This is a genomic window from Pantoea sp. UBA5035, assembly GCF_002415245.1.
Lineage (GTDB): Bacteria > Pseudomonadota > Gammaproteobacteria > Enterobacterales > Enterobacteriaceae > Pantoea > Pantoea septica.
Map to the genome: position 1 here is coordinate 341,083 of NZ_DICD01000027.1, position 113,206 is coordinate 454,288.

General features: G+C 60.1%; 108 protein-coding genes (2 of these 108 running past the window's edge). 58 read left to right on the forward strand and 50 right to left on the reverse strand.

What is annotated here, in order from left to right; translation table 11 throughout:
• Both B3229_RS18415 and B3229_RS18420 read right to left on the reverse strand, forming a co-directional pair.
• Positions 1–415, reverse strand: the start of a protein-coding gene (locus B3229_RS18415; protein WP_286873180.1) for an MFS transporter. The gene continues 794 nt to the left of window position 1, outside the view; the window shows 415 of its 1,209 coding nt (coding positions 1–415); it begins with the start codon at positions 413–415; the stop codon falls past the left edge of the window.
• 271 nt (positions 416–686) lie between these two features.
• The gene (locus B3229_RS18420) at positions 687–1,460 is read right to left on the reverse strand and encodes a hypothetical protein (protein ID WP_286873181.1); all 774 of its coding nucleotides are present in this window, start codon (positions 1,458–1,460) and stop codon (positions 687–689) included.
• A 296-nt stretch (positions 1,461–1,756) separates the two neighbouring features.
• On the opposite strand from B3229_RS18420, the gene B3229_RS18425 reads away from it, so the two are divergent.
• Positions 1,757–2,704, forward strand: coding sequence for a zinc-dependent alcohol dehydrogenase family protein (locus B3229_RS18425; protein ID WP_286873183.1), 948 nt, complete (start codon positions 1,757–1,759; stop codon positions 2,702–2,704).
• Positions 2,705–2,881: 177 nt separating this feature from the next.
• Here the strand turns inward: B3229_RS18425 and B3229_RS18430 are convergent, their stop codons facing one another.
• Positions 2,882–3,172, reverse strand: a complete 291-nt coding sequence (locus B3229_RS18430) for a hypothetical protein (protein ID WP_286873185.1) — start codon at positions 3,170–3,172, stop codon at positions 2,882–2,884.
• A gap of 264 nt (positions 3,173–3,436) precedes the next feature.
• Between B3229_RS18430 and B3229_RS18435 the strand changes: the two genes are divergently transcribed.
• The 3 genes from B3229_RS18435 to B3229_RS18445 all read left to right on the forward strand — a co-directional run bounded on the left by B3229_RS18435 (position 3,437) and on the right by B3229_RS18445 (position 5,167).
• Positions 3,437–3,733, forward strand: coding sequence for a hypothetical protein (locus B3229_RS18435; protein ID WP_286873186.1), 297 nt, complete (start codon positions 3,437–3,439; stop codon positions 3,731–3,733).
• Positions 3,734–3,880: 147 nt separating this feature from the next.
• A complete protein-coding gene (locus tag B3229_RS18440; protein WP_376747228.1) occupies positions 3,881–4,141 on the forward strand; it encodes a hypothetical protein in 261 nt (86 codons plus the stop codon).
• Between the two features lie 105 nt (positions 4,142–4,246).
• Positions 4,247–5,167: a nickel transporter gene (locus tag B3229_RS18445; RefSeq protein WP_316716537.1), complete on the forward strand. Its 921-nt coding sequence runs from the start codon at positions 4,247–4,249 to the stop codon at positions 5,165–5,167.
• Here B3229_RS18445 and B3229_RS18450 read toward each other — a convergent pair.
• Positions 5,164–5,757: a TetR/AcrR family transcriptional regulator gene (locus tag B3229_RS18450; protein WP_286873190.1), complete on the reverse strand. Its 594-nt coding sequence runs from the start codon at positions 5,755–5,757 to the stop codon at positions 5,164–5,166. The genes B3229_RS18445 and B3229_RS18450 overlap by 4 nt on opposite strands.
• A 140-nt stretch (positions 5,758–5,897) precedes the next feature.
• On the opposite strand from B3229_RS18450, the gene B3229_RS18455 reads away from it, so the two are divergent.
• Together B3229_RS18455 and B3229_RS18460 are read left to right on the forward strand one after the other, a co-directional pair.
• A complete protein-coding gene (locus B3229_RS18455) occupies positions 5,898–6,293 on the forward strand; it encodes a RidA family protein (RefSeq protein WP_048786288.1) in 396 nt (131 codons plus the stop codon).
• 210 nt (positions 6,294–6,503) lie between these two features.
• Positions 6,504–7,931, forward strand: coding sequence for an alpha,alpha-trehalose-phosphate synthase (UDP-forming) (locus B3229_RS18460; protein ID WP_286873191.1), 1,428 nt, complete (start codon positions 6,504–6,506; stop codon positions 7,929–7,931).
• 13 nt (positions 7,932–7,944) lie between these two features.
• On the opposite strand, the gene B3229_RS18465 is transcribed toward B3229_RS18460, so the two are convergent.
• Positions 7,945–8,295 carry a helix-turn-helix domain-containing protein gene (locus B3229_RS18465; RefSeq protein WP_286873193.1) on the reverse strand — a complete coding sequence of 117 codons (351 nt, stop codon included), beginning with the start codon at positions 8,293–8,295 and terminating at the stop codon, positions 7,945–7,947.
• Between the two features lie 156 nt (positions 8,296–8,451).
• Positions 8,452–9,237 carry a MipA/OmpV family protein gene (locus B3229_RS18470; RefSeq protein WP_286873544.1) on the reverse strand — a complete coding sequence of 262 codons (786 nt, stop codon included), beginning with the start codon at positions 9,235–9,237 and terminating at the stop codon, positions 8,452–8,454.
• Between the two features lie 121 nt (positions 9,238–9,358).
• Between B3229_RS18470 and B3229_RS18475 the strand changes: the two genes are divergently transcribed.
• The 6 genes from B3229_RS18475 (at position 9,359) to B3229_RS18500 (ending at position 17,683) form a co-directional block, all read left to right on the forward strand.
• Positions 9,359–10,051 carry a response regulator transcription factor gene (locus B3229_RS18475; protein ID WP_033746998.1) on the forward strand — a complete coding sequence of 231 codons (693 nt, stop codon included), beginning with the start codon at positions 9,359–9,361 and terminating at the stop codon, positions 10,049–10,051.
• On the forward strand, positions 10,048–11,223 hold the full coding sequence (locus B3229_RS18480) for a sensor histidine kinase (RefSeq protein ID WP_286873194.1): 1,176 nt from the start codon (positions 10,048–10,050) through the stop codon (positions 11,221–11,223). The genes B3229_RS18475 and B3229_RS18480 overlap by 4 nt, the downstream gene beginning before the upstream one ends.
• 78 nt (positions 11,224–11,301) lie before the next feature.
• The gene (locus tag B3229_RS18485) at positions 11,302–12,453 is read left to right on the forward strand and encodes an efflux RND transporter periplasmic adaptor subunit (protein WP_286873196.1); all 1,152 of its coding nucleotides are present in this window, start codon (positions 11,302–11,304) and stop codon (positions 12,451–12,453) included.
• Positions 12,450–15,515: an efflux RND transporter permease subunit gene (locus B3229_RS18490; protein ID WP_286873197.1), complete on the forward strand. Its 3,066-nt coding sequence runs from the start codon at positions 12,450–12,452 to the stop codon at positions 15,513–15,515. Before B3229_RS18485 ends, B3229_RS18490 begins: the two co-directional genes overlap by 4 nt.
• 97 nt (positions 15,516–15,612) lie before the next feature.
• The gene (gene ptsJ / locus B3229_RS18495; RefSeq protein WP_286873199.1) at positions 15,613–16,902 is read left to right on the forward strand and encodes a transcriptional regulator PtsJ; all 1,290 of its coding nucleotides are present in this window, start codon (positions 15,613–15,615) and stop codon (positions 16,900–16,902) included.
• A gap of 64 nt (positions 16,903–16,966) precedes the next feature.
• Positions 16,967–17,683 carry a type 1 glutamine amidotransferase gene (locus B3229_RS18500; RefSeq protein ID WP_286873201.1) on the forward strand — a complete coding sequence of 239 codons (717 nt, stop codon included), beginning with the start codon at positions 16,967–16,969 and terminating at the stop codon, positions 17,681–17,683.
• A gap of 42 nt (positions 17,684–17,725) precedes the next feature.
• Here the strand turns inward: B3229_RS18500 and B3229_RS18505 are convergent, their stop codons facing one another.
• On the reverse strand, positions 17,726–18,019 hold the full coding sequence (locus B3229_RS18505) for a DUF1330 domain-containing protein (RefSeq protein WP_286873203.1): 294 nt from the start codon (positions 18,017–18,019) through the stop codon (positions 17,726–17,728).
• A 119-nt stretch (positions 18,020–18,138) separates the two neighbouring features.
• Here B3229_RS18505 and B3229_RS18510 point away from each other — a divergent pair, with 119 nt between their 5' ends.
• Positions 18,139–19,044, forward strand: a complete 906-nt coding sequence (locus tag B3229_RS18510; RefSeq protein ID WP_286873206.1) for a LysR family transcriptional regulator — start codon at positions 18,139–18,141, stop codon at positions 19,042–19,044.
• Here B3229_RS18510 and B3229_RS18515 read toward each other — a convergent pair.
• The 5 genes from B3229_RS18515 to dgoR form a co-directional block, all read right to left on the reverse strand.
• Positions 19,032–20,423, reverse strand: a complete 1,392-nt coding sequence (locus tag B3229_RS18515) for an MFS transporter (RefSeq protein ID WP_286873207.1) — start codon at positions 20,421–20,423, stop codon at positions 19,032–19,034. The genes B3229_RS18510 and B3229_RS18515 overlap by 13 nt on opposite strands.
• An 85-nt stretch (positions 20,424–20,508) precedes the next feature.
• Positions 20,509–21,657, reverse strand: a complete 1,149-nt coding sequence (dgoD, locus tag B3229_RS18520; protein ID WP_033747013.1) for a galactonate dehydratase — start codon at positions 21,655–21,657, stop codon at positions 20,509–20,511.
• The gene (locus B3229_RS18525) at positions 21,654–22,271 is read right to left on the reverse strand and encodes a 2-dehydro-3-deoxy-6-phosphogalactonate aldolase (protein ID WP_286873210.1); all 618 of its coding nucleotides are present in this window, start codon (positions 22,269–22,271) and stop codon (positions 21,654–21,656) included. The genes dgoD and B3229_RS18525 overlap by 4 nt, the downstream gene beginning before the upstream one ends.
• On the reverse strand, positions 22,255–23,130 hold the full coding sequence (locus B3229_RS18530) for a 2-dehydro-3-deoxygalactonokinase (RefSeq protein ID WP_048786301.1): 876 nt from the start codon (positions 23,128–23,130) through the stop codon (positions 22,255–22,257). Before B3229_RS18530 ends, B3229_RS18525 begins: the two co-directional genes overlap by 17 nt.
• Positions 23,127–23,816, reverse strand: a complete 690-nt coding sequence (gene dgoR, locus B3229_RS18535) for a D-galactonate utilization transcriptional regulator DgoR (RefSeq protein ID WP_286873213.1) — start codon at positions 23,814–23,816, stop codon at positions 23,127–23,129. Before dgoR ends, B3229_RS18530 begins: the two co-directional genes overlap by 4 nt.
• A 289-nt stretch (positions 23,817–24,105) precedes the next feature.
• On the opposite strand from dgoR, the gene B3229_RS18540 reads away from it, so the two are divergent.
• The 6 genes from B3229_RS18540 to B3229_RS18565 all read left to right on the forward strand — a co-directional run bounded on the left by B3229_RS18540 (position 24,106) and on the right by B3229_RS18565 (position 29,017).
• On the forward strand, positions 24,106–25,335 hold the full coding sequence (locus B3229_RS18540; protein WP_286873216.1) for an MFS transporter: 1,230 nt from the start codon (positions 24,106–24,108) through the stop codon (positions 25,333–25,335).
• Between the two features lie 22 nt (positions 25,336–25,357).
• On the forward strand, positions 25,358–26,413 hold the full coding sequence (locus tag B3229_RS18545; protein ID WP_286873217.1) for a sugar phosphate isomerase/epimerase family protein: 1,056 nt from the start codon (positions 25,358–25,360) through the stop codon (positions 26,411–26,413).
• A 166-nt stretch (positions 26,414–26,579) separates the two neighbouring features.
• Positions 26,580–27,560, forward strand: coding sequence for a LacI family DNA-binding transcriptional regulator (locus B3229_RS18550; protein ID WP_048786308.1), 981 nt, complete (start codon positions 26,580–26,582; stop codon positions 27,558–27,560).
• A 225-nt stretch (positions 27,561–27,785) separates the two neighbouring features.
• Positions 27,786–28,010 (forward strand): YgdI/YgdR family lipoprotein, encoded by a 225-nt coding sequence (locus B3229_RS18555; RefSeq protein ID WP_082170610.1) that lies wholly within the window; start codon positions 27,786–27,788, stop codon positions 28,008–28,010.
• 129 nt (positions 28,011–28,139) lie between these two features.
• Complete coding sequence (locus B3229_RS18560) at positions 28,140–28,442, forward strand: hypothetical protein (protein ID WP_048786310.1); 303 nt, start codon at positions 28,140–28,142, stop codon at positions 28,440–28,442.
• A gap of 137 nt (positions 28,443–28,579) precedes the next feature.
• Positions 28,580–29,017, forward strand: a complete 438-nt coding sequence (locus B3229_RS18565) for a DUF4354 family protein (RefSeq protein ID WP_239670434.1) — start codon at positions 28,580–28,582, stop codon at positions 29,015–29,017.
• A gap of 655 nt (positions 29,018–29,672) precedes the next feature.
• Here the strand turns inward: B3229_RS18565 and B3229_RS18570 are convergent.
• The 3 genes from B3229_RS18570 to gcvA form a co-directional block, all read right to left on the reverse strand.
• Positions 29,673–30,563: an oxidoreductase gene (locus tag B3229_RS18570; protein WP_286873223.1), complete on the reverse strand. Its 891-nt coding sequence runs from the start codon at positions 30,561–30,563 to the stop codon at positions 29,673–29,675.
• A gap of 20 nt (positions 30,564–30,583) precedes the next feature.
• Complete coding sequence (locus B3229_RS18575; protein WP_286873226.1) at positions 30,584–31,411, reverse strand: EamA family transporter; 828 nt, start codon at positions 31,409–31,411, stop codon at positions 30,584–30,586.
• 74 nt (positions 31,412–31,485) lie between these two features.
• Positions 31,486–32,391 carry a transcriptional regulator GcvA gene (gcvA, locus tag B3229_RS18580; RefSeq protein ID WP_048786317.1) on the reverse strand — a complete coding sequence of 302 codons (906 nt, stop codon included), beginning with the start codon at positions 32,389–32,391 and terminating at the stop codon, positions 31,486–31,488.
• Positions 32,392–32,777: 386 nt separating this feature from the next.
• On the opposite strand from gcvA, the gene B3229_RS18585 reads away from it, so the two are divergent.
• Together B3229_RS18585 and B3229_RS18590 are read left to right on the forward strand one after the other, a co-directional pair.
• Positions 32,778–34,103: an MFS transporter gene (locus B3229_RS18585; protein WP_286873229.1), complete on the forward strand. Its 1,326-nt coding sequence runs from the start codon at positions 32,778–32,780 to the stop codon at positions 34,101–34,103.
• A gap of 151 nt (positions 34,104–34,254) precedes the next feature.
• Positions 34,255–34,953: an RluA family pseudouridine synthase gene (locus B3229_RS18590; protein WP_286873231.1), complete on the forward strand. Its 699-nt coding sequence runs from the start codon at positions 34,255–34,257 to the stop codon at positions 34,951–34,953.
• 48 nt (positions 34,954–35,001) lie between these two features.
• On the opposite strand, the gene B3229_RS18595 is transcribed toward B3229_RS18590, so the two are convergent.
• Positions 35,002–35,538, reverse strand: a complete 537-nt coding sequence (locus tag B3229_RS18595; RefSeq protein WP_033747040.1) for a DUF2058 domain-containing protein — start codon at positions 35,536–35,538, stop codon at positions 35,002–35,004.
• Positions 35,539–35,647: 109 nt separating this feature from the next.
• Complete coding sequence (locus tag B3229_RS18600; protein ID WP_286873233.1) at positions 35,648–36,580, reverse strand: LysR family transcriptional regulator; 933 nt, start codon at positions 36,578–36,580, stop codon at positions 35,648–35,650.
• A gap of 112 nt (positions 36,581–36,692) precedes the next feature.
• Here B3229_RS18600 and B3229_RS18605 point away from each other — a divergent pair, with 112 nt between their 5' ends.
• Entirely contained in the window at positions 36,693–37,412 is a 720-nt protein-coding gene (locus B3229_RS18605) for an SDR family NAD(P)-dependent oxidoreductase (protein ID WP_286873235.1), read from the forward strand.
• Between the two features lie 58 nt (positions 37,413–37,470).
• Here B3229_RS18605 and B3229_RS18610 read toward each other — a convergent pair whose 3' ends face one another.
• Together B3229_RS18610 and B3229_RS18615 are read right to left on the reverse strand one after the other, a co-directional pair.
• On the reverse strand, positions 37,471–39,021 hold the full coding sequence (locus B3229_RS18610) for a methyl-accepting chemotaxis protein (protein WP_286873238.1): 1,551 nt from the start codon (positions 39,019–39,021) through the stop codon (positions 37,471–37,473).
• A gap of 209 nt (positions 39,022–39,230) precedes the next feature.
• The gene (locus B3229_RS18615; RefSeq protein ID WP_048786334.1) at positions 39,231–39,461 is read right to left on the reverse strand and encodes a hypothetical protein; all 231 of its coding nucleotides are present in this window, start codon (positions 39,459–39,461) and stop codon (positions 39,231–39,233) included.
• A 399-nt stretch (positions 39,462–39,860) separates the two neighbouring features.
• On the opposite strand from B3229_RS18615, the gene B3229_RS18620 reads away from it, so the two are divergent.
• The gene (locus tag B3229_RS18620; RefSeq protein WP_033747050.1) at positions 39,861–40,064 is read left to right on the forward strand and encodes a DUF3606 domain-containing protein; all 204 of its coding nucleotides are present in this window, start codon (positions 39,861–39,863) and stop codon (positions 40,062–40,064) included.
• A gap of 8 nt (positions 40,065–40,072) precedes the next feature.
• On the opposite strand, the gene B3229_RS18625 is transcribed toward B3229_RS18620, so the two are convergent.
• A complete protein-coding gene (locus tag B3229_RS18625) occupies positions 40,073–41,518 on the reverse strand; it encodes a methyl-accepting chemotaxis protein (protein WP_286873242.1) in 1,446 nt (481 codons plus the stop codon).
• Positions 41,519–41,851: 333 nt separating this feature from the next.
• Between B3229_RS18625 and B3229_RS18630 the strand changes: the two genes are divergently transcribed.
• Positions 41,852–43,633 carry an EAL domain-containing protein gene (locus B3229_RS18630; protein ID WP_048786336.1) on the forward strand — a complete coding sequence of 594 codons (1,782 nt, stop codon included), beginning with the start codon at positions 41,852–41,854 and terminating at the stop codon, positions 43,631–43,633.
• 4 nt (positions 43,634–43,637) lie between these two features.
• On the opposite strand, the gene B3229_RS18635 is transcribed toward B3229_RS18630, so the two are convergent.
• Positions 43,638–43,820, reverse strand: coding sequence for a hypothetical protein (locus B3229_RS18635; protein ID WP_286873245.1), 183 nt, complete (start codon positions 43,818–43,820; stop codon positions 43,638–43,640).
• A 210-nt stretch (positions 43,821–44,030) separates the two neighbouring features.
• Here B3229_RS18635 and B3229_RS18640 point away from each other — a divergent pair, with 210 nt between their 5' ends.
• The 3 genes from B3229_RS18640 (at position 44,031) to B3229_RS18650 (ending at position 47,130) form a co-directional block, all read left to right on the forward strand.
• Positions 44,031–44,270 carry a FeoA domain-containing protein gene (locus B3229_RS18640; RefSeq protein WP_048786340.1) on the forward strand — a complete coding sequence of 80 codons (240 nt, stop codon included), beginning with the start codon at positions 44,031–44,033 and terminating at the stop codon, positions 44,268–44,270.
• Positions 44,267–46,393: a Fe(2+) transporter permease subunit FeoB gene (feoB, locus tag B3229_RS18645; protein WP_286873249.1), complete on the forward strand. Its 2,127-nt coding sequence runs from the start codon at positions 44,267–44,269 to the stop codon at positions 46,391–46,393. The genes B3229_RS18640 and feoB overlap by 4 nt, the downstream gene beginning before the upstream one ends.
• Positions 46,394–46,857: 464 nt before the next feature.
• Positions 46,858–47,130 carry a DUF333 domain-containing protein gene (locus tag B3229_RS18650; protein ID WP_033790146.1) on the forward strand — a complete coding sequence of 91 codons (273 nt, stop codon included), beginning with the start codon at positions 46,858–46,860 and terminating at the stop codon, positions 47,128–47,130.
• A gap of 39 nt (positions 47,131–47,169) precedes the next feature.
• Here B3229_RS18650 and B3229_RS18655 read toward each other — a convergent pair whose 3' ends face one another.
• Complete coding sequence (locus tag B3229_RS18655) at positions 47,170–48,168, reverse strand: 2-hydroxyacid dehydrogenase (RefSeq protein WP_048786342.1); 999 nt, start codon at positions 48,166–48,168, stop codon at positions 47,170–47,172.
• 143 nt (positions 48,169–48,311) lie between these two features.
• On the opposite strand from B3229_RS18655, the gene B3229_RS18660 reads away from it, so the two are divergent.
• Genes B3229_RS18660 through B3229_RS18670 form a run of 3 tightly spaced genes read left to right on the forward strand, consistent with a single transcriptional unit; the run spans position 48,312 to position 51,438 of the window.
• Positions 48,312–50,924, forward strand: a complete 2,613-nt coding sequence (locus tag B3229_RS18660; RefSeq protein ID WP_286873257.1) for a YdbH family protein — start codon at positions 48,312–48,314, stop codon at positions 50,922–50,924.
• The gene (locus B3229_RS18665) at positions 50,921–51,109 is read left to right on the forward strand and encodes a YnbE family lipoprotein (RefSeq protein ID WP_033747068.1); all 189 of its coding nucleotides are present in this window, start codon (positions 50,921–50,923) and stop codon (positions 51,107–51,109) included. The genes B3229_RS18660 and B3229_RS18665 overlap by 4 nt, the downstream gene beginning before the upstream one ends.
• Complete coding sequence (locus tag B3229_RS18670; RefSeq protein WP_048781388.1) at positions 51,109–51,438, forward strand: YdbL family protein; 330 nt, start codon at positions 51,109–51,111, stop codon at positions 51,436–51,438. The genes B3229_RS18665 and B3229_RS18670 overlap by 1 nt, the downstream gene beginning before the upstream one ends.
• A gap of 55 nt (positions 51,439–51,493) precedes the next feature.
• Here B3229_RS18670 and B3229_RS18675 read toward each other — a convergent pair whose 3' ends face one another.
• Positions 51,494–52,093, reverse strand: coding sequence for an FMN-dependent NADH-azoreductase (locus B3229_RS18675; RefSeq protein WP_033747071.1), 600 nt, complete (start codon positions 52,091–52,093; stop codon positions 51,494–51,496).
• A gap of 255 nt (positions 52,094–52,348) precedes the next feature.
• On the opposite strand from B3229_RS18675, the gene hrpA reads away from it, so the two are divergent.
• Both hrpA and B3229_RS18685 read left to right on the forward strand, forming a co-directional pair.
• Complete coding sequence (gene hrpA / locus B3229_RS18680) at positions 52,349–56,251, forward strand: ATP-dependent RNA helicase HrpA (RefSeq protein WP_286873262.1); 3,903 nt, start codon at positions 52,349–52,351, stop codon at positions 56,249–56,251.
• A 215-nt stretch (positions 56,252–56,466) separates the two neighbouring features.
• The gene (locus B3229_RS18685) at positions 56,467–57,042 is read left to right on the forward strand and encodes an Ail/Lom family outer membrane beta-barrel protein (protein WP_286873265.1); all 576 of its coding nucleotides are present in this window, start codon (positions 56,467–56,469) and stop codon (positions 57,040–57,042) included.
• Between the two features lie 70 nt (positions 57,043–57,112).
• Here the strand turns inward: B3229_RS18685 and B3229_RS18690 are convergent, their stop codons facing one another.
• The 5 genes from B3229_RS18690 to rstA all read right to left on the reverse strand — a co-directional run bounded on the left by B3229_RS18690 (position 57,113) and on the right by rstA (position 62,359).
• Positions 57,113–57,922 (reverse strand): trypsin-like serine peptidase, encoded by an 810-nt coding sequence (locus tag B3229_RS18690; protein ID WP_048781385.1) that lies wholly within the window; start codon positions 57,920–57,922, stop codon positions 57,113–57,115.
• A 285-nt stretch (positions 57,923–58,207) separates the two neighbouring features.
• Positions 58,208–58,669 carry an acid resistance repetitive basic protein Asr gene (gene asr, locus B3229_RS18695; RefSeq protein ID WP_048781392.1) on the reverse strand — a complete coding sequence of 154 codons (462 nt, stop codon included), beginning with the start codon at positions 58,667–58,669 and terminating at the stop codon, positions 58,208–58,210.
• A 155-nt stretch (positions 58,670–58,824) separates the two neighbouring features.
• Positions 58,825–60,312, reverse strand: coding sequence for a carboxypeptidase M32 (locus B3229_RS18700; RefSeq protein WP_286873269.1), 1,488 nt, complete (start codon positions 60,310–60,312; stop codon positions 58,825–58,827).
• A gap of 20 nt (positions 60,313–60,332) precedes the next feature.
• The gene (gene rstB, locus B3229_RS18705) at positions 60,333–61,634 is read right to left on the reverse strand and encodes a two-component system sensor histidine kinase RstB (RefSeq protein ID WP_286873272.1); all 1,302 of its coding nucleotides are present in this window, start codon (positions 61,632–61,634) and stop codon (positions 60,333–60,335) included.
• Positions 61,631–62,359 carry a two-component system response regulator RstA gene (rstA, locus tag B3229_RS18710; protein ID WP_286873275.1) on the reverse strand — a complete coding sequence of 243 codons (729 nt, stop codon included), beginning with the start codon at positions 62,357–62,359 and terminating at the stop codon, positions 61,631–61,633. The genes rstB and rstA overlap by 4 nt, the downstream gene beginning before the upstream one ends.
• Before the next feature lie 175 nt (positions 62,360–62,534).
• Between rstA and B3229_RS18715 the strand changes: the two genes are divergently transcribed.
• Positions 62,535–62,951, forward strand: a complete 417-nt coding sequence (locus B3229_RS18715; RefSeq protein WP_048781382.1) for a hypothetical protein — start codon at positions 62,535–62,537, stop codon at positions 62,949–62,951.
• Here the strand turns inward: B3229_RS18715 and B3229_RS18720 are convergent.
• Positions 62,948–64,339, reverse strand: coding sequence for a basic amino acid/polyamine antiporter (locus B3229_RS18720; protein ID WP_048781381.1), 1,392 nt, complete (start codon positions 64,337–64,339; stop codon positions 62,948–62,950). The two genes, B3229_RS18715 and B3229_RS18720, sit on opposite strands and share 4 nt — an antisense overlap.
• A 203-nt stretch (positions 64,340–64,542) precedes the next feature.
• Complete coding sequence (ydgH, locus tag B3229_RS18725; protein ID WP_286873279.1) at positions 64,543–65,496, reverse strand: DUF1471 family protein YdgH; 954 nt, start codon at positions 65,494–65,496, stop codon at positions 64,543–64,545.
• 535 nt (positions 65,497–66,031) lie between these two features.
• On the opposite strand from ydgH, the gene pntA reads away from it, so the two are divergent.
• Positions 66,032–67,564 carry a Re/Si-specific NAD(P)(+) transhydrogenase subunit alpha gene (gene pntA, locus B3229_RS18730; protein WP_286873282.1) on the forward strand — a complete coding sequence of 511 codons (1,533 nt, stop codon included), beginning with the start codon at positions 66,032–66,034 and terminating at the stop codon, positions 67,562–67,564.
• A 3-nt stretch (positions 67,565–67,567) separates the two neighbouring features.
• Positions 67,568–68,956 (forward strand): Re/Si-specific NAD(P)(+) transhydrogenase subunit beta, encoded by a 1,389-nt coding sequence (pntB, locus tag B3229_RS18735; protein ID WP_033747091.1) that lies wholly within the window; start codon positions 67,568–67,570, stop codon positions 68,954–68,956.
• A 206-nt stretch (positions 68,957–69,162) separates the two neighbouring features.
• Here pntB and uspE read toward each other — a convergent pair whose 3' ends face one another.
• Together uspE and B3229_RS18745 are read right to left on the reverse strand one after the other, a co-directional pair.
• Positions 69,163–70,125 (reverse strand): universal stress protein UspE, encoded by a 963-nt coding sequence (gene uspE, locus B3229_RS18740; RefSeq protein ID WP_033747093.1) that lies wholly within the window; start codon positions 70,123–70,125, stop codon positions 69,163–69,165.
• A 174-nt stretch (positions 70,126–70,299) separates the two neighbouring features.
• Positions 70,300–71,052: an FNR family transcription factor gene (locus tag B3229_RS18745; protein WP_123802062.1), complete on the reverse strand. Its 753-nt coding sequence runs from the start codon at positions 71,050–71,052 to the stop codon at positions 70,300–70,302.
• Between the two features lie 320 nt (positions 71,053–71,372).
• On the opposite strand from B3229_RS18745, the gene smrA reads away from it, so the two are divergent.
• Entirely contained in the window at positions 71,373–71,939 is a 567-nt protein-coding gene (smrA, locus tag B3229_RS18750) for a DNA endonuclease SmrA (protein WP_048781378.1), read from the forward strand.
• Here the strand turns inward: smrA and B3229_RS18755 are convergent.
• Complete coding sequence (locus B3229_RS18755) at positions 71,936–72,856, reverse strand: LysR substrate-binding domain-containing protein (RefSeq protein WP_048781377.1); 921 nt, start codon at positions 72,854–72,856, stop codon at positions 71,936–71,938. The genes smrA and B3229_RS18755 overlap by 4 nt on opposite strands.
• Positions 72,857–73,176: 320 nt before the next feature.
• Between B3229_RS18755 and B3229_RS18760 the strand changes: the two genes are divergently transcribed.
• The 4 genes from B3229_RS18760 to B3229_RS18775 all read left to right on the forward strand — a co-directional run bounded on the left by B3229_RS18760 (position 73,177) and on the right by B3229_RS18775 (position 79,412).
• A complete protein-coding gene (locus tag B3229_RS18760; protein WP_286873291.1) occupies positions 73,177–74,511 on the forward strand; it encodes an MFS transporter in 1,335 nt (444 codons plus the stop codon).
• Positions 74,512–74,580: 69 nt separating this feature from the next.
• Positions 74,581–75,924 carry a 2-oxoadipate dioxygenase/decarboxylase HglS gene (gene hglS, locus B3229_RS18765; protein WP_286873294.1) on the forward strand — a complete coding sequence of 448 codons (1,344 nt, stop codon included), beginning with the start codon at positions 74,581–74,583 and terminating at the stop codon, positions 75,922–75,924.
• Positions 75,925–76,022: 98 nt separating this feature from the next.
• Positions 76,023–77,540, forward strand: a complete 1,518-nt coding sequence (locus B3229_RS18770; protein WP_286873297.1) for a carboxylesterase/lipase family protein — start codon at positions 76,023–76,025, stop codon at positions 77,538–77,540.
• 210 nt (positions 77,541–77,750) lie between these two features.
• Complete coding sequence (locus B3229_RS18775; RefSeq protein ID WP_277268688.1) at positions 77,751–79,412, forward strand: methyl-accepting chemotaxis protein; 1,662 nt, start codon at positions 77,751–77,753, stop codon at positions 79,410–79,412.
• Here B3229_RS18775 and B3229_RS18780 read toward each other — a convergent pair.
• Entirely contained in the window at positions 79,409–80,251 is an 843-nt protein-coding gene (locus tag B3229_RS18780; RefSeq protein ID WP_048781372.1) for a LysR substrate-binding domain-containing protein, read from the reverse strand. The two genes, B3229_RS18775 and B3229_RS18780, sit on opposite strands and share 4 nt — an antisense overlap.
• Before the next feature lie 126 nt (positions 80,252–80,377).
• On the opposite strand from B3229_RS18780, the gene B3229_RS18785 reads away from it, so the two are divergent.
• The gene (locus B3229_RS18785; RefSeq protein ID WP_048781371.1) at positions 80,378–81,538 is read left to right on the forward strand and encodes a methionine aminotransferase; all 1,161 of its coding nucleotides are present in this window, start codon (positions 80,378–80,380) and stop codon (positions 81,536–81,538) included.
• 17 nt (positions 81,539–81,555) lie between these two features.
• Positions 81,556–82,335: a transporter substrate-binding domain-containing protein gene (locus B3229_RS18790; protein WP_033747113.1), complete on the forward strand. Its 780-nt coding sequence runs from the start codon at positions 81,556–81,558 to the stop codon at positions 82,333–82,335.
• A gap of 46 nt (positions 82,336–82,381) precedes the next feature.
• Here B3229_RS18790 and pepT read toward each other — a convergent pair whose 3' ends face one another.
• A complete protein-coding gene (gene pepT, locus B3229_RS18795; protein ID WP_286873304.1) occupies positions 82,382–83,608 on the reverse strand; it encodes a peptidase T in 1,227 nt (408 codons plus the stop codon).
• A gap of 122 nt (positions 83,609–83,730) precedes the next feature.
• On the opposite strand from pepT, the gene B3229_RS18800 reads away from it, so the two are divergent.
• Entirely contained in the window at positions 83,731–85,320 is a 1,590-nt protein-coding gene (locus B3229_RS18800; RefSeq protein ID WP_286873547.1) for an ABC transporter substrate-binding protein, read from the forward strand.
• On the opposite strand, the gene B3229_RS18805 is transcribed toward B3229_RS18800, so the two are convergent.
• The gene (locus B3229_RS18805; RefSeq protein ID WP_286873307.1) at positions 85,321–86,229 is read right to left on the reverse strand and encodes a LysR family transcriptional regulator; all 909 of its coding nucleotides are present in this window, start codon (positions 86,227–86,229) and stop codon (positions 85,321–85,323) included.
• Positions 86,230–86,382: 153 nt separating this feature from the next.
• Here B3229_RS18805 and B3229_RS18810 point away from each other — a divergent pair, with 153 nt between their 5' ends.
• Entirely contained in the window at positions 86,383–87,804 is a 1,422-nt protein-coding gene (locus B3229_RS18810) for a M20 family metallopeptidase (protein WP_286873310.1), read from the forward strand.
• A complete protein-coding gene (locus B3229_RS18815; RefSeq protein WP_286873313.1) occupies positions 87,801–89,075 on the forward strand; it encodes an MFS transporter in 1,275 nt (424 codons plus the stop codon). Before B3229_RS18810 ends, B3229_RS18815 begins: the two co-directional genes overlap by 4 nt.
• A 60-nt stretch (positions 89,076–89,135) precedes the next feature.
• Here the strand turns inward: B3229_RS18815 and aldA are convergent, their stop codons facing one another.
• Complete coding sequence (gene aldA / locus B3229_RS18820) at positions 89,136–90,575, reverse strand: aldehyde dehydrogenase (protein ID WP_286873316.1); 1,440 nt, start codon at positions 90,573–90,575, stop codon at positions 89,136–89,138.
• A 240-nt stretch (positions 90,576–90,815) separates the two neighbouring features.
• Here aldA and B3229_RS18825 point away from each other — a divergent pair, with 240 nt between their 5' ends.
• Complete coding sequence (locus B3229_RS18825; RefSeq protein WP_048781365.1) at positions 90,816–91,082, forward strand: DksA/TraR family C4-type zinc finger protein; 267 nt, start codon at positions 90,816–90,818, stop codon at positions 91,080–91,082.
• A gap of 1 nt (position 91,083) precedes the next feature.
• Here the strand turns inward: B3229_RS18825 and B3229_RS18830 are convergent, their stop codons facing one another.
• Positions 91,084–91,182 carry a YoaK family small membrane protein gene (locus tag B3229_RS18830; protein WP_143806249.1) on the reverse strand — a complete coding sequence of 33 codons (99 nt, stop codon included), beginning with the start codon at positions 91,180–91,182 and terminating at the stop codon, positions 91,084–91,086.
• Positions 91,183–91,203: 21 nt separating this feature from the next.
• Positions 91,204–91,527, reverse strand: coding sequence for a hypothetical protein (locus B3229_RS18835; protein WP_286873322.1), 324 nt, complete (start codon positions 91,525–91,527; stop codon positions 91,204–91,206).
• Between the two features lie 357 nt (positions 91,528–91,884).
• Between B3229_RS18835 and rhaT the strand changes: the two genes are divergently transcribed.
• Positions 91,885–92,919: an L-rhamnose/proton symporter RhaT gene (rhaT, locus tag B3229_RS18840; protein WP_033747132.1), complete on the forward strand. Its 1,035-nt coding sequence runs from the start codon at positions 91,885–91,887 to the stop codon at positions 92,917–92,919.
• Positions 92,920–93,130: 211 nt separating this feature from the next.
• Here the strand turns inward: rhaT and rhaR are convergent, their stop codons facing one another.
• Positions 93,131–94,003, reverse strand: coding sequence for an HTH-type transcriptional activator RhaR (gene rhaR / locus B3229_RS18845; protein ID WP_286873324.1), 873 nt, complete (start codon positions 94,001–94,003; stop codon positions 93,131–93,133).
• A gap of 12 nt (positions 94,004–94,015) precedes the next feature.
• On the reverse strand, positions 94,016–94,837 hold the full coding sequence (rhaS, locus tag B3229_RS18850; protein WP_048781362.1) for an HTH-type transcriptional activator RhaS: 822 nt from the start codon (positions 94,835–94,837) through the stop codon (positions 94,016–94,018).
• A gap of 290 nt (positions 94,838–95,127) precedes the next feature.
• Between rhaS and rhaB the strand changes: the two genes are divergently transcribed.
• From rhaB to rhaM, 4 genes are read left to right on the forward strand one after another with little or no spacing between them, the layout of a single operon-like run.
• Positions 95,128–96,609, forward strand: coding sequence for a rhamnulokinase (gene rhaB, locus B3229_RS18855; RefSeq protein WP_286873327.1), 1,482 nt, complete (start codon positions 95,128–95,130; stop codon positions 96,607–96,609).
• Positions 96,593–97,849, forward strand: a complete 1,257-nt coding sequence (locus tag B3229_RS18860) for an L-rhamnose isomerase (protein ID WP_286873329.1) — start codon at positions 96,593–96,595, stop codon at positions 97,847–97,849. Before rhaB ends, B3229_RS18860 begins: the two co-directional genes overlap by 17 nt.
• Positions 97,850–97,858: 9 nt before the next feature.
• Positions 97,859–98,701, forward strand: a complete 843-nt coding sequence (gene rhaD, locus B3229_RS18865; RefSeq protein ID WP_033747144.1) for a rhamnulose-1-phosphate aldolase — start codon at positions 97,859–97,861, stop codon at positions 98,699–98,701.
• Positions 98,691–99,005 carry an L-rhamnose mutarotase gene (gene rhaM / locus B3229_RS18870; RefSeq protein WP_048781359.1) on the forward strand — a complete coding sequence of 105 codons (315 nt, stop codon included), beginning with the start codon at positions 98,691–98,693 and terminating at the stop codon, positions 99,003–99,005. Before rhaD ends, rhaM begins: the two co-directional genes overlap by 11 nt.
• A 60-nt stretch (positions 99,006–99,065) precedes the next feature.
• On the opposite strand, the gene B3229_RS18875 is transcribed toward rhaM, so the two are convergent.
• Positions 99,066–99,716 (reverse strand): TetR/AcrR family transcriptional regulator, encoded by a 651-nt coding sequence (locus tag B3229_RS18875; RefSeq protein ID WP_286873331.1) that lies wholly within the window; start codon positions 99,714–99,716, stop codon positions 99,066–99,068.
• A 294-nt stretch (positions 99,717–100,010) separates the two neighbouring features.
• Between B3229_RS18875 and bhsA the strand changes: the two genes are divergently transcribed.
• Both bhsA and B3229_RS18885 read left to right on the forward strand, forming a co-directional pair.
• A complete protein-coding gene (bhsA, locus tag B3229_RS18880) occupies positions 100,011–100,268 on the forward strand; it encodes a multiple stress resistance protein BhsA (RefSeq protein WP_286873334.1) in 258 nt (85 codons plus the stop codon).
• A 31-nt stretch (positions 100,269–100,299) separates the two neighbouring features.
• Positions 100,300–100,557: a hypothetical protein gene (locus tag B3229_RS18885; protein ID WP_033747155.1), complete on the forward strand. Its 258-nt coding sequence runs from the start codon at positions 100,300–100,302 to the stop codon at positions 100,555–100,557.
• Between the two features lie 38 nt (positions 100,558–100,595).
• Here B3229_RS18885 and B3229_RS18890 read toward each other — a convergent pair whose 3' ends face one another.
• From B3229_RS18890 to B3229_RS18905, 4 genes are all read right to left on the reverse strand, one after another.
• Entirely contained in the window at positions 100,596–101,780 is a 1,185-nt protein-coding gene (locus tag B3229_RS18890) for a sugar transporter (RefSeq protein WP_048781356.1), read from the reverse strand.
• A gap of 174 nt (positions 101,781–101,954) precedes the next feature.
• A complete protein-coding gene (cybB, locus tag B3229_RS18895) occupies positions 101,955–102,497 on the reverse strand; it encodes a cytochrome b561 (protein ID WP_286873339.1) in 543 nt (180 codons plus the stop codon).
• A 122-nt stretch (positions 102,498–102,619) separates the two neighbouring features.
• A complete protein-coding gene (locus B3229_RS18900; RefSeq protein ID WP_048781354.1) occupies positions 102,620–102,871 on the reverse strand; it encodes a hypothetical protein in 252 nt (83 codons plus the stop codon).
• A gap of 168 nt (positions 102,872–103,039) precedes the next feature.
• On the reverse strand, positions 103,040–104,299 hold the full coding sequence (locus B3229_RS18905) for an MFS transporter (protein WP_286873343.1): 1,260 nt from the start codon (positions 104,297–104,299) through the stop codon (positions 103,040–103,042).
• 93 nt (positions 104,300–104,392) lie between these two features.
• Between B3229_RS18905 and B3229_RS18910 the strand changes: the two genes are divergently transcribed.
• The 4 genes from B3229_RS18910 (at position 104,393) to B3229_RS18925 (ending at position 109,010) form a co-directional block, all read left to right on the forward strand.
• Positions 104,393–105,289, forward strand: a complete 897-nt coding sequence (locus tag B3229_RS18910; RefSeq protein WP_286873345.1) for a LysR family transcriptional regulator — start codon at positions 104,393–104,395, stop codon at positions 105,287–105,289.
• 138 nt (positions 105,290–105,427) lie between these two features.
• On the forward strand, positions 105,428–106,645 hold the full coding sequence (mlc, locus tag B3229_RS18915; protein WP_048781351.1) for a sugar metabolism global transcriptional regulator Mlc: 1,218 nt from the start codon (positions 105,428–105,430) through the stop codon (positions 106,643–106,645).
• Between the two features lie 104 nt (positions 106,646–106,749).
• Positions 106,750–107,448, forward strand: a complete 699-nt coding sequence (gene bioD / locus B3229_RS18920; RefSeq protein WP_096073157.1) for a dethiobiotin synthase — start codon at positions 106,750–106,752, stop codon at positions 107,446–107,448.
• A gap of 182 nt (positions 107,449–107,630) precedes the next feature.
• A complete protein-coding gene (locus B3229_RS18925) occupies positions 107,631–109,010 on the forward strand; it encodes a nucleobase:cation symporter-2 family protein (RefSeq protein WP_286873352.1) in 1,380 nt (459 codons plus the stop codon).
• Positions 109,011–109,081: 71 nt separating this feature from the next.
• On the opposite strand, the gene osmV is transcribed toward B3229_RS18925, so the two are convergent.
• Genes osmV through osmY form a run of 4 tightly spaced genes read right to left on the reverse strand, consistent with a single transcriptional unit; the run spans position 109,082 to position 112,520 of the window.
• A complete protein-coding gene (gene osmV, locus B3229_RS18930) occupies positions 109,082–110,218 on the reverse strand; it encodes an osmoprotectant ABC transporter ATP-binding protein OsmV (RefSeq protein ID WP_286873355.1) in 1,137 nt (378 codons plus the stop codon).
• Positions 110,218–110,865 (reverse strand): osmoprotectant ABC transporter permease OsmW, encoded by a 648-nt coding sequence (osmW, locus tag B3229_RS18935; RefSeq protein WP_033747177.1) that lies wholly within the window; start codon positions 110,863–110,865, stop codon positions 110,218–110,220. The genes osmV and osmW overlap by 1 nt, the downstream gene beginning before the upstream one ends.
• A 9-nt stretch (positions 110,866–110,874) precedes the next feature.
• Positions 110,875–111,792, reverse strand: a complete 918-nt coding sequence (locus B3229_RS18940; RefSeq protein WP_048786840.1) for a glycine betaine ABC transporter substrate-binding protein — start codon at positions 111,790–111,792, stop codon at positions 110,875–110,877.
• A 14-nt stretch (positions 111,793–111,806) separates the two neighbouring features.
• Positions 111,807–112,520, reverse strand: coding sequence for an osmoprotectant ABC transporter permease OsmY (gene osmY / locus B3229_RS18945; RefSeq protein WP_048786842.1), 714 nt, complete (start codon positions 112,518–112,520; stop codon positions 111,807–111,809).
• Between the two features lie 298 nt (positions 112,521–112,818).
• Here osmY and B3229_RS18950 point away from each other — a divergent pair, with 298 nt between their 5' ends.
• Positions 112,819–113,206 carry the beginning of an MDR family MFS transporter gene (locus B3229_RS18950; protein ID WP_286873362.1) on the forward strand. Its footprint extends 1,079 nt past the window's final position, so the window shows 388 of its 1,467 coding nt (coding positions 1–388); it begins with the start codon at positions 112,819–112,821; its stop codon lies beyond the right edge, outside the window.

A 113,206-nucleotide genomic window follows, 5' to 3' on the forward strand; every position in this document is an offset into this window, starting at 1 on the left:
ACGGGCTCGCCAGATCGCCGGCAAACGGCGTCAAAAGCTGGCCGGCGACGGTCGTCAGCCCTGTCAGCGCCATTGCCGCCATCAGTAATGGCATAGAGGGCGCAAGTGCCGTCAGACAAAGCGAAAGCGCTGAGAGAAAGAGGATGGCAGGAATCAGCCTGCGGCGATTCCGGATGTCACCCAGCGGCACCAGCAGCAGAATGCCGGTTGCATAACCTAACTGGGTGAAAGTGATAAGCATACTTGCTGAGTCTGGCTGAGCGCCAAATGAGAGGGCGATATCATTCAGCAGCGGCTGTGCCCAGTAGAGATTACCGACCGCCATTCCGCCAGTGATGGCAAACAGCAGGATGAGCATGCGATTTAAAGCTGACTTTTCTGGCGTGCCGATATTCTCAGGGCTATTGATCTTCACTCAACCTCCATTTCATCCATTACGGGCTAATTCCCCTGTCTTATGGCTCAGAAATCTGCATCAGCTCACCACTGAGGCGCGGCAGGGGAATCTCCCCAATGATACGAGCCATATAATCCGGATAATCAATAATAGCCTGCTCCACTATCGACGTACGAACTGCGCGACTTTTCCATCCCCCCGATAATACAAAAGCCGCCATCGCTGGCGGCTTGGAAATCATCTCATCGCGATAAGCGCCAGCAGCCGGGCTGCCGTTGGCGCTGTGCTATTAATTCACCGTCGCGGTCTTCATCGCCGCACGCTGCGGCAACAGCCAGAGAAAGGCGATGATAATCAGCGCCAGCGTCAGCGAGGCGCTGTAGCGGCTCAGCGCAAGGCCGCCCGATGCGATGGGCTTATCCAGGAAGTCGCCCACCACCGCGCCCAGCGGTCGGGTCAGGATAAAGGCAGCCCAGAAGAGCGCGGTGCGCGAAAGCGCGGTAAAGCGGCTGGCAGCCCAGATAATGGCCAGCGCGCCGACAAACAGCAGGATCCCGCCGTCGTAGCCCAGTCCTTCGCTGTCTGCGGTCCAGTCGCCTAGTGCCGTGCCCAGGGTTTGCGAGAACATAATGGTGACCCAGTAAAAACACTCGGTGACGCCGTTGTTGACGGAATTCACGGCGATAGTGCCGCAGGTAATGCGCCAGATAAACAGCGAGAGAACCAGCAGCGTGCTCAGCAGCAGCGTGCCGCCCAGATAGCCTATCCCCAGCGAGCGATCGGCAAAGTCCGCCAGCGTGGTGCCGACGGTGGTGGTGGCAACCACGGTAAACCAGTAGATCCACTTATTAAAGCTGTGGCGTTTAATCTGCACCACGACGGCGACTAAAAAGATAATGGCGAAAATCAGCGTACCGGTCAGGTAGCCCAGATTCATCGACATGGTTACCGCATCGCCGCCGGTTTCACCCAGCGTAGTTGCAGCGATCTTAGTTAACCAGAACGCCAGAGTAACGGCAGGGACTTTGCTGAGGGTTTGAGAATCTGCGATCTTATTTTGCATAGGGGTAGGCTCCGGAAAAGCCCGAACTGGGCTAATACAGTGCTCACTCTATAGGATTATTCTTAAGCGAAGATTAAGCGCTGTGAATGTTTAAGCGAAATTATGAGACATGGAGATGCTGTTTTAGGGCGGTGAAAGAGAGATCTCCGCCTTTCCGCCGGCCGCATCGACTGAGCGCAGGGACAGCGAATCCTTAACGGCTGCATTTGCGTTCAGGGGTTGATAACCCAGGCGCTCAGCTTCACTATGCCTCTCCTGAGAGTGTAAATGGACGTTCTGAACGACAAGGGGGAAAGATGACAAACCGAGCCCTGGCTTACCGAAGTTTCGGCCAGCCGGAAGAGGTATTGCATCTGGAGGCGGGGGAGAAAGGCGAGCTTGCTGCCGACGCGGTCAGGGTAACGATGCGCTACTCACCGGTTAACGCTTCTGACCTCATCCCAATTACGGGCGCCTATCAGCACCGTATCACGCTGCCGCAGATTGCCGGCTACGAGGGTATGGGCATCGTTACAGACGCGCCGGCAGCATACCGTCATTTACTAGGGCGACGGGTGCTTGCTCTGCGAGGCGAAGGCACCTGGCAGAGTCAGGTGGATATTCCCGCCGCGCTCGCCATTCCCGTCCCCGATAATATTGACGACAGGCTGGCTGCGCGAGGGTATATCAACCCTCTTGCCGCAAAGCTGATGCTCGAGCACTTTTCACCGGCATGTAAAGATATCCTGATCACGGCCGCCGGGAGCGAGTGCGCCATGCTGCTAGGCCAGTGGGCGCTCCGCGCCGGCGCGCGCTCAGTGACGGGCATTCACCGCTCGCCAGTGCATGCGCTGAAACTTGAACAGTGCGGCATTACGCCGGTTCAGGAGCAGGAGAGTGAGGCCATCGGCTATTATGCCGCACGCGCCGGGGTCGTTTACGATGCCACCGGCGGCAGGCTTGCAGAAAAGATCCTTGAGCTGATGCCGCTGACCGCTCTCTTTATCAGCTATGGTCTTCTGTCTGGCGAGGTGTTCCGCGCTAAACATCATCTGCCGAAAATTCACTGGTTCCATGTGCGGCAGTATCTGGCGGCTGTTGGCATACATGGCTGGCAGCAGATGTTCAGAGACCTGTGGCCGCTGCTTGCGGAAAGCTATGCCCACGACGCGCGGATATTTACCTTAGACGAGTGGAAAGCCGCCTTAGAGACTTATCGTACAGCGGGACGAACAGCGAAACCGCTTATAGAGCTGGCCTGTTAAAAGCGATTATTCTGGCGGGTGGTGGCTGTTTGCATCTGGCATAGCCGGGGCGCAGTTTGCACCTGCCAGGCCTGATAAAGCCCTGAATAGAGAGCAGACGAGTTCCGTGTACCACAGCAATTTTTAAGTTTGCTTTAGTGATGGTTAACCACCATTAACGCGTCGAGGACGTTCTTCTTATCCAGGGTTGATGACACGCAAACCTGACCAGCATCGCTCCTCGGAACGGGTGACCAGGATTGAGGAATCTTTACTCAAACTGCTTACCAGAAGAACGATTCGGTCCATTAAAATCCCTATGGTTTCAGTGCCCGCGTAAACAAAATCATTGGTGGGCAGGGCGTAGGTAAACCCTTTGTCGCACATAACGTTATGGGTAAAGCCATTTTCAAGCATGGTAATATGCAGCTCAATGCGTGTTTTCTCGGTCTGCTCTTTAAGCTCAACCTGAATAGTATAACTGGTCATGATGATACCCTGATGGTGTTGAATTTAAGATTTCTTAAATTATAGAGCATGCACAGGATAAAAGGTGAGCAATTAAGATATGTCTTATCCCAGAGGCTAGCCGATCATCCAGACGCGTCTGGCAAACCAAAGGAGATGCGCGCTGTTGTCAGGCCTTCCTGCCGCTGGCGTTGCGCTGTTATAAAGCCTGGGTGATCATTTCTCTGACGCGTGGCGTACGGCGAGATCCGCTACAATGTCGCTTCCCTTAATAGCAGGAAAAACATGGTGAAAGCATTCACGGTCGCCGTTCTGATACTGGCGCTGACAGCCTGCTCCAGCTCCTCCGGGCGAAATTTTGATACGGCGAGCATTCAGAAAATACGCGCGGGAACGACCACCCGCGCCGAGCTTATTGAGATGTTCGGTCCGCCCGATACGGAAACGCCTTATCCCAACGGGCAGCAGCTGCTGATGTGGAACTACAGCGAAGCGAGAACGCTCGACACGACGGCAGGCAAAACGCTAACCGTGCAAACCAAAAATGGCCGGGTGTTTAACTACACGCTGAGCAAAAGCTGACCGGCATATCGCCGTCTCTCTCAGCGCATAAAAAGCGCATAAACTGCGTTTTTTTCGCACCATTGCCCGCCGCCGTGCTGGGGTAGTCTGTCCCTCTTATCTCAAGGGGGAATCATGGATACACGCACTATTGCTGTTTCGCTTGTTATGGCCATCAGTTTGCTCTGGATCCGGGCTTCGGCGGCGCAGTCGCCGCAGCAGACCGACGATCAGGTACGTCAGCTGATTATTGAAGATTCGATCGCCGCTTATCCAGGCGTATGCGCGTGTCCCTTTAATTCCGCACGTAATGGCAGCTGCGGCGGGCGAAGTGCCTGGAGTAAGCAGGGCGGCTATGCGCCAGTGTGTTATAAAAAAGAAATAACCCAAGAAATGGTCGACGAGTGGCGTAACAGTTATGGGGCCTGACCGGACCCGCAAACGCGGGTTTTAAGACGGCGGCTCTACGCCATACGATAAACCTGGCAGGATAGTCTATTGAAAAACGATCAACGCAGCGCCGCCTCACTGATAATGCTACTGAGTTTTAGCGGCGTAATGGGTGTAGCGCTGCTTTATCTTTTTGCCCGCCACTGGGGCGAGTTTGTGCAGTACTGTTTCACCCTGCAAATTTCACTGCATCGCTATCTGGTGCAGTACCTGCTTCTGCAGCGCGACCATCACATCAAGGGCGGGCTGATGCTGATAGCAGGCAGCTTTACCTACGGCTTTCTGCATTCGGTTGGTCCTGGCCACGGCAAGTTTGTGATTACCACCTGGCTGGCCACGCACCGGGAAAAACTCAACGCCAGCCGCCTGATTACGCTGGCGGGCAGCCTGATGCAGGGCATCGTCGCGATTCTTTTCGTGCTTATCCTTGCCATCTCGCTGAATCTCTCCATGGGCGATCTCAGTGCAAGTCGCTACTGGATGGAAAAAGCGAGCGCATTGCTTATCGCAGGTTTTGGTATGGTGCTTATCGTGCGCGCGATCGGTGGCGATCGCCTGCGCATGTTCAGCGCCAGAGCGTCACGCCATCAGCATGATGCGGCCTGCGGCTGCGGACATAAGCATCAGCCTAACGCCGCAGATCTCACTGGCGGCTGGCGCAATGCGGCCTGGGTTATTGCCGGCATCGGCATCCGTCCCTGTAGCGGAGCGCTGATGATCCTGGTCTTTGCCAACGCCGTAGGCATGTTCAGCTGGGGCGTCGCGGCGGTGATGGCGATGTCGCTGGGCACCGCGGTCTCCATTATGATGCTGGCCACTTGGGTGCATTACTTCAGAGAGTGGATGCTTGCTTCAAACCAACCCGTGATAATGCGCTACGCGGCCTCGCTGGGCAGAGTGGCGATAGTCGCGGGCGGAATGGCGCTTATCCTTTTTGCGGCGGTGCTGTTTTCCACCGTGATCCCGGTCAGTGCGAACGGCGATTTTATCACGGCAGGCTGCTAGGCCGTCTGACGCATACCGTTCACCAGCAGCGTGAACACCTGAACGACTTTCGGCAGCGCCCGCTGCGGATCGTCGCTGGCGGCAATCCACTGGGCGGCATTGAGCGCGGCGCTATTCAGCAGGCAGGCGGTGGCGTCCGGGTCTACCGTTTTAACGATGCCGCGTTCCAGCATGTCGGCAATGCGCTGGCGGGTGGATTCAAGGCAGCTGTTCTGGCTTGGCCACTGAGCCGGATTGCCTAAGAAAGCGGGGCCATCCAGCAGCACGATGCGCCGCACTTCCTCATCCAGCGCCATCTTGATATAGGCGATCCCTTCCGCCAGCAGCTTTTCCCACTCATCTCCAGCATCCGCCGCGGCATCCCGGGCGCGCTGCGCCATCTCGCTATCTATCTGAGTGACGACGGCGGCAAGCAACCCCTTTTTATCGCCGAAATTATGATACAGCGCGCCGCGCGTCAGATTGACGCTGGCGGTCAGCTCATCCATCGATGCGGCAGCAAAGCCTTTTTCCGCAAAGGCTTTTCGCGCGGCGGCAATCAGCCTGGCGCGGTTTGCCTCCATGGTTTCGACGCGGCGTTTCACAGCCATAGCGACTCCTTTGTCACATACGTAGCGTATCTGAGTTGACATACGGCGCGTATGTGTGATTAATGGGACATACGCCGCGTATGTTAAATTATTTATAGCGGCTGCGCATCCCGCTTGATGACCTGACAGAAGGAAATGCCATGAACCAGCCTCAACCCGTTTTCCCGGCTAACCGCCACGCGCTCTATGAAGAGCATGGCTATTCCGCCGCCATCCGCTCCGGCGATTTGCTGTTTGTCTCAGGTCAGGTCGGCAGTCGCGCCGATGGAACGCCGGAGCCCGATTTCGCCGCGCAGGTGCAGCTTGCTTTCGACAACCTCCGGGCGACGCTGGCCGCCGCCGGATGTACCTTTAACGATCTGATTGACGTCACTACCTTTCATACCGATCCGGAAAAGCAGTTTCCGACCATTATGCAGGTCAAACACGCCGTATTCCCCGAACCGCCTTACCCGAACTGGACGGCCGTTGGCGTCAACTGGCTGGCAGGCTTCGATTTCGAAATCAAGGTGATTGCCCGGATCCCCGCCCACTAAACAGAGCGACGCCTTTACTCAATTTTTATTTGCGCGCGTCTCATTAATACAAAATTTTTATACGGCCCATGGTTGAATCTTCTGCAGCACCTGCCTAAGGAGAATCAACCTGATGAAATGCCTCAACCTGACCTGTCTGCGCTTCCCTTTAATCTGTCTGATTTACGCTCGCCGTCCGGCACTAATCCGGAGGCACTACAGGATCCTTCCATGTCAGGCTTAATTCTGGTTTCACATAACTACTCTCAGCACGCCACGCTCTCGGCGCTGTATGAAACTATCCTGTCGCGCCGCGGCGGACTATGGGTTAGCTGGAACGGGAAATGCGAAGCGATCGCGCCCGACACGCTGCGTACGCTCTCATTCCGCCACGGAAAAAATTTTGACACCCTGACGTTTCCGCTGACCCAGGAAGAGTCGGATGCCGGCTACCACGGCTACGTGCATCAGGGACTGTGGCCCGTTTTTCATCAGCGTCCCGATCTGGCGCGCTTTACCCACCACGGCCGCCGTCACTATCAGAAAATAAACGAGGCCTACGCCCGGGCGATCGCGGAGTATGCGATGCCGGACGATCAGCTCTGGATCCAGGACTATCATCTTATCCCCTGCATAAAACTGCTGCGCGAGGCGGGGCTGCTCAACCGCACCGCATTTTTCTTTCATCAGCCGTTTCCTGCGGGGCAGGGATTCGAGGCGATTCCAGACTGGCAGTGGCTGGCCGAGTCGCTGCTGTGCAGCGATTTGATCGGCTTTCAGACCCTTCAGGACATGAATAACTTTCTGCTGTGGATCGAAAGCGAATACCGCACCGAGCGTCTCAGCGCTACCCGCGTACGCGTCCATGGCCGCATCATTACCACCGGCGTCTTTCCGGTAGGGATCGACCTGGAAGATGTGGATTATCTGAAAGAGAGCAACAGCTGTCGCCTGATGGAGCAGCAGTGCCGCGACACGCTGCCGGAACATACCGTGCTGAGCGGCGGCCATCTGGATAGCAGCGCCGGGCTGCCGTATCGCCTGAGCGCCATGGAGGTACTGCTGCGCGCCCATCCCGAGCATGAGGGATCGATTCGACTGCTGCAGCTCGCGTCAAAGGCCGCCGGGCATCTTCCGCGCGTCAAAGAGGTCGCTCAGGATCTGGAAAGCCTGTGCGGCGAAATGAACGGCGCACACGGCATGCTGGGCTGGTATCCGGTTAGCTGCCTGACGCACGCCTACAGCCGGGAAGAGCAGGCGGGCATCTACCGCGCGTCGCGCGTCGCGCTGGTGACGCCGCTGATGGCCGGCATGAGCCTGATGGCGAAAATGTATGTGGCGCTGCAGGACCGCGCCAATCCCGGCGTGCTGATTCTGTCGCAGTTCGCGGGCGCCTCGGAGCACATGGACGGCGCGATTGTCGTCAATCCCTACGATCCCGACGCCATTGCCGACGCTATCCATACCGCGCTGCGGCTGCCGCTAAAAGAGCGTCAGAACCGGCACGCCAGACTGATGAAAGGCATCCGACGCCTCGACTGTCACTGGTGGGCCGACAGCCTGCTCGCCAGCCTGAACGAGACGCAGCAAGAGGAGAGCCTGACGCCGCAGGAGAGCAGCGCGTTGATCGCGGGACGCTACGGACGCCTTCGCTACTAGCAGACATAGCCAGCTAATCTCGCCGCAGACGCGCCGCCCGCATCGTGCGCCGGTACAGGCCGGGAGGCATGCCGTATTGACGGCTAAACGCCCGGCTAAGCGTCTGCTGCGACTCAAACTGATAGCTGACGGCAATATCGGCAATGCGGCGATCGCTGGTTATCAGTTCGCTGGCGATCGCTTTCATGCGTTCCAGACGAATAAACGCGCCGAGGCTGATGCCGTGATAAAGAAGAAAGCGCCGGTTTAAATACCACTGTGAATAGCCAAACCGGGCGGCAATATCCCGAAGGAAAAGGCGGCTAGCGATATTGGCCTTGATCCAGCGTGTAAGTTCAGCGAACAGATGCGGTTCCGATAGCATTGATTTTTCTCCTGCAGAGCGCGGCAGCCAGCGAAAGTTTCCACGCCGGGCGTGGCGATTTCAAAAGAGATAGAGCGCCCATGCCAGCAAATATATCGCGATGCACAGTAAATAGACGGCGATAAGCGTGAGCAGATCCTTTACCGAATACATCAGTCAAAAGCTGTAGGTGATGGCGAGCGTGCCTATGCCTTCGTCGCGGCGGAAAACCACCGGGCTCGCCGCCGCACGATCGCCGAGCCAGCTGTAGCCTGCGCTGACCAGGCTTCCCCAGTTGGCATCAAACTGATGACTCCAGCTGAGCGTGGTTTGCACCCCATAAAATCCGCCGGGCGCGCGGTAGGGTTCAAAACCAGCGCGGCGGCTTTGCGCGGCGCTGACGCCATACCAGAGATGCATATAGCGGGCGTCCCCAAACAGCGCCGTCGACTGCAGCGCCAGGGTATCGCGCGTGGATTGCAGCGGCACCAGCGTCAGCGACGCCTGATAATTGACGCCTTGATCGTCGCTGAGCGGCAGCACCGCCTTGCCCTCAGCGCTGAGCCAGGGCGTGACCTGCCAGCCCAGCGCCAGCGCAGTATTGACGCTGGCGTCGATGCTGCCCATGCCTTTGAGCCTGTCGGCGCCGTCGCGCCAGTCGGCGTCTTTATCGGCGCGGCCCAGGCTGTAGCCCAGGGTATGCTCGAGGTAGAAGCCGCCGTCGCTCTGCAGATCGTAGCCGACGCCTTTCTGGGCATCGGCAAAAAAAGCGCCGCGCCTTGCCTGAAAAATCGGCACCGGCTGCAGCCGCATCTTATCGGAGCCGCTGTAGCGCGGCGCATACTGCGCGCCCAGGCCGATCATGAAGCTGTCCTGCGTCTCGCCGTCATCTGCGCGCGCCGCCGCGGCGCTGGCGAGCAGTGCCAGTCCGGCCATGTACAGCGTCGTATTTCTGGTTATCATCATCTCTCCTCGTCATCCGTTTTCTCCGCCCTTGACGGGCGATCGTACCGCCAGCCGGAACTATCCGGCGGACGTGTCAATAAACGGCCAGGGATTTATGAAGAAAGTGTCAAGGTGAGCCATGCAGAACAAAAAGATTCTGATTATCGAAGACGACGCCAGCGTGGCAGAGGTGCTGGAAGCCTATCTGCGCCGGGAAAACTATCTGGTCAGAGTCGCGGCGGACGGCGTGTCCGGGCTGGAGCAGGCCGAGCGCTGGCGGCCCGATCTGGTGCTGCTCGACGTTATGCTGCCCGGCCTGAACGGCACAGAGGTGCTGGCAAAGATCCGACGCGGCAGCGATGTGCCGGTTATTATGGTCACGGCGATGGGCGATACGCCGGATCGCATCGGCGCGCTGCGCTACGGGGCGGATGACTACGTGGTCAAGCCTTATCATCCCGGCGAGGTGGTAGCGCGCGTGCAGGCGGTATTACGACGCAGCCACCCTAAGCCGCCAGCGGAAGAGGTGCTGCGATGGGGCGCGCTGGAGGTCAATACCGCGGCCATGACGGTGACGGTGGAGCGAGGAGAGGGCGTAGCCAGCCTCGATATCACGCCGACAGAATTTTCCTTGCTGGCCACCCTGATGCGCGCGCCGGTGCGCGCGCTGAGCCGCCAGTATCTGCTTGAGCAGTGTTTGCCCGAAAGCGACGCGCTGGAGCGCGTAGTGGATACGCACATCTATAACCTGCGGCGCAAGCTGGAAGCGGCGGGCATCGCGGAGGTGCTGCTGAACGTGCGCGGCATCGGCTACCGGTTCCGACAGCCATGAAAAAAACGCATCCGCAAACCCTGTGGCGCTGGCTCTGCGTACGCATTCTCACCCTGGCGATCGGCACCGTGGTGCTGATCGCGCTCTGCATGTGGCTGCGCTTCACGGCGCAGTATCTCTGGATCACCTGGCATATGCCGCCTGATGTGCTGAAAACCTTTTTGATCCTGCGCGAGAATCCGCAAATCGATCCCGCTCGCTTTCACCAGATTGTCGATAGCTGGTGGGGCATTCGCTATTCCGATCCCTCTATCGCCTCGGCTGACTGGATCACCGTCGGCATTCTGGTGCTGGTGACCATTCCGTTTATCGCCTATTTTGGCCTGCGTCATGCCCGGCCGCTTTCGGCGCAGTTCAGCCAGCTCAGACGCGCCGCGGAGAGCGTAACGGAAGGGGATTTCGGCGCGCAGGCCGCGCTCACGCCTGGCGCGCCGGCGGAGCTGGCGCATCTGGCGCAGAACTTTAACGCCATGACGCGACAGCTGGCGCGCTATGACAAAGAGCTGCGCGCCTCTCACGTCGCTATGGCGCATGAGCTGCGCTCGCCTCTGACGGCGGCGATGGTGCGGCTGCAGGCGCTGATCGACGGCGTATTCACGGCGGATCGGCGGCAGCATGGGCTGATCATGGAGCAGTTAAGCTGTCTGCGCAGGCTGATTGATGAGCTGCATCTGCTTTCGCTGGCCGACGCGGGGCAGCTCAGCCTGGACACGAAACCCTGCAATCCAGCAGATCTGCTGCGCGAACGCCTGCTGTGGATTAGGCCGCAGCTTGATGCGGCGGGCATGCGCGCGGAGATTGGGGTAACGGAGAACGCGCTGCTGAATATCGATCCGTTTCGGCTGGGACAGGTATTGACCATTCTGCTGGAAAATGCTCTGCGCTATGCTGGCTCCGGCGGCAGGATAATGCTCAGCGCCCGCCGCTGCGATGAGGGATATGAAATCAGCGTTCAGGACAGCGGCCCCGGCGTGCCGCCGGCCTTTTTGCCGATCATGTTTGAGCGCTTTACGCGCGGCGAGGCGTCGCGTGCGCGTCACTCCGGAGGCAGCGGGCTGGGCCTCTCTATCGCACAGGCGATCTGTCAGGCGCACGGCGGCGCCATCGCGGCGTCGCTTCCGCCTGAAGGCGGTCTGCGGATGCGCATTCTGCTGCCCGGCCCCCTTTCTTGACACGCTCTTGATGGTTCACCGCAAGAATCTCGATAATTAAGCGGTGTAATGGCGCAAACGTTACTCAGGAACTGCGCCATGTCTGATGAACTTACCGCCCTGATCGAGCAGGGCGCCGGGCATTTGCTCGTTACCCGCCATCTCAACTGGCTGCCGCCGCTGCTGCCGGGTTTGATGCTGATGGTCGTCATGCTGACCGGCTGCGATCGGCAGCGGCCAGCCAGCGCGCCGCCGCCGCCGCGTCCGGTCAAGTGCGTGACGGTCGCGCCTGCGGCCGTCTCGGCGCCGCTCCTTACCGGCGACATACGCGCCCACGATGAAACCATGCTGAGCTTCAGGCTTGAGGGCAGGATCCTGACGCGCAGCGCCGAGCCGGGCGCGCGATTTCGGCGCGGCGACACCCTGGCCACGCTCGACAGCCCGCAGGCCCTTAGCCAGATGACCCGCGCGCAGGCGGACCTCGACAGCAGCCGCGCCGCCGAAAAAGTCGCCGCGCTTACGCTGCATCGCATGCGTCTGCTGATGCCGTCCGGCGCCGTCGCCCGGGCGCAGCTCGATACCGCTGCGGCTGACTGGCAGGCCGCGCTGTCGCGGCTGCGGAGCAGCGAGGCGGCGCTAAAGAACGCGCTGGAAAACCTGCGCTGGCGCGCGCTGACTGCGCCCGATGATGGAATAGTGATCGGCGTTAGCGCGTCGGCAGGCCAGGTGATCAGCGCCGGAGAGGCGGTCTATAGCGTCGCCTTCGGCAGCCGTCGGGACGTGGTATTTGACGTCGCCGCGCCCTACAGCGTTTCCCGGCGGCCCGACGCGGTTTTTCACGTCGCGCTGCTGCGCAATCCTGCCGTCGCCACCACCGGCCATCTGCGCGACGTCAGTCCGCAGGCCGATGCCCAAACGCGCAGCTGGCGGGTACGCGTCACGCTGGACAACCCGCCGCCGGAGATGGTACTGGGCGCAAGCGCCACGATCGCGCTGCCCGCAGCAGAGGGCGAGCCGTTAATGACGCTGCCGGCCGCCGCGCTGACGCGGCTGGCGGGAGAGCCGGCGGTGTTCGTGCTGGATCCGCTTCGCAGCCTGGTCCGCCGTCGCGTCGTGCGCATCGCCGGCTATGCGTCGGAGTCGGTGCTGATTCGCGCAGGCATTGCGCCGGGCGAGCGAGTCGTGACGGCTGGGGTCAGAACCCTGCGCGACGGCGAGCGGGTGACGCAGACAGAAGGCATATCTTTATGACGCCCGCCTTCAATCTTTCCGCCTGGGCGCTGCGCCGCCAGCAGCTGATGGCGTTCCTGATGCTGCTGATCGTGGCCGCCGGCGTTGTCAGCTACCAGCAGCTCGCGCGCAACGAAGATCCCGCCTTCACCATCAAAACGGCGGTGGTCTCCGCACAGTGGCCAGGCGCGACGCTTGACGATACGGTTCATCTGCTTACCGATCCGCTAGAGAAAAAGCTGCAGGCGATCCCCATGCTCGACTATGTTCAGAGCGAAACGCGCGCCGGACGCAGCGTGATCTTCGTTAATCTGCGCGATGAGACGCCGCCGGAGCGGGTTGCCGATATCTGGTATCAGGTACGAAAAGCGATGCAGGACATCGCGCCCGCTTTACCGCAGGGCGTGCAGGGCCCCGCCGTCAACGATGAGTTCGAGGATACGTTTGGCACAATTTACGGCTTCACAGGCGACGGCTTTAGCCTGCGAGAAGTGCGCGACCGCGTCGAGGCGATCCGCCGCGACCTGATGAGCCTGCCCGACGCAGGCAAAGTGCAGCTGCTGGGCGAGCAGCAGGAACAGCTGGTGGTCGCCTTTTCACCGCGTCAGCTCGCATCAATGGGGCTGGATCTGCAGCAGGTTGCGGACGCCCTGCACGCGCAGAATGTGGTGGCGCCAGCAGGGACGGTGCGCACGCCGGAGGATAATATTGCCCTGCGCGTCAGCGGCGCCTTCCGCAATGAGGTGAGCCTGCGTGCGGTGACGCTGCGCCTCAACGGGCGCTATGTGCCGCTTACCGATATCGCCACGGTGACGCGTAGGGTGGCGGAGCCTCCGGCTCCGCTGTTTCGCGTTAACGGCCAGCCGGCAATCGGCCTGGCCATTTCCATGGCGCCCACCGGGAACATGCTGGCGTTCGGCCAGGCGCTGCGCGCGCGCATGCGTCAGGAGGGCGCGCAGCTGCCGCACGGCATAGAGATGACGCAGGTTGCCGATCAGTCGGCGGTGGTGAAACAGGCGGTCAGCGGATTTCTCCGCGTGCTCGCCGAAGCGGTGGTTATCGTGCTGGCCGTCTCCTTTGTGTCGCTGGGGATGCGGGCCGGTCTGGTGGTGGCGGCTGCTATTCCACTGGTGCTGGCGATGACCTTTGCCTGTATGCATCTGGCCGGTATCGGACTGCAGCGCATCTCGCTCGGCGCGCTGATTATCGCGCTGGGTCTGCTGGTCGATGACGCCATGATCGCGGTGGAAACGATGGTGGCGCGCCTTGAAGCGGGTGAGTCGCGCGCCGACGCTGCGATCGGGACCTTTAGCGCGACGGCCTGGCCGATGCTGGCCGGCACGCTGGTCACCATCGCGGGTTTCATTCCGGTTGGCTTTGCTGCCTCGAGCGCCGGCGAATACTGCTACACCCTGTTTGCGGTGGTGCTTATCGCGCTGCTCTGTTCGTGGATCGTGGCGGTGCTCTTCTCGCCGCTGACCGGCAGCTGGCTGCTGCCGGCCCGACTGCCGCCGCAGGCGTCAGACAGTCGCGGGCTGAGCGCGCGCTATCGTCGCCTGCTTGAGCGCATTCTCCGGCATCGGCTTATCACCCTTGCTCTCGCTCTCGCCGCGCTGTTGCTGGCGGGCGTGGGCGCTACTTTTATGCAGGGCGAATTTTTTCCGGCGTCCGACCGGCCCGAACTGCTGGTCAGTCTGGCGCTGCCGGCGAACGCCTCGCAGGCGGCGACGCTGCGTCAGACCCAGCGGCTGGAGCGCGCGCTGTCGGCCAGCCGCGATATCGATCGCTACTCCGCTTACGTGGGAAGCGGGGCGGTGCGCTTTTATCTGCCTATGGAGGTTCTGCTGGAGGATGAAAACATCGCCCAGCTGGTGGTGGTGGCGAAGGACCTGGCGGCACGGACGCGGCTACAGCGCTATCTCGCCGCGCTGCTCGCCCGGGAATTCAGCGATATCACCACCCGCGTATCGCCCCTTGAACTGGGGCCGCCGGTTGGCTGGCCGGTGCGTTATCGCGTCAGCGGCCCGGATTACGCACGCGTTCAGGCGCTGGCGGAACGGCTTGCCGCCGCGCTCGGGCGATCCCCTCTGACGCGTGAGGTGAATCAGACGGCGGGCGAGCCTGAGCGGGTGGTGACCCTGAAGGTGAACCAGACGGCCGCGCGCGCCGTAGGGCTCTCCTCAGAGCAGATTGCCCGCTATCTCAACACCCTCTGGTCTGGCGCGACGATCACTCGCGTGCGCGATAGTGACCGGCTGGTTGACGTGCTGCTGCAGGGCAACGCGGCGGAGAGAAACGATCTCGGCAGCCTCCAGGCGCTGATAATAACGGCGCCGACGGGCGTGAAAATCCCGCTGGCGCAGGTCGCGACGCCGCAGTGGGGGCTGGAGGATCCGGTGATCTGGCGTCGACAGCGTCTGTCGTTTATCACCGTGCAGACCGACCTGCCGCCCGGCCTGCGCGCCGAAGCGGTGTCGGCGGGCCTGCGCCCGATCCTCGACAGATTCAGAGCCAGCCTGCCGCCAGGCTACAGCATCAGCGAAGAGGGCGCCGTAGCCGAATCGAACAAGGGCAACGGATCGGTTTTCGCCGTGCTGCCTGTCACGCTGCTTTGCATGCTGACGCTGCTGATGATCCAGCTTCAGCGCTTCTCCCGCATGCTGCTTGCGCTGCTGATGGCGCCTTTTGCCCTGCCGGGCATCGTACTGGCGATGCTGCCGACCGGCACGCCAATGGGATTTGTGGCGCTGCTGGGCGTTATCGCGCTGGCGGGCATGATTATCCGCAATGCGGTGATACTCATCGCCGAAGCGGAGAGCCAGCTAAGCGCGGGCCGCCCCTGCAACGAGGCGATCGCCGCCGCCGCCATGCACCGCGCGCGACCCGTGCTGCTGACCGCCAGCGCCGCCATTCTGGGCATGATCCCGGTTTCGCATCAGATTTTCTGGGGCCCGATGGCGCTGGCGATTATCGGCGGGCTGATTGCCGCGACGCTGGTTACCCTGACGGTGCTGCCGGCGGCGCTCAGCCTGGTGATGCAGGCGGAAGCGCGTGCCAGGACGAGACGCCAGTCGAGGAGCTAATACGGTTGCAATAGAGCGGGTCGGATGAATTTTGATAGACAGCGCCGCCAAACCTGGCCATATTGTCATAGGTCAAAAAAACTATTGTCATAGAACTATGAAAATACCAGGTAAAAGCGCAGGCGAAATCGTTGAGCAGGTCAGGGCGAAAATTGCGTCCGGGGAACTGAAACCGGGTCAGACGCTGCCTCCCGTACGGGAGCTTGCTGGCTTGCTAAAGATCAATCGCAACACCGTTGCTACCGCTTACAAACGCCTTATCGACGCGGGGTTCGCCGTCTCGCGTGGGCGCAACGGCACCGTGATACGCGGTTTTATCACTTCCCCGATGGCGCAGGAAGGTTCAGCGCCAGATATGGCGCTGCGCGATTTGGCGGGCGGCAATCCTTGCCGCGATCTCTTGCCGACGGTGAGCCTTGCGCCCGATCGGCCTGGCCTGTATGGAGAGCGCGCTATCAGCGAGGAGATGGAGCAGATTGGCCGCCGCTGGATGGATGAAGATGTAGACTCATACGCGCTCAATCTGACCAGCGGCGCGGTGGATGCGGTCGAGCGTCTGCTTAATTGCTATCTTATCGCGGGCGATCGGGTCGGGGTGGAAGATCCCTGTTTTCTTAGCAGCATCAGCACGCTGGTGCATAACCGCCTGCAGGCCGCGGGCGTGCCGATGGATGTTGAGGGAATAGAGGTAAAGCCGCTGGCCGAACTGCTGGCTTCGGGCATACAGGCGCTAATCATTACGCCGCGTGCGCACAATCCAACAGGCTTCGGGCTGAGCGCGAAGCGGGCGGCGCAAATTCGCGCGCTGCTGTCACACTATCCCCAGGTACTGGTTATCGTTGACGATCACTTCTCGCTGCTTTCCACTCAGGATTATCACCATATTATTCCGCAGACCACGCGTCACTGGGCGCTTATTCGCTCAACCTCTAAATTTCTCGGCCCCGATATGCGGCTCGCCTTCGTCGCCAGCGATGATGAAACGTCACGGCGCCTGCGGCAGCGCCTGAACGCCGGTACCAACTGGGTCAGTCATCTTTTGCAGAAGGCGGCTGCGAGCGCGATAGGTTCTCCCGGTTTTTACGAGCAGATTGAAAGAGCGAAAAACGCCTATCGCGTCCGCCGTCAGCTTCTGACCGATCTGTTGCGGCGCCATCACTTTCAGGTTTTCGACAAACATGACGGACTGAATCTGTGGATTCCGCTGGAGCGCGATAGCGCTGACCTCGTCATGCAGCTGGCGCAGAGGGGCTGGCTGGTTCGAGGCGGCGAAGTGTTTGGCCTGGCGCGCCCCGCACATGGAGTGCGAATTACCGTTTCCGATCTTGAGTCGCCCGAGGCTGAGGAGTTCGCTCTTCTGACAGGCAGCCTGAGATCGCCAGCCTGACGGCAGACTACGTTTTTCGCGCTGACCGCGCTTGTTCCTGCTTACATCACGGAGTTTATTTGCCATGCGCATACATTTTATTATTCACGAAAGCTTTGAAGCGCCGGGAGCCTATGAGATCTGGGCTAACAATCGCGGGCATCAGGTGACCTGTTCGCGGGTTTATGCCGGCGAGCCGCTTCCTGCCTGCGTCGAGGATATCGATTTTCTTATCGTCATGGGTGGACCGCAGGATCCGGCAACCACTACAGAGGCGTGTCCGCACTTTGACGCTAAGGCCGAGCAAGCGGTCATCTCGGCCGCGGTAAAAGCCGAAAAAGCGGTTATCGGCATCTGTCTGGGATCGCAGCTGATTGGTGAAGCGCTTGGCGCGCCGTTCGCCCACAGTCCTGAGAAGGAGATTGGCAAATTCCCTGTATCGCTGACCGAGGCGGGCAGGAAACATGCGCTATTTAAACACTTTGGCGACACGCTTGAGGTAGGGCACTGGCATAACGATATGCCAGGACTGACGCCAGAAGCCGTCATCATTGCCTATAGCGAAGGATGTCCGCGCCAGATTGTCGCTTATGGCGAGCGAGTTTACGGCTTCCAGTGTCACATGGAGCTGACGCCGGATGTAGTAGAGCGCCTGATTGCCCATTCAGAAAACGATCTGCGCCGTGCGGCCGAATGGCGTTTTGTTCAAACGCCAGACGAATTGCGTGCGCACGACTATCGGGAAATGAACCAGGCGCTGTTTACCTTTCTCGACAAGCTGGCTGAGCGCTGCGGCGCGTAATCCTCATCAGCGCATCAGCGCATCAGCGCATCAGCGCCGACGTCAGGCGCTGCCTTCGACCAGCACAAAGGTGCCGGTGGCCGCGCCCGCGCGCAGCTTTCGTGCGGCCTGATAGGCCGGGCTCTCATAGAAGCGCTTCGCCTCGGCAAAAGAGGCGAATGCGAAAATCACGTGCCGCTCATGCGCTTCGCCTTCCAGATTTTCATATTGTCCGGACCAGGCGACGATTTCCGGGCCAAATTCCCGCATCGCCTCGCCGGCGGCGCTGGCGTATTCCGCGTAGGCCGCGGCGTCCGATACGGTAACGTGAGCGATTAAATAACCTTTTGCCGTCATGATAAGTACCTTCGTTCGTTAACAGGGCTTTAAAAGCAGGGTGTAAAAGGAGTTTATTGAGTATTAAACTGCGCATAAACGGGTGAGATAAGAACACGCTGTTACCGGAATAGTGAACAATGAAGAATCTTGAGGCGCTGCTGGTCTTTGCCCGCGTGGCGGAAATGACGAGCTTTACCCGCGCGGCGGAAAGCCTGGGCATGCAGAAAGGGCGCGTATCGGCGGTGATACGCGAACTGGAGGCGGAGGTCGGCGCCACGCTGCTGCACCGCACCACGCGCAGCGTGCAGCTCACCGAGGATGGCCGCGCCTTTTATTTCCGCGCGCGGGATCTGCTGGCGGAGGCAGAAGAGTTGCAGTCGATGTTCGCGGATCAGGGCGCGCCGCTGCGTGGGCGGCTGCGCGTCGATATGCCCACCGTGCTGGCGCAGTCGGTGGTGATACCGGCCTTGCCGCAGCTGATGGCGGCGCATCCGGCGCTGGAGATTGAGCTTTCCAGCACCGATCGCCGCGTCGACCTGGTGCAGGAAGGGTTTGACTGCGTGATCCGTCTTGGCCCCGTTGCGGATGAGACGCTGATTGCCCGGCCGTTAGGCAAGCTGCGCATGATCAATGCCGCAAGCCCGGCCTATCTTGCCCGTTACGGCACGCCACGCACCCTCAAGGATCTGGTTACTCAGGAGCACCGTATGGTGCACTACGTGAGAAATTTCGGCGCGAAACCCGACGGATGGGAATATCCGTCGGGCGACGGCTACAAAACGCTGATGCTGCCGGGCATGATGAAGGTGAACAGCGTTCAGACTTATCACGAGGCCGGGCTGGCGGGGATGGGACTCATCCAGGCGGGCTACTCCGCGCTGGCGCCGCATCTCGCCGCCGGCGCGCTGGTGGAGGTGCTGCCCGATCTGCGTCCCGCGCCGCTTAACGCCTTTTTCGTGGTGGCGCACCGCCGTAGCCTGTCGCAACGCGTCAGGGCCTTTATGCACTGGACGGAGGCGCTGCTCAAACCCTATTTTGACTGAGGGGTCTCCAGCGGACGCAGACCGTTCCGGCTCTCTTCAGGTTCGGCGATGCGTTTGACCTCGCCCACCAGCAGGATATAGGAGAGCGCGCCGATTAAGGCCACCGCCGCGATATAGATCAGGGCCGGGCCAAAGCCGTAATCCTGCGCCAGATAGCCGATCACCAGCGGAACGGTAATGCCGCCCAGCCCGCCGACGAAATTGAACACGCCGCCGGTCAGGCCAATCAGCCGCATCGGCGCCAGCGACGACACCAGCGACCAGGTGATCGACGCGAAGCCGTTGCCGAAAAAGGCCACCGCCATCAGCGTCATAATCCAGACCGGATCGTCGGTGTAGTTGGCGCCCATAATGCAGGTGGAGATCAGCAGTCCGCAGATAATCGGCGTTTTACGCGCTGCGCCGAGGGAATAGCCTTTCTTCACCAGTCTGTCCGCCAGCCAGCCGGAGAGCAGCACGCCAACAAAAGCGGCGAGGAAGGGCACCGTGGTCATAAAGCCCGCTTTCAGCGCGGCGATGCCTTTTTCCTGAGTCAGATAATTTGGGAACCAGGTCAGGAAAAACCACAGCGTCGAGGTCACGGCGAACTGTCCCAGATAGACGCCCAGCAGTTTGCGATGAAACACCAGCTTCCAGTCGGCTTTGCTCAGCGGCTGACGCGCTTCTCGGGTGGCGGGCGCATCGCCGTCAACCAGACCGCCGCCGCGCTGAATATAGTCGAGCTCCGCCTTGCCGATACCTTTGGTAAGACGCGGCGGCTGGTAAACCCTGAACCAGACCAGCGACCAGATAATGCCGATACCGCCGGTGACGATAAAGACCCAGTGCCAGCTCAGCAGCTCCTGAATCCAGATTAACAGCGGCGTCAGAAAGGCCAGGCCGACAAACTGCCCGGATGTGAAGAAACCCACCGCGGAGGCGCGCTCCTGTTCCGGGAACCAGCTGGTGACCATGCGGTTATTGGTGGGAAAGGCGGGCGCTTCGAAGATGCCGGTCACGGCGCGCAGGGCGATCAGCGATATCAGCCCGGTGGCGAAGCCCTGCAGCAGGGTCGCCACCGACCAGCCCAGAATGGCGATAAAATAGGTCAGCCGCGAGCCAATACGATCGAGAAACCAGCCGCCGGGGATCTGGCACAGGGTATAAAGCCAGGCGAATGCGGAGAAGACATAGCCCATCTCTGCTTTAGTGATGCCGAACTCCTGCTGAATATGCGCGGAAGCCACGGCCAGATTAGCCCGGTCGACGTAACAGATCACGACGGTAATAAAGATCATCAACAGCGTGAGATAACGACGTCGCCCTGGTTTTGCATTATTTACGGAAATATCCATCGCAATCTGTCTCCAGATTTTGGGCATGGCGAAGCCGTTCACCATGCCCTGTTATTTACAGAGGGTGTGTTTTCTATTTATGTATTGTCAGATAATCCGCGGCGAGCGGAGCCGGGCTAAATAATGCGGTTTACCACTCCGCGACGGAGCCGTCCGCATGGCGCCACAGCGGATTACGCCAGTCTGGCGCGTTTTTGCTGCGTTCGATCACCTGCTCCTCGTCAATTTCCACGCCGAGTCCCGGTTTCATTAAGGGTTTAAAGAAGCCGCCTTCCATGCTGAAGTCCGCTTTGTTTTTCACAAAGTCGAGCAGCTCCGCGCCCTGGTTGTAATGAATCCCCATGCTCTGCTCCTGGAAAACCGCGTTGCGCGAGACGAAATCGACGTGCAGACAGGCGGCGAGGGCGATCGGGCCGAGCGGGCAGTGCGGCGCGAAGGCGACGTCGTAGGCTTCCGCCATGGCGGCGATTTTAACGCACTCGGTGATGCCGCCGGCATGGGAGAGATCGGGCTGCAGAATCGCCAGTCCGCCCGCCTCGAGCACGCGTTTGAACTCAAAACGTGAGAACATGCGTTCGCCCGCCGCGATAGGAATAGCGGTTTGCGCCGCCAGCCTCGGGTAATATTCCGCCTGCTCCGCCAGAACCGGCTCCTCGATAAACAGCGGGCGGTAGGGCTCAAGCTCTTTGATCAACACCTTCGCCATCGGCGCGCTCACGCGGCCGTGAAAGTCGAGGCCGAACTCAATCTTATCGCCGAACGCATCGCGAATTTGCGCGACGGTATTCACCGCGGCGTCGACTTTACGCGAGTCGTCGATAATGCCCAGCTCTTCGCAGCCGTTGAGCTTGAAGGTGTCGAAGCCGATTTCGCGTAACGTATGGATGCCGGCGATTACGTCCGCCGGTCGATCGCCGCCCACCCAGCTATAGGCTTTGATTTTATCCCGCACCAGGCCGCCCATCAGTTGCCATACCGGGGCGCCCAGCACCTTGCCTTTGATATCCCACAGCGCCTGATCGATGCCGGCGATGGCGCTCATCATGATCGGGCCGCCGCGGTAAAAACCGGCGCGGTACATCACCTGCCACAGATCGTTGATGCGCGCCGGATCCTGACCAATCAGGTAGTCGCCGAGTTCATGTACGGCGGCTTCGACGGTGCGCGCGCGTCCCTCGATAACGGGTTCTCCCCAGCCGACAACGCCTTCGTCGGTTTCGATTTTAAGAAACATCCAGCGCGGGGGTAAACGGTATGTGGTGAGCCGGGTTATTTTCATTTCACTGCCTCTCTGTATGCCTGAACAAATGCGGCCGCCTGCTGCGCGGTTCGCTCCACGGGCTGACCGGCGCGATAGAGATCGCTGCCGAGCCCGGCGCCTGCGCAGCCCGCCTCAAGCCACTGCGCCAGGTTTTCTGGCGTAACGCCGCCCACGGCCAGCACCGGCACGTCGTCGGGCAGCACCGCTTTTAGCGCCTTGATGTAGCCCGGGCCGAACGCGGAGGAGGGGAATATTTTTAACGCCTGCGCGCCGGCCTCCAGCGCGTTAAAGGCTTCGCTGGCCGTCGCGCAGCCGGGACAGACGATCATGCCGAGGCTCACGGCGTGGCGGATCAGCGCCGGCTGAATATTCGGCGTCACGATAAGCCTACTGCCCATCTCCGCCAGCCTGTCCACCTGTTCGATTTTCAACACCGTTCCGGCGCCTATCAACGCCCTGTCGCCGTAAGCCTCGAGGATCAGCGGGATGCTGAGCTCCCACTGCGGCGAATTGAGCGGAATTTCCACCGCATCGAAACCGGCGTCGATAACCGCGCCGACATGCGCCACGGCCTCGTCGGGCGTGACCCCGCGCAGAATCGCGATCAGGGGAAGTTCAGTTTGCCATTGCATTAACGATGCTCCTTATGCCTGCCTGAAAGGCGGTATCGCCGGCTATTACGCTGGCCTGCTGGCCAACGGCGGCCAGCGCCTGGTGATAACGGCGGGTCAGCGATTCTCCGCCGACGAGGGCGATCGGCTGATGGCCAAAGCGTTCGCGCATCGTGGCGACCTCCGCACCAATCAGCAGACCGGATAAAAATTCGCTGACCTCTTCAGGGGCCAGGCTGCCGAGGATATGCGCGGCGCGGATCTCGAAGATCTGCGCCAGCAGCGCCGGCGTCGCAATTCCGCGCGCCAGCCCGGCGTCAAACGCTGTTTGCGACGGCTGCTGCTCAGGCAAACCGGCGCCAATGAGCGAGTGGCGCAGCAGCAGAGCGTGAAGTTCGCCGGTCATCACGGTGTGAAAGTCGCAGATACGTTCGTTGTCGACCTGCACCCATTTGCAGTGCGTGCCCGGCATCACGTAAAGAGGCGAGGGCGCCAGCGCGTGCGCGCCGAGCAGCTGCGTTTCTTCGCCGCGCATCACGTTATGGTGATCCTCATGGCTGACGCACAAACCGGGCACGATCCAGACGTTGTGGTCGACCGGCGTCAGCTGCTCGCCGATCGCTGATAAGCGGGCGGGCAGCGGCAGATAGGGCACGCTTTTCCAGCCCACGTTGCTGCCTACCATGCCGGCCATCACTACCGGCGTCGCGCCGTCGCGCCATCCCTGCGTGACCTCGTCTAATACCGCCTGCGGGCGCTTTCCGTTCAGCCGGGTAACGCCCGCTTCTGACTCTCTGCTTTCCTGACAGCGTTCGTTGTCGAAAAGCCAGGCGCGCAAATTGGTGGAGCCCCAGTCAACGGCGATATAGCGAGATCTCATGTGATGTCCTTTAACCTGTGTGTCGAGCTGGCGATCATGGTGTACGCCGCCTGCTCTGCCGCATCGCCGTTCTGCAACCGTATGGCGTCGAACAGCGCTTTATGTTCGCTTAGCGTTTTCGGCATATTGGCCTCGTCGCCCTGCCAGGTGCGCTCGAAGACGGCGCGCTGGAGGGAGCTTATCGCCACGCTAAGCTGTTCCAGCACCGGGTTGTGTACCGCGCGCAGCACCGCTTCGTGATAGCGAATGTCCGCTTCGTTAAAGGCGTCCCGGTCCTGGTTGTTGGCGATCATGTCGTTGAGCGCCGCTTCAATCTGCGCCAGATCCTGCGACGTCGCGCGCTCCGCCGCCCAGCGGGCAATGGCTGGCTCCACCAGATTGCGCACTTCGCTCATGGCCGCGATCAGGCGCGGATCGTCGTCGTTTTGCAGCACCCACTGCAGTACGTCCGAGTCGAGGTAGTTCCACTGATTGCGCGGCGTGACGAAGGCGCCGTAGTAACGCTTTATTTCAATAAGCCGCTTCGCCGTCAGCGAACGGAACACCTCGCGGATGATATTGCGTGAGGTGGCGAACTCGTCGCACAGCTCCGTCTCGGCCGGCAGCGGCGCGCCGGGCAGATATTTGCCGCTGACGATCTGCTGGCCCAGCGTAATCACGATGCGGTCGGTTTTGTTGAGGGTCATAGAAGCTCCTTGTACCTGCCTGTTTGCTTCTACTTTACCCCGAGCGCTCAGTTTTGCCTCATGTTTGAAGTACAACGCAGACGTAAGCAGCTATCAGTATGGCGGCATTGTAGTACGATAAATTATATTTGTACTACAATGTGGATCACAAAACCGCCATATCGATAGTGCAGTTTGTTGCCAGCGCGTTGCGCAAAATGTGATCAACAGTAGAGAAAGATGCTTTGTAATCGATTACTTTGCTAGCAGACATTAATTGTAATCGATTACTTTTCTCTGCGAGGCTGCTATGGTTTCTTATACGCAAAGTAATGATCACGCCGTAGCGGCGCAGCGCATGCTGGTGCCGCGGCTGTCGCTGATGATGTTTTTGCAGTTCTTTATTTGGGGCAGCTGGTCGGTAACGCTCGGGCTGGTGATGACGCAGCACAATATGTCGCTGCTGATTGGCGATGCCTTCTCCGCCGGGCCGATTGCGTCGATACTGTCGCCCTTTGTGCTGGGCATGCTGGTGGATCGCTTCTTTCCGTCGCAGAAGGTGCTGGCGGTGATGCATCTGGCCGGCGCGGTGATCCTTTGGTTTGTGCCGCAGGCGGTGGTGGCAGAAAACGGCGGTCTGCTGATCGCCTTACTGTTCGGCTACACCCTGTGCTACATGCCTACGCTGGCGCTTACCAACAATATCGCCTTTCACAGCCTGGCGAGTAGCGAGAAAAGTTTCCCGGTAGTGCGGGTATTCGGCACTATCGGCTGGATCGTGGCGGGGATTTTTATCGGCGTTGTCGGCATCGCCTCCAGCGTCGCCATCTTTACGCTGGCGGCCATTAGCTCGGTCGCGCTGGCGATCTACAGCCTGACGCTGCCGCACACGCCTGCGCCGGCGAAAGGCGCGCCTTTCCACCTGCGCGATCTCTTCTGCGCCGACGCCTTCGCGCTGTTGAAAATTCGCCACTTTTTTATCTTTTCGCTCTGTGCCACCCTGATCTCTGTTCCGCTTGGCACCTATTACGCCTTTACCGCCTCCTGGCTGGCCGACGCCGGGGTGAAAAACGTCAGTACCCTGATGTCGTTTGGTCAGATGTCGGAAATCTTTTTTATGCTGGTAATCCCGCTGCTGTTTCGTCGCCTTGGCGTGAAAATCATGCTGCTAGTGGGCATGGCCGCCTGGTTTGTGCGCTATGCGCTGTTCGCCATGGGCATGGGTGAAGAGGGGCGCGCCCTGATCTGGCTGGGCATCTTGCTGCACGGCGTCTGTTACGACTTTTTCTTTGTGGTCGGCTTCATCTATACCGATCGCATCGCGGGCGAGAAAGTAAAGGGTCAGGCGCAGAGCATGATCGTGATGTTTACCTACGGCATCGGCATGCTGCTGGGGTCGCAAATCTCCGGCGCGCTCTATAACCATCTGGTAGCCGGCCAGGTTTCCGCCGCCAGCTGGGCGCTGTTCTGGTGGATCCCGGCGATTGCCGCCGCGGCGATCGCCGTGCTGTTTCTGTTCACGTTCAAGTATCGCGACTAAGCGGTTTTACGGGAGGTAGTTTTTGAAAACGTTGAAAGGTCCGGGCATTTTTCTTTCGCAGTTTATCGGGCAGCAGGCGCCGTTTAATTCGCTGGAGGGGCTGGCGCAGTGGGCGGCGTCGCTTGGCTATAAAGCCCTGCAGATCCCCTGCAACCATCCTGGGATATTCGATCTGCCGCGGGCCGCCAGCAGCCAGACCTACTGCGACGAGGTGCGTGGATTGCTGCAGGAGAAGGGGCTATGCATCAGCGAACTCTCAACGCATCTGGAAGGACAGCTGGTCGCGGTGCATCCGGCGCACGACGCCGCCTTCGACAACTTCGCGCCGGCAAGCGTGCGCGGCAGGCGCGAGGCGCGCACCGCCTGGGCGACAGAGCAGGTAACGCTGGCGGCAGCCGCTTCGCAAAACCTCGGGCTGCGCGCCCATGCGACCTTTTCCGGTTCGCTTGCCTGGCCCTATATCTATCCCTGGCCGCCACACAATCCGCAGCTGTTCGAAGAGGCGTTCGCCGAGCTGGTGCGCCGCTGGCAGCCGCTGCTCGACATCTACGATCGCCACGGCATCGACCTCTGCTATGAGCTGCATCCCGGCGAAGATCTGCATGATGGCGTGACCTTTGAGCGCTTCCTGGAGAGGGTTGATCACCATCCGCGCTGCAATATTCTCTTTGATCCCAGCCATCTGCACCTTCAGCATATCGATTACCTGCAGTTTATTGACATCTATCACGCGCGCATCAAAGCCTTTCACGTTAAAGATGCCGAGTTTGTGCCGAACGGCCGCAGCGGCGTCTACGGCGGCTATCAGAGATGGATCGACCGCGCCGGACGCTTTCGTTCGCCGGGCGATGGCCAGATCGACTTCAAGGGCATTTTCAGCCGGCTGGCGCAGTACAACTATGATGGCTGGGCGGTGCTGGAGTGGGAGTGCTGCCTGAAAGAGGCGGAGACCGGCGCGCGCGAGGGCGCAGAGTTTATTCGCCGCCACATTATTCCGGTGGCGGAGCATGCCTTTGACGACTTCGCCGCCCGGCAGAGCAGCGCCAGCGTGCGCGCCGCGCTTGGGCTACCTGAGTGATACTGGCCTGACCGGCAGCAGCGGCAGTGGGGTTGCGCCTGGTTCACCGGCGTGGGTAGACGCGCCTTGCCGCTGCGCGACAGCGGCCGATTTGGACTAACGTCTTGTCTCGCGGGGGATTATGATAGCCAGCAGACCAGAAACTGACCCAGGAAGTCATCCCACCATGTCCATTCAAAAAATCGCGAAGCTGGCCGGCGTCTCCGTTGCCACGGTCTCTCGCGTCATTAACAACAGCGACAGCGTCAAGGAAATCAACCGGGATAAGGTGCTAAAGGCGATAGAAGCCAGCAACTATCAACCTAATCTGCTGGCTCGGCAGCTTCGCACCGCGCGCAGCTCAATGGTGCTGGTGCTGGTTTCCGATATTTCTAACCCGTTTTGCGCGGAAATCGTCAAGGGGATAGAAGCGCAGGCAGAGCAGAACGGCTATCGTATTTTGCTGTGCAACTCCGGCGCCGATATTAATCGCTCACGCTCCAGCCTGCAGCTGCTGGCGGGGAAAATGGTGGAGGGCGTGATTACCATGGACGCCTTCACCCGGCTGCCGGAGCTGACGCAGCTTATCGGCGATATGCCCTGGGTGCAGTGTGCGGAGTATGCTGACGCCGGCGATATCTCCTGCGTAGGGATCAACGATACCGACGCGGCGCGCCAGCTGGTCGCCCATCTGGCCGACGGCGGCCGTCGTCATATCGCCCTGATTAACCACGATCTCAGCTACAAATATGCCCAGCTGCGCCAGCAGGGCTATCAGCAGGAGCTGGAGAGCCGTGGTTTGAGCTGGCAGGCGATCGGCTACGCCAGCGATCTGAGCTTTAGCGCCGGCAAACAGGCAATGCAGGCGCTGCTGAGGCGCGACTCCCGGCCCGATGCGGTGTTTGCCGTATCAGATACGCTGGCGGCCGGGGCGATGTCCGCCATCGAGTCCGCGGGTCTGCGCATTCCGCAGGATATCGCCGTGGCCGGTTTTGACGGCACCGAACTCGCTGAAATCGTTTCGCCGGCGCTCACCACCGTCGCTCAGCCGTCGCGCGAGATTGGCCGCACGGCCTTTGACCTGCTGCTGAAGAAAATAGCCGATCCGCAGGCGCCCACGGAACGGGTGATGATGGCGTGGCGGCTGATTTCGCGCGCCAGCGCCTGAGGCAAAACCGTGCGCCGGATATGTTAATTCATTAATGGCGTATTAATGCTTTACACATCAGGCGGGCGATATTCTCTCATGCGAACCTTTTTATTGATAAAAGTCAGCTTTTAGTCAGGTCTGAAAATATCAGCGCATGCTGTTTAAGGCGGGTTTAATTTTTACGCGCCAGGATTGCAGGCGAAATTAACACTTTTTGATTCTGATTAACAAAAGGAGCAAGTCATGCTTATTAAAAAGGCAGCGGTAACGTTAATGTTGCTGGCGGCAGCGTCAACGCTTTCAGCCTGTGCGGGACGCTATATTATTTCCACGAATGACGGACATATGATTAATGCAAAAGGTAAGCCCGTCATTGATAAAGAAACAGGTATGATCTCTTATGAAGATGCCAGCGGTAATATGCACCAGCTACAGAAGCATGATGTAAAAGAGATCGTAGAAGAATAATGCCGACGCGACTTTACAGCGCCGCGCCTTAAACCCTCTCGCAAGAGAGTCCTTCCAAACGTCAGCGAATAACGTTGCGTTTTGCGGCAGCAGGCTCAGGTTTTATATTGAATCAGGTTGAAAGTAGTAATGAAAAAAATGATTTTGCTAATATTGCCTCTCTTTCTGACAAGCTGCGCTGAATATAAATGGGTAAAGCAGGGGGCAAGCGACCGCGATGAGACGGTGGTTGAAACCGCCTGCGAGGCCCAGGCGCTGCGCGACCTGCCGCCGGATAACGTCGTGAGCGGCAAGTCGGTATCCCATGATAAAAAACATGACGAATCTGACGTTAGCTATACCGTAAGCGATTCGAATCTTTATCAAAGAGAGATTTTAGTTAAAGACTGTATGTATAAACGAGGCTGGAGCCAGGTCGAGGTTCAGCACTGATTAATCGCCATCCCGATGCCTGCCGTGGCGCGCAGTTCAGGCATGGCGGCCTGAATGTCTCTTTATCATCCTGCAGGGACAGGCGAGCGCCAGCGCCTCTCAGCGGCTGATTTTTTCTGAAAACCGGAGGTAATTACGTGTCTAAAACCGCTAAAGCGATGCTTCTCTCTGCCGCTATGCTCGTCACCGGCAGCGTCATCGCATCGCAAAGTACGCCTGATATTACCGTTTTCGCTTCGAAGGATGCGCAGGGCAGCGTCTGGAACAGCGTGACGGACAAAGCGCAGTATCAGGTCTCCTACAAAGTAACGATCAATAACAATGGGAAAGAGGCGTTTACGCCAGGCAAAAATAATAAGATGTGCCTGTTTCTGTTCGACAGTCAGGGACATCAGCTGATGAGCAACGGTATTCAGCTGGAGCTGCTTTCGCCTTATAAAGGAGGGGAGTCGCGTTACGGCACCGTGATATTTACCAGCGATAACGCTGCGCTGTTTGATCTGCCTTTTGTGAAGCTTGCTATGGGCGAAAAATGCGCTACTGCAGACGCGAATCCCTTAAGGCACGAGCGCTAAAAAGCCTGTAAGGTTGGCAGGTCCTTAAGGGTAAAAAAAATCCCGCTTCGTGAGTCGTTGGCGACCGGTAGGTTGAAGCGGGATAGCCATAATGGCTGACACCAGGGAAATGCATAACACATACTCCTTACAGATTAATCTAATAATTTTATTTCGCTAAATAATTATGTGGCGATAGCTACTGGTGTTGATCTAAATCAAAATCAAACCCAGGCCTAAATAGTTATCAAACGGAATATTGTTTATTTAATGCGTTTATTTATTATTCGTATTGGCTCTGTAATATTATCGCCAGCTCTCTCAGGCGGGGCGAGCAGTAAAATATCGGTCTTGATCAAAAATCAGAGGGAATAGAATGTTTAAGCAATTGATCGCGGGTCTGACAATAATGCTGGGATGTACCGCAGTGTCGGGCTGCGTAATGGCTGACGGAGGCGGGCATCGCCACTATGCACCCGCCTCTGATAAACATCATCGCAGCGCGCCCAGCGCTTCGCACCATATGGGGCCGCCGCCCGCGCCAGACAGCGCTTTTCAACATATGGGCCCGCCGCCCGCGCCAGGTAGCGCTGCTCAGCATATGGGCCCGCCGCCCGCGAATGGCATTCACCGGCGGTAAGCCACAGGCCCGCTCGCGCGGGCTGTGGGTTTCTGCTTAACCCGGCCCCTCGCTGCCCGCCGCCAGCAGGGGCACCAGCACATCGCTGATGGGCGTCGCGATACCGTGCGCGCGGCCGTAACGCTGTATCACGCCGTTGCGGATCTCCCACTCCAGCGGGCGATTCGCCTGCCGGTCGGCAAGTATCGAGGTGCCTAAATCCGCTGGCGCCTGCTGAAACACATCAAGGATCTCCTGCGGCACTTTATCGCTCAGGACCGCGCCCTGCGCCCGCGCGACGCTCAGGCACTCGCGCAGGTAGTCCAGCGCCAGCGCGGTGATATCGGCGCGCGCAAACATGCCGGCGCGACGGTTAGCCAGCACCATCAGACCCGCTACTGCGTTCTGCAGCAGCTTGCGCCAGGCGATCGAGACAAAGTCCGCTGTGAGCGCCACCGCGCAGCGCGTGCCGCTCAGCGCCTCCACCACCCGCCGAGCCTCCGGCCGATCCGGTAGCGTCAGGCGCGGCGCGGCGCGCAACCAGACCGAGGCATCCGGCTCGCGCTGCGCCGGAAACCAGACCACCGCAGGCAGCACGGCGGCGCCATTTACCCAGGGTTCCAGCTGCGTCTGCTGCTCCACGCCGTTTTGCAGCGCGCATACCACGCTGTTTTTGTCGCACAGTCTCGCCAGCCAGTCGGCGCAGTCGGCGACCTGGGTGGTTTTCACCGCCACGAAGAGCAGATCGACCGGGCGCTCGATAGCGGCCGGATCGGTCATGACGGGGCCGGGCACCCTGATTTCGCCCTGATCGTGACGCAGGATAAGCTGCGGATGCGCGGTGCGCCCGCACAAACGCGGCGTGCGGCCCGCTTCATGCAGCGCGGCGGCGATGGTGGTGCCAATCGCGCCCGGACCCAGCAGCGCAGTGGTAAAGCGATCTGACATGGTAAGCTCTCCTGACTGGATTAATTCATCATAAAGGTGCCCGCGGCAATCACCGCGCACGCCAGCATTTTCCCGATCGTTAAGGTTTCGCCAAGGAACAGATAGCCCAGCACGGCGGCAAACAGCACGCTGGTCTCACGCAGCGCGGAAACCGCACCCATCGGCGCAGAGGCCATGGCCTCAATAATAATGCCGTAGGCCAGCAGCGACACCAGCCCGCCCGCCGCCGCGACCGGCAGGCCCGGACGCCAGCGCAGCAGGCTTTTCGCATCGCGCAGCGCGATATAGAGTGCCGGCATCAGCGCGCCCCAGCAGGCGCTCATCCACAGCGTATAGGAGAGCGCGCTGCCGGAGAGGCGCACGCCGATACCGTCCACCACGCTATAGGCGGCAATAAACGCGCCGGTCGCCAGCGGATAGCGCAGATTGGGCATCCGCCCTTTGCCGCCGCTGATTGCCAGCAGCAGGATGCCGCCGGAAATCAGCGCGATGCCGGCCAGCGTGCGCAGCTCGATCTTCTCCCCGGCGAAGATGGCCGCCGCGCAAGTCACCATCAGCGGCGACGAGCCGCGCGCAATCGGGTAGCTCTGCCCCAGATCGCCGCTGCGGTAGCTGCGCACCAGACAGAGGTTGTAGCCGACATGCAGCAGCGCCGATAGCAGCGCCCAAGGCCAGCTGGCGCGCGCCGGCATCGGCATGAAGGGCGCGATAAGCACGCAAACCGCGGCGATGGCCACGCACATGATGCTCATCGACCAGAGCCGATCGTCGCCGCCGCGCAACAGGGCGTTCCAGCCCGCATGCAGCAGGGCAGCAAATAAGGTCAGTAAAATAAGATAGCTGGGCATGGGGTGATGCTATCAGCCCATGCCCGAATGAAAAGCGAAGTCTCGTCATTGCAGTATGAACATTGACTCATACCTCAGGCATAGCTACGTTGCGCCTCGCGGGATTGCGCCAGCAGCCAGCGGCGAAAGATCACGATATGCGGCTCGGCTTCAATTCCTTTCGGGCAGACGAAGTAATAGGCGGCGGGCGAGGGGAAAGGGATAGCGAACAGCCGCACCAGCGAGCCTTCCGCCAGCTCTTTTTCAACGTGTCCGCTGCGCGCCAGCGCGATGCCCTGGCCCAGCAGCGCGGCCTCAATTGTCATATTGGTGTCGGCGAAGCGCACGCTCTCGTGCAGCACATCGATCGGGATGTCATTCAGTCTGAACCAGACGTCCCATTTCGGCACCAGATCGGCGCCGTCGCGCGTTAGCAGCGGGTAGCGCAGCAGCTCGGCTGGCTCTTCCGGAACGCCGAAGCGCTGTAGCAGCGCCGGACTGGCGACCGGAAAGAGCTGCTCGCGGAACATAAACTCCGTGTGCAGCGCCGGGTAATCTCCCTGACCGAAGCGAATGGCCACGTCTGAATCGGTGCTGGCGAAGTTAATGGCGCTGTCGGTGCTTTCCAGCGTTACCAGAATCTCCGGGTGCAGGCGCGCTAAATCGGGCAGGCGCGGCAGCAGCCACTTCAGGGCGAATGAGTAGGTGGTGCTGACGCGCAGTCGCACGCGCCCCTTTTGCTCGCGCAGATCGGCAAGCGTGGTATCCAGCTTGCTGAAAAACTCGCGCACCAGGGGCGCGAGGGCGGCGCCTGCGGGCGTCAGGCTCAGCGTTTTACCGCGCTGAAAGAGCTGCACGCCCCAAACTGCTTCCAGGTGCTTCAGCTGGTGGCTGACCGCGCTTTGCGTTACGCACAGCTCTGCGGCGGCCGAGGTAAAGGTGGTGTGGCGCGTCGCGACTTCAAACGCGCGCAGCGTCGCGGTAGGGGGCAAATCACGCATCGTCTATTCCTGTTTATGAGCGACTACTCATGACACCTTAAGGCGAACGCCGCTGAAAAGACAGCGCGACGGCATTGTCGCCGTAAAGAGCTTTTCGTCATTAAACTGAAATAACCAGAAACATCCAGAAACCCCCGGGTTGCACCTCTGACTCCCACCGGCGAAACCGCCGTTAACCCTATTTTTCTCCGCAACCTGCCGTTTAATAAGCCATATCTGTTGATAAATTCAGCGAGATCTGACCAGTTGTCGGTGACGCAGCCTTGTCAGGGGTAACGCTATAACATAAGTTCCTTTACATATTAACAACCTTTTTAACATGCAGGTTGCGCCTGAGCTGAGTCGGGTTACACCTGCGCGATCATCCATCCGACGAGGTTAAGGTTATGACGCAACAAGAAAGCAGCATGGCGGTGTTACGAAAGAATAAGCGGGTGCTCATTGCAAGTCTGACGGGTAGCGCCATCGAATGGTTCGACTATTTTCTCTATGGCACCGCCGCCGCGCTGGTGTTTAACAAAGTCTTTTTTCCAATGGTCGACCCGGTTATCGGCCTGATACTCGCCTATCTCTCTTTCTCGCTGACCTTTTTTATTCGACCCATCGGCGGCGTTATTTTCGCCCAAATCGGCGACCGTATTGGACGCAAGAAAACGCTGGTGCTGACCCTGTCGCTGATGGGCGGCGCAACGGTGCTTATCGGGCTGTTGCCTACCTATGAAATGATCGGCCTCTGGGCGCCCGCGCTGCTGATCCTGATGCGCGTGATCCAGGGTATCGGCATCGGCGGCGAGTGGGGCGGCGCGCTGCTGCTCGCCTATGAATATGCGCCAGAAAAGCGCAAAGGCTTTTTCGGCAGTATTCCGCAGGCGGGCGTGACCATCGGCATGCTGATGGCGACCTTTACCGTGTCGCTGATGACGCTGCTGAGCGATGAGGCGTTTCTCTCCTGGGGCTGGCGCATTCCGTTTCTGCTGAGCGCCGTGCTGGTGCTGCTGGGATTATGGATACGTAAGGGTATCGATGAAACGCCAGAGTTTAAAAAGGTTAAACAGGCAGGGCAGCTGGCTAAAACGCCGCTGCGCGACACCCTGACGCACCACTGGCGCGAAGTCTTGATCGCGGCCGGGTTGAAAGTGGTGGAAACCGCGCCGTTTTATATTTTCTCTACCTTTGTCGTCAGCTACGCCACTACCACGCTTAGCTATCAAAAATCGCAGGCGCTGGAAGCGGTCACGCTGGCGGCGCTGGTTGCCACCATCATGATCCCCCTGATGGGGCTGCTCTCCGACAAGATTGGCCGCCAGCGAATGTATGCGATCGGCGTTTTCGCGCTGGGCCTGTTTATTCTGCCCTGGTTTTGGCTGCTCGATACCGGCGAGACATGGGGCATCGTTCTGGCCACGCTGATCGCCTTTGGCATTCTCTGGGCGCCGATTACCGCCGTGCTCGGCACGATTTGTTCTGAAATTTTCAGCGCTAACGTGCGCTATACCGGCATTACGCTGGGCTATCAGCTGGGCGCAGCGCTGGCAGGCGGTACGGCGCCGCTTATCGCCACCGGGCTGCTGGCGAAATATGACGGCGACTGGACGCCGGTTGCCTGCTATTTGATGGTTACCGTCGCTATTTCGCTGGTGGCGATTTTCTGCGCCAGCCGGATTAAGCGCGAGACAGCAGCGCAGGCGCAGGCGCAGGCGCAGAAGCTCTGAGTCCACCACTGCCCGTCCTCTGACGATCGACGTCCCGGCCGCCCGTCAGAGGACGGGCCGTCGATCGCGAGCCGCGCTTTCAGGCGCGCCAGCGTCGCCAGCGCGGGCAAAATTCGCTACTATCCGCGCTCATCTCTCAACGGACCGCCTGATGTCAGCTATTGTCGATACCTTTATCGCCCCGCCGTGTCTGGAACAGATAGAAACGCTCTATCAGGATGACCATCTGGTGCTGATCAACAAACCCGCCGGGCTGCTCAGCCTCTCGGGGAAAAATCCGCTTAACCTCGATTCGGTGCACTACCGGCTGGCGGCGCGTTTTCCCGGCTGCACCCTGGTGCATCGGCTTGATTTCGGCACCTCAGGGCTCATGGTGATTGCGCGCAACAAAGCCGTTAACGCCGCGCTCTGCCAGCAGTTCAGCCAGCGCACAGTGAGCAAGGGCTACAGCGCGCTGCTGTGCGGACATGTGCCGGAGGATGAGGGGATAATCGAGGCGGCGATCGCCAAAGATCCGGCGCGCTTCCCGCTGATGGCGATTTGCGCCGCAAGCGGCAAGCCCGCGCGATCTCGCTATCGTGTCGTTGAGCGCTTTTATCAGGCGGGGGAAGGCGGTGTGGCGCTGCCGTTAACGCGCGTCGCGCTGACGCCAGAGACCGGGCGCACCCATCAGCTGCGCATTCACTGCCAGCTGATGGGGCATGCTATTTTGGGCTGCGATCTTTATGGCGGGCGTCTGCTGCCGGGAGCCGACCGCGCGCCGCGGCTGATGCTGCACGCCAGCGAGCTGTATTTTACCCATCCGGTGAGCGGAGAGCGGATAGCCGCGCGCCATGCCAGCCCGTTTTAACCGCGTTTCAGCGGAGGTTTGCCTCGACAGCGCGCGTTGGGGCGGGCATTACCACATCAGATCGTCAGGCACCTTAAAGTCGGCGTAGGGATCGTCTTCATCCTGCTCTTCCTGACTGAGCGCGCTGTTTAATACGATGCTGTTGGCGTCGCGCTGCGCGATCTTATCGGCGACGCTGGCGGGGATAATGGCGTACTCGCTTTCGCCGTTCTCCGCTGCCAGGCGCGCAATGGCGAGTCGGCCGCTAATCAGCTGCGCCTGGGTCGCCTTATCTACCTCGATTTTTTTGATCAGATTGTTGTCGGTGAAGTTAAAGCCAATATTGCCGCGTGAAATGTCGATGCGGTTCATCTCAATCAACTGCTTGATCTGCGCCTTATACTCGCGCGACAACACCGCCTGTTTTTGCTGTTCGTTAAGCAGCTTATCGCGCTCCTGCTGCGCCTTTTTATTCTCTTCCACCGCCTGTCGCGCCTCGCGCGCCTGAACGCGCGATTTTTTGGCGGTTCTCTGCACCTTGTCCATTTTCTTGCTGCTGACCAGACCAGCTTTGAGCATCTGCTCTTGTAAGGTAAGTTTCGTCATCGTAATTTCTAAGCCCGTTGAAAAATTTTTCTGATTATACCTGTAAATCGGGTGGCCGCCGAGGGCCGCTCGCCCGATCCCGCACCGCGCGCGCCAGCCTGCCGCTGCGTTACCGGTAGCGCCAGGTCGCCTGTTCCCGCCGACACACCGCGATAAGCGTCTCCCGCAGCCAGCGGTGCAGCGGATCCGCCTGAAGTCGGGGATGCCAGATGGCGGCGATGCTAATGGCGGGCGTGACGACGGGCAGCTCAAAGGGGACCACGTCGCCTGCCGCCATGCCGGAGGCGACGACGTTGAGCGAGGAGAGCGTCACCAGACCGAGCATATCGGAGGCGCGCACCAGCGGGAGCGCGTTGGCAAAGGCGGGAACCACCACGCTGACGCGGCGCTGCCAACCCAGCGAGGCGAGCGCGACATCGACTGGGCCCCCCTGTTTATTGTGGCGCGAAACCACAACGTGTGGATAGCTGGCGTAGCGTTCCGCCGTCACGCCTGGCGCCTGCAATAGCGGGTGATCGCGGCGGCAGATGCCGACAAAGCGATCGCTGAAAAGCGTTCGCAGCTTCAGTTCAGGCGCATCCGTGCCGAGCACGCCGATCTCCAGGTCAATTTCACCGCTGCGCAAGGCGTGCGGCGCTTTGTCACGTTTGGCGACGAACACCAGCCGGATCAGCGGCGCGGTTTGCCGCAGCTCCGCCGTCAGCGCGGCGGCGGCGAGATCGACAAAGCTTTCATTGGCGCGAATAAGAAAGCTGCGCTCAATGCTGGCGAGGTTTAGCCGATCGGCTGGCGGCTGCAGGATCGCCTGCGCGCTGCGGGCGATATGGGCGACGCGGCCGGCCAGCTCTGCGGCGTAGGGCGTCGGCACCATCTGGCGGCCGGCCTGCACCAGCAGCGGGTCGCCGGTTGCCGCCCGCAGGCGGGTCAGGGCGCGGCTCATGGCGGAGACGCTGAGGCCCATCCGCCGCGCCGCGCCGGTCACGCTGCACTCGGTCAGCAGGGCATCCAGCGCGGTCAGCAGATTCAGATCGATATCAGGCATAGGGATAGGGTTGGTTGCGTGCGATGCAAACTATTGTTGCACGTAGCGCGTCTGGTGTAATGGTCTGCTGCCGATTAGGGTGGAGATCCCTGAATTGCCCGTGGAGATCGCCATGACCCTTAACAACGAAGAGACCTCGTCGCCCCATTTTTTACTGATCGGCGCCTCGCGCGGCATCGGACTGGCTATGGCCGAAGAGCTGCTCCGGCGCGGCTGGCAGGTCACCGCCACGATGCGCGCGGCCGCGCCGGCGCTGGCGAGCCTGGCGCTGCGCTATGGCCAGGCGCTAACCACCGAACAGCTGGATATCACGGATGAGGCGCAGCTGGCCGCTCTGCGTCATCGTCTGCGGCATCAGCGCTTCAGCGCGCTGTTCGTCAATGCCGGCACCACCAACCAGGACCAAAACCAGACCATCGCAGAGGTCAGCACCGAAGAGTTCGCGCATCTGATGATCACCAACGCGCTGGCGCCGCTGCGGGTGATTGAGGCGCTGCAGGATCGGGTGGATACGGACGGGCTGATCGGCGTGATGTCTTCCGGACAGGGAAGTATCGGCAACAATCACCAGGGCGGCAGAGAGGTTTATCGCGGCACCAAGGCCGCGCTGAATCAGTATATGCGCAGCTACGCCGCGCGGCAGGCGCGACTCGCGCCCGACCGCGCGCTACTGCTGCTGGCGCCAGGCTGGATCCGCACCGCGCTAGGCGGAGAGGAGGGTGCCTACAGCCTGGAGGAGACGATCCCCGATATCGTCAGCGTCATCGAAAGCCGGCGCGGTCAGCCCGGCCTGGCCTTCCTGGATCGCTTCGGGAAGAGCGTGCCCTGGTAATCCCTCGCATAATAAAAAACCTCGCCATGGCGAGGTTTTTTTAAGGGTAAGCGTTCTATCAGGCGAGTTTAAAGATCGCGGTCGAGCGGCTGAGCTGAGCGGCCTGATCTTCCAGCGACGCGGCGGCGGCGGCGGCCTGTTCCACCAGCGCGGCGTTTTGCTGGGTCACCTCATCCATCTGGGTGATGGCGATGCCGACGTGCTCGATGCCGTTAACCTGCTCGCCGGAGGCAGTGTAGATTTCCGACATAAGCGTCGAGACGTCGCCGATCGCCGTCACGATGCCGGTCATGGTTTTACCCGCCTGCGCCGCCAGGTCGGTGCCTTCCGCTATGCGATGGTTAGAGGCTTCGATCAGCGATTTAATCTCTTTCGCCGCCGTCGCGCTGCGCTGGGCGAGGGCGCGCACTTCGCTGGCTACCACGGCGAAACCGCGACCCTGTTCGCCGGCGCGAGCCGCTTCCACCGCGGCGTTGAGCGCCAGGATATTGGTCTGGAAGGCGATGCTTTCAATGGTGCCGATAATATCGACCACGCTCTTCGAGCTGTCGAAAATAGCGGCCATGGTAGTGACGACTTTATCCACCACGTCGCCGCCCTGCCGCGCGACCTGTGAAGCGTCGGACGCCAGGCTGCTGGCGTTTTGCGCGTTAGAGGCGTTTTGCCGGACGGTGGCGGTCAGCTGCTCCATGCTGGCTGAGGTCTCTTCCAGCGAGGCGGCCTGCTGCTCTGTTCGCGCAGAAAGATCGGTGTTGCCCAGCGCGACCTCTTTAGAGGCGTTGTCGATAGAGGAGGCGGCAGTCTGGATATCGAAAACCACCTTTTTGAGCTGCTCCTGCATGGCGGTAAAGGTGGCGATCAGAATACCGGTTTCATCTTTGGACCGCGCCACCAGCGTGGTGGAGAGATCGCCGGCGGCAATCGCCTTAGCCGCTTTTACCGCCTCTGCAAGTGGAAGCGTAATCGAGCGGGCAAGAACATAGCCTAAAGCGGAGGCGATGCCTAAGCCTAAAAGCGCGCCGATAAACAGCGTCAGCCGGGTCTGGGTTTCAATTGCATCGACAGAGTTCTGCCGTTCGCCGAGCAGACTTTTTTCGCCGTTGACGATCTCATCGATGGTTTTGCGCATCTGATCCATCTGCGGCTTGCCGGTGTTGGCTTCGAAGGCGGCATTGAACTCCATCTGCGACAGTGAACCGGCATTCAGCGCGCGGCGGTGCGCCAGCAGCTCAGCGACGAATTTATCCTGCCAGGCTTGTTCCTGACTGAGTAAATTATCCAGACGCTGCTGTTGAGCGGGGTTATCCGCAGTTAAGCCTTTGGTTTCCTGAAGAAGTTTAACAAATTCCTCTTTCCCTGCTTTCCAGGGATCGAGCATCTCCTCTTTGCCGTTAATCGCATAGCCGCGCAGGCCCGTTTCCATATTTACCAGGCTTTGGGTCAGGGCGCGGCTTTTATCAACGACGCGCCAGCTATGAATATTCCAGTCGTTGGTATTAACGATGCTGGAAAAATTGTTGTAGAAAGTTGCGGACAGAGCCAGCAATAAAACCACAACGGCGCCAAAGGCAAAAAAGAATTTTTTCTTGATAGGTAAATTTCTGAACATTTATTTCTCGTTCCACATACGTTAACAGAGCAGTTTGAAGAGCCGTAAAACCGATAAGTTATCGGCATGAATGGTGCCGACTTCAATTAAAATTCTGCAAGCATGAGCAACGAGAAATACACTCTTTCTTACTGGTTTGTTTTTTATTTTCAACTGGATAAGCAACGAAACGCATAAAAAAGCGGCGCGACTATCTATAAGCTGAGGCGCTAGCGCGGCGCAAGAGTGAAATGGGGATGTTTACCAGCCAGCAACAGCAGAAACTCATATTCTCCCTGGCTGAGCAATCCGGGTTTGGATGTGGCTTCCTTAAGCTGCCAGCCGCGCAGGCTCAGATCGAACCGTTCTGCGGCACGCTCCTGCGTCAGGCCGGCGGCGATGCGCAGAGAACGGACATCAGGCTGGACAATTACGCCTGGCTTAAAGGATTTATTCGTCATAATTTTCTCTCTTATGTCGCCAGCCCTGCTCCAGCAGGGCGTTGTTTGGCATACACAAAACAATCGATAAAGGATTAACAGACGTTAAGCATCGTAGATGCTCGCTTCTGCTGTATTTAGGTTGCGTTGTCACGCGACACGCCCGTCCGCGCCAAATAAACGCATTGTTCGATTAGCGTACCGGCTCATTCAGGCCACCAAATCTGTTTTTAAGGCGCTCTGTTATACACTGCCCGATTTAAGGCAGGCTGCGCCTCTCAGAACCCTCTCATAATTCCGCGACAGAATCGTTTAGGGATAAATCCGCTTTATATCCTGAGCCAGACATTCAGGATGTGTTGCTTCGCAAGCTGAATATTATCCCGGCGTTTTTTCATTGCCGGAAATAAGGACCCTGATATGAGAGACCCAATCGTTCGTCGCGTCCCTGCCGATCTTTCCTGCGTGGAGGTTAACGAACAGTGGCAAATCACTTTCTGGATGCTGACGCTGCATATTACCCAGGACCGGCTCATCCGGGCCGTCAAAGAGGCGGGCCCGGATGTGGAAAAGGTGCGCCGCTGGCTGAAAGATAATCCGCCTTCGCGCCGCCCCTGTTCCTGACGCCATCGTCAGGCAGCGGCGCCAGCCGCCTGCGGCGCGACAGACGCATTGACGTTGCTAAATCCCGCGTGACGACCTTTGTCATCCGCCGCGTCAACCGGCGTTTTAAAGTGGCTGATAACGGCGGCAAGGGTTTCCGTGCGTCCGTTCAGGCTGCCCGCAGAGGCCGTGACCTGCTGAACCAGCGAAGCGTTCTGCTGCGTGACGCGATCCAGATCGGCGATAGCCAGCGTGACCTGAGAAATGCCTTTGCTTTGCTCCTCTGAGGCCAGCGCGATTTGGCCGATAAGATCGTTCACCGCAGAGACGCGCTGCGTGACGCTGCCCATGGTCTCTCCGGCCCGGCCGGCTGCCGCCGCGCCTTCCTGCACGCGCGTTACCGCGCCGCCGATTAAGTCCTCGATCTCTTTGGCTGCCGCGGCGCTACGCTGGGCGAGAGTACGCACCTCGGAGGCGACCACGGCGAAGCCGCGACCCTGTTCGCCCGCGCGCGCCGCCTCGACGGCCGCGTTGAGCGCCAGAATATTGGTCTGAAAAGCGATGCTGTTGACCGTGGCGGTAAACTGTCGAATTTTCTCCGCTTCTTCAGCGATATCGCGCATCAGCGTAGAAACCGAGTGAACCAGCGCCTCGCCCTGCTGGGTGGTCTGCGCGGTGGCGCCAGCCAGCTCGCGCGCTTCCCGGGCACTCAGCGCGTTATTCTTCACCGTGGCGGTCAGTTCCTCCATGCTGGCAGCGGTCTGTTCGAGCGCCGCCGCCTGGCGAGTGGTGCGGTCAGAGAGATCGGTATTACCGGCGGCGATATCCGCCGCTTCCCGACGCAGCACGCCGCTATTGTCACGTACCGCCTGCACCGTCGTGAGCAGGCTTTGCTGCATCAGTCGCACCAGCGGAACCAGCTGTCCGACGCAGTTGCGGCCAAAATCCTGCGGCTCGCGCGAGAGATCGCCTGCGGCCATGCTTCTGAAATGCTCGCGCATCACGCCAAGCGGCTTCACCAGATGGGTGACAAGAAAACGGTCGCAGAAGGCCAGCAGCCCCAGCGTCATCAGCGCGGCGACAAGAAACGCCATCTCCAGACGCTGGCGATCGCGGGCGGTCGCTGCTTCGTCCGATGCAACCTGACGCTGCAGAAAGCTAAGCCGCTCGTTTGCCGCGGCGGAAAAGCGGGCGGGCGTGTCGTTCAGGGCGACGCTAAGGCGCGCCCAGTCGGCGCCGGCGGGCGCCTCAGCCTGCAGCGCCGCTTTTTCCTCTGCGGAGCCTGAGGCCATCGCATTCCCGGCGCGCGTCAGAAAAACAAGCTGCGCGCTGGCGGCGTCTCTCGCTTCGGCGCGCTGATGCAGGTCGCGCATAACAACAGAACCGTAAGCGCCTGCCAGCGCTACTACCAGCAGCGCAGCCAGCAAAATAGCCTGTACAACCCGACGAATAGTAAAATTTCTGAGGAAGTGCATATAGGGTTCCCTGGTGTCGTTGTTGCTGTGTAAAGAACTGCGAAATGTTGTTTTTTATGTAGCTTGCTATTTAATTGCGTGCAATCTTATTGAGGTCTTCAGTTTGGCAGTGAATCTGGAAAAAGGAAACGATCATTTTGTATTTTTTTTATTTTTCGGATTATTTGATATTGTTCGAAAGAATTTATTGTGCCAAAGGGACGAAATGCGCTTAAGATTTCGTACCAGATAAAATCAGATAATTCGCCTTGTACTTTAGTCGGTTTTTCCCGGTCTGCTTTTAAACGTTATTATTTTCTGTTCGTTCCAGTACTGGAGCGGGCCGGAGGAACCATGCAAACATGTTCCGGCGACGACGAAAGTCGCCTGCGCGCGCTTGAAGCGCTGCGCGAACCCGACGAAAGTCGCGATGGGGTACTTGAGAAGTTTGTTCGACTGGCCAGCCAGGCGCTCGGCATTCCCGGCTGTTTTATCTCTATCGTCGATGATGAATTTCAGTACATTCGGGCGGCGCGCAATTTTTCGCTCAAGCACTCGACACGGGAGGATTCGCTCTGCCGCTACGTGATTGATTCCGAAGCGCCGATGGTGGTCTCTGATACCTGGCAGGATGCCCGCTTCGTTAAGCACAAGTTCGTTATCGGCGATCCCTGGATTCGCTTTTATGCCGGCGTGCCGCTGAAAAGTCGCACCGGCCATATCCTCGGCACGCTGTGCGTAACCGACGGCGAGCCGCATCTGCTGAGTCCTGAGCAGCTGACTGCGCTGACGCTGCTCGGCGCGCTGGTGATCTCCTTTCTGGAGGCCTGGCACTCCGCCGGCTTTACCGATCCGGTGACCGGGCTGCCTAATCGTCAGCGGCTGATCCGCGATCTGCACTACCTGACGGCGGGCGACGATACGCTGCCGCGGCGGCTGATCCTCATTGACTGCATCGACATGCCGCGCGCCTATGAACTGGCGCGCTCAATGGGAATGGGGCCGGTCGAGGGGTTGCTTAAAGACGTCGCTACGCTTCTGCCGCTGCGCCTGCGTCTGGGGCCCGGCGATCTGCTCTACACCGTGGCCACCGGCCGGTTTGCGCTGCTGACCAGCGCGAGCAGCTCGCTCAGTGCGGCCTGGGTGGCGAATCGCATGGAGGGCATCAGCGCGGATCTGGGCGAGGGGCTATCGGTGACCCTGAATACCTTTACCGGCGGAGTGGACTTCACGGCCGTGGAGTCGCCGGCGCAGGAGATACTGCGTCGCGGCCTCAGCGCGCTGCATGAGGCGATCGGCAGCGGAGTGGCGACGCGGACCTTTAGCGCGTCGGAGGATGTGCGCCGCACGCGCGATTTCAACCTGATGCATGAGCTTGCCTCGGCGTTAAAAAACGAAGAGGGGCTCTATCTGGCCTACCAGCCCAAGATCTGCCTGCAGAGCGGCGCGCCGGTCGGTCTTGAGGCGCTGATCCGCTGGCGGCATCCGCTGCTGGGCGAGCTGTCGCCCTCGGCATTCGTGCCGCTGGCGGAGCAGACCGAACTGCTCTCCGAGCTGAACGCCTGGGTAATCGATCGCGTTATTGCCCGTCTGGCGCGGCTGCGAAATCACTGCATCCAGCTGCCGGTTTCCGTTAACGTCAGCCTGCATGATTTCGCCCGGCAGGGGTTTGCCGATACGCTGGAAGATAAAATGCTGAAAGTCAGGCTGCCTAACGCGCTGCTTGGCGTGGAGTGTCTGGAAACCGAACGGCTGATTGAGAGTCCGGCCGCGATGCGCGGGCTGGAGATGCTTAAGCTGCGCGGATTCGGCATCTCGCTGGACGACTTCGGCACCGGCTACAGCAATATCAGCTATCTGCGCCGCATGCCGCTGGACGTGATTAAGCTGGACCGTTCATTAATCAGCGGCCTCGCCTCCGACACGGCGTCGCGCATTATCGCGCGCAACATTATTACCATGCTGAAAGAGCTGGACTATGTCGTGCTGGCGGAAGGCATCGAGTGCGGGGACGTGGCCAGCATGCTGTGCGAATATGGCTGCGACCAGGCGCAGGGCTATTTCTATGCCAAACCGCTGCCCGACCGCGAGCTGGATGCGTGGCTCGACTGGCGGCTGCGCAACAAATGTAGCTGAGGCGCTATTGCGCCTCTGCAGCCGCCTGAGCCTGCGGATTACCGGGCACGTCGTTCCAGGTGCAGTCGATCTCGCTGTCGTGGGAGGCGCACTCGGGCGGGGCGTTGAGGTTTTTCGCCTGATGATGGCGCGGCACCGCGCAGCTGGAAAGCAGCAGGCAGACAACAAGCGCAACAGGTTTCAGCATAGAGAGATTTCCGTTCACCATGTAACCGCTATTTTCCCGCCTTATGCCTTAACGGACATTTAACCGCCCAGTCCCGCAAGCGGCTTTGCCTCAACACAGCATCAACCGCGCCACTCTTTGTCCGCTTCTCGCCCCTAACGCGATCTAAATCAATAACGATAATTGTTCGCAATTGCATAGTTGCGGCACAGAAATATCGGAGATGAGATCATGCTGATAAAACCCGGGAGTCAATGGCGTATTACAGGGTTCAGGAACGACCTGTCCGAGCTTTTCCGTCGTAAACTTTTATCGCTGGGCTTTGTGCCTGGCGCGGTAATCGATATCGTCAGGTTCGCGCCGCTGGGCGACCCGGCGGAAGTGCGTCTCAGCCACAGCAGCTATGCGTTACGTAAGGCCGAACTGGCGATGCTGCGCCTTGAGGCCGTTGACGGAGGCGAGCAGGCATGAAGCGTATCAACGCCGTACTGGCGGGCAACCCTAACGCCGGTAAAACCACGCTGTTTAATCTGCTGACCGGGCTGCGGCAGCGCACCGGCAACTGGCCCGGCGTCACCGTCGAGCGCAAGCAGGGCGCCTTCACCACCGGCGAGGCTGCCGTCACGCTGATCGATCTGCCCGGCATCTATTTCCTTGAAACGGTTCAGGCCGAAGACGGGCTCTCCGCAGACGAACGCGTTACCTGCAGCTATGTGATGAGCGGCCAGGCGGACGTGCTGATCAACGTGATCGACGCGTCGAGCCTGGAGAAGAGCCTGTGGCTCACTTTGCAGCTGCGCGAGCTGAACCTGCCGATGATCGTGGTGCTTAATATGGCCGATGTCGCCAGAGCGTGCGGCGTCGAGCTGGATGCCGATGAACTGGCCGCGCAGCTCGGCTGTCCGGTGGTGCTGATGTCCGCCTCGACCTCGGAAGGGCTAACGGCGCTGCTGGCGGCCATCGATAGCGTCGCCGCCGCGCCGCCTGCAGATCTACTGCTGAACCGAACGGAAGTCGACGCGGAAGCGCGGCTGGCGCGCATCAGCGCCATCTGCCGGGCCGCCTGCGATCGCGCGGCGCATCGCGCCCATCGTCTGACGCGCGCGCTGGATAACCTCTTTCTCGACCGCTGGCTCGGTTTTCCCCTGTTTTTAGGGGTGATGTACCTGATGTTCTACTTCTCCATCAATATCGGCGGCGCGCTGCAGCCGGTATTCGACAAGGGATCCACGGCGCTGTTTATCGACGGCACCGCACAGCTCTGCGCCACGCTTCACCTTCCCGACTGGATCACCTCTTTTCTGGCGCAGGGCATCGGCGGCGGCATCACCACCGTACTGCCGCTGGTGCCGCAGCTGGCGCTGATGTTCTTCTTTCTGACGCTGCTGGAGGAGTCGGGCTATATGGCGCGCGCCGCGTTTGTGGTCGATCGTCTGATGCGCTGGCTGGGGCTGCCGGGGAAATCCTTTGTGCCGCTGATCGTCGGCTTTGGCTGCAACGTGCCGTCAGTGATGGGGGCGCGCACGCTGGAAACCGAGCGGGAAAGGCTGGTAACGATGCTGATGGCGCCTTTTATGTCCTGCGGCGCGCGGCTGGCGATATTCGCCGTGTTTTCCGGCGCCTTTTTCGGCAACGCCGGCGCGGGGGTGATCTTTTCGCTCTATCTGCTCGGTATCGTGGCGGCGGTCTTTACCGGGCTGGTGCTGAAGCATACCTTGCTGAAGGGCGGCTCTTCCTCTGCGATCATGGAGCTGCCGCTGTGGCATGTGCCGGTAATGCGCAGCCTGCTGCTGCAGACCTGGTTTCGTCTGCACGCCTTCGTTATCCGCGCGGGCATGGTGATCGTCGCGGCCTGCGTGGCGATCGGCCTGCTTTCCAACCTGACGGCCAGCGGTCATCAGGCGCAGCGCGTCGACGACTCGGTACTGGCTTCCGCCAGCCGCTACCTGACGCCGTTGTTTACGCCGATGGGAATCCGGTCCGACAACTGGCAGGCGACAGTGGGGCTGGTGACCGGCGCCATGGCGAAAGAGAGCGTAGTTGGCACCCTGAACGCGCTCTACCTGGCGGAGCCGCAAAATGCGCCCGACGTCGAGCCAGCGCAGAGCCTGACGGCGGTTTTCGCCTCGGCGCTGGATGAAACCTGGCAGAATCTGAAGCAGGCGCTTAGTCCGCAGACGCTGTTTAATCCGGTCGAAGCGAGCAAAGGAGACGGCGAGATGAGCCAGGGCGCGATAGGCGTTATGCAGACGATGTTCGGCAGCTCGCTCGCGGCCTACAGTTATCTGGTCTTCGTACTGCTCTACATGCCCTGCGTCTCGGTAATGGGCGCGCTGGCGAAAGAGGCGGGGCGGCAGTGGATGTGGTTCGCGCTGATCTGGGGAACCGTTATGGCCTATAGCGCCGCAACGCTGGTTTACCAGATCGGCACCTTTACTCAGCATCCCGGCTTCAGCCTGATCTGCCTGGCGGTCATTGTCGCCGCGGGCATGGCGGCAGTAACCCTTTTGCGCCAGCTGCGCGTCAGCCTGCAGCCTGGGTTGCAGCCGGTTAAAGAGGGCGGATGCGGCAGCTGTAAAGGCTGCGGGCATTAACCCGGCAAATAAAAAACGCTCCTGTCGTGGAGCGCTACCGGAGGACCCGGCTAAGTGAATCAATAGCCGTACTTGTTGTAGTGAGGCGTTGCCTCGGCGCTCACTATAGAACGGCGTTTCTTAACCGGGCCTCAATAGCATCGGGTCAGGCTCGCCCTTTATTGAGCGAGATCAAATGATTAGCGATTCAGAAAGAGAAGGGCTGACGCTTGCTTAAAACTATGTGTGTGAAACAGGCGTAAACAGCGATCATGTGACAACGTCACATTATTTTTGCCTGTTATTTCGGCAAGACGCCGGACGCAGTCTGGCGGTATAAAAGCCTTAGCGAAGCGAAACAGGATTATTCCGCTTGCAAAGCGTCAGGGAAAATTTTGTAAAAAGCTGTGTCGCCTATCGACCGGCTGCGACGCCTGCCTTATGCTTGACCGGCCTCTAACCCTAACACTTCCGGAGTCCGACTGATGAAAGCAGCCACCTTTCTGCTGGCCGGTGCCGCGCTGCTGCTCTCGGCATGCAGCAGCAACAGCGATAACGAACCGCCGCAACAAGCCACCGCAGCCCATATTCAGCCGCACGTTATTATGTCGTCGCTGGCGGAAAGCAACTGTGCCGGCGCCGGTGGCACGCTGGCATTTTCTCACCAGCTGGACGGCACGCGCATCGGCATGTGCCAGCTGGCGAACGGACGCCGCTGCGACGAACAGGCACTCATCGGCGGCAACTGCGCCCGCTAATTGAGTGGCAGGCGCGCCTCGACGGCAGCGCCCGTCAGATCAGGCCGACGCCGACAGCTGATTCGGGCAGGCTTCGCCTTTTTCAAGCTGGCTGAGATTCGACAACGTCGTTTCCGAAATCGCCGTCAGCGCTTCAGCGGTCAGAAACGCCTGATGGCCGGTAAACAGTACGTTGTGGCAGGCCGACAGCCGACGGAACACGTCGTCCTGAATGACGTCGTTAGACTTATCCTCAAAGAACAGATCGCGCTCATTTTCGTAAACGTCCATGCCGAGCGAGCCGATTTTCTGCTGCTTGAGCGCGTCAATCGCAGCCTGGGAATCGATCAGTCCGCCGCGACTGGTATTAATAATCATCACGCCATCTTTCATCTGGCTAAAGGCGGCGGCGTTCAGCAGATGATGGTTCTCCGGCGTCAGCGGGCAGTGCAGCGTAATCACGTCCGACTCGGCGAACAGGGTTTTCAGATCGACATACTCCGCACCCAGCTCCAGCGCCTGCGCGCTCGGGTAGGGATCGAACGCCAGCAGGCGCATGCCAAACCCTTTCAGAATGCGCATCGTCGCCACGCCGATCTTGCCGGTGCCGACCACGCCCGCGGTTTTGCCGTGCATATTAAAGCCGGTTAAGCCGTCGAGCGAAAAGTTGGCGTCGCGCGTGCGTTGATAAGCGCGATGGATACGGCGGTTAAGCGTCATCATCAGGCCAACCGTATGTTCCGCCACCGCTTCCGGCGAATAGGCGGGTACGCGCACCACCTTCAGGCCCAGCTCATCCGCCGCGGCTAAATCGACGTTGTTGAAACCGGCGCAGCGCAGCGCGATATACTTCACGCCAAGTGCCGCCAGCTCCTCCAGCACCGGACGGCTGGCGTCGTCGTTGACGAAAATGCAGACGGCGTCGCAGTCGACGGCGTTTTTTGCCGTCGCTTCCGTCAGTAAAAAGTCAAAGTACACCAGATCGAACCGGTAGCCTTCGTTAACGTGATCGAGATACTTCTGGTCATAGTGCTTCGTGCTGTAAACCGCGATTTTCATCGTTACGCTCCTGCATTCGGGTATCCACACAGCATAACGTTTTATTGTGGATTTTGCTGCCGTCGGCGACGTGCCTTCACCTCTGGCCGATTACGTGCCATCATCTGGGGCAGGATCCTGTCAGGAAAAGGAATAGTGCTGCCATGCCGCGGAGCCTCCGCCGACTACTTGCTGCATTACTGGCGCTGACGCTGCTGGTGCTGGGGCTGCTGCTCACCGTGACGCAATGGCTGCCGCGGCTGGCCGGCATCTGGCTGCCGGCGGATACGCGCATCGTGCTGGAAGGATCGCCGCGCTGGCGCAACGGCGGCCTGTGGTTTCCGCAGGTGCGCTACCTGGCGGGCGAGTGCGTGCTGGCAAGCGTCGAACAGGTCTCGTCTGGCTGGCACGACCGGCGCTGGCGGCTCGCCGCGCGGCAGGTGACGCTCGACAGCGACTGCCTGCAGAAGCTGCCGCAAAGCGAGCAGCCTGGCGCGCCGAAAAGCCTTGCGGAGTGGCAGCAGCTGTTGCCCGGCGCCGATATCCAGCTCGATAATCTTACCATCGCGCCCTGGCAAGCCTACGCCGGACGCTTCGATCTCAGCCTCACTCCCGCTAAACAGACGCTGCGCTATCGCGGCGACAACCTCACTATCGACGCCAGCCTGCAGGGGCAGCAGCTCAACGTAGAGCAGCTGACGCTGCGCCATAACGCGCTGCCGCAGCCCGTGACGCTGCATGGCCGGTTCGAACTGCCCGAGTTCGCCAACGGTCTGCCGGTCGGCGGTCAGCTGGAGGGCGAGCTGCAGTACGCCGGCGAACCGCTGCGACTGACGCTCGACTGGCAGCAGCAGCAGGGCGAGCTGGCACTCTACGCCACCGGCGACGGCCAGCCGCTGCTGATGCTGCCGTGGCAGGCCGACGCGCGGCAGATCCGCATCGTTAAAGGGCACTACCGCTGGCCGACCGGCGAGCAGACGCTCTCCGGCTTTCTCGATCTTACGCTCGACAACTGGCGGCAGGGTCTGGAAGAGACGCAGATTACCGGCCGTCTCAACGTGCTGACCCGGGGACGCGGCGGCAAAGGTAACGCGGTGCTGAATATCGGCCCCGGAACGCTGAGCATGACAAACAGCGCGCTGCCGCTGCGCCTTACCGGCGAAAGCAAGCTGGCGGCGATGCAGCTTTACGCCGCGCTGCCGGGCAATCTCAGCGGGCCGCTGCTTGACCCGCAACTCAGGTTCCAGCCCGGTGCGCTGCTGCGCCTGCGCGGACGCATTCTCTCTACGCTGGAGGTGGATGAGGCGCGCTGGCCGCTGGCGGGGGTGCGGCTCGCCTCGCAGGGCATCGACGGCCGCCTGCAGGCGATACTCAAGGCACACGACCCGAGCTTCGGCCAGTTCAGGCTGCACCTCGACGGACGCGCCAGCGACTTCTGGCCTGATAAAGGGGAGTGGAAATGGCGCTACTGGGGGAGCGGCGAAATGCTGCCGCTTAACGCCGCCTGGACTATTCAGGGCGCGGGCGGCTGGCGCGACACCCTTATCCATCTCGACAGCCTGAATGCCGGTTTCGATCAGATGCAGTACGGCATGGCGCAGGTGGTGCGCCCGCGGCTGACCCTTAGCGCGCCGGTTAACTGGCAGCGCGACGCGCAGCGACCCGCCTTTAACGGCGGCTTCCGCATCGACGCGGGAGAGACGCGGTTCGATTTTGGCGGACGGCTGCCCGCCTCGTCGCTGAGCTTCGAGGCGAAAGGCCAGGATCCTGGCCACTTTATCTGGCGCGGCGCGCTGCAGGCGCAGGCGATCGGGCCGCTGCGCGTTCACGGCCGCTGGGACGGCGAGCGCCTGCGCGGCGAGGCCTGGTGGCCGACGCAGTCTCTGACGGTGTTCCAGCCGCTGCTCAATCCCGAACTGAAGATGAAAATCCGCGCGGGCGAGCTGCGCGCGCAGGTCGCGTTTTCTGCCGCGGCGAAAGAGGGATTTAGCGCGGGCGGCCACTGGACGGTGACGCAGGGCAGCCTCTGGACGTCGGACAACCAGATCAACGGCGTCGACTTCTCGTTGCCGTTCCGCCTGAAAGATCAGCAGTGGCAGCTCGGCGTGCGCGGGCCGGTGCAGCTGCGCATCGGCGAAATCACCAACCAGTTCGCCATGCAGAATATCCGCGCCGATCTGCAGGGCCACTATCCCTGGAACGAAGCGCAGCCGCTGACGCTGCAGGCGGTCAGCATGGATCTGCTGGGCGGCAAGGTCATGCTGCCCGCGCTGCGGTTGCCGCAGCACCAGGCGGCGACGCTGAGCCTGCGCGATATCAGCCTGAGCAAGCTGGTCACCGCGCTGAAGCCTAAGCAGTTCGCTATGTCCGGCAGGATCAACGGCGAGCTGCCGCTGTGGGTGAACAATCCGCACTGGCTGGTACAAAACGGCTGGATCGCCAACAGCGGCTCCCTGACTTTCCGTATGGATAAAGATATGGCTGACGCCATCACCGCCGGCAACGTCGCAGCGGGTGCGGCGATGGACTGGCTGCGCTATATGGAGATCTCCCGCTCGTGGGCGACGATCGATCTCGATAATCTCGGCAATCTCGCCATGCAGGCGCAGGTACAGGGCGTCAGCCGCTTCAGCAACCGCAAACAGACCGTGAATCTCAACTACCGCCATCAGCAGAACCTGTTTCAACTCTGGCGCAGCCTGCGCTTTGGCGATAATTTGCAATCCTGGGTGGAACAGAACGCCACTCTGCCGACCAAAAGGGATCAACAACCATGAGCCTCAGGGCGTTACTGGTGCTGGCAGTCGGGCTGCCGCTGACCGGCTGCGTGCCGCGCATCGAGGTGGCCGCGCCGAAGGAGCCGATCACCATCAATATGAACGTGAAGATCGAACATGAAATTCATATCAAAGTAGACAAAGACGTGGAGGCGCTGCTGAAGAATCAGAGCGATCTGTTTTGATGCGGGCGCTCCGCAAGCCGCTGCTCGCTGCGCTGCTGCTCATCGGCGCGGCGCAGCCGGCGCTGGCGCTGACGCTGGATGAGGCGCGCCATCAGGGCCGGGTCGGGGAAACCTTTAGCGGCTATATCGCCGCACGCCAGCAGGACGGTGAGACGCAGGCGCTGGTAAAGCGCATCAACGCCGGACGTAGCGTGGAATATCAGCGCATCGCGCAGCAGAATAATCTCACCACCGATCAGGTGGCGCGTATCGCCGGCGCAAAACTGGTGGAGCGCGCGGGCGAGGGCGAGTACGTGCGCGGCCTCAACGGCCTGTGGATGCAGAAATAAAAAAAGCCAGGCGTCATGCCTGGCAATCGAAACACAGAGCGAATAATAATAATGATTAGGCAGAAACAATCTGTTTGATGGCGTTTTTCGCGTCGTCGGTGGCTTTGGTCGCTACTTCCGGACCGTAAGCGATGCCTTCGGCGAAAACGAATTCAACGTCGGTGATGCCGATAAAGCCCAGGAAGAGCTTCACGTACGGCGTCAGCAGATCGCTCGGGGTATCTTTGTGAATGCCGCCGCGGCTGGAGAGGATCACCGCACGCTTGCCTTTCACCAGGCCTTCCGGACCCGCTTCGGTGTAGCGGAAGGTGACGCCGGCGCGAGCAACCAGGTCAAAATAGTTTTTCAGCTGGGTAGGGATGTTGAAGTTGTACATTGGCGCGGCGATCACGATCACGTCGTGCGCCTGCAGCTCGTCGATCAGCGCGTTGGAGAGATCCAGCGCTTCCTGCTGACGCGGAGAGAGCGGCGCGTCTGACGGACGCAGCGCGCCGACCAGTTCGCCATCCAGTACCGGAATCGGATCCGCAGCCAGGTCGCGAACGGTAACCTGATCGCCTTTGGCTTTCGCTTCTTCAACGTAGAAATCGGCCAGCTGGCTTGACTGTGAGTAACCAGCGAGGATGCTGGATTTAAGAACCAATACTTTGCTCATTGCTGTTTCCTGTTTGTTACGCGGAAGGCTTCCCGCTCAATGGGTTACACTCTACGGTCATTAGCGACGCGGTAAAAGCGCAATATTTCGAGAGCTATGTTCGAATTTCTTGAATAAGCATGGCATGGAAGGCACAGCTGGTCGTGATAAAATGTGTTACTCTTTGCCCAATACAATTTTTAGAATCAGTCGGTTAACCCGGCTATCGGACGCTGCGACGTGAAGCGGCTCCGTCTGAGAAGGTACTCCATTACTATGTCATCATCGGTTTCCTCTCCTCTCGCGCCGCTGTGGCCGCGACTCGACAATCTGACGCTGCGCGACCGCCAGCGCCTGCAGCGCCGCCTGCGTGGCGCCGGTAAAGTGGCTAATCCTGCGGCGCTGCAGGCCGTCGTCGACGAGCTCGGCCAGGAGATCGCGGCGGCGGAACAGCGCGTCGCCGCCCGAGCCGCCGCGACGCCAAAAATTACCTTTCCCGACAACCTGCCGGTCAGTCAGAAGCAGCAGCAGATCGCCGAGGCGATCCGCGATCATCAGGTAGTGATTGTCGCCGGGGAAACCGGCTCGGGCAAAACCACTCAGCTGCCAAAAATCTGTCTGGCGCTGGGACGCGGCGTTAAAGGGCTGATCGGCCATACGCAGCCGCGTCGTCTGGCGGCGCGCACCGTCGCCAACCGCATCGCCGAGGAGCTGGAAACCTCGCTCGGCGGCTGCATCGGCTATAAAGTGCGCTTTAACGATCAGGTCAGCGACACCACGCAGGTGAAGCTGATGACTGACGGCATCCTGCTGGCGGAAATTCAGCAGGATCGTCTGCTGCTGCAGTATGACACCATCATTATCGATGAGGCGCACGAGCGCAGCCTGAATATCGATTTCCTGCTCGGCTACCTGCGCGAGCTGCTGCCGCGCCGTCCCGATCTGAAAATCATCATTACCTCGGCGACCATCGATCCGCAACGCTTTTCGCGCCACTTCCATAATGCGCCGGTAATTGAGGTTTCGGGCCGCACCTTCCCGGTGGAAGTACGCTACCGGCCGGTGGTGGAAGAGGCGGACGACAGCGAGCGCGATCAGCTGCAGGCGATTTTCGACGCGGTCGACGAGCTGGGTAACGAAGGGCGCGGCGATATTCTTATCTTTATGAGCGGCGAGCGCGAAATTCGCGACACCGCCGACGCGCTGGCGAAGCGCGACCTGCCGCATACCGAAATTTTGCCGCTCTACGCGCGCCTGTCCAACGCCGAGCAGAACCGGGTTTTTCAGTCGCACAGCGGACGACGCATCGTGCTGGCGACCAACGTGGCGGAAACCTCCCTGACCGTGCCCGGCATTAAATATGTGATCGATCCCGGCACCGCGCGCATAAGCCGCTACAGCTATCGCACCAAGGTGCAGCGTCTGCCGATCGAGCCGATTTCCCAGGCCTCGGCCAATCAGCGTAAAGGACGCTGCGGCCGTGTCTCCGACGGCATCTGTATCCGTCTCTATTCGGAAGATGACTTCCTCAGCCGTCCGGCCTTTACCGATCCGGAGATCCTGCGCACCAACCTGGCGTCGGTGATCCTGCAGATGACGGCGCTGGGTCTGGGCGATATCGCCGCCTTTCCCTTCGTCGAAGCGCCCGATAAGCGTAATATTCAGGACGGCGTGCGCCTGCTGGAGGAGCTGGGCGCGCTCACGCTCAACGACGAGGCCGGCCACTACAAGCTCACCAGCTCAGGCCGCCAGCTGGCGCAGCTGCCGGTCGATCCGCGCCTGGCGCGCATGGTACTGGAGGCGCAGCGCTTTGGCTGCGTGCGCGAAGTGATGATTATCGCCTCGGCGCTGTCGATTCAGGATCCGCGCGAGCGCCCGGTCGAGAAACAGCAGGCCGCCGATGAGAAACATCGCCGCTTCGCCGACAAAGAGTCCGACTTTCTCGCCTTCGTCAACCTGTGGAACTACCTGGGCGAGCAGCAGAAGGCGCTGTCGGGCAACCAGTTCCGCCGCCAGTGTAAAGGGGAGTTCCTCAACTATCTGCGCGTGCGCGAGTGGCAGGATATCTATACCCAGCTGCGCCAGGTGGTGCGTGAGCTAGGGATCCCCGTAAACAGCGAGCCGGCGGGATTCCGCGAGGTGCACTGCGCGCTGCTCACTGGCCTGCTATCGCATATCGGCATTAAAGACGCCGAAAAGCAGGAGTTTACCGGCGCGCGCAACGCGCGCTTCGCTATCTTTCCCGGATCCGGGCTGTTCAAAAAGCCGCCCAAATGGACCATGGTGGCGGAGCTGGTGGAAACCAGCCGCCTGTGGGGACGCATCGCGGCGCGCATCGATCCCGAATGGATCGAGCCGCTGGCGCAGCACCTGATCAAACGCAGCTACAGCGAGCCGCACTGGGAAAAAGGCCAGGGCGCGGTGATGGCGCAGGAGAAGGTCACGCTGTACGGCTTGCCGATCGTCGCCGCGCGTAAGGTCAACTATGGCAGCATCGACCCGACGCTGAGCCGCGAGCTGTTTATCCGCCATGCGCTGGTGGAGGGCGACTGGCAGACGCGCCACGCCTTCTTCCGCAATAACCAGAAGCTGCGCAGCGAAGTCGAAGATCTCGAGCATAAATCGCGCCGCCGCGACATCCTCGTGGATGATGAAACCCTGTTCAACTTTTATGACCAGCGCGTCGGCCAGCAGGTGGTATCGGCGAAGCATTTCGATAGCTGGTGGAAGCTGGCGAGCCGCGACACCCCCGATCTGCTCAGCTTCGACAAACAGATGCTGATCAAAGAGGGCGCGGATAAGGTCAGCCAGCTCGACTACCCCAACTTCTGGCATCAGGGCAACCTCAAGCTCAAGCTCAGCTATCAGTTCGAGCCTGGCGCGGACGCCGACGGCGTCACGGTGCATATTCCGCTGCCGCTGCTTAATCAGGTCGAGGACCAGGGCTTCGAGTGGCAGATCCCCGGCGTGCGCCGCGAGCTAATTATCGCGCTGATCAAGTCGCTGCCGAAGCCGCTGCGCCGCAATCTGGTGCCTGCGCCTAACTATGCCGACGCCTTTCTGGGCCGCGTCACCGCCATGGAGCTGCCGCTGCTCGACGCGCTGGCGAAAGAGTTCCGCCGCATGACCGGCGTTACGCTGGAGCGGGAAAACTGGCAGTGGGAACAGGTGCCCGATCACCTGAAAATGACCTTCCGCGTGGTGGACGAACATAACCGCAAGCTGAAAGAGGGCAAAGATCTCAGCGCGCTGAAAGCCGAACTGAAAGAAAAAGTGCAGGAGACGCTGTCGAAGGTGGCGGATGACGGGCTGGAGCAGAACGGCCTGCATATCTGGAGCTTCGGCGATCTGCCGCGCAGCTACGAGCAGAAGCGCGGCGGCTATCAGGTCAAGGCCTGGCCGGCGCTGGTCGACGAGAAAGAGAGCGTAGCGATCCGCCTGTTCGACAGCGAGCAGGAGCAGCAGAAAATGATGTGGCGCGGCCAGCGTCGCCTGCTGCTGCTCAATATTCCTTCGCCGATAAAATACCTGCATGAAAAGCTGCCGAACAAAGCCAAGCTGGGGCTCTACTTCAACCCTTACGGCAAGGTGCTGGATCTGATTGACGACTGCATCGCCTGCGGCGTCGACAAACTGATGGCGGAAGCGGGCGGTCCGGCCTGGCAGCAGCAGAACTTCGAGCAATTGCACGAGAAGGTGCGCGCCGAGCTGAACGATACGGTGGTAGAGATCGCCAAACAGGTTGAACAGATCCTGACGGCGGTGTTCAACATCAACAAGCGGCTGAAAGGGCGCGTCGATATGACCATGGCGCTGGCGCTGTCGGATATCAAGGCGCAGATGAGCGGTCTGGTCTATCGCGGCTTCGTTACCGGCAACGGCTGGAAGCGCCTGGGTGACACGCTGCGCTATCTGCACGGTATTGAGCGTCGGCTGGAAAAACTGCCGGCCGATCCGCACAGCGATCGCGCGCGCATGCTGAAGGTGCAGGCGGTTGAGCAGGCCTGGCAGACATGGCGCAATAAGCTGCCGCCGCAGCGTCAGGATGATGAAGAGGTGCGCGACATTCGCTGGATGATCGAGGAGCTGCGCATCAGTTACTTCGCCCAGCAGCTCGGCACGCCTTATCCTGTCTCCGACAAGCGCATCCTGCAAACGATGGAACAGTTCGCGGCGTAATTGCCTGGCGCTCTCGCAAGCCGCAGCCTAAAACGCTGCGGTTTTTTTTGCCCTGAAACGGCGTTATATCGCCTGCGCTAAAACTTATTTACAAGTGTGCTTAAAACAGACGCAAATTATCGCGCGGGGATCGGCCGTCGCCGCATTTTTTGGATAAAATCAAGGGCGGCGCGAGACACGCGCCGGATGATTAAATTTAATTAAGGAAGATAAATATGAAGAAGTCTGTTTTATTCAGCCTCATTATGGCTGCTCTGGGAATACACGCCAACGCGAATGCCGATCAACAGACGGTAACCCTCGGCTATGCGCAAAGTAAAGTGCAGGATTTCAAAAGTATCCGCGGGATTAACCTCAAGTACCGCTATGAGTGGGATTCACCGCTGAGCCTGATTGGCTCACTGACCTATATGAGCGGCAGCGGCAGCTATACCCCTTTCACCGGCTCGATGGATATATTCGACGGCGATGCAAAGGTAAAATATTATTCGTTATCTGTCGGCCCCGCCTGGCGCTTTAATCAATATATCAGCGTCTATGGCCTGCTGGGTCTTAATTACAATAAAGTCGACTATCGCGAAAGCTGGTATAACTACGAAGGACGTTACGTCTATATGGGCGACACCTCTCTCAGCGAGAAAAAAACCTCCCTGATGTACGGCGCAGGCGTGCAGATTAATCCCATGGATAATCTGGCGATCGATATCGGCTATGAGGGATCGCGTCTCGACGTAGCCGATAAAGAGATGTCGATCGACGGCTTTATTCTTAACCTGGGCTACACCTTCTGAAGCTGGCGTTCAGCGATAAAAAAAGGCGCTGCCGGCAAATCCGGCGCGCCTTTTCTTTTCTTACTTCGTTTTACTGCGCCAGCGCTTCTAGCCTGTCGCGGAACGAGGTTACCGCGATAGCGCGGTTATCGGCCAGGTAGCGATCTTTCGCCGCCGGCGCCGAACTCTGCACCGCGATCAGCTGCCAGCCTTTCTCGTTTTTCAGCAGCAGCGGCGAACCGCTGTCGCCCGGCAGCGTGTCGCACTGGTGCGACAGCACGGCGCGCTGCGCCCAGCCAGTAATCAGGCAGTCGCTGTGGGAGTAGAGCGTGTCCAGGTGATCTTCGGGATAGCCCGCCTGGGTGACTTTACGGCCCGCCTCTTTAAGGGCGGCGGTGAGATCGCTGCGCGATCCGTCGAACAGCGGAATCGGATTAATGGCGGAAGGCGGATTGCGCAGGATCACCAGGCCGTAGTCGAACGGCGCGGCGTCGCTGGGGACGATCCAGCCTTCGCCGTCCGCTTTCAGCTTGCGCGCCAGCGCCGGCTCAACGCGCGCGTCGATATCGTGGATTTCATAGCGCCAGCCGCTGTCGCTCGCCATAAAGCGCAACGCCACCGGCTTGTCGAATTTGCCCGGCGGCGTCAAGAGGCAGTGTCCCGCCGTCAGCGCCAGGTGGGCGGAGATTAGCGTGGCGGTGCACAGATTGCCGCTCTCGGTTTCCAGCTGACCAATGGCGTCCCAGGGCGCGGCCGTGACGTCGCCGATCGCCTTGCGGTGATCTTTGCCAAAGAAAAGCATTTTGATTTCATCGGGATTCGGCGCATCGTCATCATCATCGGCGTGGGCCAGAGTGGTGAAACAGAACAATCCAGTCAACAGCAAAATAGCCAGGCGCATAGGTCTCTCAATGGCGAGATTTAAGAAGAGGTTATTGTCATCACGCTTGCGCAATAACTATAGTCGGTGAGCGGTAAAAAAGGGAGATTTATTGGAATAATCAGCACGCTACAACGACTAAATAAAAAAGAAGGCCGCGATGAAGCCGCAGAGGATCATCACCAGCAGGATTATTTCAAAACGATAGCGACGCACCATTTCCGCAACTCCAGTAACGAAACACCCGGCAGAACCGGGTGTTTTTATTAGTCAACGCTTCTTAAGGCGCAGGGTGCGCGACCTTAATTATTTAGCAGCGGCTTTCTTGGCAACTTTGTGGTGCTTTTTAGCAGCCTGAGCTTTCTGCGGCGCAGCGGCTTTCTTGGTGGCTTTGTGATGCTTTTTAGCAGCCTGAGCTTTCTGCGGCGCAGCGGCTTTCTTCGCTACTTTGTGATGTTTTTTCGCAGCCTGGGCTTTCTGTGCAGTTTCTGGCTTAGCCGCTTTTTTGTGGTGCTTTTTAGCGGCCTGCGCTTTCTGCGCAGCGTCTTTTTTCACTGCTTTTTTGTGGTGCTTTTTAGCAGCCTGCGCTTTCTGAGCGGCTTTGTGTTTTTTGTGCGCGGTTTTGTGTACGGTTTTAGCCGGCGCAGCGGAAGGGGTAGTGGTGGTCGCAGCAGGGGCTGCAGCCGGCGCTGCGGTGGTTTCAGCAGCGAAAGCAACAGAAGAGAGACCCATAGCAGCGGCGATGACCAGTGCAAACAATTTTTTCATTGCAAATTCCTCGAACATTTTTTTCATGTGTAGCCCACTGCGGGGCCGGTGAAAAGACTATAAAAAAAACGAGGATCGGTTTCCGTGGGTGTTTGGTATCGGCGTGTAACCGATTGTACAAAACGGGAAAAGGGCGGCCGCGAAGGCCGCACAGATTAGCGATTCAGGTAGCGTTGTTCAAGATGCTGGCGGAAAAAGCGCGGGTTCAGCGCTTCGCCGGTGGCGTTGATCAGCAGCTGCTCGGTCGGGAAACGGCTGCCGTGCTGCCAGATGTTCTGCTGCAGCCAGTCGAATACCGGCTGTAGTTCGCCATGCTCCAACCGTTCGCCTAAATCGGGCAGCGCTTTCTTCACCGCCTGGAACAGCTGCGCCGCGTACATGGCGCCCAGCGTGTAGGTCGGAAAGTAGCCGAAGGCGCCGTCGGTCCAGTGAATATCCTGCATGCAACCGTCGCGGTAGTTGCCGCGGGTATCCAGCCCTAAAGCCTGCATCATCTTCTCATCCCACAGCGCGGGAATGTCCTCGACCTCGATGTCGCCTTCAATCAGCGCGCGCTCAATCTCGAAGCGTAAAATCACGTGCGCCGGATAGCTCAGCTCATCGGCGTCGACGCGGATAAAGCCGGGTTTGACGCGCTGCGTCAGGCGCACGAAGTTTTCCGCGTTCAACGCCGACTGCGCGCCAAGCTTGTCGCTCACCTGCGGCAGAATGCGCTGCAGGAACTCGCGGCTGCGGCCCAGCTGCATCTCCATAAACAGGCTTTGCGACTCGTGGATGGCGGTCGATCGCGCCAGGCCTACCGGCTGGTCGCGCCACTGCTGCGGCAGGCCCTGCTCGTAGCGCGCATGGCCGGTCTCATGGATAACGCCCATCAGGGCGCTAAGAAACTCCTCCTGATTGTAGCGCGTGGTGATGCGTACATCTTCCGGCACGCCGCCGCAGAAGGGGTGCGCGCTGACGTCGAGACGGCCGTGGCGGAAATCGAAGCCCAGAGTTGTCATTACGCTCAGGCCGAGCTCGCGCTGCGCGGCGATAGCGAAGGGCCCCTGCGGCAGCTCGACAGGCTCCTGCGCCTGCTTTTCCACCACGCGCTGCAGCAGATCGGGCAGCCAGCTTTTTAGTTCGCCGAAGGTGGCGTCCAGCTTCGCGCCGGTCATGCCCGGCTCGTAGAGATCGAGCAGGGCGTCGTAGCGCGAGGTGTTATTCGCCTCCGCGCGTAGCTGCGCCTCTTCGCGGCTCAGGCGCACCACCTCTTTCAGGTTGGCGGCAAAGCCCTGCCAGTCGTTCGCCGGACGCTGTTCGCGCCAGGCCTGCTCGCAGCGCGAACCGGCCAGCGATTTCGCCTCGACCAGCGAGGCGGGCAGCAGCGACGCCTGCTGCCAGGCGCGCTGCATCTCGCGCAGGTTGGCGCGCTCGACGTCGTTCAGGTCAGCCTGCTCGGCCTCCTGAATCAGTTCGCCGACGCGGGGATCGGTCAGGATCTCATGGCGCAGCACGCCCATCTCCGCCAGCGCTTCGCCGCGCGCCTGACTGCCGCCGGTCGGCATCATGGTCTGCATGTCCCAGCCCGCGACCGCCATCAGATGGCCGAAGCGGGAGAGGCGCTGGAATGTCGCACTAAGTTGTTGATAAGCAGTAGTCAACAGAAACTCCTTGTTAAGGTTTATCGCGCCGAAGCGTCACGCAAAGGTAGATCAACCGGCCAGCAAAAGCGAACGCTGGCGCCGCCGAGCGGGCTGCCTTCGATGCTGACGTGGCCGCCGAGCGCCTGCGCGATAGAGTGAACAATAGCGAGTCCCAGACCGCAGCCGCCAGTGGCGCGGTCGCGGCTCGGATCGAGGCGAACAAAGGGCTCGAAGACGCGTTCGCGCTCCTCGGCCGGAATGCCGGGGCCGTCATCTTCCACCTGCAGGCAGCCGAGCGCGCCGTCGAACCACAGGCTGACGCGCAGCCGGTGACCGGCGTAGCGCAGCGCGTTGTTGACGAGGTTGTCCAGCACGCGCTCCATCAGGCGGGTGTCGGAAACCCCGTGATTTTCGCGCTGCGGCAGGTCGAGATCGATCTGCGTGTGCGGATTAAGGGCGCGCACGTCGTTAATGTGTTCGCGCAGCCAGTTCGCCAGGTCGAGCGAGGTCAGGTTGAGATCGACGCGCGGACGGTCGAGCCGCGCATAGGTCAACAGCTCCTCAATCAGACTCTCCAGCTGGCCGATATCGCGATTGATGGCGGCAGATTCGCCCGCGGTGAGATTATCGCTCATCTCCAGCCGGTAGCGCAGGCGCACCAGCGGCGTGCGCAGCTCGTGGGCGATGCCGTCGATCAGCTGCTTTTTGCTCGCTACCAGCGTATTGATATTTTCCGCCATCTGGTTAAAGGCGACCCCCAGGCGGAACAGGCTGGAGGTGTTGTCGAAATGGGTGCGCACATCCAGCTCGCCGCGACCGAAGCGCTGCGCCGCAATCTCCAGGCGCTGCATCTCTTTCCAGTGCGGCCGCATCCAGATAAACACCGGCAGCGCCAGCGACATGCCGATAAACACTAGCAGCGCGATATCCAGCAGCCGCATCTGATGCAGATAAAAGAGGTAGGGGATCGGACCGACGGAGAGCACGTAATGGCTGCGCGGAATATGCTGCAAAAAGGTGTACTGATCGTCCAGCGCGACAATCTCGCCGGCGCGCAGCCGGCGCATATCGGGCTCGTCGAGCTGATATTTGCTCATCGGCTCGATATGCAGGTCGAACGACAGGCCGAGATCGAGGCTTTTAATGGTTCTGTTCCAGTCGCGCGGCGGAATTTCGCGCAGCTCGCTGCGGATCAGATAGAGCGAACTCGCCATCAGGTCGTTCATCGACTGTCTGCCGGCGCGCTCGGCGGTAAATTTGTAGACCAGGCCCACCAGCAGCGCCATCACCAGAAAGCAGACGAAGAGCAGCAGATAGAACTGGATAAACAGTTTTCTCATGCCTGGGTGTCCCACGCCTGCGGGGCGAATAGATAGCCCTTGTTGCGGATGGTTTTAATGCGGAAAGGCTCGGTGGCGCTGTCGTGCAGCTTTTTACGCAGGCGGGAGATCGCCACGTCGATGCTGCGATCCAGGCCGTCGTAGCTGACGCCGCGCAGGGTTTTCAGCAGCGCGTCGCGATTGAGGATTTGACCGGCGTGCGTGGCCAGCTCCCACAGCAGGTCGAAGTCGGCGGTGGAGAGCACGATCTGCTCGCTGAACAGCGTCACTTCGCGATTCAGCGCGTCGATGGTGAGCGAGCCGAAGCGCAGCAGCTTCTGTTTTTGCGCCGTGGCAGGCGCGGGCGCGTCGTCGCCCTGGCCGAGCTGCGCCTGGCGCAGATGCAGCCGCAGCCGCGCCAGCAGCACCGCGGGCGGGGTGGTTTTCAGGATATAGTCCTGCGCGCCCATCTCCAGCGCCAGAATATGGTTCATGTCGCTGTCGAGCGAGGTGAGCAGCACAATCGGGCCCTGCCACTGGCTGCGCAGATCGCGGCACAGGGTCATGCCGTCTTTGCCTGGCAGCATGATATCCAGCATCACGAGGTCCGGCTGTTCGGCCGCAATGACCGCTTCGGCGCGGTCGCCGCGCGTCTCGACGATCACCTCGATATCGTGGCGGCCAAGGTAGGCCGCAATCAGCGAACCTACTTCAGGTTCGTCTTCAACAAAAACGATTTTATTCATAATCCACTGCGACAAATAAGCCTGGCGAGCAGCATAGCTTTTCCCGGTCCTGAGCACTATGCCACCGCACGAAATATCCCTGCGTTACTGGTATCTGCACGGCAAAATGTGCCATCATTAACAGCGCGTTTAAGCAAGGTTCTGAACCATAATGAAAAACAGAGGGAGAGAGAGGGTGTCTGATAAAGAGCTGGCTTCAGCCGTATACAGTGACCGCATCTGCCTGAACTACAGTGATTTTCTCTCCGCCTCCTGCAAAAAACGCTGGAGCTTCGTTGACGCCATCTACGGCGTGATGCCGATTTTCGGCATGGTGACGCGTAAATCCTCGGCTCGCAGTCTACAGGCGAGCGACGAGCATCTGAAAGAATTAGCATTACAAATCATTTCGACCCAGGTCAGCGACGAAATCAATATCGCTCGCCTCATTACCCTGGCCGAACAGCAGCACATCAGCCGCTTCGATATCCAGCTGCCTTATCCGCTCTCCGCGCAGCAGCTGGAGGCGATCCATCAGGAATACCGCAAACCGCTCAATCTCACACAGCAGGATGACCTGCTGTGTGTGGCGATCCCCGGTCAGCCGCACTAAACCACCAGCTGCCACATCGCGGGCAGCGACGCCGCCATCAACAAGCCAATAGCCACGCGCTCCAGCTGGGTCAGCGAGACGTCGCCGCGTCCGCCGCGACGGGCGAAGAGAAACAGCAGCAGGCCTGGCGCATAGAGCACCACCGACAGCAGCAGATGCAGCGGCCCTGAGGCGTAGAGCAGCCATAGTCCATAAAGGCTGGCGCCGAGACCGACCGCCAGCGCCAGCGGCTGCGCTTTGCCGCGCGTCAGCTTCACCAGATAGAGTCCCACCAGCAGGTAGGGCACCAGGATCATCTCTGAGGCGATGGTCAGCAGCGTGTTGTAGTCGGCGTGGGTCAGTGCGATCAGGATCAGGCAGATCTGCACGCTGCCGTTGGTCAGCCAGAGCGAGGCGGCAGGCGCGCCGCGCGGGTTCTGGCGCGCGATGCTGCGCGGGAAGGCGCCCTGCTGCGCGGCGATCAGCGGCACTTCCGCCGCCATGATCGTCCAGCTCAGGTAGGCGCCGCACACCGACACGATCAGGCCGGCGGCGATCACCGCATCGCCCCAGTGGCCCATCAGGCGCGTCATCAGCCCCGCCATTGACGGGTTGCGCATCTGCGCCAGTTCGGCGCGCGGCACGATGCCGAGCGACAGCAGCGTCACCAGCAGATAGACCAGCAGCGCCGCCAGCACCGCCAGCAGGGTGGCACGACCCACATCCTTTTTATGCCGCGCGCGGGCAGACACCACCACCGCGCCTTCCACGCCGATAAATACCCACAGGGTAATCAGCATGGTCTGCTTCACCTGCTCCCACAGCGGCACGCCGAGCGTAAGGCCGGAAAAATCGAAATGGAACTGGTCGTAATTAAAGGCCGCGACCGCCAGCACCACGAACAGCAGCAGCGGCACCAGTTTGCCGAGCGTCGCCAGCAGATTGATGCCTGCCGCGGTCTGTACGCCGCGCAGCACCAGAAAATGCACCATCCACAGCAGCAGCGATGCGCCCAACATCGCCTGCCAGGTATTGCCGTCGCCGAACACCACGCGGTCAGGCGTGTCGGTAAAAAAGCTCAGCGCCGAGAAAACGATCACCAGATAGGAGACATTGGCGATTACCGCGCACAGCCAGTAGCCCCAGGCGGAACAGAAGCCGAGCAGCTCGCCGAAACCGGCGCGCGCATAGGTAAAGATACCGCCGTCGAGGTCCGGCTTCAGCCGGGTGAGCAGCAGCATCGCCAGCGCCAGAAACAGGATGCCGACGCCGGTGATCAGCCAGCCGATCAGCAGGGCGGCCGGACCTGCCACCGCCGCCATATTCTGCGGCAAACTGAACACGCCCGCGCCGAGCATTGAGCTGAGCACCAGCGCGGTAAGCGCGCTGAGACCTAATTTTTTCTCCAAAATACCCTTCCCGCTAGCATAAGTGGCTGGATTATGTTCTGAGCGGCGAATTTAACCGCGCTGTTTTGCTTTTACATGACGGATTCGCCTAAAAGCAGGGCGCAGATTCTACGGAGTGCGAAAAGGGATGGCAATGCGTGGTTATGCAAAATTGTGAAGGGATAATACAAACAGCAGGGCGGCGGGCGCCGCCCTGAAGGAAATTACTTGAAGAGATCGGCAGTGACGGTGAGGTTGCCGCCGCTCTGGTTCTGCCACTGGCGGGTCACGTGGTAGAACTTCGCCCCTTTATCCGCGGCGCGTTTCGCGACTTCTTCCGAGATTTCGGTCGGCGTGCCGAAGTGGCCGGTAAAGGTCACGGTGTCAAACGGCTGCATCTGCGCGGCGGTGATGGCGTTCACTTCCTGGATCGACTGGCCGTTGGCGAGTTTCACGGTGTAGCGCTGGCCGGTAGAACTCTGAGTTTCGAAGAAGCGACCGACGCTGCTGCTCGGGGTCTCCGATGAGGCGACGCCCGGGATCTCCACGCGTTTCGCCGCTTCGCCGCCCGCCGCCAGCGCCGCTTTGCCCGCTTCGGAGTTTGCCGGGATCAGGTTCGGGCTCTGCACCTTACGCTCTTTCGCGTCGGCCTTATAGACATAGGCGGTCACGTACTGGTTGCCGCCGTTGTTGGCGTCCACCTGGCGCACGATAAAGAACGAGGCGGCGCCTTTCTCTTTCGCCGCTTTGCTGATGGCGTCGTTAACATCCGGCTGGCTGGCGAAGAAGCCGCTGACGCTTACGGTGTCGAACGGCTCCAGACGGAAGGCTTCCGCCTTCGGCAGCTCTTTCACGCCGTTCATAACGCGGTAGGTGGTGGTGTCGTTCGCTTTCGGCGCGTCCGCTTTATAGAGATCGGCCGTCACGCGCCAGTTGCCGCTGTTGCCGTTGCTGTCGTTGATGCCCTGAATGTAGTAAGAGGCGGCGCCCAGCTCATCCGCACGTTTTGACACGGCGTCGGCCGCATCGTTAATCGCATTAAAGCGGCCGGTGATGTTAATACGTTCGAATGGTTTCAGCTCGGCCGCTTTTTCCGGCGTCAGTTCCTGCGCGGCGAATGCGTTGCCCGCGAGCAGGGATAACAAGGTTGACGCCAGAATGGTGTTCTTCAGCTTCATAAAAATGATCCTTCGCCTTACGCAAAATGAGTACGAAAACGTGCTGGACTCTTGATGTATAACAGATTAGCCGATGATTATTGCATGTTATAAACAGGCTGTCGCAGCCAATTTATGCGACAAATCACGGGAAATTGATAGTGAAATTCATCATGGCGTCATGCAAATTTGCTAAGGACGTTTTTTGTACTGATTATCAGTAAAGGTGGTAATGCTTAGTACTGAAACAGTTAATGCATTGTTAAATAAAGGTTTTTATTAACCGGATATTCGTCATGACACGATTCTGCTTAGCAGAATATATTTCAAACTTTTCAATTTGCAGTCGCATAGCGCGGCTTTTCTCTTTTGACGCTGAATAATCGTATGAATGTCACTGACAGAGGTTCTGATTGTAGATCGCTGTTCATATTTTCAGTAGGTTATAAATACTTTGATACAAGTGCATTTCGTTCATAAGCGCCTGAAACCCTGTTTCAGGCGCTGCGTCGTTATGCAGTCGACAGGCCATCATCAATCGATGAAAGGGATGAATATGTTAATTGGAATACCCAAAGAGCGATTGCCCAACGAGGCGCGCGTGGCGGCGACGCCGAAAACCGTGGAGCAGCTTATCAAACTGGGTTTTAGCGTTGCCGTCGAGCATGATGCGGGTAAACGCGCCAGTTTTGATGACGAGAGTTTCGTCGCCGCAGGCGCCACTCTCTGCGACAGCCAGCAGATCTGGCAGTCCGATATCGTGCTGAAGGTCAACGCGCCCGACGACGAGGAGATCGCTCTGACCCGTGCGGGAAGCACGCTGGTGAGCTTTGTCTGGCCGGCGCAGAACGCGGCGCTTCTGGAGAAGCTGGCGGCGCGTCAGGTGACCGTGATGGCGATGGATGCCGTGCCGCGCATCTCGCGCGCCCAGTCGCTGGATGCGCTCAGCTCAATGGCCAACATCGCCGGCTATCGCGCCATTGTCGAAGCCGCCCATGAGTTCGGCCGTTTCTTTACCGGACAGATTACCGCGGCGGGAAAAGTGCCGCCGGCGAAAGTGATGGTGATCGGCGCGGGCGTCGCCGGCTTGGCAGCTATTGGCGCGGCGGGCAGCCTCGGTGCCATCGTGCGCGCCTTCGATACCCGCCCGGAAGTGAAAGAGCAGGTGCAGAGCATGGGCGCCGAATTCCTTGAGCTCGATTTCGAAGAGGAAGCGGGCAGCGGCGACGGCTATGCGAAAGTGATGTCGGAAGCCTTTATCAAGGCGGAGATGGCGCTGTTCGCCGCGCAGGCGAAAGAGGTCGACATTATCGTCACCACGGCGCTGATTCCGGGCAAACCGGCGCCGAAGCTGATTACCGCCGAGATGGTCGCCAGCATGAAGCCGGGCAGCGTGATTGTCGATCTGGCGGCGCAAACCGGCGGCAACTGCGAACTGACCGTCGCCGATTGCGTTACCCTCAGCGACAACGGCGTGAAGATCATCGGCTATACCGATCTTCCCAGCCGCCTGCCGACCCAGTCCTCGCAGCTTTACGGCACCAACCTGGTGAACCTGATGAAGCTGCTGTGCAAAGAGAAGAACGGCGAAATCGCCATCGATTTCGACGATGTCGTGGTGCGCGGCGTAACCGTGATCCGCGACGGCGAGGTCACCTGGCCCGCGCCGCCGATTCAGGTCTCCGCCGCGCCGAAAGCCGCGCCTGCGGCCGCGCAGCCTGTCGTTAAGGAGGCGGCGAAGCCTGCGCCGACCTGGCGCAAGTATCTGCTGCTGGCGCTGGCGATCGTGCTGTTCGCCTGCCTTGCCAACGTCGCGCCAGCGGAGTTCCTGTCGCACTTCACCGTGTTCGCGCTCGCCTGCGTGGTCGGCTACTACGTGGTATGGAATGTCAGCCACGCGCTGCATACGCCGCTGATGTCGGTCACCAACGCCATCTCCGGCATTATCGTGGTCGGCGCCGTGCTGCAGATGGGGCACGGCGGCTGGGTCACCTTTATTTCGTTTATTGCGGTGCTGATTGCCAGCATCAATATTTTCGGCGGTTTCACCGTCACCCAGCGCATGCTGAAAATGTTTCGTAAGGGGTAACCGATGTCTGGCGGATTAGTAACTGCAGCATACATTGTTGCCGCGATTCTGTTTATTTTCAGCCTGGCGGGGCTCTCGAAGCATGAGACCTCGAAGCAGGGCAATCTCTTCGGCATCAGCGGGATGGCGCTGGCGCTGCTGGCGACCATCTTTGGTCCCGACAGCGGCAACGTCGCCTGGATTTTGCTGGCGATGGTGATCGGCGGCGCTATCGGCGTGCGTCTGGCGCAGAAGGTCGAAATGACCGAAATGCCGGAGCTGGTGGCGATCCTGCACAGCTTTGTCGGCCTGGCCGCGGTGCTGGTGGGCTTCAACAGCTTTATCGATCATGGGCCGGGCCTGCCTGCGGTGATGGAGAATATTCACCTGACCGAGGTCTTCCTCGGCATCTTTATTGGTGCGGTGACCTTTACCGGCTCGCTGGTGGCGTTCGGCAAGCTGCGCGGCAAGATTTCGTCGCGTCCGCTGATGCTGCCGCATCGCCACAAGCTCAACCTGCTGGCGCTGGTGGTCTCTTTCCTGCTGCTGCTGTGGTTTGTCCGCACCGAAAGCACCGGCGCGCAGGTGTTCGCGCTGCTGCTGATGACGCTGATCGCGCTCGCCTTCGGCTGGCATCTGGTGGCCTCTATCGGCGGCGCCGATATGCCGGTGGTGGTGTCGATGCTTAACTCCTACTCCGGCTGGGCGGCGGCGGCGGCGGGCTTTATGCTGAGCAATGACCTGCTGATCGTTACCGGCGCGCTGGTGGGGTCGTCGGGCGCCATCCTCTCTTACATTATGTGTAAAGCGATGAACCGCTCCTTTATCAGCGTGATCGCCGGCGGCTTCGGCACCGACAGCAGCGCGGGCGGGGAGAGCGAAGAGGCGGGCGAGCATCGTGAAATCAGCGTGGAAGAGACGGCCGAACTGCTGAAGCACTCATCATCGGTGATTATCACCCCAGGCTACGGCATGGCGGTGGCGCAGGCGCAGTACCCGGTGGCGGAGATCACCGAGAAGCTGCGCGCGCGCGGCGTCAAGGTGCGCTTCGGCATTCACCCGGTCGCGGGACGTCTGCCAGGCCATATGAACGTGCTGCTGGCGGAGGCGAAAGTGCCTTATGACGTGGTGCTGGAGATGGATGAGATTAACGACGACTTCGCCGATACCGACACCGTACTGGTCATCGGCGCCAACGACACCGTTAACCCGGCGGCGCAGGACGATCCGCGCAGCCCTATTGCGGGCATGCCGGTGCTGGAAGTGTGGAAGGCGCAGAACGTCATCGTGTTTAAGCGTTCGATGAATACCGGCTATGCCGGCGTGCAGAATCCGCTGTTCTTTAAAGAGAACACGCAGATGCTGTTCGGCGACGCCAAAGCGAGCGTGGAAGGGATACTGAAAGCGCTGTAACCAAAAGGGCGGCCAGCTGGCCGCCCTGAAGTCGCTGCACATCATAAAATGCGAGTGACAAGGACCGAAGAGCAAAGCGTCCCGCGCCAGGGAAGGCGCGGGTCGAGCTGCCAGGGATGGCGATTTTGCGTCTTTGCGATCGGGCTTTGTCACTGGCATCAGCACAGTGTAGAAATTAAAGGGCGGCCAGCTGGCCGCCCTTGCTCTTATTCCTCATCATCCTCTTCGTCGTCATCATCGAGCGTAATGGGCGAATTAAAATCGTCAGGCTTGATCGCCAGCAAGTCGCAGCGCAGATGGTCGATAACCTGTTCCGCCGTATTGCCGAGAAATGCCGCCGACAGGCCGGTGCGCCCGATGGTGCCGAGCACCACAATCCCGGCGCTGAGCTGACTGGCGATATCGGGGATCACCTCTTCAGGCAGCCCTTTGGCGACGTGGGTAAACTCCTCGCGGATCGCGAACTTCTGACGCAGCGCCTTCATCGCCACCAGATGCTGGCCGCGGATTGCGTCGTTATAGACGCTGGGATCGAAGTCGGGCAGTTCAATCGCGATATTGATCGGGGTAATGGGGTAGGCGCCCACCAGATGCACCTCGGTGTGGTTCACCATCTCCGCCAGCCGCGTGGTTTCGCGGATCAGCTTCTGATTCAGCTCATCGTGGTGCGGCTCTTCGCTGGCGAGGTTAACCGCAACGACAGCTTTGCCGCCTTCCGGCCAGGGCTGATCTTTCACCATCCACACCGGGCAAGGGCACTTGCGCAGCAGATGCCAGTCGGTAGGGGTAAAAATCACCGCTTCCAGCCGGTCGTGCTGATGCGCCATCTTCAGCACCAGATCGTGCCCGTGCGCCAGCACCTCCTGGATAATCGCCTCATAGGGGCGGTTATGCCAGACCACCTTAATTTCGATCTCCACGCCCGCTTCAAGATAGGCGCGCGCCTGCTCGCGGATCCACTCGGTGCGCTGGCTGATCACGCCTTGCCGCATCGAGGCGCGCTCGTCAGGGGAGAGCAAGGTGGTCATCTCATACGAGAAGTCGTAAATCGGCAGATAGGCTTTGATTTTGCCGCCGATACGCTGATTAAGGTAAACCGCGCGGCGCAGCGCCGGCTGATCGTCTTGCTGGGGATCGATAGCGACCAGCATATTTTGGTAGCGGGACATAGGGAATAACTCCTTAAACCAAGGCGAACTGGTTTAAAGATAGCCTAAGTTAAGGACGGGAAGAAGCGGAAAAGTTGCTGTGGGATCAATAAACTAACAAATTTGCGGCGCGAATCAGAGTTGCAGAGGCGTTGCGGCCATACCTGCAACTCTAATCATTAGGCGGCCAATTAATTAAGCAGCCTGAACGCTCTGACCGGCCAGTTCGGACAGCAGGTCATGGTTTTCAATGGTGATATATTTGCCTTTCACCGCCAGCATGCCCGATTTCTGAAAACGACCCAGCAGGCGGCTGATGGTCTCGACGGTCAGGCCGAGATAGTTGCCGATGTCGCCGCGCGTCATCGTCAGACGGAACTCACGCTGCGAGAAGCCGCGCTGGCCGAAACGGCGGGAAAGATTCCAGATAAACGCGGCCAGTCGTTCTTCGGCGTTTTTCTTCGACAGCAGCAGGATCATATCCTGGTCGCCTTTGATTTCGCCGCTCATCAGACGCATCATCTGCTGGCGCAGAGCCGGCATTTTGCCTGACAAATCGTCCAGCGTTTCGAATGGGATCTCGCAGACCATCGCCGTTTCCAGCGCCTGCGCGAAGCTCGGGTGGTTGCCGCTCATAATGGCGTCAAAGCCGACCAGGTCGCCCGCCAGGTGGAAGCCGGTAATTTGCTCGTCGCCCTGTTCGGTGATGGTATAGCTCTTGATGGTGCCGGAGCGGATAGCGTAGAGCGATTTCAAATCATCGCCCGCTTTAAACAGCGTCTGACCTTTTTGAATCGGTTTTTTGCGCTCGATAATATTGTCGAGCTGATCCAGCTCATGTTCGTTCAGGGTGAACGGAATGCACAGCTGACTAATGCTGCAGTCCTGACAGTGGATGGCACAGCCACCAGACTGAATACGGCGAATGGTGCGTTTTTCAGTGATCATAATGTACGCTCGACGATTATTGACTGGGGTCAATTTTAACATTTTTTGTGCTGAAGGGAACTCGTCCGAGCAGTTTTAGGCTTATAAAGAGTAGGGATGTCAGGCGTGGCGCGGAACCGCGCTGTAGCAAGCCCTGCGCGTCACATTTTTGCGATCTGGCACGAAAACTTTCCACTTTTTTGATCCCGATGCGTATTTTCTAAACAGCAATCTGGCGCGATTCAGCGCTGGCGCACCTTTTTTGGCGTTTGCTACTATTGCATCTGCAGAGACGGATTTGATCTCTGCTCCTTAATTGATCTGGCGTGAGAGAAATTACTATGAACCTGGACGATGAAGACCTGTTTCGGGATGCCATGGGTGACGTCACTCCATTGAAAGACAGCGCCAGCACCCTGTGGCTAAAATCGCCCTCGACTAAAGCGCCGCGTCGGCCTGACGCAGAGGCGGAAGAAGAGAACTTTTTGACGCGCGGCTACCTCGACATCATTCCCCTTACTACGCCGCTGGAGTACAAAGCTGACGGCATTCAGCAAGGGGTGCTGGATAAGCTGCGCAAAGGGGAATACAAGATGGACGCCAGCCTGAACCTGCTGCGCCAGCCGGTGGAGACCTGCCGTCAGGCAGTGTTCAGCTTTATGCAGCAGGCGCGTAAAGAGGGGTTGCGCAATTTACTGATCATTCATGGCAAAGGGCGCGACAACGAATCCCATGCCAATATCGTGCGCAGCTATCTGGCGCGCTGGCTGCGTCAGTTTGACGACGTCCAGACCTTCTGTACCTCGCAGCCGCAGCACGGCGGCGCGGGCGCGCTCTATGTCGGCCTGCGTAAGACCGAAAAGGCGCGGCTGGACAACCGCGAGCGGCATGCGAAACGCAGCCGTTAATCCGGCGCCTTGCGGATGGTCGCCATCAGGATCTCAGCGCTAAGGCTTAAAGGGTGACCGGTACGGGTAATAATCCCTACCGGTTCCCCTGGCCCGGATGAGCTGATGGGCAGGGCGCACAGCGCGTTATGCGCCAGATCTTCTTTGATCGCGCCCGACGGCACAAACCAGACGTAGTCATAGCGCAGCGCCAGCTGACGCGCCAGTGAGGTAGACGAGGTTTCAACACAGGTGCTCGGCAGGGTGCAGCCCTGTTCATCGAGCATCTGCTGCGCGATGCGGCGCGGCGCGGTGCCTTCCGGCGAAATCACCACCGGCCACTGCATCGCCCGGGAAAGAGTGACATTGTCACTTAAAAGCGGGTGTTCAGGTCGCACCACCAGCTTGAGGGATTCAAGAAACAGCAGCTCATAGGTGAGTCCGGCCATCATATCGCTGTCTGCCATACGGCCGATGCCGATCTCGAATTCGCCCGCGCGCAGCCCGGCGAGCAGCACATTATTGTGCAGAGTGGCGACCTGCACGGTCGCATGGGGCTGCTGCTGGTGAAAACGATCGAGGATTTGCGGCAGCATGCCCATGGCTGCGGTGGTCAGCGCGCCGAGGCGGATCACCACCGGACGCGTCGACACCGGCAGGTTAACGCTCTGGCCCGCGTGGTTGAGCGCGTCCAGCACCTTCACCGCGTGGATCAAAAACTGCTCGCCCATGGTAGTGAGTTGCGCGCCAAGTCGGCCGCGCTCAAACAGGCGAACGCCCGTCAGCTCCTCAAGCTCGTTAAGGGTTTTTGACAACGCAGGCTGGCTCAGGCTGAGCGTTTCCGCCGCGCGACCCAGGGTTCCCTGCTGCGCCACCGCAACAAAGGTATGAAGATGGCGCAAGCGAATGCGCTGATTGAAAAGGATATTTTTGTCCATCTCTCAAACTTAATGAGTTTTACCGCCGATCGGCAACCAGTAAAGCTGGGTTTTGTTAACTTTGCTGCAAAATAAAATTAACAAAAAGCGGCGTTTTACGCGAGTTATTGATAAAGCGACAAAATTAGCTGACTGATGAGCCGTGTCAGCAGATTGAATTGATCCCACCAGCGCAAATTCAACAGGTTAACGCTTTAATGTTGAATAATTCTCAATATCATATAAAAATCAGGCGTCTTATCGTTAACGATGGGCTATCATAACCGCCGTTTTTTTTACCAAAACTGATGCCTCAGGGTGAGCGCAGTGAGGAGTTCGCAGTGACCAGCGTCGAAGCCGTGGACGTTCGCCAGTTAATCAATCAGTCAGCGCTCAGCCGCTGGCAAAAGCGTCTGATCGCGCTCTGCTTTATCGTCGTTGCCCTTGACGGCATGGATATCGCATTGATGGGCTTTATCGCGCCGACGCTGAAGGCGGGTTGGGGAGTGACCAACCATCAGCTTGGCGTGGTGATCAGCGCGGCGCTGGTCGGGCTGGCGCTCGGCGCAATGCTGGCGGGGCCGCTGGCCGATCGCTACGGTCGACGCATGATGATTATCCTCAGCGTCTTTTTCTTCGGGCTCTGGACGCTCGCCACTGCGCTGGCGAACAACATCGAGCAGATGATGCTGTTTCGCTTCCTTACCGGTCTGGGGCTGGGCGCGGCGATGCCCAACGTCGGCACGCTGGTGGCGGAGTATGCGCCGGAGCGCCGCCGCGCCTTTCTTATCACCGTGGTGTTCTGCGGCTTTACCTTCGGCGCCGCCAGCGGCGGTTTCGCCGCCTCCTGGCTGCTGCCGCGCTATAACTGGCATGCCGTGATGTTGCTGGGCGGCATTCTGCCGCTGGCGGTTCTGCCGTTTCTGGTGCGCGGCCTGCCGGAGTCGGTGCGCTTTCTGATCAGCCGCCGCGCGCCGGCGACGCGCATTCACGCCATTCTCGAGCGGATGCTGCCAGGCGCTACGCGGCCCGACAGCGCGTTCCACTCTCAGGAGCCGACGCTGCCGACGCAGGGCGCAATCGCTACCGTGGTATCGCGACGTTATCTGTTCGGTAGCCTGATGCTGTGGGGCGGCTATTTTATGGGCCTGTTCCTGGTCTATCTGATCGGCAGCTGGCTGCCGTCGCTGATTAATACGCTGGGCATGTCGGTCACCGAAGCGGCCATTATCACCGCGATGTATCAGGCGGGCGGCACGCTTGGCTCGCTTTTCGCCGGCTGGCTGATGGATCGCTTCAACGCCACGCTGGCGCTGGCGGCAATCTACTTCTGCGGCGGACTGGCGATCGTCGCGCTGGGCTTTTCCCCGGCGGAAGTCGGGATGATGAGCGGCATCGCTTTCCTGAGCGGCTTCTGCTTCAACGGGGCCAACACCGGCATGAATGCGCTGTCGGCCAGCTATTATCCCACCCATGCGCGCGCCACGGGCTCCAGCTGGATGCACGGCGTCGGACGCGTCGGCGCCATCCTCAGCGCCTTTGTCGGCGCGGAGATGCTTTCGCTTGGCTGGTCTTTCAGCCTGATCTTTGTGCTGCTGGCGATCCCTGCGCTGCTGACCACATTGATGCTGGTGATGAAAAACCGCTTCGGCTTTAAGCCGATCACAAATCCGTAACTTTTTCGCCTGCCGACAGCGCGTTGCTCTACAGTAGCAGCAATCTCGATCACGTCAGGAGCAGGCAGCATGAATCACTTCCTTAGCGCAGATGCTATTCGTACGCGCTTCTCGCAGGCGATGTCCGCTATGTATCAGCAAGAGGTGCCGCAGTACGGCACCCTGATGACGCTGGTCCAGCGCGTTAACGAGGGCTGTTTAACCGAACGTCCCGCGCTGAAACGCCGACTGGCCGCGGCGGAGGAGCTGGACCGCCTTAACCTTGAGCGTCACGGCGCCATTCGCGTCGGCACGGCGCAGGAGCTTTCGACGCTGCGGCAGATGTTCGCGGTAATGGGCATGGAGCCGGTCGGCTATTACGATCTCTCGCAGGCAGGCGTGCCGGTGCACTCCACCGCGTTTCGGCCGGTGAGTGACGCGGCGCTGCGGCGCAATCCCTTTCGCATTTTTACCTCGCTGCTGCGGCTGGAGCTAATCGACGATCTCTCGCTGCGGGAAAAAGCGGCGGCGATTCTGGCGCAGCGCGATATTTTTACGCCGCGCTGCCGGACGCTGATTGCCCAGCATCAGCAGCAGGGCGGCCTGGAGGAAGCGGACGCCGACGCCTTCGTTAAAGAGGCGCTGGAGACTTTCCGCTGGCACGCGCTGAGCACCGTCGACAGCGCCACCTATCAGGCGTTAAGCCAGCAGCACCGTCTGGTCGCCGACGTGGTCTGCTTTCCGGGATGCCATATCAACCACCTGACGCCGCGCACCCTCGATATCGACCAGGTGCAGGCGCTGATGCCGGAATACGGCATCGATCCCAAGGCGCTGATTGAAGGACCGCCGCGGCGCGAGGTGCCGATTCTGCTGCGTCAGACCAGCTTTAAAGCGCTGGAGGAGCCGGTAATTTTCCAGCAGGGCGAAAGCGGCACCCATACCGCGCGCTTTGGCGAAATCGAGCAGCGCGGCGCGGCGCTGACGCCGAAAGGCCGCGCGCTCTACGATCGTCTGCTGGCGGCAGCCGGCACCGGCGTCGACAACCAGCAGCATCAGCAGCATTTGGCCGAGGTGTTTCGCGCTTTTCCCGATGATGAGCACAGCCTGCGCGAACAGCAGCTCGCCTGGTTTGACTACCGGCTGAGCGAACAGGGCGAGGCGCAGCCGCCGCAGCCGGGCGAATCGCTGGCGGCGCTGATCGAACAGGGCCGCATCATTGCCGATCCTATCGTGTACGAAGATTTCCTGCCGGTCAGCGCGGCAGGCATCTTTCAGTCGAATCTGGGCGATCGGACGCAGGGCCGCTCCGCCGGTCACGCCAGCAGGGCCGATTTTGAAGCGGCGCTGGGCGCGCCGGTGCAGGATGAAATGCGGCTTTATCAGGCGCGGCAGCAGCAATCGCTGGCCCGGTGCGGTTTCCATGAGGCCTGACGGCGTCGATTCAGCATAATCTGCAAATGCACTAAGGACATAGACAACATCTTAACGCCCTGTAGATAATGCCTTAACGCTTTATCAGGGAACAGGTAATGAAAAACAGACGACCTCTGCGCCTCAGCACTGCCGAAGGCGAGCTAAGAGGAAGTATGGATGATGATCTCTTTGTCTTTAAGGGTATTCCATATGCCGCCGCGCCGGTAGGCGCGCTGCGCTGGCGCGCACCACAGCCGGTTACGCCGTGGCACGAGGTGCGCGATGCGACCGAGTTCGGCGCCGCCTGCTGGCAGAATCGCGCGCTCTGCGCTGTCGCGGGCGGCGGCGATCCCGGTCCGCTCAGCGAAGACTGCCTCTATCTTAACGTCTGGACCCCCGACGTCGAACCTGCGCGGCCGCTGCCGGTAATGGTGTGGCTGCACGGCGGCGGCTTCGTGATGGGATCGGGCGGGCTGGCGCCGTATAACGGCAAGCCGCTGGCGGCGCGCGGCGCCGTGGTGGTGACGATTAATTACCGCCTCGGCCACCTCGGCTTTTTCGCCCATCCGGCGCTGGACGCGGAATATCGCGACGGCGGCATAGTCAATAATTTCGCCTTGCTCGATCAGATTGCCGCGCTGCAGTGGGTGCAGCGCAACGTTCCCGCGTTTGGCGGCGATCGTGACAATGTCACATTATTTGGCGAATCCTCCGGCGCGCGCAGCGTGCTTTCGCTCTGCTGCTCGCCGCTGGCGGAAGGGCTGTTTCATAAAGCTATCGTGCAGAGCGCCTACAGCCTGCCGGATAAACCGCGCAAAGCGGCGCTACAGCAGGGCGAGCAGGTCGCGGCGCATTTCGGTCTGCCCAACGCCACTGCGCAGCAGCTGCGCGCGCTGCCTGCCGACGCCTTCTGGCCGCTGGAGTCGCCTTTATGGCACGGGCCGGTGCCGATTGCCGGCGACGCCGTGCTGCCCCAGCCGATGCTCAACACCTTTATGGCGGCGCGCCAGCATCGCATTCCGCTTATGGCGGGCAGCAACAGCGACGAAGCGAGCGTGCTGGAATACTTCAATGTCGACAGCGCCAAGGTGATGCGCCAGCTGCGCGTCAACCGGCCGTTCAGCTACCGGCTGCTGAAGTGGCTTTACGATATTCACGACGACCGTCTGCTGGGACGCGCGGCGGCGCGCGATATGGCCTTCAGCGTTATGCCGTGGATCCTGATGCGCGCGCAGCACAACGTCGGCATGCCGGGCTGGCGCTACTGGTTCGACTATATCTCCGAGCAGTCGCGCGATCTCTATCCGCACGGCGCCTGGCACGGCAATGAAGTGCCCTATACGCTCAATACCCTCACGGCGATGCAGCCCGCCGACAGCGAACGGCCCTATACCGCTGCCGATCGCGCCTTTGCCCAGCGCATGGCGGATTACTGGTTAGCCTTTGCGCGCGACGCGAGCGCATTCAGCCACAGGCTGGAGGGCGAGATAAGCTGGCCCGCCTGGCATCCCGGCGAAGACGTCACGCTGGCGTTCGGCGAGGGCGGAAAAGAGGCGCTGCAGCTAAAGCGCAATTTCTTACGCGCCCGACTGAGGCTGTTTCGCCTGATGATGAAAAGCATGGTGAAGCTTTGACGGCTAATTAATAAGGCGCCGGCAAGGTTTATCACCCATTAATGCTGGCGCGAATGCCGTTAAATCATCAGGTTACCTCTGCGTCGCGCAGGCGCATTGAGCAACTTTATTGCTAACTAAAAGGCTGTACCTTCCTTAATCCCTGCCGATAACGCCTTTATGCCCGAGATTATCGGGCCCCTCTCGGTTTTCACCGTCAAGGATTTGGCTATGGGTATATTAAAAAACTTCACGATTCGCGCCGTTATGCTGTGGATTCTCGGCCTGTTTTGCCTGTTGTGGTGCGCGGTGGGCTGGTTCAGCGTCCATTCGCTCGGCGAGCTCAGCAACGGCAATGATGTCGACCGCCATCTGGTCGCGCAGATGACCACCTTAAGCAAGGGCAACGACCAGTATTTCCGCGTCATTACGCGCCTGTCGCGCGTGATGGAGATGAAAGCCGGCGGCGCGCAGCCAGCCGACGCCGACTGGAAACCGGTACAGCAGGCGCTGGACAATATGACCCAGCAGCTGGCGCAGTTTAAGCAGATGGCGCCCGGCCCGATGGAGCCGCAGATCGTCGACCAGACCATCGCCAACTGGCAAAAGCTGCTCGATGAGGGCGTGACGCCGCAGCTGGAGAAGGCGCGCCAGGGGTCGCTTGAGGTTTATCGTCAGCACGCCAGTACGGTGACGCCCGCGCTGAGCCGCGCCTTTGGCGCCAGCGCCGAAGCCTTTAACCAGGCGGCGGCGATTAAGCTCGATCAAACCCGCGTTAACGTAGATCGCCTGACCGTGCTGACCAAAATCACGCTGGTGGCGGCGGTGTTCGCCGGCCTGCTGATCCTGCTGTTTACCGATCGCTATCTGGTCGCCATGCTGGTTAAGCCGCTGGACCGTATCCGCGAGCATTTCGCCGTGATCGCCACTGGCGATCTCAGCCAGCCGGTTACGCCGTTCGGCCGCAACTGCGTCGGCAAACTGGTGCCGCTGTTGAGCGCCATGCAGGATAGCCTGCGCGAAGCGGTAAGCGCCATTCGCAGCGGCACCGAAAATATTTCCCGCGGCGCGGCGGAGATTTCGGCAGGCAACAACGATCTCTCTTCGCGCACCGAAGAGCAGGCGGCGGCGCTGGAGCAGACCGCCGCCAGCATGGAGCAGCTGACCGCGACGGTGAAATTCAACGCCGACAACGCCCGCCAGGCCAGCAGGCTGGCGGAAACCGCCTCGTCGACCGCGCAGCAGGGCGGCCAGCTGGTGAGCGAAGTGGTCTCTACCATGAACGGCATCTCCGGCAGCTCGAAAAAGATCGCCGAGATCACCAGTGTCATTAACGGCATCGCCTTCCAGACCAATATTCTGGCGCTGAACGCGGCGGTGGAAGCGGCGCGCGCCGGCGAGCAGGGCCGCGGCTTCGCGGTGGTCGCCAGCGAGGTCCGTAATCTGGCGCAGCGTAGCGCCGCCGCGGCGAAAGAGATCGCCGCGCTGATTGAGGATTCCGTGCAGCGCGTGGACAAGGGGGCGGCGCTGGTGGGCAATACCGGCAACACCATGCACCATATTCTTAAGTCGGTGCAGGACGTGGACGCCATCATGAAGCAGATCGCCGCCGCGTCGGAAGAGCAGAGCAAAGGCATTTCGCAGGTCGGCGTCGCCGTCACCGAAATGGACAGCGTTACGCAGCAGAACGCCTCGCTGGTGGAAGAGGTCTCCGCCGCCGCTGCCGCGCTGGCGCGTCAGACCGAATCGCTGGAAGCCTCCGTCTCCCGCTTCCGCCTCTCGTCGCAGGAGCCGCTGGCCAGCGCGCCGTCACGCAACAGCCGTCCGGCCCCGGCCGCCGGCGGCACGCCGCGTCTTAAAGAGGAGTCAGGCGCCGACTGGGTCACCTTTTAAGCGCGTGACAGCCACGCCGCCAGATCCGCGAGGTAAGGCGGCGCTTCCCTGACCGGGCGTTGCAGCAAACTGTAGGCCGCCCCGGTTTTCACCCGGCTGGCGAACGGCGCAATCAGACGCCCGTTCGTCAGATCGCTCTCCACCAGATTGATATCCGCCACCGTTACGCCAAACCCCTGTATCGCCGCGCTGATCGCCAGATCCATGGTGCTGAAGTGTTGATTACGCGTCATCGTCAGCCTGGTATTCTGGGCGCTGAGCCACAGCTGCCAGTCGCGAGTATCGCCGGTAGGGTGCAGAAAAGTCATGGAAGCCAGCGCCTCGGGCGAGGCGGGCGGCGCGGCGTCGGCCGCCATCACCGGCGTTATCGCCTCGTCAAACAGGTGGATCGCCCCAGGCGGCGGCGTGCCGTACAGAATAGCGGCGTCGAACCCCTCCAGCTGCGCGTGATGCTCCAGCGTGGTGGTCAGCGCGACGTGCAGCTCCGGCCGCTGCTGCTCCAGCGCCACCAGCCGCGGCACCAGCCAGCGCATGGCGCAGGTCGGCGCCTTGAGCCGGATCACGCCATGCTGGCGCATCGCCTTGTCCGTCGCGCCCGCTATCAGCTCGAACCCCTGACGCAGATCCGGCAGCAGCGCCGCGCCCTGCGAGGTCAGGCGCAGGCCGCGCGCGTGGCGCTCGAACAGCGCGAACCCCAGATAGTGTTCAAGGGTGGCGATTTTGCGGCTCACCGCGCCCTGAGTTATACAGAGTTCGCCCGCCGCGCGCGTCAGGTTGAGATGACGCGCGGTTACCAGGAAAGCGTGTATGGCGTTAAGCGGCAGAGAACGCGGCATCATCACTCCAGCTATGCAAATTAGTCATGGCTATTATGACAACAATTCGCTTGTCGGCTCAAGCGCCGGGTCGTTGAATAGATATCAACGAAATCGACATTTTTATGCAGCCGCGCAGGAGCCCGCACGATGAAAAGCAGCGTTAACCTTACCTCGAAACTGCCCGACGTTGGCACCACCATCTTCAGCGTCATCGGCCAGCTCTCCGCGCAGCACCAGGCCATTAACCTGTCGCAGGGCGCGCCCAACTTTCCGTGCGATCCGGCGCTGGTGGAAGCGGTCAGCCGCGCCATGCGCGAAGGGCATAACCAGTACGCGCCGATGACCGGCTGGCCCGCGCTCAAAGAGGCGCTGGCGGCCAAGGTGGCGGCGCTCTACGGCCAGCATTACGATCCTGCGACCGAAGTGCTGATTAACGGCAGCGCCAGTCAGGGCATCTATATGGCGATCGCGGCGCTGGTGAACCCGGGCGACGAGGTGATTTTTTTCGAGCCCGCTTTCGACAGCTACGCGCCGGTGGTGCGTTTGCAGGGCGGCACGCCGGTTGGCCTGAAGCTGCAATTCCCTGACTACGCCATCGACTGGGAGGCGCTGCGCGCTGCGCTGACGCCGCGCACCCGCATGATCATTATTAACACGCCGCACAACCCGAGCGCGCAGGTGTTGACGCCTGCCGATCTGGCGCAGCTGGCAGCGCTGACGCGCGGCACCGATATCGTGGTGCTTTCCGATGAAGTCTACGAGCATATCCTGTTCGACGGCCGCGCCCACTGCGGTATGGCGACTCATCCAGAGCTGGCGCAGCGCAGCGTTATCGTCTCCTCTTTCGGCAAGACCTTTCACGTGACCGGCTGGCGCGTCGGCTACTGCCTTGCGCCGGCCGAGCTGATGGAGGAGCTGGTCAAGGTGCACCAGTTTATGATGTACGCCGCCGATACGCCGATGCAGATCGGCTTTGCGCACTATCTGCAGCGCGCCGAGAACTATCTGTCGTTGTCGGCGTTCTATCAGCAGAAGCGCGATCGCCTGGTGACGCTGTTGCAGGATTCGCCCTTTAAACTGCTGCCGTGCGCCGGTTCGTTTTTTGTTTTGGCCAGCTACGGACATTTCAGTGACGAACCTGACAGCGAGATGGTAAAACGTCTTATCGTCGAACAGGGCGTGGCAACCATCCCGCTTTCGGCGTTTTATATGGACGGCACCGATAACAACGTGATTCGTCTCTCTTTTGCAAAAGACGACGCCACCCTGCAGCGCGGCGCAGAGGCGCTCTGTCGGGTGAAGGGTTAATCTCAGGGGAAAACAAAATGAAAAAAATCAATGCGCTGTTTCTTGCGCTCGGCATGATGAGTTCGGTGCACGCGCTGGCGGCGGAAACGCTGCGTTACGGCCTTGAATCGCAGTATGCGCCGTTTGAGAGCCGCAATGCGCAGGGCGAGCTGGAAGGGTTCGATATTGAGCTAGGCAAGGCCATTTGCGCGACCGGCAATTTTAACTGTCAATGGGTAGAGAGCAGCTTCGACGCCTTGATCCCGGCGCTGCAGGCGAAGAAGTTTGACGCCATTAACTCGGCGATGAATATCACCGAGGCGCGGGCGAAAAGCATCGACTTCACGAAGCCAATCTACCGCATTCCAAGCATGCTGATCGTGAAAGAGGGCGAGAAGCTGCAGCCGACCGCTGAAGCGCTGAAGGGCAAAAATATCGGCGTGCTGCAGGGCTCGATTCAGGAGACCTATGCCAAGAAGCACTGGGAGCCCCAGGGCGTGACCGTGACCTCCTATCAGGATCAGAATCAGGTTTATAACGATATGGTCGCAGGCCGTCTGGACGGCACACTGGTGATGTCCGCCGCCGGCCAGTCGGGCTTCCTCGATAAACCGCAGGGCAAAGGCTTTGTTTTTGCCGGCAAGGCAGTCGAGGATGACGCGATTCTCGGCTCCGGCATCGGTTTCGGCCTGCGTAAGGGCGATACGAAGCTGAAGCAGGAGCTGGATGCGGCGATCACCAAAATTCAGGATGACGGCACGGTGAAAAAGCTGGCGGCGAAATATTTCCCCGGCATTGACGTCAGCGCGACGAAATAGCAAAAAAGGCGGCCGAATGGCCGCCTTTTTTATTGCCGCTCAGCCTTTAGTTCTGCGCCGCCAGCAAGCAAAGCCTTTCCGCCACCTGATAGGACTTCACAAAGGATGAGATCGGCAGAAACTCGAAGCGGGAGTGAAAGTTGTGTGCGCCGGTAAAGAAGTTCGGCGTCAGCAATCCTTTCGCAGACAGCGCCGCGCCGTCGGTGCCGCCGCGCATCGGGATGACCTTTGGCTCAATATCGAGATCCGCCAGCGCGGTAAAGATCAGATCGATCGCGCGGCGATCTTCGCCCACGGCGTTGCTGATGTTGCTGTAGATGTCGCTGATGCTGATGGCGACGCTGCCGGTTGGATAGCGCTGCGCAATCTCCGCCACGGCCTGCTGCAGCTGCGCTTTTCGCGCGGCAAACTGCGCCAGATCGAAATCGCGAATCGAGGCCTTCAGCGTGGCCTGGCTGGCGCCCGCCTGCATCTCGTTAAACCAGATATAGCCTTCGCGACCCGCGGTATGCTCCGGCGTTTCCCGACGATCGAACAGGCTGATAAAGTCGTGCGCCATCAGCAGCGGATTGACCAGTACCCCTTTGGCCGACATCGGATGCGCCGGCACCCCGGTAAAGGTGATCTCCGCCGACGCGCCGTTGAAGTTCTCATAGACCACTTCGCCCAGCTCGCAGCAGTCGATGGTCCAGGCGAAATCGACGTTGAAGCGCTTTTCCAGATCGAGCGCCTTCGCGCCGCGCAGCCCAATCTCTTCGTCGGGCACAAAGGCCACCACGATATCGCCGTGATCGCCCTGCAAATTCTCCATCAGCGTCATCACCACCGTCACCGCCGCCTTATTGTCCGCGCCCAGCACGCTGGTGCCGTCGCTGAAAATAATCTCCTCGCCGAGATAGGGGGCGATCTCCGGGTGCTCGTCGCGGCGCAGCCAGATATCTTCACGCGCGTTGAGCAACAGATCCTCGCCTTGCCAGGTGAGGATCTGCGGATGAATATCGGGCGAGAGCCCTACATCAACAGTATCGATATGGGTAATAAACCCGATGCGCGGCGCACTGGGCCGGTTGCCGCGCTTCACCGCCGTCACCGTGGCGCAGTCGTCGATTTCCACCTTATCCAGCCCGAGAGCGGTCAGCTCCTGCGCCAGCAGCTGCGCCATGGCGTGCTGGCTCGGCGTGCTGGGCAAGGTGTCTGATTTAGCGTCGCTCTGGCTGCTGACCGCCAGATAGCGAAAAAAACGTTGAGTTAACTTATTTGCAAGGGCTGTCATCACCGATCCTTATTTGTCTGCCAACAGCGGGATTCGTTATGTTACGAAAACGTGGTATCCATAAAGCGTCTGGATCATTTAGGGAATCTGACCAACGGAAGTCAATAAAAAGTGAGGAAATGATGAAAGTGAAGATAGCGATGCTGGCGTTGCTGACCGCTACCCTGGCGCATAATGCCGGCGCGAAAACGCTGGTTTACTGCGCCGAAGGGTCGCCGGAAAACTTCAATCCGCAGCTCTACACCTCGGGAACCAGCGTGGACGCCAGCGCGGTGCCGGTTTTTAACCGGCTGGTGGACTTTAAATATGGCACCACCGAACTGGTGCCGAGCCTGGCGGAAAGCTGGGAGATTAGCCCGGACGGCAAGGTCTATACCTTCCACCTGCGCAAAAACGTTTCTTTTCAGAGCAATAAAGCCTTCAAACCCAGCCGCGATTTCAACGCCGACGATGTTATCTTCTCTTTTATGCGGCAGATGGATAGCAAAAATCCCTACCACAACGTCTCTGGCGGCACTTACGCTAATTTCGACAGCCTTGAGTTAACCACCCTGATCAAGAGTATCGATCGCGTCGACGACCACACGGTGCGCTTTACCCTGAATCACGCGGAAGCGCCTTTCCTCGCCGATCTCGCCTGGTATTTCGCCTCGATTCACTCCGCTGAATATGCTGACCAGATGCTGAAGGCGGGCACGCCGGAGAAGGTCGATATGGATCCCATCGGCACCGGGCCGTTCCAGCTGGTGCAGTATCAGAAAGACTCGCGCATTCTCTATAAGGCCTTTCCAGAGTACTGGGCGGGCAAGGCAAAGCTGGACCGCATCGTGTTCAGCATTACGCCGGACGCCTCGGTGCGGCTTGCCAAGCTGGAGAAGGGCGAATGTCAGATCATGCCGTTCCCGAATCCCGCAGATCTGGAGAAAATGCGCAGCAATCCGGCGATCAACCTGATGCAAAAGGCGGGGCTGAATACCGGCTTCCTCGCGTTCAACACCACTAAAGCGCCGCTGGATAAGGTGGAGGTGCGACAGGCGCTGGCGATGGCGATCAACAAACCCGCCATTATCGACGCGATTTTCAAAGGCACCGGCACCGCGGCGAAGAACATTCTGCCGCCGGGCGTCTGGAGCGAAAACAGAGACCTTAAGGATTACAGCTACGATCCCGAGAAAGCTAAAGCGCTGCTGCAGCAGGCGGGCATCAAGCCCGGCACGGAAATCGCGCTCTGGGCTATGCCGGTTTCCCGTCCCTATAACCCTAACGCGCGCCGTATGGCGGAGATGATTCAGGCGGACTGGGCGAAGGTCGGCATCAAGGCCTCTATTGTCACCTACGAATGGGGCGAGTATCTCAAGCGGGTGCGAAGCGGCGAGCATCAGGCGGCGCTGATGGGATGGACCACCGCCACCGGCGATCCCGACAACTTTTTCGGGCCGCTCTACAGCTGCAAATCAACCCAGGGCGGTTCCAACTCCTCGAAGTGGTGCTATCAGCCGTTTGAAAAGCTGATCACCGAGGCGCGTGCCGAACCGGATCAGGGCAAGCGCACCGCGCTCTACCTGCAGGCGCAGCAGATCATGCATGATCAGATGCCCGCGGTGATGATTGCCCACTCGACTATCTTCGAGCCGGTACGCAAAGAGGTAAGCGGCTACGATATCGACCCGTTCGGCAAACACATTTTCTATCCGGTCGATATTAAAGAGTAATCAGGCCAGTCCGGCGGCGATCGCGCTGATACGCTGCTGGAGAAACGCGAGAAAGGGCGACAGCGCCGCGTTGCGCTGTCGTCCCGATACGCGCTGCAGCTGCAGCGTGCGCTGGCTGAGCTGGTCGACGCCCATCTCGCGCAGCACCAGATGCTGGGTTTGCGTTGCGTTGATCAGGGTAAACGCGCTGCTGATGGTGATCGCCTCAGGGGTATTGAGCAGAAACTGATAGAGCGTGGCGAAATAGTCGCAGGTCAGCACCGGTTCAATCACGCAGCCGCGCATCTGACAGGCGAGATCGAACAGCTGCCGCACCGTGGTGTTCTGCTCCGGCAGCGCCATTGGATAGTGGCTGAGCGCTTCCAGCGTCACCGGCTGTTGCGCCAGCGGATGATCTCTCTGCATCGCCAGCAGCACCGGCGCGGGCCAGGAGCCGATGACTTCCACGCCGCGTTCTGGATGAAGGCTAAACTGCAGCGCCACGTCGCACTCCCCGGCGCGCACGCGTTCCGCTACGCTCTGCGCGCTCTCTACCTTTAGCGCGAAATAGACGCCGGGATTCAGCGTGCGAAACTCCGCCAGCAAACCTGGCAGCAGGCTGAACGCCATGCCGTCGGTGCAGGCGACGCGAATAAGCGTGCGGCGGATCGCCTTCAGTCCTTTAATCTCCGCCAGCGCGTACTCCATATCCAGCTGGCTTTGCCGTACCTGACGGGCAAAAATTTCTCCCGCCTCATTGAGCACCATGCCGCGCGCGTGACGATCGAACAGCGGCGCGCCCACCTGCGCCTCCAGCCGCTGGATCTGTCGGCTGATGGCGGAGACCGCTACAAACAGCTGCTCGCTGGCAGCGCTCAGCGAACCGCTGTTGGCCACGGCCAGGAAATAACGGATCTCGCTGCTCAGCATCCTCTCTCCTCTGCACCCCAGCGGTGCATGCTTCTTTATCGGGCATTTTAGCTTTGCTTTCAAAGCAAGGCTATGTCGATAAATTGATAATTGTGGCAACGCCCGCCTTTTGGCAAAGATAGAGCGACACACAATAAAAAAGACAGGGCAAACATGACGGAACAACAGGCAATGCAACAGGCGATACGCTATTTCGACAGCGGAGAATTCCAGCGGCTTCTGGCGCGTCGCGTGGCGTGCGCCACCGAAAGCCAGCGGGCGGATCGCGACGGCGAGCTGAATCACTATTTGCAGCAGGAGATCGCGCCGCAGCTGGCAGCGCTGGGCTTCACGCTGCACTTTATCGACAATCCGGCAGCGGCGAATGCTCCTTTTCTGGTGGCGACGCGTATTGAAGAGGCGACGCTGCCGACGCTGCTGCTCTATGGTCACGGCGACGTGGTGTTCGGCGACGATGAAAACTGGCGCGACGGCCTGAATCCCTGGCAGCTGATCGAAGAGGGCGATCGCTGGTATGGCCGCGGCAGCGCGGACAATAAAGGCCAGCACTGCGTTAATCTGGCGGCGCTGGAGCAGGTTTACCAGGCGCGCGGCGGCCGTCTCGGCTTTAACTGCAAAATTCTGTTCGAGATGGGCGAAGAGATCAGCTCGCCCGGGCTGGCCGAGCTATGCCGCCAGCAGCAGGCGCTGCTGCGCGCCGACCTCTTTATCGCCTCCGACGGCCCGCGCGTCAGCGCGCCGCGGCCGACGCTGTTTCTCGGCTCGCGCGGCGCGGCCAATTTTCGCCTCACCATCCGCGCGCGCGACAACGCCTATCACTCCGGCAACTGGGGCGGGCTGCTCAGCAATCCCGGCATCCAGCTGGCGAACGCCATCGCCTCGCTGGTCAATGCGCGCGGCGTGCTGCAGATCGAGGCGCTGAAGCCCGACTCGCTGAGCGCGGCAGTACGCGCCATTCTCAGCGATATCGAGGTGGGCGGCATGCCGGGCGATCCGGCGCTGGACGCCGACTGGGGCGAACCGGGCCTGACGGCGGCGGAGCGTCTGTACGGCTGGAACACGCTGGAGGTGCTGGCCTTCGAGACCGGCAACCCGGCGCGTCCTATGAATGCGATCCCGGGCGAGGCGACCGCGGTGTGTCAGCTGCGCTTTGTGGTGGGCACCGACTGGGAAAACCTGGTGGCGCACGTTGAGGCACATCTGCGCGCCCACGGATTCGACTCTGTGCAGGTCGAGTTTTTGCGCGGCTCGCCCGCCACGCGTCTCGATCCGCAAAGCCCGCTGGTCGCCTGGGCGCTGGAGAGCCTGGCCGTCAGCAGCGGCAAAAAACCGGCGCTCCTGCCTAACCTGGGCGGTTCTCTGCCGAACGAGGTCTTTTCGGCGATCCTCGGGCTGCCGACTCTGTGGGTGCCGCACTCTTATCCCGCCTGCGGCCAGCACGGCGTTAACGAGCATATGCTGAAGTCCGTGGCGCGCGAAGGCCTGCAGATCATGACGCGGCTGTTCTGGCAGCTGGGCGAAGAGGGCGAGGCGCTGCTGGCGCGGCAGCAGGCTTACCAGGGAGCGCGCGTATGAGCACGCTGTCGCAAGCAGCAATGCAGGTTCAGACGAAGCCGAGCCTGCACAAAACCCTGTTCGCCACCTGTATCGGCAACGCGCTGGAGTGGTTCGATATTGCGGTCTACGGCTTCTTCGCCAGCTATATCGCCCACGCCTTTTTCCCCACCAGCGACGCTTCCGTATCGCTGCTGTTAACATTCGGCAGCTTTGGCGTCTCTTTTCTTATCCGTCCCCTCGGCGCGGTGGTGCTGGGCAACTACGCCGACCGCCACGGCCGCAAAAAGGCGCTGCTGCTCTCTATCAATCTGATGATGCTGGGCGGCGCGATCATCACCTTTATGCCGGAGTACGGCACTATCGGGCTGGCGGCGCCGCTGTTGATTATGCTGGCGCGCCTGATTCAGGGCTTTTCGGCGGGCGGCGAGTTCGGCAGCTCGACGGCGTTTCTGGTGGAGCATTTTCCCAAGCGCAAAGCCTTTATCGCCAGCTGGCAGTTCGCGACGCAGGGCGCCAGCACGCTGATGGCCTCCGCCTTCGGCCTCGGGCTGACGCAGATCCTTAGCGAGGCGCAGATTCAGTCCTGGGGCTGGCGCATTCCTTTCGCCTTCGGTCTGCTGATCGGTCCGCTGGGGATCTATATCCGCCGTCACGTTCATGAACCTGCGAGCTTTGCTCAGCAGGAAAAAAGCGCGGCGCCGTTAAAACAGCTGTTCGGTGCTCAGAAAGAGCTGATGCTGCTGGCGGTCGGGCTGATGGTGATCTCAACGGCGGTTAACTACATGCTGAACTATGTGCCGACCTACGCCACCAAAACGCTGCATCTGCCGGGCAGCGTCGCGTTTAGCGCCACGCTGCTGGCGGGGGCGATCCTCACCCTGGTGACGCCGCTGATGGGGCTGTGGGCCGAGCGCGTAGGGCGCGTGCCGCTGATGTGGGGGTCGCTGCTGCTGTTGCTGGTGACCATCTATCCCGCCTTTCGCTATATGGTGAATCACACTTCGCCGCTGACGCTGATGCTGCTGGTGGGCTGGATGGCGCTGCTGAAATCGATCTACTTTTCCACCGTGCCGTCGGTGATGGCGGATCTCTTTCCCGTCGGCACGCGCGCCAGCGGCATGGCGATCAGCTATAACGTCGCGGTGACGATATTCGGCGGCTTCGCGCCGCTGGTCTGCACGCTGCTGATAAACGCCACCGGCAGCAGTCTTGCACCGGGCTACTATCTGATGGCGGTATCGCTGCTGAGCGCCGCGGCGCTGCTGCGCAGCCGGTCGCGCGTAGCCTGAGCGCCGAGTGGCAGGCGGGTGAGCGGGCGCGCAGGCCGCCCGAAAAGGGCGGCCCAACCGTTACAGTGAAAACTGCAGATAGGCGACGTGCGTCTGCAGATACTCTTCCAGCCCATGTCGACCGTCGGCGCCGCCGATGCCCGATTTGCGCCAGCCCGCATGGAACCCCTGCATCGCCTCAAAATTCTCGCGGTTAACGTAGGTTTCGCCGAACTTCAGCTTACGCAGCGCCACCATGGTGGTATTCAGATCCCGCGTATAGAGAGAGGAGGTGAGGCCGTACTCGCAGTCGTTGGCCAGCGCAATGGCCTCGTCCAGCGTTTTGAAGGTCATCACCGGCAGCACCGGCCCAAAGATCTCCTCGCGCATAATCTCCATATCCTGACGGACGTCGGCGATAATCGTCGGCTGAAAAAAGAAGCCCTTTTCACCGGCGCGCTTGCCGCCCAGCACCACCTTGCCGCCCGCCGCCACGGCGTCCGCCACTTTCTTCTCGACGCGCGCCAGCGCAGCGGCGTTAATCAGCGGCCCCATATCCAGATCGCGCTGCTCCGCCGGATCGCCGAAAGTCACGCCTTTGAACGCCTCGGTTAACGCGGTCATAAAGCAATCGTAAATGCCCTCCTGCACATAGACGCGCTCCGCGCAGTTGCATACCTGGCCGCTGTTGATCACGCGGGAGCTGACGATCGCCTTAACCGCTAGCGCGACGTCGGCATCATCCATCACGATGGCGGGCGCCTTGCCGCCCAGCTCCAGCGACACTTTAGTCACGTTCTTCGCCGCTGCCGTCATGGTGGCGACGCCTGCGCCGACGCTGCCGGTCAGGCTGACCAGACCAACTTTCGCGTTAGCGGCCAGCTCCTGTCCAATCTCCGGGCCGTAGCCATAGACAATGTTAATTACGCCCGGCGGCAGGCCGATATGATGAACGATCTCGGCAAAGATGCCGGCGTTTAGGGGCGTCAGCTCGCTGGGCTTAATCACGATGGTATTGCCGGTGATCAGCGCAGGCGCGGCTTTACGGGCGATTAAAAAGAAAGGGAAGTTCCACGGCAGAATGCCGGTGGTGACGCCGATCGCCTTTTTAAAGACGAAAATATTTTCATTGGGCCGATCGCTGTTGACGATCTCGCCTTCATAGCGGCGCGCCCATTCGGCCATATATTCAAGATAATCTGCGGTGAACAGCACCTCGGTCTGCGCCAGCCCCTGCGTTTTGCCGCCTTCGGCGACGATGGTGGCGGTCAGTTCCGGCTCGCGGTCGCGAATAGCGGCCGCCAGCTTGCGCAGCCAGCCGCCGCGCTCTACGGCGGGCAGCGCCTCCCATGCCGGCTGCGCGGCTTCGGCGGCGTCAATCGCGCGGCTGGCGTCCTGCGCGCAGCCTTCAGGTATGCGAGCCAGCAGCGCTTCAGTGGCGGGATTGATCACCTCAATCCAGCTGTCTGCGCTGTGCGCGACAAACTCGCCGTTAATGTAATGTTTTAGTTCTGTTGTCATCTGCCGAATCTCCGATGTCGGGTACGTTAATAAAATGTTTTATAAATGCAGCGTGAAACAAAATGGAAGGGGACACCTTAGTCTGATTGCCACAGGCGGCGCGGTGCTGGCAAACAGACGCAGATTGGAACGATGAGGGCGGCAAAAGGTTGTATTCAGCGGCGATGGCCCGCATATCTTCTCAACGTTGCGCAAAACGGAATTTGGGCCAACACTTTCAAGAAGCATGAGGAGGATGTTATGGCGAGCGGATGGGCGTCAGACGGCGCCGTTCAGGAACAGATCGAAAGTACGGTTAACGATGAGATTGCGCGCGTGCGCGGCACCATGAGCAAGGGCGAAAGCGCGGAGTTTTGCGACGAGTGCGGCGAGCCGATCCCGCAGGCGCGCCGTGAAGCAGTGCCGGGCGTGCGCTTCTGCCTGGCGTGTCAGCAGGAGCACGATAAAGAAATGAAGGGCAGCGCGCTCTTCAACCGCCGCGGCAGTAAAGACAGTCAGCTACGATAGCTCAGGAACCAGGCATGGCGAGTCCGCTGCCGATAAACCATGCCAGAAAGCCGACGCCAGCGACGATAATCGCGATCGGAAACAGAATACCCACTCTCATAGAAACCTCATTATCTCCGCGTCAGGCGACCTGCATCACCGCGCGGTGCGTTTTCAGCATGCTAAATAGTTGAAACTGAGTGGCGTCGCTGACGTCGCGCAGCACTTCGCCTTTTTTATAGGTAATGCTGCGCACCTGGCCCAGCTGACGCCACACCACCAGCGCAGAGGCGATGAGCGCGCAGTTCTCTTCCGCCTGCTGGCACTCCAGCGTGGCGTACTGCGTCTCTTCCAGTCCATTAATAAAAATCTTAAGCGCGCTGGCGGGCAGGATGGCGCGCAGATCGTCCAGCATCACGCGACTTACCGCACGCGTTAAGAACAGCGTTAACCATTTACCCGTCATCTCAATTCCGGCCGTCGAAGATTTTCTACGTTTTATACGGCGTTAAGCGTCATTAGTGAAGCGATCTTTCTGTTGCTGCCAGGGACGAGAGAAAAGCGGCAGCCAGCTGATAAATGTGCTGCGCGGCACAGCAGTTTGCAAAAAAATCCTGAATAATAAGTCACTTATAGGAATTATTCGCTGCCATTCCGACAAAGTCGAAACTGTGATCTGCGTAGGGAGTAACTGGCGGATATTGCCATTTCGGCTTTGCGATCGGCAGTCATCCAAAGGCTGAGGCGTTCAGGCGCGCCGTAGACTGCCTGCTAATCAGGAACCGGGTTTCCTGTAGGCCTCAACCTTATGCAAGGAATAACAATGAACAGTGCCATTATTGCAGGTATCTTCTGGCATCTCGTCGGAGCTGCCAGCGCCGCGTGTTTCTACGCGCCGTTTAAACAGGTGAAAAAGTGGTCATGGGAAACGATGTGGTCGATAGGCGGCTTTATGTCCTGGCTGATCCTGCCCTGGGCGGTAAGCGCCGTGCTGCTGCCGAACTTCTGGGCTTATTACGGCAGCTTTAGCTTCTCTCAGCTGCTGCCGGTGTTTCTGTTCGGCGCAATGTGGGGCATCGGCAATATTAACTACGGCCTGACGATGCGCTATCTCGGCATGTCGATGGGCATCGGCATCGCTATCGGCATTACGCTGGTGGTCGGCACCCTGATGACGCCGCTGATCCAGGGGCGCTTCGGCGAGCTGTTCGCCTCGACCGGCGGCCGTTTAACGCTGCTTGGCGTCGCCGTGGCGCTGGTGGGCGTCGCCATCGTTTCGCGCGCCGGTTTGCTGAAGGAGCGCGCGCTGGGAATCAATGCCGAGGAGTTTAACCTTAAGAAAGGGCTGGTGCTGGCGGTGATGTGCGGCATCTTTTCAGCAGGCATGTCGTTTGCGATGGATGCGGCTAAACCGATGCATGAAGCGGCGGCGCAGCTGGGCATCGATCCGCTCTACGTCGCGCTGCCAAGCTATGTGGTGATCATGGGCGGCGGGGCGCTGGTCAATCTGGCGTTCTGTTTTATCCGCCTGGCGATGAAGCCGGAACTGTCGCTGCGCCGGGATCTCTCAGTGGCGAAGCCGCTGCTGATCGCCAATATCGCCTTTGCGGTGCTGGGCGGCACCATGTGGTATCTGCAGTTTTTCTTCTACGCCTGGGGCCACGCCAGCATTCCGCCGCAGTATGACTACGTAAGCTGGATGCTGCATATGAGCCTCTACGTGCTGTGCGGCGGGCTGGTGGGGCTGCTGATGAAAGAGTGGAAGTCGGCCGGGCGTCGTCCGGTAGGCGTGCTCTCTATCGGCTGCGTGGTGATTATTATCGCCGCCAATATCGTTGGGCTTGGCATGGCCGCGTAAGTCTGCAGGAAGATAAAACAGGCAGGTTCTGGTTGGAAAATAACGTGCCCGCGCGGGCAAGAAGGTCAGAGGAGCAAAGCGTCCCGCGACAGAGATGTTGCGGGACGAGCCGACATGGATGCCGCTTTTTGCGTCTTTACGAACAAGCCATTTCACCCGCCTGGCAGGCACAGGGCGCTGCCTGTGCGCGCGACGCTGACGCTTGTATTTTTTAAGACGGCGCTCGATCCTGCGCCCCACTTCCCGACCGCTGTGGCACAAACTGCTGGCGCCAGGCGCTGGGGGTTAAGCCGGTGTCGCGCGTAAACACCACCGAAAAATAGTTGCTGTCGTCGAAACCGCAGCGCGCCGCCACTTCACCGATCAGACAGTCCTGAGTGCGCAGCAGATGCTTCGCCTGACAGAGCTGAAGCTGGCGCAGGTAATGGCCGACCGTCATGCCGGTCTGCTGACGAAACAGCTGCTTCAGCGCCCGTTCGTTCAGCGAGTTCTGCTGACAAAACGCCGCCAGGTCGAAGGGACGCGCCACCGCGCCCTGCAGCGCCGACATCAGCAGATCGAGCTGTTCCCCCTCAGGCAGCGCCCAGGGGCGATCTGCCGCATAGCCGTGACGACGCAGGATCAACGCCAGTTGCAAAAAGAGCGCTTCCGTCAGCTGAATAGAGAGGGGATCGCCCTTACGGCTCTCGCGCTCCAGCTGGCTGATGACGCCGCGCGCCAGCGCCATGCCGCGCGTGGTCAGCCGCCAGCAGCCCGGCGCGTCGACGCCCTGCGGCGGCAAGAGTTGCGTCCAGTCGAGAGCCAGACCGAAGCGATCGCGGCAGTAAAGAATATTATCCAGCACCAGATCGTTGACGCTGTCGTAGCTGTGGCAATCCTGGTCGCGGATATAGAAGACGTCGCCGCAGGTAATCAGCCAGGGGCGATCGTTGAGGATATGCAGGCCGTTGCCGCGCCAGACGATGACAATTTCGCTGAACTCATGCCGGTGAGGGGGAAAAGAGGGTTGCGGCATACGTTCAGCCACCGTAACCGGCAGGCCTGGGGCGGCAAAATAGTCGTCCCGACTCAGTATCAGCGTCATCGCTTGCTCCTTTTACATCATCTGCTGGCGCTCCGCTCGCGGGGCGCAGCCAAATTCACGCCGAAACAGGGTGGAGAAATGGTTGCTGTCGCCGAAGCCGCACTGAAAGGCGATATCGGTGATGCGCAGATCGCTGTGGCGCAGCAGATGACGCGCCTGCAGCAGACGCAGACGGTTCAGATAGCGCTGCGGCGTACTGCCGGTCTGCTGCTTCATCTGACGGTGCAGCGTGCGCAGTGACAGCGAAAAGCGGTCGGCCAGCGCTTCCCACAAAATTTCTTCACTGTAGTGATCGTTAAGCCAGTCGAGCAGGCGGTGCAGGCGCGCCTCCTGATCCTGCGCCTGTTCATTGCGGCACGCTTCACGCAGCAAAACCAGCAGCTGCAAAAAGAGCTGCTCTTGTCGCGCCTGCTTCTCCAGCGACCAGCCATCATCCTGCCGCATCTTTGCCACCACATCCAGCGCCTGCGTCATGACTTTATTATTTATCCGCCAGTGCGAGGCGTAGCTGCCATCTTGGTCGTTCGGCAGCAGCGCCTGCAGTCCCGAGAGAAAGCGAAACGCGCCCGGGCTGCGGTAAAGCACGTTGGTCAGGCAGAGATTCTCCGTCTGTTCATACAGATGGCGATCGTGATCGCGCACGAAGCAGACGCAGCCGGCGCACAACGTTTGCGGCTGTCCGTTGAAAACGTGAATCCCCGAACCCTGTTCCACCAGCACGATTTCATGAAAATCGTGGTGATGTTCGGGAAACGCCTGCTGCGGCACCCGGGGTTCGATAGCGATGGCGTAGTCGCCCTGAGGGAAGAAATCGGCGCTGTGTAAAATCGTCATTGGAGCCTCGGTCGTTTAACAAAAGCGTAACCGAGTCTACTCAGCGCCCGCGCGGCTGACCTTGAATTTTCAACCGCGAAGCGCAGGAAATTCGCTTTTTTTTCAAGATATTCCCACCAGTTAAAAGAATTGCGGCGAAGCTCACATCCGTCGCCCTTGCGCCTCTGTGATCTCTCTCACGAACTTCTTTGCAAACCTGCCAGCGGCGTTGCGGCGCTGGCAGTACGGGGAAGGTGGCGCGCGCTCAAGGTTCCTACTCTGTCAGCATCATATCTAAGGAAGAACGGGCCATGAGTAAGCGAAATATCGTTGCGGTTGATTTGGGCGCATCCAGCGGACGCGTGATGCTCGCCCGGTGGGACGCCGCATCACAGCAAATCGATCTGCGCGAAGTGCGTCGTTTCGCCAGCCGTCGCGAACGCCGCGCCGGCTATGACTGCTGGGACCTCGATCATCTGGAGCGCGAAATCCGCGCCGGGCTGGCGCAGCTGGACGAGGAGAACATCGTGCCGGACAGCATCGGCATCGACACCTGGGGCGTCGATATGGTGCTGCTGGATAAAGCGGGCAACCGCGTCGGCGAAGCGGTGAGCTATCGCGACAAACGCACCCACGGCGTGATGGAGCAGGCGCTGCGCGAGCTGGGCAGAGAGGCGATCTACGCCCGCACCGGCATTCAGTTTCTGCCGTTCAATACGCTTTATCAGTTCCGCGCCCTGAGCCAGCAACAGCCGGACTGGAAAGAGAAGGTCGCCCACGCGCTGATGATCCCCGACTATCTGCACTATCGCCTGACGGGCAAGCTCAACTGGGAGTACACCAACGCCACCACCACGCAGCTGCTGAATATCGAAAGCGGCGAGTGGGACGCCGAACTGCTTGCCTGGGCAGGCGCGTCGCCCGCCTGGTTCGGCAAACCGACGTCGCCGGGCAATGTTATCGGCTGCTGGCAGAACGCCCGCGGCGTCGAGATCCCGGTTATCGCCGTCACCACTCACGACACCGCCAGCGCGGTGCTCGCTACGCCGCTGACCCAGGACAACGCGGCCTATCTCAGCTCCGGTACCTGGTCGCTGATGGGATTCGAAAGCCTGCTGCCTTACGCCTCCGCGAATGCGCTTAAAGCCAACATCACTAATGAGGGCGGCGCCGAAGGCTATCGCGTGCTGAAAAACATTATGGGTCTCTGGCTGCTGCAGCGGGTCTGCGCTGAGCTGCAAATCGACGATCTCTGCGCGCTGATCGCCGAGACGGCGAAAGAGCCGGCCTGTCGCGCGCTGATTAATCCCAACGACGCGCGCTTTATTAATCCGGACAGCATGGTCAACGAAATTCAGAACGCCTGCGCCGAACAGCATATGGCGGTGCCGCAGTCCGCCGCCGCGCTGGCGCGCTGTATTTTCGACAGCCTCGCGCTGCTCTACCGCCAGGTGATCGACGAGCTGGCCACGCTGCGCGGCGGCGCGTTTCGCCAGCTGCACGTGGTGGGCGGCGGCAGCCAGAACCAGTTTCTCAACCAGCTCTGCGCCGACGCCTGCGAAATTCCGGTGCTGGCCGGGCCGGTCGAAGCCTCGACGCTGGGCAACGTCGGCTGCCAGCTTATCGCCTTGGGCGAACTGACCGACGTGGCGGATTTCCGCCGCTGCGTAGAAAACAACTTCCCTCTGAAGACATTTGAACCGCTGACCAACAGCGCCTTTCGTGCCTGTCAGGCACGCTTTTCGGCGCTGAGTCAGCCTGCTAAGGAACTCGCATATGACAAAGCTGATTGAGCAAGCCTTTGAGCTCGCTAAACAACGTTATGCCGATATCGGCGTGGATGTCGAACAGGCGATGGCGCGCCTGGATAGCGTCCCCGTTTCCATGCACTGCTGGCAGGGCGACGACGTGCGCGGCTTTGAGAACCCGCAGGGCGCGCTGACCGGCGGCATTCAGGCGACGGGCAATTATCCAGGCAAAGCGCGCAACGCCGCTGAGCTGCGCGCCGACCTGGAAAAAGCGATGTCGCTGATCCCAGGCCCCAAACGTCTGAACCTGCACGCCATCTATCTGGAGAGCGAGTCGCCGGTGGATCGCGGCGCCATCGAGCCGAAGCACTTCGCCAGCTGGGTGGAGTGGGCGAAGCAGCAGAAGCTGGGGCTCGATTTTAACCCGAGCTGCTTTTCGCATCCGCTGAGCGGCGACGGATTCACCCTGTCGCACGCCGACAAGGCGATCCGCCAGTTCTGGATCGATCACTGCAAGGCGAGCCGTCGCGTATCGGCTTACTTTGGCGAGCAGCTCGGCACGCCGTCGGTGATGAATATCTGGGTGCCGGACGGCATGAAAGATCTCACCGTGGATCGGCTGGCGCCGCGTCAGCGTCTGCTGAGCGCGCTGGATGAGGTGATCGCCGAGAAGCTCAGCCCGCAGCACCATATCGACGCGGTCGAGAGCAAGCTGTTCGGCATCGGCGCGGAAAGCTACACCGTCGGCTCCAACGAGTTTTTTATGGGCTACGCCACCAGCCGTCAGACCGCGCTGACGCTGGACGCGGGCCACTTCCATCCGACCGAGGTGATTTCCGACAAGATCTCCACCGCCATGCTCTATGTGCCGCGCCTGCTGCTGCACGTCAGCCGTCCGGTGCGCTGGGACAGCGACCATGTGGTGCTGCTCGACGATGAAACCCAGGCGATCGCCAGCGAAATCGTGCGCCACCAGCTGTTCGACAAGGTGCATATCGGCCTCGACTTCTTCGACGCCTCGATTAACCGCATCGCCGCCTGGGTCATCGGCACGCGCAACACCAAGAAAGCGCTGCTGCGCGCGCTGCTGGAGCCGACCGATCGCCTGCGCCAGAGCGAGGCCGCCGGGGATTACACCGCGCGTCTGGCGCTGCTGGAAGAGCAAAAATCGCTGCCGTGGCAGGCGGTATGGGAAGCCTGGTGCCTGCGCCACGACGTGCCCGCCGACGCCAGCTGGTTAAGCGATGTGCGTCACTATGAAAAACAAATTCTGAATCAACGTTAAGGGTTCACTATGCAAAGCATTCTTTCATCCTGGTTTGTACAGGGAATGGTTAAAGCCACCAGCGATATGTGGCTCAAGGGCTGGGACGAACGTAACGGCGGCAACGTGTCGCTGCGCTTGCTGGAAGAGGAAGTTAAGCCTTTCGCCGGCGACTTTTACGCCGAGCCGCGCTGCGTTGAGCTGACGAAACCGGCGCCTGAACTGGCCAACTGCTGGTTCCTCGTTACCGGCTCGGGCAAGTTTTTCCGCAACGTACAGCTCGATCCCGCCGACTGCCTGGCGCTGCTGAAGGTCGACGAGCAAGGGCTCTCCTATAAAATTCACTGGGGGCTGAGCAACGGCGGACTGCCGACCTCCGAGCTGGCGGCGCACTTCCAGTCTCACAGCGTGCGCAAAGCGGTCTCCGGCGGCGCGGATCGCGTGATTATGCACTGTCACGCAACCAACTTTATGTCGCTGAGCTACGTGGTGGATCTCGATTCGGCGCGCTTTACCCGTCTGCTGTGGGAAGGCAGCACCGAGTGTCTGGTGGTGTTCCCGGACGGGGTCGGCATTCTGCCGTGGATGGTGCCGGGAACCGATGAAATCGGTCAGGCGACGGCCGATCAGATGGCGTCTCACAGCATCGTGATGTGGCCATTCCATGGCATCTTCGGCGCCGGACCGACGCTGGATGAAACCTTCGGCCTGATCGACACCGCAGAGAAATCGTCCGAGGTGATCGTGAAGGTGCTGTCGATGGGCGGCATTCGCCAGAGCATCACGACCGAACAGCTGGTGGCGCTGGGTAAACGCTTCAACGTTAAGCCATGGCAGGCGGCGCTCGACGCGGGGCCGGCCAATGCTTCGTAAAGCCTTTGTCATGCAGGTGAATAGTGATTGCCATCAGGAGTATGAGCGTCGCCACTCGCCTATCTGGCCGGAGCTGGCGGAAACGCTCAAGGCGCACGGCGCGCACAACTACGCAATCTGGCTGGACGCCGAACGGCATCTGCTGTTCGCCAGCGTGGAGATCGAGTCGGAAGAGCGCTGGAACGCGGTGGCGCAGACGGAAGTGTGCCAGCGCTGGTGGGCGTCGATGAAGGATCTCATGCCGAGCAATCCCGACAACAGTCCGGTTAGCCAGGTGCTAAAGCCGGTCTTCTTCCTCGAGTAAAGGTGGCAAACGAGCAGGGCGGGAACATTCCCGCCCTGATTACTTCATAGCGCAAAATATTCAGCGCTGCTTCATGCACTGACCGGTGAGCGCCGGCCACATCGCCATCAGCGTGTCGATGATGTTATCGAGATCCGCTTTCGGCGCGCCTTCGCGCGCGCGCACCGACATGCCCTGCAGCATACAGGCGAGATAGCGCGCCAGAGAGAGAATATTGACCTGCGCCGGAATATCGCCGCGCTGCTGACGGGCGGTGAGAAAATCCAGCAGCGTCTGCTGCTGCGCGTCGTGCTGCTGGCGCAGCATATGGGCGATCTCGCTTGATGACGAAGAGAGCGCGGTAGAGGTACAGATAAAGAAGCAGCCCGCCGGCGTATCGCAGTTGGTAAAGCAGGCCGCCGTAGCGCGAAACCAGCCTTCAATCGCTTCAGCTACCGATTTACTCTCATCCTGCAGCGCGGCGTTGCGTTCAGCGCTAAAGCGCTCGATATAGCGTTCCATCGCCGCGCGAAACAGGCCTTCTTTATTCTCGAACTCGGCGTAGAGCGTCGGCGCTTTTGCGCCGGTGGCAGCAACCAGATCGGAGAGAGAGGTGCCTTCATAACCATGGGTCCAGAACAGCGTCAGGGCTTTGTCCAGCGCCGCGTCCCGGTCGAAGGTTTTTGGTCGGCCGCGACATTTTTTCAGGACTTCATCATATTGCTGGCTCATAGATCCTCACGTCTGAAAAACACCCTATTAAATTACCGATCATTAAGAAAATATGCAAGCCAGCCAGCGCGCCCGTAAAAGTGGGTTGGCATTTTGTGCGTTGCCGCCTGCTTTTCCCCCATATGGTTAAGTGGAAAAGGGCGCTGCAGCCCATACTCACGCCTCTTCCACATTAAAATAACGATCGATAAAAAAATATTGACGCAGGGTCGCACCATGCTCTACTATTTGTTTAACGATCGTTAATTAATTTAACGACACCTTTTATCACACCCGAATATGAGAGCCGATATCATGAAAACCACCAAACTGACCCTGGCCGCTCTGGCCCTTACCACCCTGACTTTTGGCGCATTCGCAGCAGACCAGGTTGTCAGCGATCCGCTGCACCAGACCCCGGTAGGCACCATCTCCGCGCAGGGCGGCACTAACCTGGATTCACTGGAAGCGCAGCTGAACGCGAAAGCGGATGCCGCAGGCGCGAAATCTTTCCGCATCACCTCGACTTCCGGTCAGAACAACCTGCACGGCACCGCAGTGATTTATCAGTAAGTCAGCGGCGTCGGAGAGAAGGAGAGAGAGGATGAAAAGCGTGAAGTACGTCGTTATGGCAGCGCTGCTCAGCACGGTTTCCCTGGCCAGCGCGGCGGCGCAGCAGCTTGAGGCTGCGCCTTATTACCAGACAGAGGCCGCAGCGGTTAACGTTAGCGGCAGCGGCAGCCTGATTTCGCTGGAGCAGCAGCTGTCGGGAAAGCAGGACAACGTGCGCGTAAAGCCTTTTCCCATCGCTTCGACCTCTGGCGCGAGCAGGCTGTCTGGCACAGCCGCCAGCCTTAATTAAGAAAAAGGGCGTCGGAACCAGGTTCCGACGCCCTTTTTTTATCCGTTGCTGCGCAACTGCGGATATTTGCGGAAGATAGCGATACACCAGAACAGCGCGACCAGCCCCAGCAGCCCGCCGATATTACCCACATCCCCCATACTCAAATGCTCGCTGACCTGATTGCCCAGCAGCGCGCCCGCGCCGATGCCGATATTATAGATGCCTGACATCAGCGACATCGCCACGTCGGTGGCATCCGGCGCCAGCGACAGCACGCGCACCTGCATCGCCAGGCCGATCATCATCATCGCCATACCCCACAGAATACAGAGCGTCGCAATCGCGGCCGGACGAACGGCGGCGAAAATCAGCAGCCCCATGCAGAGGGTGATAATCGCTATCGCGGCGATCAGCAGCGCGGAGGGGAACTTATTGCCCAGCGAGCTAAAGAGCACGCTGCCCAGAATCCCGGCGGAGCCGAACAGCAGCAGCAGCAGCGTGGTAAAGTTCTCATCCGCATTCGCCACAAACTGCATAAACGGCTCGATATAGCTGTAGGCGGTGTAGTGCGCGGTCACCACCAGCGTCACCAGCAGATACATACTCACCAGCGCCGGTCGGCGAAACAGCATCGGCACGCTGCTCAGCGAGCCGGTGTGTTCGCTCGGCAGACGCGGCAGGATACGCGCCAGCAGCACCATCAGCACCAGCGCGGAGGCGCCAATCATGCCGAAGGTGGTGCGCCAGCCCAGATATTGTCCTACCACGCGGCCAATCGGCACGCCCAGCACCATCGCCAGCGCGGTGCCGGTCGCCAGCATGCTTAACGCCTGGGTCTTTTTACCGGCGGGCGCGACGCGAATCGCCAGCGAGGCGGTGATCGACCAGAACACCGCATGCGCCAGGGCGATGCCGATGCGCGACAGCACCAGCGAGGCGAAGCTCCAGGCGAAGGTCGACAGCACATGGCTCACGATAAAAATCAGGAACAGCGCCGATAGCAGGATGCGCCGCTCGATATTGCGCGTCAGCAGCATCAGCGGCAGCGAAAGCAGCGCCACGACCCAGGCGTAGATAGTGAGCATAATGCCTACGTCGGCGCTTTTCATGCTGAAGCTGGCGCCGATATCGGAAAGCAGGCCGACAGGCACGAATTCGGTGGTATTGAAAACAAAGGCGGCGATAGCCAGCAGCACCACGCGTAGCCAGGCCGTTTTACGGGATACAGTAGTTGATTGCATGAAAATAAAATCAGTCAGAGCAGCGGCAAAAAGATGCGGTTTTCACATCCACGAAAGTGACTTGCGTCACAATTATTGACCATTGTGAGGGAATTGCACGGTAAGGGGAACGGTGAAACGCAGTTTTATTCCTGAAAGTTTTTTATCGCCCGGCCTGCGGGCGATAAACAAGGGTTATCCGCGCGGCGTTTTGCCCGGCATCATCCGTTTCAGCGTATTGTCCTTGAGAAAATAGTGATGAAACAGCGCGCCCGCGGCATGCAGCCCTATCAGCCAGTATCCCAGCGGGGCCAGCGTTTCATGCCAGTCGATCAGGCTGTCGGAGAGATCGAAATTGGGTTCGCTCGCCACCGGCATCGGTATGCCGAACAGCCACCAGTCGCGCCCGCGCAGATAGCGCGAGGTGAGGCCCAGAATCGGCAGGGTGATAAACAGCGCATAGATCAGCGTATGCACCAGATGCGCCAGGCCGGTTTGCCTGCGGGCGATAGGCGGCGTGATCGACGGCGTGCGATGGCGCGTGCGCAAAAAAAGACGCGCCAGCATCAGCAGCAGGACGGTAAAGCCTGCGCTGAAGTGGGTAATAATCATTGCGTAGCCCTGCCAGGAGCCGCGCTCCGCAAAGCCGCGCAGTTCGATAGTGGCGTAAGCCAGCGCCACCAGCAGAAAGGTCAGCCAGTGAAGGGCAATTTGTGAAGCGGCATATTTTTCGCGCATAGTTTGCTCAGGCATCAGGAAGAAGAGCTCTACCTTACTGGAAAGAGAGGAGAAATCTTAACAAACTGGCGCAACGGCGCAACGCTTTGCTGACCTCCGCGGCGAGGCCAGCATAATCAGAGTCAGGCGATATGCTTTAGTGCCACGCTATTCTGTGCCCTCAGGTTTTTTTTTACCGGCAGCGGACAGCACGCTTCGCAACCCAGCGATCCGGGGTAATACTTGCGTGCCTGCTGAATCGCGGCGTTAGCGGTGTAAAAAGTGCCAAGAAACAGGCGGGATTCTAGCGGGGGAAGATACTGGCAGCCTGCGGCGTGCACCACATGGTTATCGTTATAGCCAGAAATTTTAGAAACGTAGTAGTAATGGCCCATTGGGACATCCTCATTGCTGTAAAAAAAAGTACATTTATTGTTGGAGTGAGAGGGATTATAGCGAGGATTGGCGACTTTGTTTTTTATGGCCCTAATTAGTCAGCAGACTCAGGGGCAACAGGCGAAAAAGGACGCAGCTGCGTCCTTTTTAGTGAGCGCCATGCGGCGTCAGAGCTGTTTTTGCTGCAAACGCCAGCCTACCAGCAGGGCGAGCAGCAGCAGCGCGGAGATAAAGAGGGTAATGCCAGGCCAGCCGTAGCTGTGCCAGAACAGGCCGCCAAGCGTACCGGCTACGCTGGAGCCAACATAGTAGCTGAAAAGATAGAGCGACGATGCCTGACCTTTGGCACGACGCGCGCGCGGGCCTATCCAGCCGCTGGCGACCGCGTGAGCAGCGAAGAAGCCGGCGGTAAACAGCATCATTCCGACGAAAATCCACCACACCGCGCTCAGTGCGGTCAGCAGCAGGCCCGCCAGCATCAGCGCCGTCGCGCCGAGCAGCACCGGACCGCGTCCCAGCTTCATCGTCAGCACGCCCGCCTTCGGCGAACTCCAGGATCCGGTCAGATAGACTACAGAGAGCAGGCCGACGACCGCCTGGCTGAGATGGTAAGGCGCGCCGAGCAGACGGTAGCCGATATAGTTGAACAGCGTGACGAAGGCGCCCATCAGCAGAAAGCCTTCGGCGAACAGCAGCGGCAGTCCAGCGTCGCGCCAGTGCAGGCGAAAGTTAATCATCAGGCTGCGCGGCTTCAGCGACGCCGGACGAAAATGGCGTGACGCAGGCAGAATGCGCCAGAACATCAGCGCCGAAGCGAGGGCGCAGCAGCCAATTGCCGCGGTGGCGACGCGCCAGGAAAAGAAGTCGGTCAGCACGCCGCTCAGCAAGCGGCCGCTCATGCCGCCGATGGAGTTGCCGCTGATATAGAGCCCCATAGAAAACGCGATTACGCTGGGATGGATCTCTTCGCTGAGGTAGGTCATGCCCACGGCGGCCACGCCGCTGAGCGAGAGGCCGGTGAGGGCGCGCATCAGCAAAATGCCCTGCCAGCTGTTCATGGTGGCGGAAATCAGGGTGCAAATCGCCGCCAGCATCAGCGCCGTCACCATCACGTTCTTGCGACCCACGGCGTCGGAAAGCGGGCCGGTCACCAGCAGCCCTAGCGCCATCAGCCCGGTGGCGATCGAGAGTGAAATACTGCTCTCGGCGGGCGATACGCCGAACTGCGCCGACAGCACCGGCAGGATAGGCTGTACGCAGTAGAGCAGCGCGAAGGTTGCCAGACCGGCGGAAAAGAGCGCCAGCGTAACGCGCATAAACTGCGGCGTGCCGCGTTTGATCCATACGGATGATGCCGCGGGTGAGACCGCCGTCGAATCGGCTAACTCGCCGTCGTCGAGCGTAACCGCCTGAGAAGAGCGACGCACGTTGAATCCTCAGCTGAAAAGAGTAGGTCTACTCTAGGAAAGCGCTAATAGGTTGTCTAATATATTAATAATCTCAATTGATATGTTTAAAATATGAATATTGAACTGCGACACCTGCGCTACTTTCTCGCGGTCGCCGAAGAGCTCCATTTTGGCCGCGCCGCACAGCGGCTCAACATCTCTCAGCCGCCGCTCAGCCAGCAGATCATGCAGCTGGAGCAGGAGATTGACGCGAAGCTGTTTACCCGCACCAATCGCAGCGTTCAGCTCACGCCGGCCGGGCAACAGTTCCTTAACGACGCGCGGGCGATTTTGCAGCAGGTCGAGCAGGCGGCCAGTCGCGCGGCGCGGCTGGAGCGCGGCGAAGAGGGCGAGCTGCGCATCGGCTTTACTTCTTCCGCGCCCTTTACCGGTCTGGTTTCAGACGCGCTCTATCAGTTTCGCCAGCGCTGGCCGCAGGTGCATATCCAGATGCAGGAGATCAACACCCGGCAGCAGCTTGCGCCGCTGCATGAGGGACGACTCGATCTGGGGGTGATGCGCAACACCGCGCTGCCGCCCGATTTGCGTCATCAGCTGCTGCTGCGCGAACCGCTGCATGCGGTGGTGCACTGGGCGCACCCGCTGGCGGACGCGGAAACCATCTCTGTCAGCGCCCTGGCGAACGAGCCTTTCGTTTTCTTCGATCCGCAGGGCGGCACGGCGCTGCACGGCGAAATCCTCAGCCTGCTGCGCCGCTATCAGATCACGCCCTACATCATGCAGGAGGTGGGCGAGGCGATGACTATCCTCGGGCTGGTGGCCACCGGCCTCGGCGTATCGATTTTGCCGGCGTCCTTCGCGCGCGCGCGCCTGGCCGATGTGGTCTGGCTGCCGCTGAAGGAGGAGGATGCGCTGTCGGAAGTGTGGCTGGTCTGGTCGGGCGAGCGCGAGCCGTCGATGCAGATGCGCAATATGATGCGGCTTCTGTCGCCAGAAGCGCAAAAATAAGGGCCAGACCTTAAGCAAAGTCTGGTTTTTATGTGCTGTAAATCACATTTCAAATCAAATATTTGACGCTCAGACGCAATCTGCCTCACCATAGTCGCTGTTTATTTAGAAGCGCGAAAATAACCGGGAGCACAGGGCGTGAAGCTGGATAGTCAGCCTGGCCATATTGACCAGATCAAACAGACTAATGCAGGCGTTGTTTACCGCCTGATCGATCTCTACGGTCCGATTTCGCGTATCGAACTTTCCCGACTGGCGCAGCTGGCGCCCGCCAGCATCACCAAGATCGTGCGTGAAATGCTCGACGCTCATCTGGTGCAGGAGACGGAATTTCAGGAGCCGGGCTCGCGCGGCCGACCGGCCATCGGCCTGATCCTCGACACGCTCGCCTGGCACTATCTCGCGGTGCGCCTGCATCATGGCGCGCTGACCCTGACGCTGCGCGATCTCAGCAGCCGCGCGCTGGTAGAGGAGTCTTCGCCGCTGCCTGATGAAGCGCAGCAGCCGCTGCTGACCTCGCTGATCGATCGTGTCGACGCCTTTTTTATGCGCCACCAGCGCAAGCTGGAACGGCTGACGGCGATTGCCATTACGCTGCCCGGGCTGATTAACGCCGCCTCGGGCGTGGTGCACCGGCTGCCGGGCTACGATGCGCGCGAGATACCGCTGGGCGATACGCTGGCGCAGCGCACCGGCGTGCCAGTTTTCGTTCAGCACGATATCTCCGCCTGGACGCTGGCGGAGTCGCTGTTCGGCGCGTCGCGCGGCGCGCAGGACGTGATCCAGATTGTGATTGACGACACCGTCGGCGCAGGCGTGATTAGCGGCGGTCAGCTGTTGCACAAAAGCGGGCGGGCGCTGGTGGAGATTGGACATACTCAGATCGATCCCTACGGTCAGCAGTGCTACTGCGGCAATCACGGCTGCCTGGAGACGGTCGCCAGCACCGGCAGCCTGCTGGCGCTGGCGGCGCAGCGTCTTGCCGCTCAGCCCGACAGCGTGCTCCACCAGCAGCCGTTGACGCTGGAGACGCTCTGTGTGGCGGCCCAGCAGGGCGATCGGCTGGCGCGCGACGCCATTGCGGGCGTTGGGCATCATGTCGGACGGATGCTGGCGATGATGGTCAATATCTTCAACCCGCAGCATATTCTGATCGGCTCGCCGCTTAACGAGGCCGCTGAAGTGCTTTTTCCCGCCGTCAGCAGCACCATCCGCCAGCAGGCGCTGCCCGCCTACAGCGAAGCGATTCAGCTTGCGCCCACGGAGTTCCGCGAGCCGGGCACCCTCGGCGCGGCAGCCCTGATCAAAGACGCCCTCTACAGCGGCTATCTGCTGGTGAAGCTGTTACAAGGTTAAGCGCGACTGAACTTTGCGCTAACGCAAGCCGCCTGCTGCCCGCACTCCTTACAATAGGTTTTGCTTTTTTGTAAAACAAAACCGTTACGTTGAGGAGGAGTGGGGTGAAAAATCTGTTCATTACCGGCACTGACACCGCTGTAGGGAAGACCGTTGTTTCGCGCGCGCTTCTGCAGTATCTCGCCCGCGCTGGCCTGAGCGCAGTCGGTTTCAAACCGGTTGCTCGAAACGCCGTGCGCAGCGCGGAGGGCCTGCGCAGTAAAGATGCGCTGGTGTTGCAGAGCAGTTCGACAGTTACCCTGCCATACGACGCAATCAACCCGTTGATTTACGAAGAAGATGAAGTCAGCATTCGGCCACGCAGGCCCATGGACTATCCGCTGTTGAGTCAAAGCCTGCAACGTCTGGAGCAGCAGGCCGACTGCGTCGTGGTCGAAGGCACCGGCGGCTGGCGCAGCCTGATGAACGATGCGAAGCCGCTCTCCGGCTGGGTCGCGCAGCACCAGATTCCCGTGGTGCTGGTGGTGGGCATCAAGCAGGGCTGTCTCAGCCATGCGCTGTTGACCGCCGAGGCGATCGCGCATGACGGCCTGCCGCTGGCCGGCTGGGTCGCAAACCGCATTAACCCCGGCCTGGCGCACTATGCCGAACTGATCGACGTGCTGCGCGACAGCATCGATGCGCCGCTGTTGGGGGAGTTGCCCTATCTGCCGCGCGCCGAACAGCGCGACCTGGCCGGTTATCTCGATCTCTCTTCGATGGGCATCGCCGCACTGCCCGATTCAGGTGCAAAGATCGCCTGAGAATGAAACATTATGCTGCAAAGCCGCTGCGGGTGAATCGATGGTTTCAGGATTCGGCGCAGCGCTTCCGGTTTTTAACTCCTTCTTGATCAAAGAGTTATCTTTTCAGCCTTTCGCTGCCCGCGCGCGTGGCGTGATAAATGCATTAACAGCGTTAATCACAAGACTGCCGGAGCACGATTATGTCGCATTCAGAAGAGAAAGCATTGCTGTACGGGCTGGACGAGCGCATCAGGCCAGCGCCCGCGTTTTTCGCCGCGCTACAGCATCTGCTGGCCAGCGTGGTCGGCATTATCACGCCGCCGCTGATCATCGGCTCGGTGCTGGGACTGCAGGCCTATATTCCCTATCTGATTAGCATGTCGCTGCTGGTTTCCGGTATGGGCACCTTTCTTCAGGCGCGGCGGGTGGCGGGGATTGGCGCGGGTATGATCTGCCTGCAGGGCACCAGCTTCGCCTTTCTCGGCGTCATCCTTTCCGGTGGGATGATCGTCAAAAGCCGCGGTGGTTCGCCGGAGGATATTATGGCGATGATCTTCGGCTGTACGCTGGTCGCCGCGCTGATCCCGCTGCTGATTAGCCGCTGCGTTGCGCAGCTGCGCCGCGTGCTGACGCCGGTCGTGACCGGCACAGTGATAACGCTGATCGGCATCAGCCTGATTAAGGTGAGTATCACCGACTGGGCGGGCGGGCATAACGCTGTGAATTTCGGCGCGCCCGGCAACCTGGCGCTCGGCGCCCTGACGCTGCTGGTGATTATCGCGCTGAACCGGATGCGCAATCGCTGGGCGCGGCTGATCGCGGTGATCGCCGGTATTGCCGTTGGCTGCCTCGCCGCGGCGCTAAGCGGCACGCTGGTGCTGAAGCCGCTACCGGAGACGGGCTGGCTGGCGCTGCCGGGCTTTTTCCGTTTCGGCTTCGCCTTCGACTGGACCATTTTTTTGCCGATCGCGCTAGTGTCGGTGATTTCAGTGATTGAGGCGGTGGGCGACCTGACCGCCAACTGTATGCTGTCGCAGCAGCCGATCAGCGGCCCGCAGTTTCAGCGTCGTCTGCAGGGCGGCATCTGCGCCGACGGCGTGAGTTGCGTGCTGGCGGCGGTTTTCTCTGCGTTTCCCAACACCACCTTTGCGCAGAATAACGGCGTGATTCAGATGACCGGCGTGGCGAGCCGCTATGTCGGCATGGTGATGGGAGCGATGCTGGCGCTGCTCGGGCTGTTTCCCGCCGTGGGCGCGCTGATGCAGCAGATCCCGCCGCCGGTGCTGGGCGGGGCAACGCTGGTGATGTTCGGCAGCGTGGTGGCCGCCGGGATCCGCGTGATGACCCAAACCCCGCTGGGGCGTCGCGAGATGCTGATTGTAGCGGTCTCTTTTGGTCTGGGGCTGGGCGTCGAAGCGGTGCCGGACGTGCTGAAGCAGTTCCCGCCGCTGGTGAGTCAGATTTTTGGCCATGCGGTCACCACCGGCGGCGTGCTGGCGATCCTGCTGAATCTGGTGCTGCCCAGCGAGCCGCGCGCTGTTGCTTTGCCGCAGGGCGAAGCGGTGGAAAAAGGGCTGTAGAAAAGAGTACGGCCCCGGCGCCATGAGGTATGCGCCGGTGCCGCTCGCCTCCGCAGGCGGTTGCAGGAAAGTTATGGATTCAGGCGGCGGCGCGTGCGGCCGGAACTGAGGTAGTCGGCGATATAATCCTGCGAAATCTCTCCGCTGTAGCGGCCATCTTCATCAACAATCGGCATCCAGACGGTGTTGTGCTCATAGAGCTTAGAGAGCACCACGCGCAGGTTCTCTTCCGCCCTGGCGGTTACCCGGAAGGTGTGCAGCAAGGAGTCGCAGTTGCCGCTGGCGTGGCGCGCTTCGCGGCGCTTGACGAAGCCGAGCGGTTTGCCGTCGTTATCCACCACGGTCACCGAACGCATATCGTTTTCATCCATCAGGGCGAACGCCTCCGCCAGCGGCGTGGCGCGCTTTACGGTGATGGTGGGCTGCTGATCGGTGACGTCGCCCGCCTGCACCAGCAGCAGGCGCTTCAGCGTGCGGTCCTGGCCAACAAAAGAGCCGACGAAATCATTTTTCGGGCTGGCCAGCAGCTCATCCGGGCTGGCGCACTGCACGATTTTCCCCTGACCAAACACCGCGATGCGGTCGCCGAGCTTGAGCGCTTCATCAATATCGTGGCTGACCAGCATCACGGTTTTCTTCAGCTGACGCTGCATATCAAGAAACTCGTTCTGGATCGCCTCGCGGTTAATCGGGTCGACGGCGCCGAACGGCTCATCCATCAACAGCACCGGCGGATCCGCCGCCAGCGCGCGGATCACGCCAATACGCTGCTGCTGGCCGCCCGACATTTCGCGCGGGTAGCGGTGGAGAAATTTGGCGGGATCGAGCGCCACCATGCTCATCAGCTCGGTGGCGCGTTCGCGGCACCGTTTCTTGTCCCAGCCCAGCATGCGCGGCACCACGGTAATGTTCTCTTCAATCGTCATATTGGGGAACAGGCCGATCTGCTGGATCACATAGCCGATATTACGGCGCAGGGTAACGGTATCCTGGGTGCTGGTATCCTCGCCGTTAATGTATATCTTGCCGCTGGTGCTGGGGATAAGGCGATTGATCATCTTCAGCGTGGTGGTCTTGCCGCAGCCCGACGGGCCGAGCAGCACGCACATTTCGCCCTGTGGCACATGCAGGCTGACGTTATCGACGGCGGTCATGCTGGTGCCGTTTTTCTGGGTAAAGGTTTTCGTCAGGTTTTCCAGTTTTATCATTATCGAATCCCCTTAGGAGTCAGCGCCGACTGCAGACGGTGCAGCAGCCAGTCGAGAATAATGGCCAGCAGGCAGATCATCAGCGCGCCAGCGATTAGCATACGAATATCGCTGCCGCTGATACCGTCGAGCAGCAGCAGGCCAAGGCCGCCGGCGCCAATCACCGCGGCGATCGCCATCACGCCGACATTCATCACCACGGCGGTGCGAATGCCGCCGAAAATCACCGGCAGCGCCATAGGGATCTCTACCCAGCGCAGCCGCTGCCAGAAGGTCATGCCGATGCCGCGTCCCGCCTCGCGCAGGCCGTCCGGCAGATTTTCCAGCGCGGTATGGGTGTTGCGCACAATCGGCAGCAGCGAATAGAGGAATACTGCGGTAATGGCGGGCAGCGCGCCGATGCCCTGACCGATCAGCGAAAAGAGCGGTATCATCAGGCCGAAGAGAGCGATAGTCGGAATGGTCAGCACCACGGTGGCGATGCCCAGCACCGGCGCGGCCAGCCATCTGACGCGCACGATCAGCACGCCCAGCGGCACGCCGGCGACGATAGCGCAGCCGACCGCTACCAGCACCAGCCAGGTATGCTGCCAGGTCAGCGCCAGCAGGCTGCTCCAGTTGTTGATAATGTAGTGAAAGGTATCCATATGGCCGCCTTACAGCATCTTTTTAGCGTTGAGAAAGTCGCGCGCAACCTGCTCAGGCGACTGATGATCGATGTCGACGCGCTTGTTCAGTTCGGTAACTGCCTCGCTGGTCAGCAGCGGTGAAAGCTGATTCAGCGCTTCAGCCAGGCCTGGATGGCTGTCGAGCACATCCTTGCGCACCACTGGCGTGACGTTGTAACTGGGGAAGAAGTGCTTGTCATCCTCCAGCACCTTGAGATCGAAACCCTTGACGCGTCCGTCGGTGGTATAGACCAGGCCCGCATCGACAAAGCCATCGCGCACCGCGTTGTAGACCAGGCCGGGATCCATCTGCCGAATCTGCGGCCGATCCAGCGTCAGGTTATAGGTGGTCTGCAGCGGCTTCATGCCGTCGGAGCGGCCGGAAAATTCCAGATCCAGCCCCAGCCGCCAGTTATGGTCGGGGTCGCGCTGGCGCACCTGTTCGATTTTCGCCACCAGCTGCGACATGCTGCTGATGCCTTCTTTCTCGGCGCGCGTGCGCTGCATGGCGAACGCATAGGTATTGTTCATCGGGGCCGGGTCGAGCCAGACCAGTCCCAGCTTGCCGTCGAGGGCTTTCACCGTCTGATACGCCTCGTCAGAGGACATCGGCTTGTTAATATGGTTGAAGATGATCAGCGAGGTACCGGTATACTCCCAGGTCATATCCACCTGTTTATTGAGCATGGCGTTGCGGCCGATGGTGGTGGCGATATTACGTTTAGGGATCACCTGAAAGCCTTTCTTCTGCAGCCACATCACCGTCATGGCAGAAAGAATATGCTGTTCGGTAAAGCTTTTGGTCGCCATCACCAGCGGGGCGGCAGCCTGCGCCGCCTGGCTGAATGCCAGCGTCGCGGCGAGAGTCACAGCGGTGCGTCTGAACCAGCGCGTCAGCGTCGTCATTATCATTCTCCCTGTTAAGCCGCATGCGGGCTGAGAAAGCGGCCCAGCGCCGCCAGCAGCATGTCGAGCAGCAGCGCGAACAGCGCCGTGGCGACCGCGCCGAGGATCAGCGTGGGAAAATCGTTAAGGTAAATGCCGGGGAAAATCAGCTCGCCGTAGCTACTGGCGCCGATCAGAAACGCCAGCGGTGCGGTACCGACGTTAATGGCGGTGGCGATACGAATGCCGGCCAGCATGACCGGATACGCGTTGGGCAATTCAACCTGACGCAGGCGCTGAAATTTGGTCATGCCGATACCGTTCGCCGCCTCAATCAGGGAAGGCGGCACCGCGCTCAGTCCGGAATAGGTGTTGCGCACAATCGGCAGCAGTGAGGCGAGGAACAGGGCGAACAGCGCCGGTTTTTCGCCAATCCCCAGTACGACCATCGCCAGCGCCAGCACCGCCAGCGGCGGCAGCGTATTGCCGACGTTGAAGATCTGCATCGCATATTCGGCCCAGCGGCGGGCAAAAGGACGACTCAGCAGGATGCCGCTGGGAATACCGACCAGCAGCGCGAACAGCATCGACCAGAAAACCAGAAAGAGATGCTGCTGACCGAGGTAGATGAGGTCGACGCGGCGCGCGCGCAGCGTATCGATCCCCAGGCCCCAGACCAGCAGCGCCAGCACACACACGATGGCCAGCAGCGCGAGTCCGGCGCGTCTGACCAGTGAACCATTTTGCATTCTCGATCTCCCTGTTGTTTGTTGTGCAGGCGGATTGCACGCCGCCCATTTTTTTCAGGTATGGATAAAAAGCTATTAAGCCTATAGCAGCGTAAAAGGGGCGACGCTACTTTTTATCGGCAAAATCAGACAGATAGAAATCGCTGAAACAGCGGGTAGAGCCGCGTGGCATCTGGTTTCAGCAGGAAATTAACTATTTTTCGCGGGTTAACGTGACGCCGTCACACAAATGGCGCACGCCGGGCACAGCGGCAACGCGAATTTAGGCTAGCCTTGCTGAATAACAAAAGGGAGATGTATGACTGAGAGCGCACACCTGCAGGTCAGCCACCGCGGCTGGATCCTCTTCGCCTGTATGCTGGCGATGTTTATGGCCGCTATCGAGGTGACCATCGTCGCCACGGCGATGCCGACCATCATTGTCGACCTGGGCGGTTTTTCACAGTTTGGCTGGGTTTTCTCTGTTTATCTGCTGACGCAGGCGGTGAGCGTGCCGCTCTATGGCCGTCTGGCGGATATGTGGGGACGGCGCAAGATGTTTTTCATCGGCACCTCGCTGTTTCTGATCGGCTCCGTGCTCTGCGGCTTCGCTCACAGCATGCTGTGGCTCATCCTGTTCCGCGCCTTTCAGGGGCTGGGCGCCGGCGCGATTATGCCGCTCAGCTCTACTATCGTGGCCGATATCT

Coding starts and splice junctions, on each gene's coding strand:
- rhaR (WP_286873324.1), bottom strand. CDS start 94,003: ATGACGCTGATACTGAGTCGGGACGACTATTTTGCCGCCCCAGGCCTG.
- B3229_RS18875 (WP_286873331.1), bottom strand. CDS start 99,716: ATGAGCCAGCAATATGATGAAGTCCTGAAAAAATGTCGCGGCCGACCA.
- cybB (WP_286873339.1), bottom strand. CDS start 102,497: ATGCGCGAAAAATATGCCGCTTCACAAATTGCCCTTCACTGGCTGACC.
- B3229_RS18445 (WP_316716537.1), top strand. CDS start 4,247: ATGCTACTGAGTTTTAGCGGCGTAATGGGTGTAGCGCTGCTTTATCTT.
- B3229_RS18515 (WP_286873207.1), bottom strand. CDS start 20,423: ATGGTGAACGGCTTCGCCATGCCCAAAATCTGGAGACAGATTGCGATG.
- B3229_RS18490 (WP_286873197.1), top strand. CDS start 12,450: ATGACGCCCGCCTTCAATCTTTCCGCCTGGGCGCTGCGCCGCCAGCAG.
- B3229_RS18800 (WP_286873547.1), top strand. CDS start 83,731: ATGAAAGTGAAGATAGCGATGCTGGCGTTGCTGACCGCTACCCTGGCG.
- B3229_RS18605 (WP_286873235.1), top strand. CDS start 36,693: ATGACCCTTAACAACGAAGAGACCTCGTCGCCCCATTTTTTACTGATC.
- B3229_RS18650 (WP_033790146.1), top strand. CDS start 46,858: ATGAAAGCAGCCACCTTTCTGCTGGCCGGTGCCGCGCTGCTGCTCTCG.
- rhaT (WP_033747132.1), top strand. CDS start 91,885: ATGAACAGTGCCATTATTGCAGGTATCTTCTGGCATCTCGTCGGAGCT.
- pntA (WP_286873282.1), top strand. CDS start 66,032: ATGTTAATTGGAATACCCAAAGAGCGATTGCCCAACGAGGCGCGCGTG.
- B3229_RS18440 (WP_376747228.1), top strand. CDS start 3,881: ATGGCCATCAGTTTGCTCTGGATCCGGGCTTCGGCGGCGCAGTCGCCG.
- B3229_RS18610 (WP_286873238.1), bottom strand. CDS start 39,021: ATGTTCAGAAATTTACCTATCAAGAAAAAATTCTTTTTTGCCTTTGGC.
- B3229_RS18635 (WP_286873245.1), bottom strand. CDS start 43,820: ATGCTGAAACCTGTTGCGCTTGTTGTCTGCCTGCTGCTTTCCAGCTGC.
- B3229_RS18835 (WP_286873322.1), bottom strand. CDS start 91,527: ATGACGGGTAAATGGTTAACGCTGTTCTTAACGCGTGCGGTAAGTCGC.
- B3229_RS18670 (WP_048781388.1), top strand. CDS start 51,109: ATGCGGGCGCTCCGCAAGCCGCTGCTCGCTGCGCTGCTGCTCATCGGC.
- hglS (WP_286873294.1), top strand. CDS start 74,581: ATGAATCACTTCCTTAGCGCAGATGCTATTCGTACGCGCTTCTCGCAG.
- ptsJ (WP_286873199.1), top strand. CDS start 15,613: ATGAAAATACCAGGTAAAAGCGCAGGCGAAATCGTTGAGCAGGTCAGG.
- osmW (WP_033747177.1), bottom strand. CDS start 110,865: ATGGATACCTTTCACTACATTATCAACAACTGGAGCAGCCTGCTGGCG.
- aldA (WP_286873316.1), bottom strand. CDS start 90,575: ATGACAACAGAACTAAAACATTACATTAACGGCGAGTTTGTCGCGCAC.
- B3229_RS18455 (WP_048786288.1), top strand. CDS start 5,898: ATGAACCAGCCTCAACCCGTTTTCCCGGCTAACCGCCACGCGCTCTAT.
- B3229_RS18540 (WP_286873216.1), top strand. CDS start 24,106: ATGGTTTCTTATACGCAAAGTAATGATCACGCCGTAGCGGCGCAGCGC.
- B3229_RS18590 (WP_286873231.1), top strand. CDS start 34,255: ATGTCAGCTATTGTCGATACCTTTATCGCCCCGCCGTGTCTGGAACAG.
- B3229_RS18570 (WP_286873223.1), bottom strand. CDS start 30,563: ATGTCAGATCGCTTTACCACTGCGCTGCTGGGTCCGGGCGCGATTGGC.
- B3229_RS18665 (WP_033747068.1), top strand. CDS start 50,921: ATGAGCCTCAGGGCGTTACTGGTGCTGGCAGTCGGGCTGCCGCTGACC.
- B3229_RS18690 (WP_048781385.1), bottom strand. CDS start 57,922: ATGCGCCTGGCTATTTTGCTGTTGACTGGATTGTTCTGTTTCACCACT.
- B3229_RS18810 (WP_286873310.1), top strand. CDS start 86,383: ATGACGGAACAACAGGCAATGCAACAGGCGATACGCTATTTCGACAGC.
- asr (WP_048781392.1), bottom strand. CDS start 58,669: ATGAAAAAATTGTTTGCACTGGTCATCGCCGCTGCTATGGGTCTCTCT.
- B3229_RS18420 (WP_286873181.1), bottom strand. CDS start 1,460: ATGCAAAATAAGATCGCAGATTCTCAAACCCTCAGCAAAGTCCCTGCC.
- B3229_RS18890 (WP_048781356.1), bottom strand. CDS start 101,780: ATGCAATCAACTACTGTATCCCGTAAAACGGCCTGGCTACGCGTGGTG.
- B3229_RS18560 (WP_048786310.1), top strand. CDS start 28,140: ATGAAAAAAATGATTTTGCTAATATTGCCTCTCTTTCTGACAAGCTGC.
- B3229_RS18600 (WP_286873233.1), bottom strand. CDS start 36,580: ATGCCTGATATCGATCTGAATCTGCTGACCGCGCTGGATGCCCTGCTG.
- B3229_RS18860 (WP_286873329.1), top strand. CDS start 96,593: ATGACAAAGCTGATTGAGCAAGCCTTTGAGCTCGCTAAACAACGTTAT.
- B3229_RS18465 (WP_286873193.1), bottom strand. CDS start 8,295: ATGCTATCGGAACCGCATCTGTTCGCTGAACTTACACGCTGGATCAAG.
- B3229_RS18640 (WP_048786340.1), top strand. CDS start 44,031: ATGCTGATAAAACCCGGGAGTCAATGGCGTATTACAGGGTTCAGGAAC.
- pntB (WP_033747091.1), top strand. CDS start 67,568: ATGTCTGGCGGATTAGTAACTGCAGCATACATTGTTGCCGCGATTCTG.
- B3229_RS18500 (WP_286873201.1), top strand. CDS start 16,967: ATGCGCATACATTTTATTATTCACGAAAGCTTTGAAGCGCCGGGAGCC.
- B3229_RS18785 (WP_048781371.1), top strand. CDS start 80,378: ATGAAAAGCAGCGTTAACCTTACCTCGAAACTGCCCGACGTTGGCACC.
- B3229_RS18505 (WP_286873203.1), bottom strand. CDS start 18,019: ATGACGGCAAAAGGTTATTTAATCGCTCACGTTACCGTATCGGACGCC.
- B3229_RS18625 (WP_286873242.1), bottom strand. CDS start 41,518: ATGCACTTCCTCAGAAATTTTACTATTCGTCGGGTTGTACAGGCTATT.
- B3229_RS18925 (WP_286873352.1), top strand. CDS start 107,631: ATGTCGCATTCAGAAGAGAAAGCATTGCTGTACGGGCTGGACGAGCGC.
- rhaD (WP_033747144.1), top strand. CDS start 97,859: ATGCAAAGCATTCTTTCATCCTGGTTTGTACAGGGAATGGTTAAAGCC.
- rhaB (WP_286873327.1), top strand. CDS start 95,128: ATGAGTAAGCGAAATATCGTTGCGGTTGATTTGGGCGCATCCAGCGGA.
- B3229_RS18485 (WP_286873196.1), top strand. CDS start 11,302: ATGTCTGATGAACTTACCGCCCTGATCGAGCAGGGCGCCGGGCATTTG.
- B3229_RS18655 (WP_048786342.1), bottom strand. CDS start 48,168: ATGAAAATCGCGGTTTACAGCACGAAGCACTATGACCAGAAGTATCTC.
- B3229_RS18900 (WP_048781354.1), bottom strand. CDS start 102,871: ATGGGCCATTACTACTACGTTTCTAAAATTTCTGGCTATAACGATAAC.
- B3229_RS18435 (WP_286873186.1), top strand. CDS start 3,437: ATGGTGAAAGCATTCACGGTCGCCGTTCTGATACTGGCGCTGACAGCC.
- osmY (WP_048786842.1), bottom strand. CDS start 112,520: ATGCAAAATGGTTCACTGGTCAGACGCGCCGGACTCGCGCTGCTGGCC.
- B3229_RS18770 (WP_286873297.1), top strand. CDS start 76,023: ATGAAAAACAGACGACCTCTGCGCCTCAGCACTGCCGAAGGCGAGCTA.
- B3229_RS18555 (WP_082170610.1), top strand. CDS start 27,786: ATGCTTATTAAAAAGGCAGCGGTAACGTTAATGTTGCTGGCGGCAGCG.
- B3229_RS18585 (WP_286873229.1), top strand. CDS start 32,778: ATGACGCAACAAGAAAGCAGCATGGCGGTGTTACGAAAGAATAAGCGG.
- B3229_RS18830 (WP_143806249.1), bottom strand. CDS start 91,182: ATGAGAGTGGGTATTCTGTTTCCGATCGCGATTATCGTCGCTGGCGTC.
- rstA (WP_286873275.1), bottom strand. CDS start 62,359: ATGAATAAAATCGTTTTTGTTGAAGACGAACCTGAAGTAGGTTCGCTG.
- B3229_RS18550 (WP_048786308.1), top strand. CDS start 26,580: ATGTCCATTCAAAAAATCGCGAAGCTGGCCGGCGTCTCCGTTGCCACG.
- B3229_RS18525 (WP_286873210.1), bottom strand. CDS start 22,271: ATGCAATGGCAAACTGAACTTCCCCTGATCGCGATTCTGCGCGGGGTC.
- B3229_RS18475 (WP_033746998.1), top strand. CDS start 9,359: ATGCAGAACAAAAAGATTCTGATTATCGAAGACGACGCCAGCGTGGCA.
- dgoD (WP_033747013.1), bottom strand. CDS start 21,657: ATGAAAATAACCCGGCTCACCACATACCGTTTACCCCCGCGCTGGATG.
- B3229_RS18630 (WP_048786336.1), top strand. CDS start 41,852: ATGCAAACATGTTCCGGCGACGACGAAAGTCGCCTGCGCGCGCTTGAA.
- B3229_RS18470 (WP_286873544.1), bottom strand. CDS start 9,237: ATGATAACCAGAAATACGACGCTGTACATGGCCGGACTGGCACTGCTC.
- B3229_RS18620 (WP_033747050.1), top strand. CDS start 39,861: ATGAGAGACCCAATCGTTCGTCGCGTCCCTGCCGATCTTTCCTGCGTG.
- B3229_RS18940 (WP_048786840.1), bottom strand. CDS start 111,792: ATGACGACGCTGACGCGCTGGTTCAGACGCACCGCTGTGACTCTCGCC.
- uspE (WP_033747093.1), bottom strand. CDS start 70,125: ATGTCCCGCTACCAAAATATGCTGGTCGCTATCGATCCCCAGCAAGAC.
- B3229_RS18480 (WP_286873194.1), top strand. CDS start 10,048: ATGAAAAAAACGCATCCGCAAACCCTGTGGCGCTGGCTCTGCGTACGC.
- B3229_RS18660 (WP_286873257.1), top strand. CDS start 48,312: ATGCCGCGGAGCCTCCGCCGACTACTTGCTGCATTACTGGCGCTGACG.
- gcvA (WP_048786317.1), bottom strand. CDS start 32,391: ATGCGTGATTTGCCCCCTACCGCGACGCTGCGCGCGTTTGAAGTCGCG.
- B3229_RS18910 (WP_286873345.1), top strand. CDS start 104,393: ATGAATATTGAACTGCGACACCTGCGCTACTTTCTCGCGGTCGCCGAA.
- B3229_RS18675 (WP_033747071.1), bottom strand. CDS start 52,093: ATGAGCAAAGTATTGGTTCTTAAATCCAGCATCCTCGCTGGTTACTCA.
- pepT (WP_286873304.1), bottom strand. CDS start 83,608: ATGACAGCCCTTGCAAATAAGTTAACTCAACGTTTTTTTCGCTATCTG.
- rhaS (WP_048781362.1), bottom strand. CDS start 94,837: ATGACGATTTTACACAGCGCCGATTTCTTCCCTCAGGGCGACTACGCC.
- smrA (WP_048781378.1), top strand. CDS start 71,373: ATGAACCTGGACGATGAAGACCTGTTTCGGGATGCCATGGGTGACGTC.
- hrpA (WP_286873262.1), top strand. CDS start 52,349: ATGTCATCATCGGTTTCCTCTCCTCTCGCGCCGCTGTGGCCGCGACTC.
- B3229_RS18530 (WP_048786301.1), bottom strand. CDS start 23,130: ATGAGATCTCGCTATATCGCCGTTGACTGGGGCTCCACCAATTTGCGC.
- rstB (WP_286873272.1), bottom strand. CDS start 61,634: ATGAGAAAACTGTTTATCCAGTTCTATCTGCTGCTCTTCGTCTGCTTT.
- B3229_RS18425 (WP_286873183.1), top strand. CDS start 1,757: ATGACAAACCGAGCCCTGGCTTACCGAAGTTTCGGCCAGCCGGAAGAG.
- B3229_RS18775 (WP_277268688.1), top strand. CDS start 77,751: ATGGGTATATTAAAAAACTTCACGATTCGCGCCGTTATGCTGTGGATT.
- B3229_RS18805 (WP_286873307.1), bottom strand. CDS start 86,229: ATGCTGAGCAGCGAGATCCGTTATTTCCTGGCCGTGGCCAACAGCGGT.
- B3229_RS18815 (WP_286873313.1), top strand. CDS start 87,801: ATGAGCACGCTGTCGCAAGCAGCAATGCAGGTTCAGACGAAGCCGAGC.
- bhsA (WP_286873334.1), top strand. CDS start 100,011: ATGAAAACCACCAAACTGACCCTGGCCGCTCTGGCCCTTACCACCCTG.
- B3229_RS18615 (WP_048786334.1), bottom strand. CDS start 39,461: ATGACGAATAAATCCTTTAAGCCAGGCGTAATTGTCCAGCCTGATGTC.
- B3229_RS18885 (WP_033747155.1), top strand. CDS start 100,300: ATGAAAAGCGTGAAGTACGTCGTTATGGCAGCGCTGCTCAGCACGGTT.
- B3229_RS18755 (WP_048781377.1), bottom strand. CDS start 72,856: ATGGACAAAAATATCCTTTTCAATCAGCGCATTCGCTTGCGCCATCTT.
- B3229_RS18780 (WP_048781372.1), bottom strand. CDS start 80,251: ATGATGCCGCGTTCTCTGCCGCTTAACGCCATACACGCTTTCCTGGTA.
- B3229_RS18510 (WP_286873206.1), top strand. CDS start 18,139: ATGAAGAATCTTGAGGCGCTGCTGGTCTTTGCCCGCGTGGCGGAAATG.
- B3229_RS18430 (WP_286873185.1), bottom strand. CDS start 3,172: ATGACCAGTTATACTATTCAGGTTGAGCTTAAAGAGCAGACCGAGAAA.
- B3229_RS18575 (WP_286873226.1), bottom strand. CDS start 31,411: ATGCCCAGCTATCTTATTTTACTGACCTTATTTGCTGCCCTGCTGCAT.
- ydgH (WP_286873279.1), bottom strand. CDS start 65,496: ATGAAGCTGAAGAACACCATTCTGGCGTCAACCTTGTTATCCCTGCTC.
- B3229_RS18595 (WP_033747040.1), bottom strand. CDS start 35,538: ATGACGAAACTTACCTTACAAGAGCAGATGCTCAAAGCTGGTCTGGTC.
- rhaM (WP_048781359.1), top strand. CDS start 98,691: ATGCTTCGTAAAGCCTTTGTCATGCAGGTGAATAGTGATTGCCATCAG.
- B3229_RS18460 (WP_286873191.1), top strand. CDS start 6,504: ATGTCAGGCTTAATTCTGGTTTCACATAACTACTCTCAGCACGCCACG.
- osmV (WP_286873355.1), bottom strand. CDS start 110,218: ATGATAAAACTGGAAAACCTGACGAAAACCTTTACCCAGAAAAACGGC.
- B3229_RS18790 (WP_033747113.1), top strand. CDS start 81,556: ATGAAAAAAATCAATGCGCTGTTTCTTGCGCTCGGCATGATGAGTTCG.
- B3229_RS18685 (WP_286873265.1), top strand. CDS start 56,467: ATGAAGAAGTCTGTTTTATTCAGCCTCATTATGGCTGCTCTGGGAATA.
- B3229_RS18825 (WP_048781365.1), top strand. CDS start 90,816: ATGGCGAGCGGATGGGCGTCAGACGGCGCCGTTCAGGAACAGATCGAA.
- dgoR (WP_286873213.1), bottom strand. CDS start 23,816: ATGACCCTCAACAAAACCGACCGCATCGTGATTACGCTGGGCCAGCAG.
- feoB (WP_286873249.1), top strand. CDS start 44,267: ATGAAGCGTATCAACGCCGTACTGGCGGGCAACCCTAACGCCGGTAAA.
- B3229_RS18450 (WP_286873190.1), bottom strand. CDS start 5,757: ATGGCTGTGAAACGCCGCGTCGAAACCATGGAGGCAAACCGCGCCAGG.
- B3229_RS18745 (WP_123802062.1), bottom strand. CDS start 71,052: ATGATCACTGAAAAACGCACCATTCGCCGTATTCAGTCTGGTGGCTGT.